Origin of the sequence: Fluviicola taffensis DSM 16823 (genome assembly GCF_943372375.1) — a bacterium.
Lineage (GTDB): Bacteria > Bacteroidota > Bacteroidia > Flavobacteriales_D > Crocinitomicaceae > Fluviicola > Fluviicola taffensis_A.
The window spans coordinates 1-115,343 of sequence record NZ_CALRYJ010000006.1 but is presented as its reverse complement, the minus strand read 5'-3'; the positions used below and the strand labels follow the sequence as shown (position 1 = coordinate 115,343).

Genomic DNA, 115,343 nt, shown 5'->3' with positions numbered 1-115,343 from the left:
TTGTATCCCTTTTCGCTGCCGGTTGCGGATTCGACACTGCGACGACAATCGTAACGGTTCACCCACTCCCGCAGATCGATTTCACTTCGTTGGATTCCGTGTGTCTGAACCAGGTATTTGCATTTACCAATCTGAGTACGGGAATAGCTTCTGTCAATTGGAATTTCGGGGATGGAACGAACTCTTCTCTAACGAATCCAACACACAGTTATTCCAGTCCGGGATACTATACGGTCACCTTATCCGGAATCAGTCAAACTTACGGTTGTACGACACAAATGACCAAAACCATCAAGGTGAATGCTGGTCCCAATTCACAGTTTACACTGGGTCCGAACTCAGGTTGTGTTGATTTGACAGTCCAAATGAATAATACCAGTGTCGGTATTGTAAATCATATCTGGAACTTTGGCGATGGAAATTCCTCGATCCAAAATAATCCAAGTTACACCTATACAATAGCCGGTTCTTACGCAGTACAATTGATCGTTTTGGATAATATCGGATGCGCGGACACTGCAACGCAAGTCGTCACCGTTTATCCATTGCCAACAGTTGATTTCACCTTCAATCCTGTTGATCCTTGTGTTCAGCCAACTGTCATCAATTTCACCAATCAAAGTGTCAATGCTGCCAGCTACATTTGGAATTTTGGAAACGGACTTTCCTCTACATTTACAAACCCAAGTTCTACTTATCAGCAAGTTGGAAATTATACCGTTTCCCTGATTGGAACTTCCATTCACGGATGTGTCGACAGTGTACAAAAAACTGTTTCCTCTTACCAAATGCCAAGCGCTTCTTTCACTTTGCCAACGGATTCACTTTGTGTAGGAGAAGAAATCCTGTTACAGGCAAACACACCATTCGCCAATTCTGTTTCGTGGTTCCTCGGTAATGGAATTATCCTAACACAGAATCCAGTCCAGACTTCATTTAATGCAAGTGGAACTTATCCGGTCACTCTGATCGCTTATGGAAACGGAGGTTGTAATGATACGGTTTCTGCCGGTACTTCAATTACGGTATTACCTCAACCAACTGCTGATTTCAGTTACACCAATGTGGAAGGTCCGGAGCCTTTGAGTGGAATCGTCGATTTCACCAACCTGAGCAGCCTGGCAGATTATTATTCCTGGAGTTTCGGAAACGGGAACTTTTCCTCGGAAGAAAATCCAACCGAACACTATAAGCAAGATGGTGAATTCCAGATTACACTGATTGCCACCACCAACTATGGTTGTGCTGATACAATCGTGAAAACCATTACGGTGGATTTCTTTTACGGATTGTTCATACCAAATGCCATGAGTCCGGGACATACGGACTTTGAAGTGGCGAATTTCATTCCGAAAGGAGTCGGTATGAAAGAATTCGAGTTATTGATCTACGATGATTGGGGGAATCTGATCTGGTCAACGACCGCTTTGGATGCGGACGGCCGACCAACGGAACATTGGGATGGAACCTATCGTGGAGAACCCGTACAACAAGATGCGTATGTCTGGAAGGCAAGTGCAACTTTCAAAAACGCCAATGTGTGGGAAGGAAAAGAATATCCGAAAGGCAGGATCAAACGATCCGGAACAGTAACCGTAATCAGATAAGTTATGAGAAACCTGCTTTTATATACATTATTGGTTATTTCAACGGGAAACAGTTACTCGCAAGATCCGAATTTCTCTCAGTTCTATAACAATCCTGTTTACTACAATCCATCCATGACTGCCGTAAACAATGGAATTGCCATTCGTTTGAACGCACGTTCCTTGTGGGGACCGATTCCCGGGAGATTCAATACCTTTTCGTTCTCAGCCGAAGCACAGACAATGTACAAAATGGGATTGGGAATCATGGCTTATTCCGATGTCGGTGGTGAAGCTCTTTTAAGAACTGCCGGAGGTTATGTCAACTATTCCTATCGACCTGTCGATACCAAGAATTTCATTCTTCAGGCAGGTGTCAGCGGTGGTTTCGTAACGAAAAACATCGATTGGTCAAAATTGACATTCTCAGACCAGTTGGACGAAACGATGGGGAAATACAAGGAAAGTAATTTCAACAGACCCAATTACAATAGTGTTTCCTATGCTGATTTCAGTGCAGGTCTGGTTGCTCGTTTCAATGGATCCGCGCGCAAACAAAGGACTTCTTTCAAACGATTCAATGCAACACTCGGAGGAGCGATCCATCATTTATCCCAACCGAAGGACGCTTTCCTGGCTGATAGTGACAAGTTGCCCTTCAAATTGGTCTTTCATGCTTCATCGAATTTATTGTTCAATGACTTCGTGGTTTCTCCGGGAGCGGTATTCGAAATACAAAATCAATTCAGGACATTCAGTGTCGGAAGTAATTTTATAAGCCAGCCTTTCATTATTGGAATTTGGTTCCGAAACCGCACTGCCGCCTTGAATATCAAACAGTATGATTCCTTCATTTTCACTCTTGGACTGAACATGCGCACCAAATATGAAACCTTATGGCGTGTGACTTATAATTTTGACATGACTATCTCCCGTTTGAAAACAAGCAGTTACGGAAGTCATGAACTTTCCCTGTTATTTGAAATTCCGAATAAAGTGTTATTCTCGAAAAATGTGAATAGCAAGGCTATGCGCAGACGATATCAGTGTCCGAAGGAGTTTAGTGGATTTTAGAGAATTACGAATTACTTAATTATAAATCATTCGAATAAAAGTTTCCTTCCCGCCAAAAAAGGCTCAGTTATCTTTTGATTTATTCATGAATCACTTGAAATTTATCCCTGTAGGATACAAATTTAGACAGATAAGCAAGTCTATCATTTCGGAATTCGGCATTAGGAATTCGTAATTAATTTAGACCCATTTTTTCTGCATCGCCAAACGAACTGCTTCGACTTTCGAATTCACATGTAATTTCTCGTAGATATTCGTCATGTGCTTGCGGACTGTATGCGGACTAATGAACAATTCATCTGCGATTGTTGTGTAGCTTTTTCCTTGCGCCAGGCAATTCAAGATATCCATTTCACGAGAGCTCAAAGGTGTTGTTTCCGGTAGAGCAGATTCCCGGGTTTGATTCTGGATAAAATTATACGCTTTTTTTGCAATTGCCGGAGCTAAAGGAGCTGCTCCGAATTCCAATACATTGTCGATTGCCAAATGGAGGTTTGCGATGGATTCATCTTTCAACAGATAACCGCTTGCCCCTGCCTGTATGGCTGAGAAGATGCGTTCTTCATCATCGAATACCGTGATCATGATAAAATGAACATGTGGATACAATACTTTCGCCTGCTTCACCGCTTCTATCCCATCCATGACAGGCATATCAATGTCCATGAAAATGATTTCGGGAAGTGGTCTCAATGTCGGAAGAAGATGAAGAAATGCCTGTCCGTTAAAAGCCGTCATGGTGATTTTCACCCCCGATTTAGCTTCCAGCTTCTCAGTCAGGATTTGTACATTGTACACTTTGTCGTCGACGATTCCTATTGGACAGATTCCCATAGCAACAAATGTGAGGAATTATCCGACCATTTCCAATTACGCAATTGTGCTATTTTTTTTCCATTTCAACGACAGGATCATCCCATTTTGACTAGCACTTTTCTTTATGGAATAACTAGCTCCGATCTTGTCTACCCGCTGTTCAATACTCTTCAAACCATAATGAAAATCGGGCTTGACATCCGGGTCAAAACCAACTCCAAAATCTTCGATCGTCAATTCAAGAAACTCCCCGTTCTCAACAAGTGTTATTTCAACTTTCTTAGCCTTGGAATGTTTGTAGATATTGCTGATTCCCTCCTGAAAAATACGCATGACATGCAAGGAAACTCCGGGATCCAATTCGCTATCCTCTATTTTTACATGGAATTTCACTTGGATGGAGTTATCTTCCAGCCACTTCTTGGCAACATTCTCCATGCGATTCAACAAGACTTTCGAAGACATGTTTTCGGCATGCAAAGCCCAAACAGTATCACGCAAAGAACTCATAGCTTCCTGGCTCATCAAAAACGTTTTATTGACGCGTTCATTTCCCTTATCACTATGTGAAAGCAACTCCAGGTTATTGACCACAAAGCTCAACTGGGAACCTACCAGATCATGCAGGTCGTATGAAATGCGTTTCCGCTCTTCATTGGTTGCCTGAAATACCTGTTGCTGTGCGATGAGTTCTTTCTTCAGGGCGCGGCGGATGAAATAGAATATCAGTGTAAGCACTGTCAGGAACAAGATAGCGACCAGAATAATCCAATACGTATTCTCCAATTTCCTGCTTAGCTGCTGTTCCCGCAATTCCGTATCTTTCTTTTTTCGATAAAGTTCCGAACGCTGCTTTTCTGATTTGATGTCGTAAATGGCGTTGGTTTTAGCTATTGTTTCATCGCGAAGTTGTTTATAATAGGTCAAATGATACCTTTCATAATTCCTCCAAAACTTCTTTGCTTTTTGATACTCTTTTCGATCTAAGTAAATCAAGCCGAGCGCTTTCGAAATTTTATACAATTGTTCATAAGCCTGAAGCTTTTCTGCTATTGGCAATACTTCCAGCAATAAGCGTTCTTCTTCCTTCTGATTTCCCTGGTCCTTGTAAATCTGAGCCCAATTAATCACCGTACTGAGATACAGATAGTCGTTTTCAATGTCTTTTGCCAACGAAGCGCTTTCCCGATAGATCTCTTCCGATTCCTTGAATCGTTTGTTATCTTCCAGCACCATTGCCTTATTGCACAAAACGATAGCGAGTCCGTATTTATTGGATGTTCTTCTGTATCCTTTGATTGCCAGTTCCGAATAATACAAGCTGGAATCTTTGACCCCGGAAATATTGAAAGCGGTTCCCAAATTGGAATAAACATCCAAAATCTGATCTTTGTCTCCTCCACGATTATAGGACGCTATACTTTTGCGATACCAATATAATGCAGTCTTGTCTGCGTCCAGTTCTTCGTAAATCAGCCCCAAGTTGTTCTGAGTGGCCCCAACATTGAGATAATCATCCATCTTCTCAAAAACCAACTTCGCTTTATGGAAAGATTGGATGGCGCGTTTCAAGTCGTTCTTACGCCAATAGATCAATCCCAGGTTGTTCTCGCAAGAGGCAATCCCTTTGAGATAATGGTGCTTTTCAGCGATCTCAAGTGCTTTTTTATAGTTGGCAATCGATAAATCGATTTGTGAAAGTACATCATACGCGATTCCTATTCGGATATATGCCCGGATCTCTCCAATGTAAAATTCACATTCATTCGCCTGGACGGCAATTTTCCTACATTCCTTTAAAGCAGCCTGGGGATTCTCGTAGCACAAATCCAGCACAGCATCATTACGCAGATTGATCTTATTGGTATCGCATTGCGAATAAGCCCTCACTAATGAAAGATTCAGAAAGCATGTAAGTAGTAGTAATCGTCTCATAAGTTCGCTTTAACCGAATTACTTTAAGTGCATTTTTTTCAATCTTTTTCTACGTTTCAAATACAGCAACCCAAAGAAACCAATGAAAACACCTCCCATGAACCAAACAATGATATCCTCATACCAAGAAGCTTTCACATTGAAAGTCGTAGTGCTTGGGTTGGAAAACTGACCGGTTCCGGGGTCAAAAAGACGCAGTTCCAAACTATAGGACCCGGAACTCAGATGCTCGAAAGTCAATTTCGTCAATCCTAAAGAAGTGTTGGACCAATGTGTCTGATCTCTCTCCTCATTCCGAATCAGGCGGTATTGCAATTGATACGGGTGATTCCCCATCAATTCTACCAACTCATACGGAATATTCACTTCTGTATTTGCAGCTTCAAACTTGTCGGTTTTCTCCTTTTGATAATCTCCGGTTGGTTTTCCTAAGATAAAAGTCGGGAAGGTCATTTTCACCTTTTCCCACTTGAATTCAAACAAACCAAACTGCGTGGCAACGAAGATCTTATTGTCAAGCACCACAAAATCCCTAAGAAACAAGTCATTCATCCGCGACAGTTCCTCCAAACGCTCCAGGTTACCATGCAGATCTGTCGTTCTATAGAGTGTTTTATCGGAAAGGATATAGAATTCGTCTGCATAGATCTTCAGTTTCGACACCAACAAATTACTTCCGTTTTCACGGAAATTCATTTCATGCGCCACTTTTCCATTTCGGATGGTGAAAATCTTGTTTGCCGAGCTCAGGACATACCAACTATTTTTGTGAAAAAGGATTTGAGAAGGATCAATGGCTTCATTAAAAAAGCGAATCGAACGGTATTCTAATGTATTCAGGTCCAAGGAAAACAATCCGTCCAGATTCGAGAATAACACTTCACTCGAATCCGATTGCTGAAACAGTTTCACCGGACTTTCTAAAATAACAGTGCGGGGCTTTCCTTTCGTCAGTTTTTCGCGCAATTCCCTGGTTGATTTTGCTTCTATGCTGAACAAGCCCCTGGACGAGACAATCAGAAAATTTCCTGTATTCAAAGGAAGAATTTCTTTCACAAACTCATCTGCCAATATCAACGGCATTTGGATTCCACTCTGTTTGGCATCCGGTTTCAATTCATTTTTATGAACGGTGTTCCGTACTTTATTCCCAAACTTGTTCAAAACCATCATTTCGCCGGAATTACTTCTGGCTATGATGTTATTGTGGTAAATATCCAGGGAACTAAACTCTGTCGAATTCAACACTTTATAGGTTCCAGCCGGTATACAGTATAATCCTTTCGATTTTGTACCGAGCCAAATATTCTTATTTCGGTCCTGAAAAACAGCCGTCACCTGAAGTCCAACGATAATTGACTTCACCCGCATGTCTCCCGCCTTCAAAACAATCATTCCCGTTTCGGAAAGCAGGTACATTTTCTGATCAATCCGAACCACTTTCTGAATTGAATGATTAAATGCCCCAATCAGTTTATTCAGGTTTTTAAATCGTTTGTTTGAGTACTGAAGTGAAATATTTGAATTCGGTTTTGCAGGAAAAATAATCAGGTTGTTTTTCTGTCCCATCAGCCAACGCCCTTTCATTCCAGGCAATGTCCGGGAAGCTTGATCGTTTATATCCACCAATTCATTACTGGAAAGCAAGGCAAAACGTCCTTTGTCATTTTCACAATAATCAATCAATTCCGATTTTCCTTTTTCATAGAATGGAATTGCCGTTTTAGAAAGGAATGAAAAGGGATTCACCTTGAATTGGTAAACCGCATCCGAACAAAGTATCCTCAGGTTTCCATCCTTGGTTTTTTCCAATTTTAAAATGGGATTTTTGATCTCAGACAAAGTGATCAGTACCACCTCATCGTCCTTGATCTCAAACAATTGTCCCGTCTTGCTCAAGCCGATGAATTTATTTTTCAGCTTCAAGAGCTGGATGATATCTTTCGAATAGAGTTTCGATGAGGAAATTTGCTTTGATTGGAATCCGTTGAAGCTAAAAACACCTTTATCGGTTCCGAGGATTAAGCGACCAAACTCATCCTGTTCTATTGCCGTGATGTAATGGTCTCTCAAAGAGGTTTCAACCGGATAATAATACGATTTTGTTTGAGCAAAAATGAAAGATGTGAAGAGTAGAAAGAATGGAACTAATTTCATTTTTTTGACTTTTTCATTTCAGTTTCAAACCATTGCCATAGATTGTCCTTTGGCACCGGCGCTATTACTTTTACTGTTTCCTTCGACGTTGGATGTTCAAACTCCAATTCCCTTGAATGCAAATATATGGAACCATCTGGATTTGAACGCTTAGCGCCGTATTTCAAATCTCCTTTTATGATGCAACCGATTGCAGAAAGCTGTGCACGAATCTGATGATGTCTCCCTGTTTCCAACTCCACTTCCACTAAGGTGTAATTATCTGAACTCACTAAAACGCGGTATTTCAGGCGAGCTTCTTTCGAATCTTTACGCGCTTCGTTATACGAGTAAGTTTTATTTTGCTTTTCGTTACGAACCAGGTGATGGACCAAAGATCCGGATTTTTCTTTCGGGGCCTTTTCCACCACCGCCCAATAAATCTTGCGCGGATGTTTCTCTGCGAACAATTTGTTCATCCGGGTCAATGCCTTACTGGTTCGTGCAAATGCAATTCCACCTGAGACCGGTCTGTCCAAACGGTGAATCAACCCACAAAAGACATTTCCGGGTTTCTCGAATTTATGTCGAATGTACTCGCGTACTTTTTCTACCAACGGAAAATCACCTGAAATATCTCCCTGTACATTTTCGCCGGCATGTTTATTCACCACGATTAAGTGATTATCCTCATACAGAACGTCTTCCGGACGGATTTGCTCCATGTATTAGTATTGTTCGTTTTGATTCGGGAAGTCTCCGCTTCGGACATCTTCAATGTAGTTCTTCACCGCATCCAGCATGACATCGTATAAGTTGGCATATTTGCGCAAGAATCTGGGAGAGAATTCGTTGTTGATCCCCAACATGTCGTGAACCACCAAAACCTGACCGTCGACCCCGTTTCCAGCTCCGATTCCGATAATTGGAATCGAAACCGACTTGGCAACCGTTTCTGCCAAAGAAGCCGGAATTTTTTCCAAGACAATCGCAAAACATCCTGCTTCTTCCAATGCTTTGGCATCCTCGATCAGACGTTGCGCTTCCCCTTCTTCTTTTGCCCGGACTACATAGGTCCCGAATTTATAGATGGATTGCGGAGTTAGGCCTAAATGCCCCATCACCGGAATTCCCGCTGTCAAAATACGTTTGATGGATTCAATAATCTCAATTCCTCCTTCCAGTTTCACCGCATGTCCACCCGATTCCTTCATGATGCGGATTGCATTTGACAAAGCTTCTTTGGAATTTCCCTGATACGAACCAAAGGGCATATCGACTACGACTAAAGCTCTTTCCACTCCACGAACCACAGAACCGGCATGATAGATCATCTGATCCAGGGTAATTGGCAGTGTCGTTTCATGTCCGGCCATGACATTTGAAGCGGAATCACCTACCAAAATGATATCAATTCCAGCAGAATCGATGATTCTAGCCATGGAAAAATCATACCCGGTAAGCATGGAGATTTTCGCTCCGGAATTTTTCATTTCTTGTAAAACGTTCGTTGTAACGCGCTTTACATTTTTGTGCACAGACATGAGCTCTAATTTTATCTAACAAATTTACAAATTCCGTCCCGATAATTATCGGGATACGAATGCCGAATTACGAATTGAAAGGTTCACTTCGACTCCGCTCAGTGACCTTTTCGAGAAACCATTTAGTTATACACGGTGACTGAGCGGAGTCGAAGTCACTCAAACCACACATCGTGGATAATCTTCTTCCCTGCGGTTTGATTGACACGTTCGATGATGATTTGTTTTCCATGCAGCAATTCGTCGCGCATCACGGAAGAGTTCAAGGCCACAATCAGGACTCCGGATCGAATCTGGATATTGGTTGTCCGTGTGGAAACGGCTTTCCCCATCATTTCCTCCCACTTGCTCAAAACGTCCATTTCGGTCAGTTTTCCCTGCAATTGGTAAGCACTCATGAGTTTATCCACCAATTCTTTCATGGGTTGTGCATTTCCGGATCTTTTGCGTTCGTCCCACTCTTTCATACCAATTCAGAATTAAAAATGATCATATTCGGTTTCACTTGAATGGTTTCAAAAATAGCTGAAACGCGGTTTTCATCCGTATCTGTCACCAATACCTGACCAAAGGTATTTTTTGAAACCAATTCCATCAATTGTGCCACCCGCAAGTTATCCAATTTATCGAAGATATCGTCCAACAATAAGATCGGAGTTTGCTTCAAACGCTCTTTTAACCAATCGAATTGGGCCAAGCGCAAAGCAATCAGGAAGCTTTTTTGCTGACCTTGCGAACCAAAGCGTTTAATCGGTAAACCTTCCAACAGAAAGGTGATATCGTCCTTATGGATTCCAACAGAAGTGTAATGAACACGCATGTCTTTCGGATAAGCCTGCTGAATCAACTCTCTGAAATCTGTTTCGGACAGTTTCGATTCATAATTCAGGGAAACAGCCTCCTGTTCCTGTGAAATCCATTTATAGTAATGTTGAAACAACGGAATAAATGCTTCAATAAATGAAACACGTTTGTTGTGGATTGCAGTTCCGTAACGAATCAACTGTTCATCCCAAATCTCAATCGATTCACGTTCAAAGAATCCATTTTCATATTGCTGTTTCAACAAAGCATTTCGCTGATCCAGCACTTTATTGTAACGCTGCAGATCATTCAGATATTCGTGATCAAATTGAGAAATGATCCCGTCCATCCATCTTCTGCGTACTTCACTTCCTTCGGAAATCAAATCGGTGTCGTAAGGAGAAATCATCACGACCGGGAAATGACCGATGTGATCTGCCAAACGGTCGTATTCTTTTTTGTTCTTCTTGAAGACTTTCTTGGAGCCGGCTTTCACACCGCAATACAGGTTGAAAGGTTGTTCATCCTTCATCCAACATCCCTGAATGACAAAGAACTGTTCGTTGAAGCGGATATTCTGTTTGTCTGTAGGATTCAAATAGGAACGGCACATACTCAGGTAATGAACGGCGTCCAATACGTTTGTTTTTCCGGATCCATTCTTCCCCACAATGCAATTCACGCCACTTTCAAACTGGAATTCAGCTTCGCTGTGATTGCGAAAATTGACTAATGAGAGGGATTCGACGAACATGGTACAAAATTACGAATTACGTCCCGATAATTATCGGGAGCGAATTACGAATTGAGAGGATAAAATTATCAATTGAGTAATTCGCAATTATGAAGTTGTTTTAACTTTAAAGAATGTATTCAAAGTATCTGCTTAAACTTTTTCTGGTTATTTGTTTTGTCGGTTCGTCTGCAATTGCTTCAGCGCAGGTTGAACGCAGTTCGGAGTTATATCAAACGATTCTTTCGAAAGACAGTTTGCTTTTCACTATCGGTTTCAATACCTGTGACATTTCCCAGTTCGAATCTTTGCTGAGTGAACATTTCGAGTTCTTTCACGATACGGACAGTATTTCGAATCGAAGTCAGTTCTTAACGGGTATCCGGAACGGTTTGTGCAAATCGCCCGCAACCTACCAATCACGAAGAGAATTGGTTTCGGGAAGCACGGAAGTTTTTCCACTATATAAAAAAGGGAAATTGTATGGTGCCATTCAACATGGAAGACACCGGTTCTATGAAAATATCCAGGGAAAGCCGGAACGATTTGCAAGTGAAGCACGGTTTACACATGTTTGGATTCTGGAAGATGGTGTTTGGAAATTGAATAAAGGATTGAGTTACGATCATCAGACTGGGGATTGAATCCTGATCATTATCGGCAAGAAAAACACTTTTAAGATGCATTTTTTACGTATTTTTGCCGATAACGGCATATTTGAGAAAAGCAAATGAAGTATATTTCGGTAAATCAGTTCGCGAAAAAATGGAATGTTTCTGAAAGAACGGCTCGCAACTACTGTTCTACCGGCAAAATTAAAGGAGCTTTTTTAACCGGTAAAACCTGGAATATTCCGGAAGATGCCAGATTACCTGAAAAAGGGAACAAGAAAAAATTTAGTGATAATTCCTTATTGAATCAGCTCAAAGAGCAAAAAGAAATGAAACTAAAAGGGGGTATTTATCACCGCACCCAAATTGATTTAACATTTAACTCAAACCGCATTGAAGGTAGCAAGCTTACTCACGACCAGACACGTTATATTTTTGAGACAAATACCATTGGAGCTTCTGGTGAAAGCATCAATGTAGATGATATTGTTGAAACCTCTAACCACTTCCGTTGTATTGACTTGATTATAGATAAAGCAAAATCAAAACTTACCGAATCCCTAATCAAGGAACTACACTTTTTATTGAAATCCGGTACTTCTGATAGCGGAAAGAATTGGTTCAATGTGGGGGAATATAAAAAACTTCCGAATGAAGTTGGAGGCAATGAAACTTGTCCTCCTAAGGAAGTTCCTCTTAAGATGAAAGAATTGCTTTCAGACTATCATCAAATTGAAAAGAAAACGATTGAAGACATCATTGCTTTTCATCATCAGTTCGAAATTATTCATCCTTTTCAAGATGGGAACGGACGTGTAGGGCGATTAATTATGTTTAAGGAATGTCTTGCAAACAATGTTGTCCCATTTATTATTGATGAAGATTTGAAATTATTCTATTATCGGGGATTACAAGAATGGTCGCAGGTAAAAGAATACTTATTAGACACTTGTCTAACTGCACAGGATAACTATAAATTAATTTTAAACTATTTTGAGATCAACTTCGAATAATTTCATCAATGAATGGTAAAATGCATTAAAAAATCAGTTCTTATAAATGCTTCCTCATCTCATGTTTGGCAATTCCTAACGAATCCGGATTTGATGAAACAATGGATGGGTGATCCGGAAATGAAAATAGAAATACTCACAGATTGGAAAGTGGGAGATGTGTTTATTATCAGAGGTTTTCATCACGAGCAATTTGAAAATAAAGGAACGATTCTTCAGTTCGAGAAAGAGAAAGTATTCCAATATGAATACCTGAGTTCGCTTTCAAATTTAGCCGACACACCGGAGAATCATACAATCGTTACCTTTACCTTGGTTCCGAAGGAAGGAAAAACGGAATTGACCGTAGAAGTTACCAACTTTCCAACTGAAGTCATTTACAAGCATCTGGAATTTTATTGGAATGGAACGATATACTTGCTTAAACAAGTAATTCAAAATGATAAATTCAATCCCGATAATTATCGGGAGCAAAAGTGAAACCCGAATAAATATGAATTTATTAAAATCAATAACCTACCTATCCCTAGTGATTTTTGCGCTTCCCGGATGTAATAATCCAACTCCGAAAAAGGGAATTCCTGAGTCTGGTAAAACTTCAGATACTCTTCTGGTAACTTCCGAACATACTGATTCCATACAAGAAGACACCACTGTCTTTCCAATAACCATTTTAACTACAGGGACATTTCATAACGATGAAGTCGGGGAAAATGTGGGCAACATGAAATGGATCGGATTATTTAAAGGTCCGAACGGAAATTATCTCAAGGAAACAAAACTAAAAATCAGTCAGGTTTACGATCCCGTTTTGGATGAAGATGAATCCATCAAAACCGGTTGGGAAGTCTCAACTAGTGGAAAAGACACCACTATCATTTTAATACAAGCCCTTCCCTATTTGAAAAACGGAAAAATAAGAAGTGTTCCAATAACGAAAAACTACATTTATCCGGGTGAACAAATTTCATTCAACTACCTGGGAATTGACTACGAGTTATTTGCCACAGGAAACAAAAAGAAGGAAAACCCCGACAGTGACTGGTATATCGTTTCGAATTACAAACTTTACTTAAGAGCCAAAATCAATGGGAAAACCCAAAAAACACTTCTTACAAGTCACAACAGGTTTGACGAAGCAATGGTGAATCTGATTTTTGCAGGAGATCTCGACGGTGATGGAATAATAGACATCATTCTTGATAATACTTATCATTACAATCTGACAGATCCAACCCTTTATTTGTCCAGGCCAGCCGGAAAAGGGCAAATTGTCAAATCAGTTGGATCGCACTACAGTGTTGGATGTTAAGTAGAATAAAAGCGTATTTTTAACCTCAAAAATCAATCAATTCCATCTAGTATGAATCCATTAGAAACCAAAGGCAGAAACGGAACCATCGCTATTTTTTTGAGTGTATTGCTCATTTCCATCTTCACCATCACATTCTACCACATTCCGGCGGATTCGGTAGACCCTAAAAAATTCTTCCAGCAAATTATCCGGTTTGTGCTCACGCTCATGCTCTTCTATTTTTTATTCCAGGGGAAAAACTGGGCCAGAATAACTCTGATCGTCTTGTTTGTACTGGCAATCGCAGGAGCGCTCATTTCCTTATTCTTACCGGTTCCGTTACTAGCCAAAAGTCCTTTTATCGTCATGATCATTATTTACTCCTTTGGCGCCTACCATTTCAACTTTTCAAAATCCTTCAAGGCATTTTTTGCTTATTTGATGCGAAGAAATTAGAGGGGAATTACAAGAAAGTCATTTTATAAGCTAAAAAAACGATGAGACTAAAATTCTCCCTAATCTCTATATTTGTCAATATACTTATCATTATAGGAATCATTTATCATAATTACCAATTAGCTTCTCTTTACCAGGAAACGCAAGGAAAAGAAAGAGCTTTATTTGCTATAATAGAATTAGCCCAACTTGACAAGAAACTTTATCTGGGATACTGCATTGTTTTCACCTTGATTTTAGGAATTGTTGCCTGGAGAAAAAAAGAACCTAAAAAACACTACCTTTTTGCTATCGGATTAAGCATACTTTCAATCAGCTTATTGTTTATTCGTTTATGGGTTTATGGGTTTATATGGTGGAATTTTAAACTTGAAAAAGAGTAGTATGAAATTTATTTTCAGCTTATCATTAATACTAGTTGTTCTTTCATCCTGTAAGGACAAAGTAAAGCCTTTAAATGAAGATTTCAATGCCATTTGTTTTATAAGTAACGGTGACGAAATTGAAGTTGGGAACGAAGTTTTTATGAATCTGCCAAAAATCCACTATATCCTCTTTATATACCACGATACTGTTTTCCAATCTGTCATTAAAAATGGGGAAAGTATTTACTCTTACCTGAAATTGCGTAACCACGGAAAAGACAGTTTACAAGCAATATTAAAACAATACGATAAAACTTCTCTGAAAAAACAATTGAAATCCATGAAAGTGCACAATGATAATGGAATAAATTGTGCACCTGCCGGATATTTTCTTTCCGGAAGCAATAAAAAATTGAACTTCGGAATCTTCCGATATAATGATTATAGTTATTGGTCAAGAAAATACAGTTATAAAGAAATCAAGCTGGAATCAAACCAATTTCCAAAAATCTATCAAACCATTTATCATACCTTGAATTCCAAACAATGGGATTATTTTATGAGTGATGATTACTATTATAAAGAGATTCGAACATTTCGTCATGGTCTATTTATAGGAGATACTACAAACTATGGAAATCAATAACAACCAACATCATACCCTCGTTTTTCTTTTGACACTTTTACTTGTATCGTGCAGTCAATCGCACGAAACAAAAAAGCCGAAGGAAATTGATCGTGCCACGAAAAAGGAAATTACAACTACATCGACTGATTCCATCCAACCAAAGAAAGGCAAACAGATTCTTGTGGGTTATTACGATAACTATGAAAACCTACCACAATTGGTGTTCGATTCTGTTTCGGAAAGAGAATTCAACAAACTGAAAGCAAGCAAATTCCTTCGTTCAATCAAACCCAAACAAAAAGGAAATGACTTTTATGTGGAAACAGCTGTCAGAACCCATACTTTTAAAAAGTACAAGAATTACGGCGAACCAAAAAATTGGTACGGTTATCAATTAAAAGGAATTTATCCGGCATTGAAACTATTCGTATTAACAAAAAACTCAACGGCCGATCATCTGGGTTTCGGCGAATTGTTTTTACTCGACAGCGTTACGGACCATCAGTATGTCATTTCTTCCATAGGTGACGGAAGTGTGGAAACCCCTATTCCTTCTCCCAACAACCAATATTTCGTTTATTACGATAACACGATGTATGAACTCCAAAACTCGGATATCCGAATCCTGAAAATAAACGACAAGGAAAATCCTGAAAAATACCTGACGGAATACGCATACTTCAACTCCACTGAATTTGCCGTAGAGCAAATCATCTGGAAGTCGGATCAGTGTTTTTATGTGAAAGGATATAAGCAAATCTATGATGAATCATCAGGTCAATGGTTCAAAGAATTCAAGTATTATCGTACGAATTTCAAATAAATATTCGAAAGAAACCGGGACTTGATAATCATCAACTATTCTCCCCAAAATAATTTTCTAATTTCCCACCGAAACCCATTAACGAACCTTGTTATCATGAAACAGTTGATATCAATCATGCCATTTGCATTTTTATGCCTGAAAGCCAATGCCCAAAAAAACGATTCTATTTGCGCCAATAATTATACTTATCAGCAAGTAGCCGACTTAGTGAAATCTCCGCAGCTTCGTTACTTGAAAATCTATTCTTACAAGGACTCGATTCTACCAGACATATTTTCCAAACTCAAAAACCTGGAATACCTGGAGATCAACGATGCAAAAATCAATGCAATTCCCTTAAGTATCGGAAGTTTATCCAAACTAAAAACATTGATTATCTGCAATGGTTGGTCGAGAAAAATCCAAATTCCTTCTGAAATAGGAAAATTGACACAACTTACAAACCTGCAACTTTACAACTATCATTTTGAATCGCTACCTCCTGAAATCGGGAATTTAGTGAACTTACAGGAAACCATGCTTTGCGGTGACCTGACAGACCTTCCTTCTTCAATCAGCAACTGGAAAAAGCTTAAAAGTCTTTATTTGGCGGGAAATCAATTCACCAAAATTCCTGATCCTATCTTTCAGTTAACTCAATTGGAATCTTTAGACATGAGTGATAATCAACTCTCCCAACTCAATGATTCGATCTGGATGCTAAAGCAATTAGAAGAATTGAATCTGAGTTCCAATATCGAGTTGGATCAATTACCACCCCGAATATGTGAATTACAGAAATTAGAAATGATCTATTTGCAAGACACCAAGATCAGCTTTCTCCCACTCTGTCTGAATGAAAATCCGTCACTCAAACAAATCAGAATGTGCAACACCGTCATTGATAACCCCGCAGCTATCGACTCTGTATTCAAAGACAAAATGGATTGGGAATGGGGTTGCCACGGATTAGAACGTCACCTGGTTGACTTCCATGAAATTTACGGGCATTACATTTTAAATCTGGATAAAGAGAAGGATACAACTATTCTCCATTACAACTATTCTTATAATCAACCGAACTCCATCGACGAAGAATACACACGAAAAATTACCATTAAAATTCTCCATAAAGACAGCCTAAAAACGAATAAGGTCTATACAGCTACAAATCCCCATTTCATTATTTCAACATCACACTCCAGTGTTTGGGATTGGGAGCCTTCGCAAAATCAAAAAGTAGTTGGCTATCTTCAATTCGTTGAGTTAACCGATAAAGAATGTAAGGTTTATTTAAATCTGGAATTAATCGAACAAGGAGAGAAAAGGAAGCTCGTAAATAAATTACTGGTCTTTAAATAAGAAAGAAGAAAGCAAATCCAACCAAAATGACTGAATTCACGACAAAATTCTTGCTACTTTCACGAAAAATTTGGGTTATGAAAATCACAATCGTACTTCTTTCACTTTTAACTGTATTCGCTGGGTGTAATACTTCGAAACCGGTTGCTACCGATGAGCAAATTATCAGCGTACTTCACGGAACGAACTTCGGTCATTGCAGAGGATACTGCAGAAAAGACGTCGTTTTTTATCCGGATCAGGTGGATTACTTTGAAGTGAGTGTTGATACTGCCAGAAACCCGGTGAAGGTGGAGAATTTCAAGAATTCAACTGCGTGGAAAAGCATTGTCGATAAAATCGATTGGAATAAATTCAAGGATCTGAACGAAAGCTACGGTTGCCCGGATTGTGCGGACGGTGGTTCGGAATACATTGAGATCAAAACGGTTAATGGAACAAAACGTGTGACCATCGAATTCAATAAAGAGATGCCGGAATTGGAGCCATTGCTTACCGAATTGCGCGCCCAAAGAAAGAAGTTGTTAGAGAAGTAGGTTTTTCAACTCATTTTAGATCTGAATCAGGATGCCCTTCAAAGCTTTATTCATCGGATTAGTCGGTTTGCTTTTGAGCTCTTATCATTCCTTTTGCCAACAGTCCAATTCCAGTATTCAAATTGTAGGTGCAATGAAAAATGTCATGTGGAAGGGACAACTTTACGGAACACTAGACCTGGATACGATTTCGAACAAACACCATTTATTTGGACTTGGCCCGGTAGAATTTTTGACGGGAGAACTGTTGATCATCGATGGTAAAGCCTATAAATCGAGCGTTCTTACTGACAGCACCATGCAGGTTGAAGAAACGTTTCAAGCCAAAGCTCCGTTTTTTGGATATGCCAACATCAACAGCTGGTCAGAGCAAGATTTACCTGATCATATCCGAACCATTTCTCAATTAGAATCATTTCTGGAAAAAATTACCAAAAAATCCAATCGTCCCTTTTTCTTTCAATTGAAAGGAAGAATTGAAAAGGCTCAAATTCATGTTGTAAATCTTCCCAAAGGTTCAACGGTCAGTTCTCCGGAAGAAGCCCACCAAGGACAAACGAACTATTTCCTGACCAATGAAGAAGTTGATATTTTAGGCTTTTTCTCTACAGAGCATAAAGCTATTTTCACGCACCACGATACGTATTTACACATGCACCTGATTACTTCTGACAAACAAAAAATGGGGCATCTGGATGATTTCTTATTCCGAGAAGGAACTTTCAAACTTTACCTTCCCACTCCATAAAAGTAGTATTTAATCTCTTTGAGAAATAGTAACTTTACTTCATGGAATTAAATACGCTATCCGAATTCAAATCTTCTAAAGGACTCAGGGAAAAACTTGCCGATATTGGTTTTGCCAAAACATTTGATGAGGGGGAAACCATCCTCAATGAAAATGCCTATATCAAAGCAATTCCGATTGTCACGAAAGGAAGTATTAAAGTGATGCGAACAGATGAAGACGGGAGGGAAATCTTGCTTTATTACATCAAACCCGGTGAAAGCTGTATCATGTCTTTTTTAGGTGGAATTCATCAAGATACGAGTAAAGTCAAAGCAATTGCAGAAGAAGATACCGAAATTCTTTTTATCCCAATTGACAAAGTTGGTTTGCTAATTAAAGACTATCCGGAGTGGCTCGACTTTATATTCCGCCTCTATCACAAACGTTTTGAAGAACTATTGGAAATAGTAAATGCCGTTGCTTTTAAAAAAATGGATGAACGACTTTTGAACCTCCTTCAAAAAAAATCCGAATTAACCGGTAATCAGACGCTTTCCGTTACACACGAACAACTGGCTAACGAACTTGGAACAGCTCGCGTGGTTGTTTCCCGACTTTTAAAACACATGGAAGATGAAGGCTTAGTGCAGTTAGGTCGAAACAAAGTTTTGCTTCTCTAACAGAATAGTAGGTTTACTCTTTTTTCGTCTTGCTTTTCCACCTATCATCCGGATGATTCTTCTGATCCGTTCGGTTACTTTTTCTTGTTGCCGAGCTTTTCAATTTAAAATACCTTCAATTAGTAATTGAAAAAAAAAATTCGTCGTGTAACTTAAGTCACTGTAGATCCCAAAAGAAGGATGCAACTTTGTCCTATCGAACACAAATCAGACAAAAATGAACGTAGAACAAATCATCAAAGAAGGACAAGGTACAATCGTAGATGTAAGAACCATTGCAGAATTTAGAGGTGGGAATGCAGCCAATTCAATCAATATTCCTTTACAAGAACTGGAACAACGACTGGAGGAAGTGAAGAATTTAAAACAACCTTTGATTCTCTGCTGTGCTTCCGGAGGAAGAAGTGGTCAGGCGACCCAATTTTTATCCCATAAGGGAATCGAATGTTACAACGGTGGCTCTTGGTTAGATGTCAATTATTTTCAAACACGTTAAAGACATGATGAACTCAATCAAACAATTATTGGGCTTTGGTCCAAAAATAAATTATGCAGAGTTAGTGAAAAATGGAGCTATTATTTTAGACGTTCGTTCTAAAGGAGAATATGCTGCCGGACATATCAATGGCTCTCTGAACATCAGTTTGGATTCTCTGGGAGCTAATTTGAGTCGGCTTAAAGACAAAAACAAGCCCATTATTACTTGTTGTGCCAGTGGAATGCGAAGCGCTTCTGCAAAAAACATTCTAAAATCAAATGGGTACACACAAGTTCACAATGGCGGTGGTTGGTACGGTTTACAAAACAAAATCCGCCAATAACTCAAAAAGTGGATTAAACCAAGCTCGATTTTATCTGACGGGATCGAGCATGGTTTAATTCACGTACATTTCAACTATATGAAAGAACGCATCTTAAAAAATTGGACACTTACAAGAGCTTTATTTCTTGTTATGGGAACTATCATTATTGTTCAATCCATCCTTAGCCAACAATGGTTCGGGGTTTTGTTTGGCAGTTACTTTGCCTCCATGGGCTTATTTTCATTCGGTTGTGCAGCTGGAAATTGCTACGGTGGAAGTTGCGCAGTAGATTCTGAAAAAGCCTCTGAGAACGCGAACAAAAATATCAACTTCAAAAATTAATTGAAAACACAATGAAAAAACTTCTTTCAATAGCCTTATTGACCCTTGTCTTAATCAGTTGTTCCAATGGACAAACAGCAAGCTCACTTTCTGCACCCAAATTTTCAGCAAAACTGAAGGAACTTCCCGATGCTCCGATTCTGGATGTAAGAACACCAGAAGAATTTTCAAATGGTCATCTTGAATATGCGCTAAATTACGATTGGAACGGAGCTGAATTTGAGCAACAAATCGGATCTCTGGACAAATCAAAACCTGTATTTGTTTATTGTTTAAGCGGTGGACGAAGTTCTCAGGCAGCTAGTAATATGAGAGCGGAAGGTTTCAAAGAAGTTTATGAACTGGAAGGTGGACTCATGCAGTGGCGAAGTCAAAATCTTCCCGAAACGACCAGTAATGAAGTACTCCCAAAAGGAATGAGCAAACAAGATTTCGAAGCACTTACAAACTCGGACGAATTGGTTCTGATTGATTTTTATGCCGATTGGTGTGTCCCTTGCAAAAAAATGGAACCTTATTTGAATGAAATTGCGAATGATCTGAAAAGTACAGTTACAGTTATCCGAATCAATGTGGATGAAAATCAGGAACTTTGCAAAGAACTTGGAATAAGTTCCATTCCGGTATTGCAAGTTTACAAAAACAAAAAAATCACTTGGACAACTACCGGGTTTATTGAAAAAGAAGAAGTATTACAGCATTTGAAGTAATTACAGTACTTTTTATTTATTGACATACATCAAAGATTAAGATGAATGATTGCAACATCTTTGCAACATAATTCATCTTAAAAACAAAACAATGAAAAAAAGCTATTTCAAATACATCAACACCCTATTTGTAGTGGTTCCTATGACTTTAATCATGGCATTCGTAGGATTAATGCGAAACTATGGTTTAGGAGAAGGTTGGTTCCTGAAATTCTTAAAAGCTTGGAGTGTCATGTTGCCAATTGCCTATGCTGCTGCATTTATTATTATTCCAAATGCGCGGAAATTAGCCGAAAAGGTGACTTCAAAACCTTAATTTTGAAGAAATAATGGGTTGAATGAAGGAACAATTAGCTGATTATATTCAAAACAAAATCACCGTTAGTGCGGAAGAATTGGAAATTGTTCTTTCTTATTTCAAGCAGTTAAAGCTCAAGAAAAACGAGCTACTCCTTCTTCAAGGACAAATCAGTCAGCAAACTTTTTTTGTTTGTACCGGCTGCTTGAGAATCTATTTCAATACGGAATCCGGACAAGAAGCAACACGTTATTTTGCATTTGAAAATCAATTTGCTACTGCCTTGGTAAGCTTTATCACGAGCGAAGCATCTGAAGAATTCATTCAGGCAGTTGAAACAAGTGAAATTCTTTACATTTCCCATAGCGATTTCCATTTTTTACTTGAAACAATTCCTGCCTGGGAGAAATTTTATCGGCTGTATTTAGAAAAAGCATATGTCAACAACACCAATCGGCTCATGTCATTTCTAACACAAGATGCTGCCGAAAAGTATAAACAATTACTAGCAGAAAACCCCGACATCGTGAAGCGGTTACCTAATAAATTGGTCGCCTCTTATCTAAATATTTCGCAAGAAACACTGAGTCGATTAAAATCAAAAATTTAATTTTTCACATGCTTTCATTTCATCTTGCTGAACTTATTCCGACATCGATTGTAATGATAAAAAACAGCAACGATGAAAACAACACTCTTAAGCTTAATCATTTGCATCAGTTCTTTTTCTTTTGCTCAACCGGTTCATCCGAGTGATGAATCCCGTAAAATCCAAATCGCTATCCTGTTCGATACTTCGGGAAGTATGGATGGTTTGATCGAACAAGCCAAATCCACTATTTGGAAGATTGTGAATATCGCCTCCAAAATGTCGGATAAAGGAAAAGCTCCTCAGTTGGAAATAGCACTTTACGATTATGGAAATGATGAGATCAAAACTCCCAATTGGATCCGCAAACGAACCGATTTGATAGCCGATCTGGATTCCATTTCCGGACAACTTTTCTCACTGAAAACCAATGGAGGAACTGAATACTGTGCAGCGGTGATCGAATCTTCCATCAATGATTTGAAGTGGTCTACCAAACCAACCGATTTACGTCTGGTGTACATTGCCGGAAACGAACCCTTCAACCAAGGACCAATCGACTACAAGAAAATCTTGAAAATTGCGGCTACAAAAGATATCATAGTGAATACCATCTATTGCGGACCTTATGATCAGGGAGTGAAAGAATTTTGGTACGACGGAGCTCAACAAACACAAGGTTCTTACTTCAACATTGAATCCAACAATGCAATCAAACACATTGATACACCTTACGACAAAGAAATTATCTCCACAAACGACTCTTTGAACAAAACGTATGTGGGTTATGGAAGAGATGGCATTTACCGTGCAAGTAAACAAGCAACTGAAGATCAGAATGCGAGTTCAAAGGGATATGCGGTTATGAGTGAAAGAGCTGAGGCGAAATCCAAATCAAACTACAAAAATGGAAGCTGGGATCTGGTAGACGGAATCGAACAAGGAAATGTAAAGCTAGATAGTATTCGGGTGGAGGATTTACCTGCTGAATTGAAAGGAAAAACAAAAGAAGAACAGACAAAATACATCGAGAATAAAAAAATGGAGCGAACCAAGTATCAAAACAAGATCGGGGAGCTTTCCAAGAAACGAGAAGAATACATCGCTGAAGAAATGAAGAAAATCAATGAATCGGATGCGAAAAAAGATCTTGGATCAGCAATCATTGAATCCTTAGTTGCTACCGCACAAAAAACAGGATTCATGGTTATGGTTGAATAAGAAGAAAGTCCCCTGAGATAACATCGGGGGATTTTTATTTCCCACTGACGAGCACTGAGGTACACGGAGGTTGAACTTCTTATATGGTTTAATCGAAAAACGCTAGAAAGCTAAATGCTATAAATGCTTCCGTGTTCATCCGTGTTCCTCTGTGGGAAAAATTAAGAATCGACATGAATTGCAACTGATTCCTTATCTTTATCTTTCCAAGAATACCCCATGATTGAATTTGAAACGGATATCAAAGCACTGGATTATTTAAACTACTGGTTTGTCGAAATCACCCCCGATATTTTGGCTCAACTCCCTGGTAGAAAAGAAAAAGGAGATTTCAACCAGCGACTGCTGATCACATTGGATCAGAAAGTTCAGTGGCAGGCAGGAATTTTAGCTTTGGGTGAAGGAAGTGGCTTGATTACAGTGCAAAAGGACCGATTGAAAAAGATTGGAAAGACTTTGGGCGATGTGGTAATTGTTCAGTTACAAAAAGACGATTCTGAATTCGGAGTTCCTGTTCCGGAAGAAATAAAGGAATATTGGATTCAGGTTCCGGAGTCAAAGGACCGGTTTGATGCACTCACACCTGGAATGAAAAGATATATCCTCAATCACATATCGACAGCCAAATCGACAGAAAAAAGATTGGAACGTACCCATTTCCTGATGTCCAACCTCCTTTTAGCTCCCCAAGGAAAAGAAACATTTCGATTTCTTCTCGGAAAAGATTAACGCATTCATTTCCCTTGAATCTATTAAATTTGCAATAAAAATAAAGTCGATGCGAGTATATTTAGACAATGCTGCAACCACGCCTCTTGCGAAAGAAGTTGCCGAAGCTATGATTCCTGTTTTACAAAATGAATTTGGAAATCCTTCTTCTACGCATTTCTATGGTAGACAAACCAAAGCATTGATTGAAACTTCCCGACGTTCCATTGCCAAACAACTGCACTGTTCCCCAAATGAATTGATCTTCACTTCAGGTGGAACGGAAGCTGACAATATCGCACTGAATACGGCTGTGTATCAATTAGGTGTTAAGCGCATTATTTCGACGACAATTGAGCATCATGCAGTTTGTCACACGATAGAGCACTTAGCCGAAAGAGAGCACATCGAAGCCGTTTGGTTAAAAGTTGATTCTAAAGGAAACATCGATCTGAATGAGTTGGAAACTTATTTGAAAGATGAAAAACCGACCTTGGTTTCCTTAATGCATGCAAACAATGAAATTGGAACCTTGACTCCAATCGGAAAAGTGAGTGCATTATGCAAAAAATACAACGCCTACTTTCATACGGATACGGTTCAAACCATGGGGCATTATGCCTTTGATCTGGAACAATTGGGAATCGACTTTATTACCTGCGCAGCTCATAAATTTCACGGACCGAAAGGAATTGGATTTTTGTATGCCAATAAACGCATCAAAACGGATATCCTGATTCATGGTGGCGCGCAGGAAAGAGGTTTACGCGGAGGAACGGAAAACGTTTACGGGATTGTCGGTTTGGCAAAAGCAGTCGAATTGGCTTACAGTCATCTGGAAGAGCATCAGGCACATGTTCAGGGATTAAAATCATACATGATCGAGCGTTTGAAAGAAACACTTCCCGACGTTAGTTTCCACGGCGAAATTGACCCCGAAAAAAGCTTGTACACCGTGTTGAATGTGTGTTTACCAGCAACAGAAAAATCAGGAATGCTTTTATTCACATTGGATTTACAAGGAGTTGCCTGTTCAGGAGGTTCTGCTTGCTCATCAGGCGCTTCGAAAGGCTCCCATGTATTGGAAGGTATTCAGGCTGATCATTCAAGACCAAACGCACGCTTCTCATTTTCAAGATATACCACCAAAGAAGAAATCGATTTTGCCATTAAACAATTGGAAGCGATTTATGAAAAAGTGCTGGTTTAAACCAAATTGAAAAAGTGTTATCTTACATGAAAAATTTTGATCCTGATCCGCGGCGGCGGATTGGATTTCATTTTGAATTTTGAATTGTTATGAAACAGTTACTACTCCTACTAACTTTTACACTTGGTTTTTCAAGCCTACAGGCTCAAACATACTTCCCTCCTCTTACGGGAACAACTTGGTCCACAACCGATCCTGCAACTTTGGGATGGTGCCAAGATTCCATCAACAAACTATACGATTGGCTCGAAGACGGTGATTCAGATGCATTTCTTCTTTTGAAAGATGGAAAAATCGTTTTGGAAAAATACTTCGGAACATTTACTGTAGACAGTTTTCACGTGTGGAACTCGGCAGGCAAAACACTAACAGCTTATGCCGTTGGTATTGCACAAAACGAAGGTTTTCTGGATATTGATGACGCCACAAGCGATTATCTTGGAACCGGTTGGACTAGTTTGACTTTGTCGCAAGAGAGCGCTATTACCATCAAGCATCAATTAACCATGACAACCGGTTTAGATGACGGGGTTCCTGATTTCTACTGCACAGATCCGGCTTGCTTGATCTACAAAGCAGCTCCCGGAACCCGCTGGGCTTACCACAACGGACCTTATACCCTTCTCGACTCAGTTATTGAATCAGCAACAGGAATGAACCTGAATGTTTGGGTGAATCAAAAAATAGGAACCAAAATTGGGTTGACCGGTTTGTATGTTCAATCGGGATACAACAACGTATACGTATCAAAACCAAGAGGAATGGCACGTTTTGGATTATTGCTTTCCCAGGATGGATATTGGAATGGAACTCCTGTGCTTCCCGACCTGACTTACCTCAATGAAATGCGAAACAGCAGCCAATCAATCAATAATTCTTATGGCTACCTGACCTGGTTGAATGGGAAGGCTTCCTATATGATTCCTCAATCCCAATTCGTATTCACCGGAAGTTTAATGCCCAATGCACCAAACGATGTCTATGCTGCGGAAGGAAAAAACGGACAAATCATCAATGTTTCACCGTCTGACGGGCTGGTATTGGTTCGAATGGGAGGTAGTTTGGGCAACAGCTTGATCGCAACCCAATACAACGATACCATCTGGCAATACATCAATCGCTTGAATTGTGTTGCCGGTGTGAATGACCAATCTCTTGAAACCATTCAAATTTCACCAAATCCAACAAATGAGATCATTTTCATTTCTAATTTACAAGGAGATGAACTTTTTGAACTGAAAAACCAACAAGGTCAACCCGTTCCATTTCAACAAATTGGAAATCAGATTTCATTAAAAGACCTTCAATCCGGCGTTTATTTCCTCACAATCTGTAAAGAAAACAATACAAAAACTTTGATGGTCATGCGCAATTAGTGAAAAAATCCACTAAATTTAGCCTATGTCCCACACGAAAAGACATATTCTTATCATGAGTTCATGGTTTCCGACACGCGTTGATCCGTATGCCGGAAATTTTGTTGAGCGTTTTGCGAATTTGCTCTCAGACACCTATGAAGTTACGGTTCTCCACACAATGGGAGACAAAAACTGCAGCTCCATTGAGGTTGATGACCAGCAGCTTGATAATTTACGTGTTATTCGCATCTATCATCACATTTCAAAAAACAGGTTTGTTCATTGGTGGCTCCAACGTAAAGCATTGGGGAAAGGATTACTAATGCTGGATCACATCGATCTGATTTTTGCTCATGTATTCCTTCCAAGAGCAATGCAATTTGCACGTGTCCAGCGTTATTTCCATGTCCCGCTAATTGTCATGGAGCATGGATCATACTACCGGAAAAAACTCCGCAAAAGTTTTATTTCACTTCATCAACAGGTAATCAAACGCGGAAGCAGGCATACCAGTGAAATTGTAGCCGTTTCGAATGTGCTTCGAACAGATATGAAGCCACTCTTCCCCACCACAAAAATCCAGGTGATTCCAAACTTTGTGGATGAAGACATCTTCTCCTTGAGAAATACAAATCCAACGCAACGAAACAAGTTCATCCATATTTCAACATTGGACAAGAACACCAAGAACCCAAGTTTTCTTTTTGACGGCTTTTTAAATGCCTATTTGGAATCCGGGAAAAAAATCAGTTTGACCGTTGTTTCAGATCAAAATACGGATGAATGGGAACGCTGGGCAAAACTGAATAGTTGCAGTGATGCAATTACATTTACAGGTCCTTGCGAATGGCAAGAGATCAGCAGACTTATAAAAGAGCATGATGCACTTATCCTGACATCGGAATATGAAACTTTCAGTATAGTCATTGCAGAAGCCTGGTTAACCGGCACACCTATTATTTCAACCGCTGTTGGCATCGCTGCAAATATGACCGATTCACTTGGAATTAAGATCGAGCACAATAATATTGCAGAATTGAAGCACGCCATTTTGGATATGATGAATGGAAAATTTCAATTTGATCCGGATTTCCTGCGTTCTTTCGGGATGCAATTTTCGAAAGAGAGTGTCAAAAACCAACTCATCGAATTATTCAACAAGCACTTTATTATCTATGAATAATTAAAGACACTTCGACTACGCTCAGTGTCCTTTAATTAAAAGGAGTAGATCAAAGTTGACTGAGCGTAGTCGAAGGCAACTTCTTTCAGCATGAACAAAAAAGCATTCTTTCAACACCTCTCAAATTCGCTTTCTGAAAAGATTGCTCGATTGCAATTGGATATTGCAGACCTACAGAAAGACATTGCAGAGGACAGCAAGAGTTCGGCGGGAGACAAGTTTGAAACTTCACGTGAAATGGCTCAGCAGGAACTTGGAAAATTGAGTACTCAGTTGAACGAACAACAACGGATTAAAAGCCTGATAGAGAACCAACCCCTGGATAAACCGGTTCAAGCCCAATTGGGAACTCTAATAGAAACAAACAAAGGATTGTTTTTACTCGGTATTCCAATCGGAACAAGTTCATTTGAAGGAAAGAATATTGTTGGAATCGGTTTGGGTGCTCCCCTCGGGCAGTTAATGCTTCATAAAAAGAAAGCAGATCATATTTCATTCAATAACCAAGACTTCATCATTGAAGAAATTTATTGACATCTAAACAATTATGCACTTCTGCTTTCCACTATCAAAAGCGATCCGTTTACCTCAAGACAATGCTTTTTCTTCTTATTTTTGAGTCCTAACAAAATCCTTTTAGTCAATATTAATTTAATGTTAATTGACTTAATAATTTGTTTACACAAGCCTCACAATCCAATAATTTTACACTTAATTTAGAATAACCTTATAGCAGTTCCTTTGTAGCAAAATTAAAGCTATGAAGTTATTTCTTTCCGTTGTTTCATTATTGATTGTTGGTTTTGCCTTCTCACAAGACAAAAACACCGGAGTAATTCAAGGAAAAGTAATCGATTCTGAAACGGGAGAAGGTCTTCCTTCTGCTCAGGTGGAATTGGTTGAACAAAGTAAAAAAGTACTATCTGACATTGAGGGTATTTACAACTTTAGCAAATTGGAAAAAGGAGCCTATACAGTTCGTATAGTATATCCGGGATTTCCAACTCAAGTTGTAAATGACGTTAAGGTAAAGGACGGTGAGGTTACAACTATCGATGTTATTATGGCTCCGGCAGTTGGAGACTCACTGATAGAAGTTGTCGTAGAAGCGAAAAGAATCACAGACACCGATCAGGGAGTTGCATTGAAACAAAAAAATGCAATTAGCGTTGGCGATGTGGTATCAAGCCAAACCATTCAAAGATCAACAGCAAGTAATACGAGTGACGTATTGAAAATGGTGAGTGGAGCTAGTATCCAAGACAACAAATTTGCAATTATCCGCGGATTGAATGACCGTTACAACGCAGCATTTTTAAATGGATCTCCCCTTCCAAGTTCGGAAAGTGACCGGAAAGCATTCTCCTTTGATATGTTTCCTGCTAGTATGCTGGAAAACCTGACAATCACCAAATCAGCTACTCCGGATCAACCCGCAGAATTTGCCGGTGGATTGATTCAAATCAACACGAAAAGTATTCCGGAAAAGAACTTCTTCTCTTTTCAAGTTGGAACAGGAATCAATACGATTACGACATTCAAGGATCGTACTTCTTATAAAGGAGGGAAAATGGATTGGTTAGGAATCGACGATGGATCTAGAAAAATCCCTTCAGCGGTTGCTCCTTTCGGTGAATATCCATTGAATATTCACGATCAGGCAAAAGTGGCTCAACAAGTGTCAACCAATTGGGCAACAACTGAAAGTAAATTCCTTCCAAACTTGAGTCTTCAGGCTTCAGGCGGTTTCAATAAAAAATTCGGCAAACGTGAATTCGGAATGATTGCTGCTTTGACATACAGCAGAAGTTTCAGTTACAACGAAACAGTTCGCAACAGTTATTTGAACAGTACAGATCCGACATCGAGTCAAACTACTCAGATGGAAAATGATTACCTGGATAAAAACAATGTAACGAACTTATTAGCCGGAGCATTGGCTAATTTCGCTTTCAAGATCAACGACCTGAACACCATTACTTTCAAGAATATTTACAGTATCAACTCTTCAGACAAACTGATCAACAGAACAGGAGCTACAAATGCTTCGGAAAATAATCCGATTATTATCCGTTCAAACGCACGTTGGTTCACTTCAGACCGTGTTTATTCAGGACAGTTAGAAGGTCAGCACGGATTAAGAGCAAAAGGATTCAAATTGAATTGGTTGGCTGGTTACAGCAATGTAAACCGCACTATACCAAACTTGAGTCGTTCAGTATATACGCGCAACAAAGACTTCATCGATCCATCAAATCCAGATCCGAGAGATACCATGTACACGGCAAACATATCCTCATCTAGTGTAGGTCCTGCTTATGGTGGTGGAATGTTCTTCTCTGAAAACAAGGAAAGTTCAGTTAACAGCCGTTTGGATTTCTCTTATGCAACTGACCTATTCGGAAAATTCAAAAGTGAATTTAAAATAGGACTTTACAATCAGATTCGTACCCGTAAATTTGCTGCACGCCAATTAGGTTTCACAAAATATGGTGTAAGCGGTGGAAACATTGAATTTGACCAAAACCTATTGTATCTTCCTGAAGACCAAATCTTCTCTTCTGAAAATATGGGATTGCTTGAACCGGCAGCAAACGGAAATCCAGGAAAAGGTGGATTCAAACTAACTGACGGAACAAAACCTTCTGACCAATATAACGCTCAATCTGTCTTGAATGCAGCTTATATTCAATTGGATAATCGTTTTGGTAAAAGATTCCGTTTCATTTACGGTGCACGTTTAGAATACTTCCAACAAGAACTAAATGCATTGAAAGACGATCTTTCCGAATTAAAAATCAGCACCAAAAAATTAGACGTTCTTCCTTCCATCAATGCAATCTTTGAAGCCAACAGACGCTCGAATATTCGCTTGAGTTACTCTCAAACATTGAACAGACCGGAATACCGTGAACTTGCTCCATTTGCATTCTACGACTTCACAACCAACTTCGTAGTTTCAGGAAACGATACACTGAAACGTGCTTTGATTCACAACTTGGATTTGAGATATGAAACATTCCCTGGAAGAGGTCAATTGTTTTCAGCTACAATCTTCTACAAAAACTTCATCAATCCGATCGAGCAAAAATCCCGTCCGGATGTGGTGGGTGAAATTTCCTTCCAAAATGTACCTTCAGCAACAAACTATGGTTTAGAACTTGAAGCAAGATCATTGATTTCAACGATCTTCGGTTTGGACACTTCTTCCTTGTTTGATGATCTAACGGTATATTCCAATTTATCAATCATCCGTTCTCAAGTAGATGTTTCCAGTGTCGTAGGAAGTGTGGCAGATTCAAGACCACTTCAAGGACAATCTCCTTATGTATTCAATGCTGGAATTCGCTACGACAATGCTCGTAATCAATGGGGGGTATCCTTGAACATCAACCGCGTAGGTCAACGAATCTACATTGTAGGGAATGTAAACGAACCGGATCTATGGGAACAAGCAAGAACATTCCTTGATCTACAGATCACAAAATCCTTTATGAAAGGACGTGCTCAATTCAAATTAAATATCCAAAACATCCTGGCACAGAATCAGATTTTCTACCAAAACAGCTCAACAGCCAGATCGGAAGTTAAAGGGATGAATGGATTCTTTAATACCGTTTTCGTTGGAGATAAAAACAACAATCAAGGTTTTGATAAAGAAATTGATCAGCAAGTATGGAAAACAAACTTCGGAAGAACATTTAGTGCTTCATTGAGTTTCAGACTGTAATTTCATAACGATGCCTGAGAGGCCACCCGTGATGCGGGTGGCTTTTCTTTTTCTACCAAATCCGAGCCAGTTCAATGGTTCAAAAAGTTCCTGAACACTTTTAACTTTTAGACCTTTGAACAGATACTTTCAACGGAGATGAAGCAGCTTTACTAAATCGATTGAGCTAATATTAAATTAATGCTACGCGAGTTAAGATGAACTTAACATTTATTTACTTGAAACGTAACTTAAAGTAAAGGATAGAACAAGGTTAACGAGGCAATTTTGTACCAAGAAAAAAAATAGAAAAATGAAAAAAATTTACTTAAGTGCATTGTTCGCAGGGTTAGGAACCTTGGCAGCATTTGGACAAGACTTTTACGAAACAACTTACCGTGGAGCTTTTGCTCCTGCTCCAACAGCAATGTGGACAGAAGGATGGGCAAACTGGGACCCGCAAAACACAAACTACGGTACTCCAAACCAAACGATCTCAACTAACATTACAGCAAACACAACTTGGACTGCTGGAAATGTTTACTTGTTACAAGGTCAGATCTATGTAAAAAACAACGCTACCTTGACTATCGAACCAGGTACAATCATCATGGGTGATAAAGCGGTTCTAGGATCAGGTTTGTTTATTACTAAAGGTGCTAAATTAATGGCTCAAGGTACTGTAAATGCTCCAATCGTATTTACTTCTAACCAAGCTGTTGGATCTCGCTCTGCAGGTGACTGGGGAGGAATCATCCTATTAGGAAAAGGTGTTAACAACCAAGCAAATGGTGTTGCAAACATCGAAGGTCTTGCTCCAACAACTGATACTGAATTTGGTGGTGGAATGACTTCTGATAACGCTGATAACTCAGGTAAGTTAACATATGTACGTATTGAATTCCCTGGATACGCTTATCAAACAGATAAAGAAATCAACGGTTTGACATTAGGTTCTGTAGGTTCTGGAACTGAAATTAATTTCGTACAGGTTTCTTTCTCTAATGATGACGCTTTTGAGTGGTTCGGTGGAGCAGTAAATGCAAAACACTTGGTTTCTTACAGAAATTTAGATGACGATTTCGATACAGATTTCGGATACTCAGGAAATGTTCAATTCGGTTTGATCGTTCGTGACCCAAATATCGCTGATAACCCTGCAGTTTCAACTTCAGAAGGTTTTGAATCAGATAATGATGCTACAGGATCAGCAAACACTCCTCAAACAAATCCTACTTTCACAAACGTAACTGCAATCGGACCATACAGAGGAAACACAGCAAACACAATCGCTAATGGTTACCGTCGTGGAGCTCGTATTCGTAAAAACTCTGCAATTGACATCCGTAACTCAATTTTCATGGATTTCCAAAGAGGAATTTTCCTTGATGGAACTGCATGTGAAGCAAATGCTACAGGTGGTTTGATCATTTACAAAAACAATATCGTTGCTGGTAATGCAGTTGGTAAAGTAACTGAAAGAGCAGCTACAAGTACCTATAACGTTCAAGCATGGTTTGCAGCAGGAATGAATGATTCAATTGCTTCTACAGCTGGAATCTTAACTACACCTTACAACTATTTAGCTCCTGATTACCGTCCTGCAGCAAGTTCTCCACTTTTAACCGGTGCAGATTTCACAGGAATGAGCGTAGGACTTGGAATCAAAGAAGTTTCAGCTATTGCTGGTGTTTCTTTATATCCTAACCCAACAAGCGGTATTACTTCATTATTCGTTGATGTTGCACAAAACAGCACAATCGAAGTAGTAGTAATGAATGCAAACGGACAAGTGATGCAAACGGTAGCTACTAAGTATGCTGAAGTTGGAACACACGAATTCACAATCAACGCTACAGATTTCGCACAAGGATTGTATTACGCAGTTGTTAGAACTGGTGATGCAGTTAAGACTGTTAAATTGAGCGTCGTAAAATAAGAGAAAGCATAGCTTTCGATAATAACAAGCGTTAGCGCGGAATAATTAGTGCTAAGCTTAAAAGAAAGTATCTCTGTTAGTTTAGTTTTATAGCAAGTTAAAGGGTCCGCTGCGGTGGACCCTTTTTCGTTATCCACAAATTCAAAGCTGCCTTCTACTCCGCTAAGTCAACTTTTGGTCCTTCAGCCTAGATGAAGGACACTGAGCGAAGTCGAAGTGTGAAATCTGCAAATAAAAGAACCTTATTAATAAGGGAATATCTCTATCTTCGTGAAAAAATCACCGATGATACATATCGGGATCTAAAGAAACTCACATGAAAATATTAGCATTCGGAGCAAGTACAAGCAAATCTTCCATTAACCAACAATTTGCGCATTTCGCTGCACATCAATTTAAAGGTGAAGTCAATATGATTGATTTGAATGATTTCGAAATGCCCGTATTTTCTGTTGATAAAGAAAAAGAAGACGGCTATCCTGTACAAGCCCAAGAGCTACATGAGATTATTGAAGAGTCTGATTTCCTGGTCATTTCCATGACAGAACACAATGGAAGTTATTCTGCCGCATTCAAAAATACCTTGGATTGGTGTTCCAGATTGAATAACAGCGTATTTCATGACAAACCGATGTTATTGATCTCTACTTCTCCGGGAAAACTGGGAGCTAAATTCTCATTGGAAGCTGCATTGAACCGTTTTCCGCGTCACACGGCTAATATCCTGGGACATTTCAGTTTGCCAAGCTTTGAAGAAAATTTCAAAGACGGTATTATAAACGAGGAATTGGCAAAAGAATTCAATGACTTGATCCAGAACGTTAAGGAGACCTTAGCGAAGATCAAATAAGGAATCGACACCAAGAGTACGTTCGATGGTAAATCCTTCGGCATAACGCACGCCAATGCCTCTTCCGAACTCCGCCATTCTACCACGGAGAAATTCAAAAAACTCCTCACCTGAAATAGGCGTCTTCGGTTCGGAAGAATTCGGATCCCAAAATTGGGTTTTATATGCCTTGATGGAATCAAATTTTTGTTCCACAAATTCAGTCACATCGATTACAAAGTCGGGCTTTAGAAAATGATCCTGGATGTAATGATAAACTGCCTTTGGTCTATGCGCTTCCTGAGCCATTCCATCCCAGGAAGTTTCTATTCGGCGCAAACCTGCCAGGAAACATGCTTCAGAAGCCAGTTTACTTCCTTTTCCATGATCGGGATGACGATCGGAAACCGCATTCACTAAAACGATGCTGGGTTTGAACCGGCGTATTTGCTCTATGAGTAATCTTAGATTCTCCTCCGAATGCTCGAAAAAACCATCGGCCATCTTCAAATTCACTCGTGCAGAAAGTCCCAAAATATCGGATGCAGCCTGAGCTTCTTCCTTACGCGTTTCTTTCGTTCCCCTGGAACCTAATTCTCCCTGGGTCAGATCGATTATTCCCGTAGTGAAACCCAATGCGCGGTGTTTCAACAAAGTTCCTGCTGCAGAAAGTTCCACATCATCCGGATGTGCACCAATTGCTAATACATCAATCTGATTCATGACTTCTTGATCCAATCTAAAATATGTTCGTCACCCGGTTCAGTTTGCGGAGAATAAAAACCCGTCACCTGACCTTCCTCATCAATCAGGAATTTTTGAAAATTCCAAGTGACCTCTGCTCCAGTTTCTTTCAACAACCAACTATAGATCGGATGAATTTCAGCTCCCACCGTATGTACTTTTTCCGAAAGCGGAAAACTCACGCCATAGCTTGTAGAACAGAATGTAGCGATTTCTTCTGCTGTTCCAGGTTCTTGTCCTGCAAAATCATTACACGGGACTCCCAAAATCGCGAAATCACTTCCACCAAATTCTTCGTTCAGTTCTTGTAACTGCGTATACTGAGGTGTCAATCCACATTGGGATGCGACATTCACCAAAAGGACCTTTTTTCCCTTAAAATCATTCCAATCAATGGGCTGGCCATTTAACCGGTTCAATGAAAAATCATACAATGTCATAACAATTCTCTTTGAGCTTTAAGATACTGTTTATTCCGAATTCCGGCAACAATTGTCAGGATCAAAAATGCAAGGATCGATACCCAGACATACCAGGGAAGATTCACAGAACCATCTCCATTAGCATACGAATGCAATCCGACCAGGATGAAATTCACACCAAAGAAAGTAAACAAGATTGCCGAATATCCCCACATACTTGCCACATTGAAAGCAAACTTACCTTTCAGACCGGGAATGTATCTGAAATGCAAGATAATTGCATAGACCAATACCGAAACCAAAGCCCATGTTTCTTTCGGATCCCATCCCCAGTATCTTCCCCAGGATTCGTTTGCCCAGATTCCACCAAGGAATGTTCCGATGGTCAACATGAATAATCCGATAGTGACAGTCATTTCACTGACCGCGGTAAGTACTGAAATAATCTTTGTAACCTCTTGCCCACTTCTGGTATCTCTTGCCAGGTACAAAATGATATTGACAAAACTGATAATAAATCCAAGTCCCAGGAATCCATAACTACCGGTAATAATAGCAACGTGAATCATCAACCAATAGCTTTTCAAAACCGGTTGTAAAGGCGTGATCTCGGGATCTAGCAGGTTCAATTGAGATACAAAGATGAAGAACCAGGCCAACAATGCAGCTGCGGCCAAAATAACCATACTAACACGTGAGAAGATAAATCCTGCCAGAATGATCACCCATGCGATAAAGACCATTGCCTCATATCCATCGCTCCATGGAGCGTGCCCCGAAATGTAACTTCTCATTCCCAAACCAGCGCCATGGTAAAGGAAGACAATCCCCATCAATACAAACAGAATCTTGGCAAGAATGGAATAACGTCGTTCGGATTTTGCAGAAGGATTGAAGAATACCCGAATAAAGAAAATAAACAACAGCAGGATTCCAAACGTAAAATAACAATTTCCGGTATTCTTGAATATGTTCATTTTGTTATACGAAACCTCCATTTTCACATGTGTATCCGTAGGTAAAATGGAGGAAGGAGATAATGAACGCTGCGCTTTTTTCAATTCGTTCAACAGTTTGGTCGACTTGGAAAAATCATTATTGGACTTCGCCGCATCATTCAACGAACTGATGTAGTTCAAAGCTAACCTGCTTGTAACACTGTCTTTCATCATCAATTCCTGATTGAAAGGCATGAACCAACGATTCGCCAAATCAGCTCTCAATGGAATGATTTTCATGTAATTCCAGTTGATGACACCCAATAATACCTGGTACTTCTCCCCTAACTTGATCAGTTTCTTTTGAACTTCCGACTGCTGGGATTCCGTTTTTTGCAACGCTTTATTGTAGTCATTGATCCATTTGAAATTTCCCGATTCATCCGTTAATTCCCTGAATGAAACATATTTTGTCAAGTTATACTTATCAAACAATGCTGAAGGAACCAAAATCACTTTTTGATCCAACCAATAATCCGGATACATGTGCATACTGACCACCGTCTGAACAGCGTTTCTTTCTTCGAATTTATTTGCGCGGTATAATTTGCTCAATAACTGGTCACACAAGGTATGCATCGGAATAATTCGTCCTCTGTTATCCTGAACCAATAAAGTTGCCAATTCATCACTTTGATCTTCCGAAATGAAATAGACAACCGGTTTTACGGGGGCTGCGGGTAGTTGCTCCTCGGTATGCTCGTGGTGATGTTCGTGATCATGCACGTGTGTGGAAGAATCCTGGGCAAATGCGGTCAGCGAACCCAGAGCGAATAAAATACTCACTACCGTTTTAACACTGGAAGTTTTCAAATTCCCAATTAACTCTCTAAAACGAGAAGCCGGAGCAAACAAACTGAAGATCATCCCGATAAACATCATTAAATAGCCTAGATAAGTTACATTTGTTCCCCAAAAATCATGGTTCACACTCAAAATAGTTCCCTTTTCATCCGCATCATAAGAAGATTGGAAGAAACGGTAGCCACCATAATCCAATACATGGTTCATGAATACGTGTTTTGTGCCGAATTCCTTATTCGCAGTATCCAGTACTTGTAGGTCACTGGAATAAGAAGAAGGCATATCCGAACCTGGATAGCGATCCAACATAAAATCATTACATTTCATATAGAATGGGATTTTAATGCGCTTCATTCCGTATTCCAAATGATAATTCAATCCGTTGAATTCAAAGAAAACCGGAACTCCGACCATTTTCGCCCCACCTTCCAGTCGAACTATTTTCGATTTGGAACCATCTGTGATCTTTACTGTCAAATAATCCGATCCTACATCTCTCATTCCGGAAGGACGCAATATTTTACCCACATTCGGGATTTCCTGTTTAAACACAAATTGTTGTCCTGCGATCTGATACAAAGTAGTTGTAGCAAAAACAACTTCCTCTCCGGGAGCCACTTTCACAAAAACAGAATCCGGTGGAGCAATTCCACTCTGACGAGCCTTTTGCATTTCTTTCATCGGGATATACTGCAAAGGCATATTCGGTCGCAAGCGCAGGGTATCATTCTTTCTGTAAATATTGACTCCATTGACCAATTGCTCTGAGAATGCAATGTTCAAGCCATTCAGGGAGAAAATATCGTTGTCAATGATGTAATTGGATTTCATTCCGTCCGTAACGATATCCAACGCACTTGTCTTGTACTTCTTGTCCATCTCAATGGTATCAATCTGCTTCGATTTGAAATCGACATACTCAATTGAAATAGGGTTTTGATGTTTCGGGAAATCGATATCCATGGATGCCGAATTGAATGGATAAGATTCAGCCAAAATGGTTTTCACATCATGTGTCAATTGAAATTCCTTTCCATCATTCACATTCACCCACAAATAAGGATCTGAAGTATAAACGATATTGGATGCAGCACCTTCCCGGATCATCATCATTCCTTCGTAGCTGATATAACGCGTGATCCATGCTCCGAGGATTATGACGATAAATGAAATATGGAAAAGCAATACGGCAATTTTCTCCCGTCTCCACATTTGGTAGCGGAAAATGTTCGCTACTAAATTCACACATAGAAATGCCAACAATAATTCAAACCATTTTGCATTGTAAATCCAAAGCTTTGCTGCTTGTGTGTTTTCGTATGATTCAATAAATGTAGCTATTGCAATTGCTGTAAGGAAGAGGAATAATCCCATTGCCATTGCCCTCATTGAAAAAAGGCCTCTTGCTAGTTTTTCCATGTAAAAACGGATTGATAATTTTCAGTTGCAAAAATAAGGATTCGTTTGGTTTTAGGTCTAAATAATACTGCAATAATTTCTCCCGCAGATCCTGTAGATTTCGCAGAAGAAAGACCATTGTCTGCCAAGGCGGAAAGACAAAGATATTTGTTCGCATAAAAACACCAATTTGAGTCACCTGAAATTTTAAAAATCTGTGCGTTCCGCCGGTGTCAGACGAGTGCGCGCAATCAGCGGGATTAAAACACACCTGATCCTTGGTTAAGTTTAAAACAAAAAAGGGATTACCTGAGCAATCCCTTTCCAATTTCATTACAAGCAAGCCTCTTTGCAAAACTGCACTGACACTTGTTTTTTCATCCGCTTCGCGGACTTTTATCCAGCGTCTACTACATCAGCAGGGACTAAAATTCTTCCGCAATGTTCGCAAACAATCACTTTTCTACGTGTATCGATATCCAACTGACGTTGAGGTGGAATCTTATTGAAGCAACCTCCACAAGAGTCACGATCAACACCAACTACAGCCAATCCATTTTTTGCATTTGTACGCAAACGATCGTATGCCTCAATTATACGGGCATCAATCAATGCTTTTGCTTTTTCAGATTGTGCAATCAATGCATCCTCCTCCTTTTGTGTTTCTCCAACGATCTCGTTCAACTCATCCTGTTTCACTTTCAAATCGCCTTTACGAAATTCCAAACGCTCTTTCGCTTCGTCCAACACCTCTTTTTTCGAAGAAATCTTGATTTTAGCCTCTTTCATGCGTTTATCGTGCAATTTGATCTCTAATTCTTGGTATTCGATTTCTTTCGCCAACGATTCAAACTCACGATTGTTACGTACGTTATTTTGTTGATCCTTGAACTTTACAATAGCAGCTTCTGCATCTTTCATTGCCATCTTACGATCAGCAACTTCAGTATCCAGTTCTTTCGCTTCCTCTTGTAGGTTCTTGATTCTAGTCTCTAACCCTTCGATCTCGTCCTCCAAATCCTGAACCTCCAAAGGTAATTCACCACGTACGGTTCTAATTTTATCGATTTGAGAATCAATCTTTTGCAACGCATACAATGCGTCCAACTTTTCAGCAACTGTTGTTTCTTTTGTACTTGCTTTTGCAGCCATACTTTAGAGATAATTTATCGGATTCGTATTTACACTCGTTAAACGAACCGCAAAATTAGTAAATTTTTTCTTCAATTGTGCTACTAACCACTCAGAAGTATATTGTTCCGACTCAAAATGACCGATATCCGCAATCATTAACTGATTTTCAGCATCGAAAAATTCGTGGTATTTGAAGTCACCAGTGATAAAAACGTCTGCTTTCGCCCGAATTGCATCTTTTAATAAAAAACTTCCGGATCCCCCACAAACGGCGATGGTTTTAACCACTGATTTGGTCGGATTGGTATATCGGACAGCTCCGCAATGGAATGTTTTCTTCACAAAATGTAAAAATTCCATCGCTTCCATTCCCTTTTCCAAAGATCCGATCATTCCACTTCCAATATATTCGTTGGTGTTAGATAAACCTATCAGGTCGTAAGCGATTTCTTCATAAGGATGTGTTGCTTTCATGGCGTGAAGCACTGCAGAAATAGCGTGTTCAGCAATGATTACTTCAATCTTCACCTCCTTGACCACTTCCAACTCACCTGCTTTCCCCAGGAATGGAGTAGCATCTTCGTCGGGTCGGAACCTTCCTTCGCCTTCAGAACTGAAACTACACGAGTCATAGGAACCGATCATTCCGGCACCGGCTTTTGCCATTGCTTCCCGCAATAGATCCGCATGTGTTTGAGGAGCAAAAACAGCCAGTTTATAGCATGTGGCGGCTTTCGGACTCAGTATTTTGACATCAGTCAGCCCTAATTTTTCGGAAATGATATGATTCACCCCAAAATGTACATTATCGAGATTGGTATGAATAGCAATTAAGCTGATATCATTTTTAATCGCTTTTAAAACGGTCCGTTCCACATAATTTGCACCCGTTATCCGTTTCAATCCCTTGAAAATAATCGGATGATGGGTCAGCACTACATTCGCACCGTGAAGAATTGCTTCATCGATTACTGTTTCAATACAATCCAAAGCAACCAAAACTCCTTTGATTTCCGTATTCGGGTCACCGACCAACAACCCCGAATTGTCATAGGATTCCTGATAAGTGAAGGGCGCTATGTGATTTAAATACGAAACGAGCTCTTTTACCTGCATTTTGAATGAATTGGATTATCAAAGGTACGAAATCAAAAAGTAAATAATCAGTAAAAAGATAATAATCAAGATCTCCTAAAATGTACTTGCAGTCACCTGGATGAGTCACGCATCAGAATTCATTCTAAAAAAGCATCGAAAGAAACAAGAATCATCTTTTCCTGTGATTTGCATCATGTTTTCCTATACCAAGTGCTCCTATTTTTGTCTTGTAAGCAATCGTACAATCAATAAACTAAAAGTCATGAGTAAAAGCGAATTTATTTCTGAACAACATAAAGAAAACGTTGAATGGTCCAGTAAATTGGATTTCTATAAGGATGAAATAGAGATTCTTCAAAAACGTCTGGATGAAATTGCGGTTAAAAATAACAAGAAGGAAGTCCTTACTTCTATTGAGTATTTCCAGAACCAATTGATCATTCACCGAAATACCATTGATGAGATACAGCATGGGGTAAACGTATCGGAAGATGCCCTCGTATCCGAAGTAAAGAAAAATCCAGTGGCGTCGGATCATAGAAAAACAAAATACCATCAAGCAGAAAAAGAAGAGATCCAAATCCTTGAAAAAGTATTCAAAGAGTTACGTGAAGAATTCAATCGATTTGTTTCTAAATGGATTTGATAAATCCATCACTTCAATAACCAACAAAGGGAGCTTTTAAACAAAGGCTCCCTACCTATTTCCCAATTTCTACAAAATGAAAATGCGCCTTTGGATCACTCGTTCCTGATACAATTGATGCAGCACTTCTTCCCGAAGCAAAGTCGTATTTAAGATTTGTGCCTGATTGCAAAAAGGTATTTCATTCAGACCAACCAACGAATGTCCTAAAATACCTTTCCGGAATTTTTCAGCTTCATGAGACACCCAAACAAATGGAACTGCTTTCCCGATCAATATTTTCGCCGTTAAACGTCCCTTCTGCCCTGTCCCATTGACAATCAACTGCTGTTCCGGATTCCAATCCAACTCGATGAACCGGCTAACTTTCAAAGAGAAAAATGCCTTCTGTTGATAATCTTCACTGGTTTTGGATGTCCGCAGATCGTGATCGCGCCACAAATGTGTCACCAAATCCAATCCTGTAATGGAAAATCCAGCTTCAACCCAACGAAACAACAAATCATAATCCTCCGGATAATTCAACCCCGAAAAACCACCACATTTTTCCAAATCCGTCTTTCGCATCATCCAATTTCCGGAAGCAATGGAACATTCCCGATAAATCTGCGCATAAAAATCCGCCTGATCTACCCGGTCATTCAGCCACTTCTCATACGCCAGATAACCCGGAGAAATCGAACCTGCTTCTGAGAAGTATTTCACTTTTCCGGTTACAATCCGGTCTTTTCCATTCTCCAGAACATGCAGGAATTGGGCTAATTTGAAAGAAGGCATCACATCATCCGCATCCATGCGGGTCACATATTCTCCTCGTGCTTCCGAAAGCGCAGTGCAAAGTGCATCCACAATTCCTTTCCCACTATTTTCAAGCAATTTGATCCTCGGATCTTGCAACAAATCAGCTAGCGCTTCCAATTCATTTTCCATGCTGTGGTCGTTGACCAGGATCCATTCCCAATCAGTATGCGCTTGTTCCAGAATAGACAAAGCCGTTTCCCGGATGTATTTTTCCGCATTGCGGTAGGGCGTCAAAATGGATATGAGAGACATGGTGTAAAGTTAATTACGAATTACGAATGCCAGTGCCTTCGACTACGCTCAGTCACCTTTTATTCGCAATTCGTAATCCGCAATTCGCAATTCTATTATCTTTACCTGCATGTATTCATGGCGCATTGTTTTACTTCCTTTTTCCTTACTCTATGGATTAGTTGTTAGCATTCGGAATTGGATGTATACCATTGGAATAAAAAAATCGGAACCCATTCCCGGGGCTTCCATTTGCATTGGAAACATAACGGTTGGCGGAACCGGAAAATCTCCACTCACAGCTTATATTGCCAAACTTTTTGAATCTAAAAAACCAGTTATTTTATCCCGCGGATACGGAAGGAAAACCCAAGGATTGGTTATCGCAAATGCAACTAGTACCGCAAGTGATTTGGGAGATGAACCGATGATGTACTGGACAAATTTCAACCAGAAAATCCCTGTCGTAGTGGCTGAAAAAAGACAGATCGGTGTAGACTGGATCTGTGAAAACAAAGCAAATTCCCTGATCCTTTTAGATGATGCTTTTCAGCACCGAGCGGTAAAACCGGGTTTGAATATCTTATTGATGACTTACGACCGACCTGTATTCAAGGACTTTGTTTTTCCAGCAGGAAACCTGAGAGAACCCAGAAGCGGAATGAAGCGTTCAGATATCGTGGTCATTACGAAATCACCAAAAGATCTTGCCGAAAAATCAAAAACTATTTTTCACCAAAAAATTCCACTTTCAAAAGACCGCATCTTCTTCAGCGAGGTCATTTATGGCGATTTGAACGGCTTATTTGGAGAAATTTGGGAACCCATCGATCAAATAATACTGGTGACAGGTATTGCCCAACCCGAACCACTATATCGTTTTTTAGCTGAGAACCATCCTGTTGAAGCGATCAAATTCCCGGATCACCATGCTTTTACTAGCGAAGACATTCAGCAAATTCAGCAAAAAGTTGCTACTTTTGCCCACCAACGTTGTGCAGTGGTTACAACGGAAAAGGATGCGGTGCGTTTTGCAGAGTGGAAAGAAGTGATTTTAGAAAGCAAGATTCCATTTTTTGTACAAAGTATTTCGCTGAAAATAGATAGAGAACAAGATTTTAAAGATTTACTCAAAAATTATGTTGTTAGAGCAAATGAAGGAAGCTGCTGATTATATCAACAGCAAAACACAGGTTAAACCAAGTATCGGAATCATTTTAGGAACCGGATTGGGTGGATTGGTTAAAGAAATTGAGGTGATTGATGAGATTTCCTACCAGGATATTCCTCATTTCCCGGTTTCTACCGTAGAAAGCCATTCCGGAAAATTGATTTTCGGAAATCTAGGTGGTAAAAAGGTGGTTGCCATGCAAGGTCGTTTTCATTTTTATGAAGGTTACAACATGCAACAGGTCACGTTCCCTGTTCGGGTTATGAAATTATTGGGAATTGAACGCCTGTTCGTGAGCAATGCTTCCGGTGGTGTGAACCCGGATTTCGTAGTCGGTGAAATCATGATTTTGGATGACCATATCAATTTGTTCCCTGCACATCCGTTGATCGGTAAAAATATTGATGAATTAGGACCTCGTTTCCCTGACATGAGTGAGCCGTACGATCATCAGATGATTGAATTAGCAAAAAACATCGCTGCTGAAAACAATATCAAGGTTTCAGTTGGAACATATGCTGCATTGACGGGGCCTACATTGGAGACTCCTGCAGAATACGGATATGTTCGTGCAATCGGAGCTGATGCGGTCGGAATGTCGACTATTCCTGAAGTGATTGTAGCCCGTCACATGGAAATCCCCTGTTTCGCAATCTCAATCATTACAGATTTAGGGGTTCCGGGAAAAATTCAAAAAGTGAGTTTACAAGATGTGATCGATGTAGCTAGCAGACAAGAGCCTAAAATGACTTTAATCATGCGCGAATTGATTGCCAAAATATAATTCGGTTAAACATATTGCGAAAAGCCCCGACGATAAATGTCGGGGCTTTTTCATTTCCATTAAGTCACTTCTTTTCAATCGGATGGATGACAATCCATTTTCTTCGTTACATTAGTAAAAAAAACATCCATGAACCTAAAGGACTTTTTAGAGGATTGTAAACAGGAGAATATCATCGACCAAACTACTGTGGATCGCATGTATTCTCATTTTTTGGCGCAAAGTGAAAAGCGGTCGATCAATGCACAGAATCAATCTCAACTCAATCAGAACAAAAAGAACGACGGATTAATCATTACGGTGAGTATCATCGGAATATTTTTGATCGGATTCGGGATCATTTACCTATTTGCTCACAATTGGGATAATCTTTCACGCCCTACCAAAACCATTCTCAGTCTGCTTCCGGTATTCCTTTCCGTGCTGGCAAACATTTTCACGGTGACGAAGCGGAAAGACAGTGTGATTTGGCAGGAATCAACGGCCATTTCCAGTTTTTTAGCTGTCGGAAGTATGCTGGGGCTAATCCTTCAGATCTACCAACTACCGGGAATTGAAAATTATTTTTTCACCTATTGGTGTATTCTCTGCTTACCCATTGTCTATTTACTCCGATCACATAGTGCGGTTTTTTGTGCCATGGCACTTATGTTCATGAACCTTTTCAGTTATCCGATGGACCAAAGTGCCATCTACCAAATTCCCTGGTTCGGAAGCCTGATCATGTTCTTAGCTCTCGTTCCTTATCTAAAACGACTGTTTACACTTCGTCAACCGGAATCACTTTATGTGACACATCAGATAGTTGTTCCATTGTTAATCTGTTTCAGTGCCATTATCAGCATGAGTGGGTCCGATTCATCCATTTGGCTGATCCTATTCTTACTACTGGCTAATTTTCATCTGTTCGGAACAAGCCGATTCCTGCGCAACAGCGATCACCAGCCCAATGCCATGAGCATCCTGAGTTACATCGGAGTGAGTTTGAGCTTAACATATCTGTTATTCTACAATAAATGGGGATTTGCTAACATATTGCAGCTCAAGACTCCCGATTACCGACTGATCTTCATTCCCATTCTATTTGCACTGGGTCTTGTGCAATTGTTCCGTTATTTCTCCAAAGAGAAAATGACCCCACAAAACCTCTATAAATGGATCTTGCTTTTGCCTGTTCCTTTCATCGCAATGGATTATTTCGGACTCAATGCATTTCCATATTATCAGCTCACTATTTTAATCAGTACGGCTATTGTCGTTCATTTTGCTCAGAACCGGAAAGACCCCTGGCAAATTTATCCGGCACTGGGAATCATTGCCGTGCTCGTTTTTAGTCTTTCGTATATCAACGGAGGAATCATGGCCTTTTTCTTATTCTCACTCATTCCAAGTATGTACTATTTGGTACCGGCTTCTCTTCTTGATGAAAAATCAAAAAATACTTTAAGCTCGGATCAGATCATTGTTCTTTCCTTTCAAATCTTGTTCCTAATCATTGCAAGTTTCGGCGGATTCTGGGCACTATTCAACTACACCCCTCTTGTTCTAGCGGATTACAAATATGTACCTCCATCCATGAGTTCTTTCCAGGTCGCGCTTACCGGTTTGATTTGCATCGGGCTTGTTTTGAATGTTATCAAACTTCGAAAACAGTTGTTCAGTCATTTGAAAGGCTTGTTTGCTCTCTTTAGTCTGATAGTCCCGGTCATGATTTGGATCGGCTGCATATCGACCACCGGTTTGCAGCATATGTACTCTGTTTTTCTATTATTATTGGGAATTATCGTTTTGGTATATAGCGCGAAAAAGTCCAATTTGACCATAGCAAATTTCGCACTTGGACTAATTGGTCTGGTGATGCTTTGCCGCTTTTTCGATCTGAAGATGTCACTAACTGTCAAAGGAATTCTCTTCATTCTGATCGGAAGTTCATTTTTCGTTGCCAACTACCTAATTCTAAAAAACAGAAAGCATGAAAACAGTAAATAAAAGACTCATAGGGCTGATTGCCATATCGATAGTTCAGCTGACCTTTCCGCTTTTTTTCATTGTTGCCAAAGAACATGTTATTGAAACCGGAAAGGAATACCTCTTTCGGATCCAGCCTGTTGACCCTTACGACTTTTTTCAGGGGAGGTATGTCAATCTGAATGTGCAGCCATTGTCCTATGAAACCACTAAATCTGATGATTTCAAACAAAATGATATCGTTTACGCCGAATTTGAACAAGACACTGCAGGAGTGAAGATCACAGCTATTTCGCATAAAAAAACGAAACATTCATTGAAGTTGAAATTGTTTAGCAAGCCCAACAATCCGATGTATGTGAGACTTCCCTTCAAACGATTCTATCTGGAAGAAACCAAAGCCACCACGATCGAAAAACAACTAGCGACAGATCGAAAACATCCCAATTTCGTGCATGTAAAGATCCTGAAAGGTGACTTTGTGATTACGGATATCAGTTCTAACGGAAAATCCTTAATCACAGGAAATTCAGTACAATCACCCGATTTATCCAAATGAAGTTTGCTTATTTCACCTTATCAAACAAAATTGGACCGTTAGTTCAAGTCCAAATTGCATTATAATTCAAAAAAGAATCCATTTGAGGCCATTATTCGGTGAAAAAACTCGAAATTTGCGACTCAGTTAAAATACACTATGTCTACAAGAGATAAATACGAAGTTGTCATTGGATTAGAGGTCCATGCCCAGTTGCTGACCAAAACCAAAGCTTATTCTTCGGATATCAACGAATACGGGGCTCACCCGAATACAAATGTGAGTGTGATTACTTTGGGACATCCGGGAACTTTACCCGTGATGAACAAAAAAACAATCGAATTTGCGGTTAAACTTGGTTTGGCTTGCGGATGTACCATTGCGGAACATCAGCATTTTGCTCGTAAGAATTATTTCTATCCCGATCTTCCGAAAGGATACCAGATCACTCAGGACACCACTCCTATCTGTACCGGAGGATCCATTGTCATCAAGACTGAAAACAATCAAGATAAAACCATTGGTTTGACGCGTATCCACATGGAAGAAGATGCTGGTAAATCCATTCACGATGTAGACTTGTATGACACATTGGTGGATTTGAACCGTGCAGGAACTCCGCTATTGGAGATCGTTTCCGAACCTGAGATTCGTTCAAGTCAGGAAGCTTATAACTATTTGACAGAAGTTCGCCGATTGGTTCGCTACCTGGATATCTGTGACGGAAACATGGAAGAAGGTTCTTTGCGTTGTGATGCAAACGTATCTGTTCGTCTGATCGGTGCTCCGGAATTCGGAACAAAGGTCGAGGTGAAAAACATGAACTCCATCCGAAATGTGCAACGTGCCATTGAATTCGAAGTGGAACGTCAGATCATTGCCGTGGAAAAAGGGGAACGTATTTCTCAGGAAACTCGCAGTTTTGATGCCTTAAAGGGAATCACCATTTCCATGCGAAGCAAAGAGGCAGCGAATGATTACCGCTATTTCCCGGAACCGGATTTACAGCCAATTGTTGTTGATGCTACTTATATTAATCAGATAAAAGCAAAAATGCCTGCACTTCCACGAGAATTGTATGCAAAATACACACAGGACTTAAAGCTTTCCGATTACGATGCTGGTATCCTGACAGATTCAAAATCCATTGCTTTGTTCTTTGAAGAAGTGATTTCGGACACCAAGAATTACAAAAGTGCTGCAAACTGGGTCATGGGTGAAGTAAAATCGTACTTGAACCAAAACGGTTTAGAAATCGAAGAGTTACCTATTTCAGCGAAACAAATTGCAGGGATTATCAACCTGATTGAAAGTGGTAAAGTTTCCAACTCCGCAGCGGCACAGAAGCTTTTCCCTGCGTTGATTGAAAATCCAACTGCAAACATCGATGAATTGGCAATCTCTTTGAACATCATTCAGGAGTCCAATGCTGATTCGTTAAAAGAAGTTATTTTAGGTGTTTTCGAGCAACACCCAAGTGAAGTTTCCCGTTTTAAAGCCGGGGAAAACCAATTGACCGGATTTTTCATGGGACAAATCATGAAAGCTTCAGGTGGTAAGGCTGATCCCAAAACAACAAGCGCGTTATTGCGTGAATTAATACAAACCGTTTGATGAATCGTTTTTCGTTTTTTAGCATCCTTTTTTTAGGATTGTTCATTTTTACTTCTTGCGGGGATTCTTCCGTTGATGAAGAAACGGGTCTTGCCAATAACTTTCACATAGAAGGTCAGATAACAGGTGCTGCCAATCAGAAATTGAAGATCGAAGCTCAATCCCAACAAGGTGTCATTGAAGTAGCTCAAACGGTTACGGATGCTTCGGGGAACTTTGAATTGGACGGAAACATACCCGGAATGGGAATTTATTCCTTGTCTTTAGGAGAAAACGGAAAAAATGCGGTGGTTATCCCCATGGATGTAGACGATCAGGTCGTTTTGAAAGCAACGAAAGAAACCTTTGCTATCACTCCTGCTTTCTCCGGAACGAAATGGGCGAAACCTCTAACGAAATACATGCAACTGTTCAGTGATTTTGCCAAAAAGCAGATGGAACAGATGCCTAAGATTACGGATCAGGAAAAGCAAATGGCGCTCTTTGCGCAATTGAAAAAGCCCATTTTGCAATTTTCCCGGAAACAAATCCGCAAGGACCCGGGAAATCCGGTAAATATTATTCTTGTCAATCTGATCATGCCATCCCAGGAAACGGGCTTTACTGATTGGGATCCTGCTAACCTGGACGATTTAAGAGCAATGGAAACTGCATTCCAGCGAAATTATTCGGATTCACCGATCACCGGAATGTTATCCCAACAAATTGCCGCAATCGATTCCCAATATCAAAGCTACCAGCAAACCAGTTCGGGAACGATGGCTGCTTCAGAAATTGCTCTGAAAAATCCGGCCGGAACAGAATTGCGTTTATCCAATCTGAAAGGTAAAGTAGTATTGATCGACTTTTGGGCATCCTGGTGTGCACCGTGCAGAAAAGAAAACCCGAATGTGGTGCGTTTGTATAAGAAATACCGAGGGGAAGGATTTGAAGTATTCTCCGTATCCCTGGATCAGGATCAAAACGCCTGGAAGGCTGCAATTGACAAGGATGGATTATTTTGGCCGAACCACGTTTCTGATCTGATGGGTTGGCAGACGCCACTTGTTCAGGCTTATGGAATCCAAGGTATTCCGCACACTGTTCTTCTAAATAGAGAAGGAAATATTGTGGGAATTGGATTGAGAGGTGCGCAATTGGAACAGAAATTGATAGAACAACTAGCAAAAAAGTAACTACATGAAACAATTTATTCTTTGTTTGACCCTTATATCCGGATTTGCCTTTGGTCAAAATCCGGCGAATGTAGAAGTAAGTGGTAACATTTTCAATACCAAGGGAGACAGCATCAAGATTTCCCAATACTACGGATCACATTACATTGATTACGTCAAAGGAAAGTTGGATAAAAAAGGAAATTACAGTTTAAAAGGCAAGGTTCCCGTTTCAGATTATTACGTTTTGCGCCTCGGACAGCAGCATATCAATATTATCCTGAAGGAAGGTTCTTCTATACGGATCAACGCGGACGGAAGCAATATCAATGCATTTCACACCATCACGGGTTCTGACGAGAGTATCGCTTTGAATGAGTTTGTCGGTCAAATGCAGTATTTCAATCAGAAAAAGGATTCAGCTATCAACGCAATGAAATCCACTCCGGAGAATCAGGAAGCAATCAATAAATATTATCAGACCGAATACTTGAAATTTTCTGCTTACAGACAGAAGTTCATTGCTGAAAATGCGAATTCACCTGCACTTTTACCGGTAGTCAGTACATTGGATACGGATAAAGAATTGAACATTTACGAAGCAGTTGTGAACCAATTGCTGGCAAGTTTCCCGGCATCTCCAAGTGTTCAGAATGCAAAGAACAGCTACGACCAATTAAAGGCACAAAAAGAGAAACAAAACTTTTTAGGCTCCGGAAAACCGGCTCCGAATTTCACTCAGAATGATGTGAATGGAAAACCGCTTTCCTTGTCGGATCTGAAAGGAAAAGTAATCCTACTTGATTTTTGGGCTTCCTGGTGTGGACCTTGTCGCAAGGAAAATCCCAATGTAGTTGCATTGTATCAAAAATACAAAGACGCAGGATTTACGGTCATGAGCGTTTCTCTGGATAAAGACAAAACTCCGTGGTTGGCAGCTATTGAAAAAGATGGACTGATCTGGCCGAACCATGTTTCTGATTTGAAATATTGGTCCAATGAAGTTGCAAAGGCATACCAGGTTTCCTCGATTCCTTTCACGGTGTTGATTGATCGGGATGGAAACATCATCGATACCAAATTGAGAGGTGTGGAATTAGAACAAGCACTTAAAACAATCTTCGGATTCTAAAATATGGAAGTTCCAACAGGGAAAAAAGTCTATTTTGCTTCTGATTTTCATTTAGGTGTACCGGCAGGAAAATCAAGCTTTGAACGTGAAAAGCGGATCATTGATTGGTTGAATCACATCCAAAAAGACGCCTTTGAAATTTACCTTGTTGGAGATATTTTCGATTTTTGGTTTGAATACAAGCATGCAATTCCAAAAGGTTTTGTGCGGATTCAGGGAAAAATCGCAGAACTCGTCGATTCCGGAATTCCGGTTTACTTTTTCACGGGCAACCACGATATGTGGATGTTTGATTATTTCGAAAAGGAACTGGGAGTAAAAATCTATCGTGAACCTATTTACAGCGTGTATAACGACAAAAAATTTGTTATTGGACACGGAGATGGTTTAGGTCCCGGAGATCGCGGATACAAGTTTATCAAGAAGGTTTTTGCTGCAAGATGGTCCCAATGGTTATTTGCTCGCTTACATCCGAACTTTGGAATCGCTTTGGCGAATTATTTTTCCAGAAAAAGCAGAATCGCCACCGGTGATTCCGATAGCCAATTTTTAGGTGAGGACCGGGAATGGCTTGTTCAATATTGCAAGGAACAGGAATTAATCAATCCGCAGGACTATTATATTTTCGGTCATCGTCATCTTCCAATGACTATTCAAATCAATGAACGTGCAGTATACATCAATCTGGGCGAATGGATCAACTATAAAACCTATGCAGTTTTTGACGGGTTTGAAACGAAATTATTAGAATGGAAATAAAATAAGTAGGGGCGAAAAATTTTCGCCCCTACTTATTTTCTATAATTACTGTCCTTCCTTCGGTTTTGTCTCCTCGGGTTTCGGTTCCTTCTTTTTCTTCTCTTTCTTCTTCTTAGTCGTTGGCATGGCATCGTCTTCTTTTCCGGAAGCAGCAGTGCCGCCAAACGTTCGGATTTCTCTTCCTTGCTCATCGAAAACGTGTTCTTCCACCAAGATATCTTTCTTGTACAGCGCACGACTTTTCACTTTCTCATCCGGGAAACGCTCTTCAAACCAACCTTCTCTCAATCCTTTTTTATAAATCTCTACACTCTGCAATTTCTGATTGTAATACAAGGTCTTGAACTCGCCATTCCTTACATCCATGACCCAATTTTCGGTTCTAAGCAAAACACCGTCATCGTAGTAATAATGGAAAACGCCATTTTTCTTCCCTTGCTTGAATGAGAGTTCCTCGATAATCTTACCTTGGCGGTTGTAAGCTATAAAAGGTCCGTCCAACAAACCGTTGACATAGTTCACCTGTTTATTCCTTACTCCTTTTGAATCAAAGGTGATTTTCGGCCCGTTTAAAACGCCATCTACGTAGTTCTCTAATTTAACGGTATCTCCTTTTGCATTATAAGTCAATTGTGGTCCTTCAAACTGCCCCATGGCATAGGTTTTTTCCCAAGCCGGAATTTGGGTGGAGTCGTTAAAATAAGTCCAATGACCATTTTCCATTCCCTGAATATGCGAACGGATCACCATGATACAACCCGATTTATAGAAGGTGGTATCAATTCCATTTGCAAATCCGTCAACGAAGGTCACACGACGTTCGAGGATTCCATTCATATGACATGTTTCACAGACTCCTGAGAAAGGCATCTTTTGAGAGCTAGTCACAACTCTTTTACCATCTTGGGACATTTCCAGTTTCTGATTGCAATCCACAACCCCGGCAATCTTTCCACACTCCCATTCCGTGTATCTTTGCTTGGATCGGTCCGCACCTTTTTGATAACAAGGAACAGAATCTTTTCTTGCAACACCGAATTTAGGCTGAGCGGAAACCGCTAATGAAAAAAAACAAAAAATAGCAACTAGAATTCTCATATCTTTTTAGACTTTTAGACTTAAGACCAAAGACACAGGACTTGTCTTAAGTCTCTTGTCTAACGTCTTGCAGCCTTCATTAATCAATTATTGTTCCAACTTCAAGGAAAGCCTTCCTAAAGCGTCTCTCATCCTCTTCGGAATCGGAATAGAACATTTATTTACACTATCATAGCATACCAATACCGAGCTTCCGGTCGTTCTAACCTCTGTCAGTACTTTTACTTCGTAAGATAAAGTAAAGCTTTTTTCACCGACATGTTTTAAGTAAATGAAAATTTCCACCGGTTCATGAAGGAAAATCGGTTTCAGATATTCCAACTCATTTTTTCTAAGGAGTACACCTGTTTTTCTCCAATCCCAATCATTACCAAGCATTTGTCGGAAATAGTGAATCCGTGCTTCTTCAAAGTAATTTAAATAGACAGCATTGTTTACATGCTGCATCATATCGCAATCAGAAAATCGAACTTGCAATCTATACGAATCTAACATAACTTATTTTTTATCTAACACACTATATTCAGAGTTGTTCGAAATAAATTCCGGAACAACTTCTTTCATTAATTGAACCAACGAAAGATTATCCACTTTCCCAATCACTTCCAGCAGATTCGTGATTGTTGCATAGGTCTTTCCGTCTACTTTCCGCTCGGATGCGATCAAAATTTTCGGATGATGTGTTTCCTGAACATTCTCCGCATCATTCAAAAGCTCTTCGAACAATTTTTCTCCCGGTCTCAACCCGGAAAACCGAATTTCAATATCTTTTCCAAGTTCCAATCCGGATAATTGGATCATCTTTTTTGCCAAATCAACAATTCGCACGGATTTCCCCATATCGAACACGTAGATCTCTCCGCCGCTTCCCATGATTCCAGCTTCCAAAACCAATTGACAAGCCTCCGGAATCGTCATGAAATAACGCGTGATACGTTCATCTGTTACGGTAATCGGTCCTCCCTGTTCGATTTGTCTCCTGAATAATGGAATTACAGAACCATTCGATCCCAAAACATTTCCAAATCGGGTGGTAATGAACTGTGTTTTTCCCTGATTTGCAGCTTGCGCGATGATTTCAGCAATCCGCTTGCTTGCCCCCATCACATTTGTCGGATTCACCGCTTTATCGGTGGAAATCATGACAAACTTGTGAACTGATTTTTTATTCGACAGGTCAACCAGGATCTTGGTTCCTTTCACGTTGTTTCTAACTGCTTCTGACGGATTCATCTCCATCATCGGCACATGTTTGTAGGCCGCAGCATGAAAAATCCAGGAGGGCTTGAATGTATCAAACAGGAGCTCCATTCGCTCTTCATTGCAAATATCTCCAATGACTATTTCGAACGGTGGAATATCCTTTAACTGCTTGAGTTCAAATTCCAGATCGTACATTGCAGACTCTGCCTGATCCAACAGGACAACCAACTTTGGTTTATATTCCAATACCTGACGAACAATTCCCGAACCGATAGAACCTGCAGCTCCCGTAATCAAAATCACCTGATCCTTCAAGTTCTCTGCCAATTTCTCCTGATTGAGGATGATCGGTTTTCTTCCCAAAAGGTCTTCAATATTGACTTGAGCAATCTGTTTTGCAGTAAATGAACCATTGATCCAACTTTTCGGACTGGGAACTTTTTTCACTTCCACACCTGCATCAATACATTTTTCCACGATGGCATTTCTCCGCTCAGGATCCAAATCCTGAATGGCAATAATCACCTGATGAATGGTATTTTTTTGCAGGATCTCTTCCAATTTGGAAGTATGGAAAACCTCCGCTCCTTCGATTCGATTTCCTGAAATGCGATTGTTATCATCCAAAAAACCAAAAACCTTGAAATTGATTCGCACATCTTTCTCAATGATCCGTTTTGCAATCAGACCTGAAATACCTGCTCCGTAAATAAGCACAAACTTCTGTTCACTGCTCGATTTCACCGATTCCAGGTACAATAGTTTCACTACAAATCGCGAAACTGCAAGAAAAAAGAAACAAAAAACGTATTCGATCACCAGAATCGAGATGGGAAAAAGGTAGTAGCCATCAATCCAATTATATCGGACGATTCCCAAGAGAATGAAAATGAAGGATGATGCAGTGGTTGCTAAAAATAAGCGTTTAAAATCAGAGGTTGAAGTATGTCGGACAATCCCTTTCTGAATCCCAAAGGAAAAGAAAACAATAAGCCGCACGATAAAGAAAACAATGATAGAGTACTTGACAATTCCAATTTCAAATCTCCACTGAGAACTATCTGCCTTGATATCAAAACGAATGAGATAAGCAATTGCCAATGAGAATGCCGAAATGAATAAATCAAACAGAATTATTATCCATCGGGGCATATTTTTCTTAGGAAACATGTTGATTGCGTTATTCATTTGTTTACTACAAATTTAAGGTAATAAATCAGGTAAACAACCCGCCATTCAAAGAAATCGTCTGACCTGTAACATAATCCGAATCGTCTTTTAAAAGCCAATCGATCGTTGACAGAATCGTTTCCACTCCTCCTAAACGGTGCTTTGGTATCTGGGAAATAATATGCAATTGCATTTCAGCTGAAACCTCCGAAATCATTCCCTGATCAAAATAACCAAGGGCTAATGCATTACAAGTTATCGGTTGATTAGCAAGTTCCTTTGCAATGGTTTTCGTTAGCCCCAGAATCCCTGCTTTACTTGCCGCATAAGCAACTGTTCCCGGAACACCGGTTTGTGCTACAACCGATGAAATATTGATAATCCTTCCAAAATCATTGGTACGCATACCCGGAATCAAGCCATGACACAACAAGAAAGGAGCTGTCAGATTAACTGCCATCACCTCATTGAAATCTGCAGGAGAAAGCTTCCAGCTCATTCCGTTTTTTGAAATTCCTGCATTATTGATCAATACGTCCACTCTACCGAAATTGGCAAGCACACTTGAAATGAGGTTCTTAACCTGATTTTCATCACGCAAATCTGCTTTGAACCAAGCATGCTCGCAGTTCACATCAAATGGATCTTGCTGAAAGGTATGTAAAGCCAACCTCACATCCTGCTTCTCAAAATGTTTCACCATAGCGGAACCTAATCCACCGGTGGATCCGGTAATCAGAATTACTTTTTTATCCATTTATCTCGTATCAATTTTACAATTTTCCACCAAAACGGAGCGTTGTTCCAGCTTAATCGCGAATATACACTATCTTCTGCACCAAAATTCAAATTAAACCTTCTGACAGATTCCACATTGGAACCTCCAAAATCGAATACCTTCCCTTTTGAATGCGCATATTCGATCGCAGCCAACATCAATTTATACATCCCACCGGATTTCTTTGCTTCCTCCGTTGTCGTTCCTTTCAAATATAAAACCGTCGAATCGTTTTCCAAAATCCAAAGCCCGCCAAGCCATACGTTTTCCTTGTGCAAATTGAACTGTCCCATTCGCCGACTTCGATAACGGGTCACCAGGTCTTCCAGGATTGGGAGTGTCTGTTCATTGATCCCATGAATCCGATTCGATAATTCATTGCGCACTAATTCCATCATGGATGAAATGTCTTCTGCTCTTGTAACGGTATATTCTGTCGATTTATTCAACGATCTTTTAGCCTGTTGATTCAATTTCAATTTTCCCGGATCCAATTTCTGATACATCTGTTGATTCAAGCTGAATCCTCTTCCAATCTGAAGATCCGAAACGGGAAATTCCTTTTTCAATGCCTCCATGATCTCTTCTTCCGGAATCAAATCACCAACCCATTCCATATACCGGTTGAAAAAGGGTGTAACCAAGATTTTTACTCCGCCTTTCACCACAAACGGACAGGCTATTCCCGATTTGAAATCATCCGTATAAAGAACAGCCCAGTTTTCTGCAGTTGCATCCAGATAAATCGACTCTGAAAACACGGAAGCTCCATGCAATGACACCAATTTGTCCCATTGTTTCTTTACTTCATCCGAATTTGCCTGTATCAATTGCATGCCTCGTAATTAATGAATTCAACTTCCCTTTTTGTATTTGAGACGAATAATTCCAATTGTCTCAAGGAATAATTTGTCATTCCCTTTGGATGACCTATCACCACGAAGGCCTGCAGGTCTTTAGCATGATAGTATTTTGCCTGCTTCATCAATTGCGATGCATAATATCCGTCCGAACTGACATGATTCCATGTCCTGTTCAATAAAACGGATTTTTTTCTTCCCGGTTGAGCCAAAAAAGAACCGTCACCAATCATCTTGTGATCTCTGGGGTTCAATCTTCCCAAGATATACAAACGCCAATAAAACAGTGGAGAAAATTCCCAGGATGAAATTGGGACCTCCAGGAAATGACCATTCTCAATAGCCTGTGTGACATCCGATTGAAACCGATACGGATTCCCAAATGGTGAAACCTTGGTGAAATCAAACTGGTAATGTTCCGATTCGAACTTACCTCCGGGAAATACGGTCGAATCCTTTGTTATTTCGAGTTCCTGAAAAACTTTTTCAACTTGACTGAAAGGCTGAATACACCAACCTCCAGCGCGATAAGTGGTTATTTTATTCTTGGTGAGACCACTTAAAAAGTGATGGTATTTTCGCACGATCGATTCCGCTTCCGCATCCGGAAAATCAGAAAGTTTATAACACCCGTCGGTCACTATAACCCATTTTTGTCCGTCGTAGAAAGATTTTTCCCAATGAGGATGAATATGCAATTGGATTTCGCAATTCAGCTCCTGCATTTCCTTTAACTGAGTCGTTATTTGCTCAAAATCAGCATTCAGGGTCGGATATTGTTCTTTATATTCCTGGAGTTTGATCAGAAAACCTATATCAACAAAGAAAACAAGGGGGATTTGATGTTTTCTTGCTATCGCTAACAATCGGTTACTTGGTTCAATCATGCATTTTTGAACGCTTCCAGTATCGGTCCCGAAGAACAATTCGTAATCAAATGTCAGAATCACCTGCATTATGCGAAGATAGCCAAATTACGAATAGACAGGCTTCTTCCTTCGATGTATTGCTGAAAGCCCTATCAATACTAGGCAAATAGACACATGTCTATCCGTCAATTCAAGTAGGGAAATTATGCCTTTTTCCGAAATGTGTAGTAAATTAGTAGACTATAGACATGAGACTAAAGACGTAAGACATCGATACAGGTAAAGTCTTTCGTCTTTCGTCTCATGTCTTTTGTCTTAAGTCTATAAAAATGAAAGAAATTGAGCGGAAATACCTGGTAAGTGAGCACATCATGGATGTCATCAAATACCTTCAATCAAAAAAAATAAGACAGGGATACATTGCCGATTTGGATGGCAAGACTGTTCGCGTCCGAACAAAAGGTGAAAAGGGATATTTGACCATTAAGGGAAAATCAATCGGTATTTCAAGAGATGAATTTGAGTATGAAATCCCTTTTGAAGATGCCAATCAATTACTAGCCAATTTCTGCCCGAAGGTTCTGGAAAAAGAGCGCTATGAATTAATTGTCGGTGAAAAGAAATGGGAAATCGATATTTTTCATGGCAAGTTGGAGGGATTGATCATTGCAGAGGTAGAGTTGGAATCCGAAGAGGAAACATTCGAGCTTCCGAATTGGATTGAAAAGGAGGTCAGTTCGGAAATTCAGTATTATAATTCCAAGTTAATAGAGAATGCATAAAAACATGTAGGGACGAGAAGCATCACGTCCCTACTGTGTTTTATGCCTTTATTTATTCAATTCCTTATCAATTTCACCGAAAAAGTAATTACATGTATTTCTTCCCCACCAAAATGGTTTATCCACATCCGTATAGGTGATCAGATCGTATTTCACTTTTGCTTTATCAAAATAGGTTTTCGCGTTTTTTGCTCCTCCACCAAACATTTTAGGTGTGTAGAAAGTCGAAATCCCTTTTAGCAAATAGATATGCGGATTGTTCTCATTCAGGGCTTTTGCCGATTTCAGGTTCTCATCAAAGATCTTTCCGTATTTCTGCCAGCGATTTTCCGGATCTGCTCCGATACGCGCATTTGCAATCATCGCTTTCATGATATGGATTTCATCTGTTAACGGACAAGCTTCGATCTTCCCAAGTTGCTCTTCTGCATTATCCACCAAGGCATCCTTGATTGCTAAAGTAGGCTCGAAATACGACATCTGAATACACGAATATGCATAGTAATAAGCAGGCATCCAATTTTCCGGATACTTTCCTTTCACCAAAGCCAACTGATCTGATTTTGCCTTCCAACCTTCCAAGGTGGCAGTCGAGTCAAAGGTTGCACAAATAGGCTCCAATTCCTTTTTGATTTCATCCTGGGCATTTGCTTGTAGTGTAAATGCCAAAACCACTGATAAGATTACTTGTTTCATAGTCTATAATTAAATTTCGTCCTTATTGAATTCTTTCAATGACATGTTAAATCCGAAGAATACATTAAAATAAAACGGAGGTTTCACATCATATCTTTGGCTACCATCGTAACTGTATCTGTATCCCAACACATTGTGCTGATTGGTAATATTATCTAAGCTAATATAAAAGACTGTGAAAATCTTTTTAATCGTTGTTAAATATGCAGCTGTGAAAGCCAGATTGTGGTAATCCGGTGAACGGTCTCCCAGGAAGCGCGTGTTGGTCGGATTGTAATACGGTCTTCCACTTGCATAACTGTACGTCATGGAGAAACTAGTTTGCAATTTGGTGGAGAAATATTTCATGACCACATTCAAGTTGTGATCGGAAACATAATCCGGTGTTACTTTGCTGACATAATTTTGATACAATCTTTTGGTATCGATGTAACTATATGAAATCCAGTAATCAAAATTTTTAATGCTTTTCTTATCTCTCCAGAAAACATCAATTCCCTGAGCGTAACCCGAACCGCTGTTATCCACCATTCCATAATTGAATCGGAAAGCATTTGGTGTGTAAGCGACTCCTTGTTCTCTTACAAGTTGAGCATAGGATTTGTAATATCCTTCCAATCGGAAAATCCGGTTCTTGGCGATAATCTGATAATTTGCCATCAAATGCAATGCTTCCTGGAAATTCGGTCTGTATCCTTGCATCAGGTAGTTTTGCGAAGCCAATTGGTAGAAATATCCCGAGGCCAATGAAATCTGACTGGTCTTACTGGTCTTGATGGCCATTGCCAAACGCGGGGAAATATTTCCCTTCGCCAACAATTTCGAATATTCAGCCCGAACGCCCGGTTTGATTGCAAAGTTTCTGAATGGAATGATATCCGCTTCTACATAACCTGCACTCAACATCTCCGTGAACTGACCGGTCAAGGTATCAAATGTTTGTTTATACTGAAAATGCTGCAATTCTGTCCCAATCACCATTTTGAAGCGATTTCCGGGTGTATAAACCAATTCTCCTCTTCCTTGAACCCGTTTATCATTTCTGGTGGAAACAAGTGTATCCCAAGTGATGTCATCGTCATTGTTGCTCAATGAAAATCCGGTATAATACAACCATTTATCATTGATAAAATTCTTAAATGTGGTATTGACATAGGTATTCTGATTCTTCAACCCGAATTTCATGGTTGCTCCGGCAACTCCGGGATTTGGAATCTCCAGACCGGAACTGTTATATGTTTGATTAAACGTTGTCTTGAACATTCCTCTCGTAGATGTTTTCGCAACATATCTGCCCGAAAAACCGAATCCCTGAGGAGCTTCATAGAATTTCACATTTGCTTTTGCAAGTGCCAAAAAAGGGGATAGGTTCTGATAATATCCGGTAAACTCAACCGCACTATTCTCCATCAATTTCGAACCACCCAGAAAAATTCCTGCAAAGTTTCCCCCGATATTGATATTGGTCTGATCGGGTAAATCCAAGGTACTCAAATCCAAAACGGAAGATAATGCCTGTCCGTAGCGTGCGGTGTAACCTCCGGTACTGAAAGCGGTCCCTTTGAATTGAAACGGATTGAATCGTGTCCGTTGTGCAACTCCCGGAACGGAACTTCCAAATGCATTCTGAGCAACCAGTCCATCAATGATGAAGGATGTTTCACTTACATCTCCTCCACGAACCATCAAACCGGTCTGATCTCCTCCGTTTCGTTGAACACCGGGTAAGGTTTGAATTGCCCCGGCAATATCGCCTTGTCCACCGGCAGTGGTTACAATATCCAAGGGATCCAAAATGGCAACTGAACGGTCATTCGATGCAGACATCGTTCCTGCGGAAATAACAACTTCTTCAATTGCTCTTGATTGACGTACCTTGATGTTCTGAACGAGCGGAGCTCCTGTCAGATTGACTTCAATCGTTTGCTCTTCCAATTCTTCTCCACGAATAACAAGTGTTTGTTTTCCAGTAGTGGTGGTCGTCAATTTATAAAGACCTTTTTCATTCGATTGCGCGCCATCGGTTGTTCCTTTAACAAAAATAGTAGCCATTGGAACCGGTTTTCCACTTTGATTCAATACTGTCCCTTCAATCGAAGTTTGAGCGATCAAATAGATTGGAACCAAACTTATAAGCAATAGTAAATACTTCATAACAATTAATTACGATGCTAAATTAGATTGAAAAACCAGAAAATAAGGATCAAAATCGGTGAATTGATTTCACCAATCGGTAAAACGTGAATTATAACTTGTCACTTTCCAAATCCGTTTTTTGTGTATCGAACACACTTGACCCAACTCGAATAGTGAACCATTCCTGGAACATTTCCAAAGTGGGTTTCGGGTATTCATCCTCAGAATCCACCACTGCCATACATTCATTCTTCATGATTTTCTTGAAGTGAGATTCGATCAATGGTTCGTATTCGAAGAAGTCTTCCTCTATCAAATACAGGTTCCCTTCCAAATCATCCGATTCATCAAAATCAAAATCGGCATCGTGTTCTTTTGCCCAATCACAAAATGGTTGTTTCGGCTCTACGTAAATGTATCCTCTGTTTACTACTTTCATATTTTTCTTTAATGGGAGTCAAGACATTGTGAGGCAAGAGGCAAGACCAAATTCATCTTTCTTGACTCTTGACTCTATAAGTCTTGGCTCTAAAATCTTTTTAACTCTTTTAATTCTCCTTCTTTCATCGAAGACCAACGCGTTTTCTTCTTCCCGGGAATTTCCAACACATACATCCAATTCTGATCTTCTTTTTCTTCATTCAGGATTCCAATCAGCTTATCCAACGCAATCGGTGATTTCGCTTCCAAATAAACCAATTGATTCTCTCCTACCAAAAACAACGAATTCCTACTTTGTTTCTTGAATTGCGAACCGACCTGATACGAGGTACATGTTGGTCCATAGCAATCCAGCCAGTTGAAAAATGCATTTTTCGTTCTTAAACTATCCTTGAATTCATAGTGCAATGCGACAATACTATCCTTTTCATTCAGCAAATACCATTTCTCCATTTTGGAAGGTCCGAAACGATCCGGAAAGAGCAAACTGTCCAACTTAAACCAGGAAGCATCTTTGTAAATGGAATCAAAAGCAATGAGAAAATACCCTTTTTTCGGTTTTTCATCTTTTATTTCCGGAATCTCCTTCTTATCATCGATCTTGTCAAATTTATCTGAAGTATGCGAGATATCTTCTAATGAAACCGTTTCTTTTTCGTTATCCGAACAGGAAACAACTGATGTAATCAGAAATGCAAGTACAGCTAATGTGAATAGTTTCATATCTTATCCAGTTGTTCTATCATATAATCTACATCGCTTTGCGAAACATCCAAATGTGTCACCAAACGAATCATTCCAGGACCAAATGCAGAAACTTTCACACCACACTCACCTAGTTTTTGAATGTACAGATCCCGTTTTGCTTCCTCCTTCAAAATTACAACTAAAATATTTGTTTCAACCGACAAACTGCTTTCAACCCAATCACATTTCAAAAAAGCATCTTCCAGTTGTTTTGCTTTTGCATGATCTTCCGTTAAGCGATTCACATTGTTTTTTAAGGCAAATAAACCTGCTGCAGCTAAAAATCCAGCCTGACGCATTCCCCCACCCATCACTTTACGCACTCTTCTGGCTTGATGAATAAAGTCTTTTTTTCCAAGTAACAATGAACCCACCGGAGCTCCCAATCCTTTTGAAAGACAAATTGAAATGGAATCAAATTGAGCAGCATATCTTTTGAAATCAATTCCATTTACTGCCAAAGCATTAAAAACACGTGCTCCGTCCAAGTGAAGTGGAATATTTTTAGATTTTGCCAAACGTGCAATCGCTTCAATATCTTCGAAATTGTAAACTGCTCCTCCACCACGATTCGAAGTATCTTCCAAAGAAATCAGTTGGGTAACAGGAAAATGAATATCATCCGGCATAATCCATTTTTCAATTTCAGTTGCCGTTAATCTTCCTCTGTTTCCTTGCAATAATCGAACAGAAGCGCCTGAATTCTTTGCAATTCCTCCTCCTTCGTATTTGTATACATGACTTTCTTCGTGGCAAATCACTTCTCCCCCCGGTTTCACATGGACATTAATAGCAATCTGATTCGTTTGGGTTCCACTTGCGCAAAATAACGCTGCTTCCATCCCAAAAAGTTGTGCTGCATATTCTTGCAACTCGTTCACTGTTGGGTCTTCTCCATACACATCATCTCCAACAGCAGCCTGAAACATGGCTTCGAGCATTTCTTTGGAAGGTTTAGTCACTGTATCTGAGCGAAAATCAACAACACGAGTATTCATACTTTTTTTAAAACAAACTTAGATCAAATTCCTTGTAAAAAAGACACCAACCGGACTTTTTTTTAACTTTTCAGCAAACAAAAAACCATTCTCCCGAATGAAAGAATGGCTCTTTAAATACGTTTTGGTTCTTCCTAACGATTGTTATTGATTATGATCGTAGAACCGCCTCCGGATGACTGCTGTTGTTCCGAAAATTTCTTTCCGTTTATCAGCACAAAATTATTCTCTGCTTCCTGGTCAATCGTTCCGTCTTTGATCAATTCATTGTCCACGATACATTTTGCCACACTTTTATAGGTCGCCATACTAGGATTGATCTCACATTGTTGTTTGTCGTTATAGAAAGTAACTTGAAAATAAGTCACACGCCCTTTTGAATTGGAATTACTCACTTCACGTGGGTCGTTAAAATCCTGAAACTGCCAGTTCATCAAAGGAGTTCCGTCCAGCGATTTGATCGTATAGACCGGTGTGGCAGGAGTTTTTCTAAAAATCAGTGCATAAGCAGCTCCGTTTACTTTAATCGTATCGCCTTCAATTTCCACTTTTTTCTTTTGAGAGAAAGCAAGAGATGAAATGCAGATCATTAAAGCCAGTAGTAAGATGTTTTTCATTTCCGATTGATTTTCGGTAAAAATAGGAAAATCGAGGTGGATTTTCTACAATTTCAGAAATTCTACCCGGCGATTATTGGCTTTTCCAGCAGGCGTTGTATTTGAATCCGTTGGTTCACTTTCTCCTTTTCCATCTGTTTCCATCCTGGAGGCTTCGATTTTAAATTCACTGATCAACGCTTGCTTTACCGCAAGAGCTCGTTTTTTGGACAATTCGACATTGGCAGACTCTTCCCCGTCCGAATCAGTATGCCCTACAATCTTCAACCGTACAGCCGGATTTTCGTTTAACACCGTTGCAATCTCTTTCAGTACTCCATAAGATTCCGGTTTTAACTGATCCGAGTTTGATGCGAACAAAATCCCTTTGGTTACCAATTTCCCTTCTGTAAGCAGTTTGCTTCGCATGTCCTGCCCGCCTTCCGCATACCTTACGTTGGAAATCATAAACAGATCTTTATCCTCTGCAGTAGCAAAATTCATATAATGCGATCCTATCTTAAACGCGTTGTACTTTCGTGTCGGGCTAAATGCTCGCGGAAGGTCAATGATCTTCAGACCATCCGCATAAATACGCAAACGTGTTTTTTGCCGCCATATAGAAAAATGTACTTTTGCAGGCATATTTCCATCCTCCGGGCATTTTAGTGGCGGGACGATCAGTCCCTCATTCTTAGTCATTTCTTCTCCCCCATCGTAAATAACATAAGCTGCATTTTCAAGACAGCCGGACCAGGTAAACTGAAAACTTCCCTGCGTCAGATATTTTTCTGACAAATCTCTATTGGGATTGTCGGTACTGTAAATATCAAAACCGTAAGCCAGTATATTGGAACTCTTGTACCTTGTCAGAACATCAAATTCAATAGTGAAATTTTCAGGCATATTGGAAATAAAATCAGGCTGCAAATAACCATCAGTAGTAAGCATAAGCCAACGCTGCTCATTTTGGTCTATCCTGATGACTTCGGCGGAGCTGTTGGTATTCCATTCGAGCGGAAAATCCCCCACCGGAACCCCGGTAAAATCATCGTAACCCAATACCTTCTCACCTGAAATAAAATCAAACTTCGAATAGACTTTGAACTCCGGATTATCACTTCCTTTAGAACCTGACTTAGCATTTGCTGCTGCTGCCCCCTCTTGATTCGTTTCTAATTTCCCTTCGGGAGAAACGGGTGTCTCCGATTGTGAATCCTTTTCTGTTTTTTTCTTCTGCCCGTCCTTGATCCCGCTTTCGATTTCTTCTTCGGTTTTGTCGAGTGTTTTATCAATCCCTTGTTCCACTCTGTTTTCTGCTCGCTGCTTGATTTTTTCTTTTGTTTTAGCAGCCTGCCTTTCTAAAAGTGTTTCCTGACCGAATAGCAGTGACGAACACGCTAATGCTAATAATAATGTTATGTTCTTCATGATTGTTTTCTTTTATCCTAGATCCGATAAATTTCAGTAAACCGGTCAGATTGTTCTGACCGGTTCGCAGGTATTCAGTTACTCAATCATTAATTTCACCTGTTTGCTTTCCCCGTTTTTGGTTTTGACGGAAAGAATATATACTCCGGAAGAAAGATCAGGCAATTCACTTATTAATAATGAGTTTTGACTGGAAAGTGAATAATTCAAAATCATTGACCTGCCGGATAAATTCTGCAAAGACAATTCGTAAATATCATTCAGATCAGAGGAGGTTTGCATAGTAAACTGATCTGTGCAAGGGTTTGGGAAAACAGTCAAATCTAGTAAAGCCGTTTCTTCCAAACCAACTGTTTGCGTATTCTGATTGCACACGGTATAAATTTCTTCCCCTGTGGCTCCGTTATTATCGCCACGAACCAATAAACATCCATTTACCAAACGCAACGGTTGAAACTCATATGCATCAAATGTGGTAGCTGTGAGTAACGTATTTTGGTTAGGTAAATCAGTCGTCCGATAAACTCCATCATTCATATTGCCACTCACATCATTGTATGCGGTGTAATACAAATAATTGGTGGTTGCCAGCAAGTTCATGGGGTGGGAATTGTATGCTGCCGGGACATCTGCTTGAGGTGATGTTCCTGCTGCAGTTCCATCGGAATACCAAATGGATGAAAATCCTTGTCCATTAAGACCATCATTCGCTGCAAAAAAGAGTTTACCTTTGAATATTACGAACGGATCGTCTAATGAAATAACCGGACCGCCGCTACCCGGAGGTTCTACAGCCACTGTTCCTGCATTTGTTCCATTGGATTTGTACAAGGTGTAATTTTGACTTGGGTAAAATGCTGAAAAATAAAGCAATCCGTTGTATTCGATCATATTTGAAGGAGAACCACTGCCTGCAGCCAGATCTTTCACCAATACTGTTCCGGCTTCCGTTCCATCCGTTTTCCACAATTCTCTTCCATCAACTGGTCTGTAGGCTGAAAAATACACTTCGTTATTGTACGTACAAAAATAGCCCGGATTACTTCCTAAGTTCGGAACAATTGCTTCGGAAGTATCGATATTGGCTACCAGGGTTGTTCCTGACTCTGTCCCATCGGATTTCCACAACTCTGCACCGTTCACAGGTTCGGCAGCTCCGAAATAAATAAAACCGTTTAGCTCTGCAAAATACTGTTTCTCTGATGTTATCAATAAACAGGATTCAATTCCCGGATTGATATCCTTTACTAAATAAGTTCCGGCATTTGTTCCATCTGTTCTCCACAATTCAAAACCTGTTACCCCATCGTTTCCCAGGAAATACAGTACATTGTTCATTGTAATGGTCATCGGATAAGCAACAAACAAATCGTTGCCCTGGTGATATTCTGCAACCAACTCCCCTGCTCCGGGTGCACCGTTTGTTTTGTAAAGTCCGAATGAACCTCCGTTAAAATAATCACCTGCTATGTACAAGAGATCATCTCCCAGAAAACCCAGGATCAGATTCACATACATATTGCTTCCTCCCTCCAGTAAGACCGTGTTTCCTGATGTTCCGTCTGTTTTATACAATCTTCTGGTGATTCCGTCCGGAGTTGCTGCAAAATAGAGTTCATTGTTTTTTTGAAAAGCATTCCCAAAATCAGGTTCAGAACCATCCAATCCAGGTCTTAAATCAGTGAGTAGGTTTTGACTGTGTACGAAGGCTAAATTGCTTAACAAAATCAGCCCTAGAATAACTATTTTCTTCATAATTTCAATTTCAGACAAAATTGAGAAGTTATTCAAAAGTTATCTTTAGGGGAATCACCAAAAGACCTGTTAGGGAAAACCCTAATCTTGCCAAAAACCTAAGAAAATGGCTTTCTTCACTAAGCCTGTCACATTTTTAACATTAAATTTCACAAATAAAGTAGCCCGATAGTGCTCCACTGTTTTTTCTGACAGGAACAAGTGTGCAGCAATTTCTTTGGTAGGCAATTCTTCCAGTATTGCTTTTAGTACTTCCTTCTCACGAATCGAGAGCTGAATTTCAGGAGAAGCTTGTGTTTTAAAAAGGGCTTTTTGACTCTCAATACTTAAGGCCTGACCTTCGGAAAGGACATTTTTAATAACTGATATCAATTGGCTTCCACTTTCAGATTTTACCACATAGCCATTTGCTCCGGCGTTCATAACAGAATGAATACTGGCGCTATCGCCCAAACTGGACAGGGCAATTATTTTCAGTTCCGGGTATTTATTTCTGATATCGGGGATAAAAGATCTTGCATCGTCAGCTCCAAATTTGACATCTTGAATGAGTACTTGAATTTGTTCATTTTGCAAAATTCGGAGAACATCTATTTTTGTTCTTGCCTGGTGAATTTGAGCAATCCATTCTTCTTCAACCAATAAATTAGCTAAACCTTGTAAGATTAAATCGTGGTCATCTGCAATGAGTATCCCTATTTTTGACATTCCGAAATTTACTTAAAGAAATTCAGAAATGGGAATGGTAAACCGAAAAACAGAGCCTTTTCCCTTGGAAGACTCTATAAAAAGTGCTGCATGGATTGATTGTAATCGTTCTTCTAATGATTGAATTCCCTGACCTGTTCGTTGTAAACTGGTATCGAAACCGATTCCATTATCTTCCACCATAAAAAGCAACTGACCACCCTCTTGCAAAACGTTTACATTGATTTCAGTTGCCTTGGCATGTTTCACTGCATTTTGAATCAATTCCTGAAGGATTCTGAATACTACCTTTCCGGTACTTGATTTACTTAATTCGATGCTGAGATTATGAAACATTAAAATAGGACAAGATGGCGTTGCTGCTTCTTTACAAAATAACTCCAACGCTCCATTCCATCCGTTTTCAGACATTGAAACAGGCATCAGGTTATGCGCCATTCTTCTGGTATCTTCCTGTACCGTTCTCAACTGATCCAAAACGGGTTGAAATGAATTCGTTCCTTTTGTTTCTTGTTCCAGTTTCAACTGAATCCCTACAAGCGCTGATTGAATGCCATCGTGAATTTCATGCGAGAGCCGCTTGCGTTCGTACTCTTCTCCTTCCACAAGAGCGCTAAACACAGCCCTTTCCCGTTCTCGTTCTTTCTCTTCCAATTTGGATTTTTGACGACGAATTAAAACAAAAACAGCAAGTACTATCGTCAATAATATCAAACTTAACCAAGCCACTAATTGATTTCGCCTGACCAGCTCCAATTCATTTTTAGTCAATGCCTTTTCTTTCTTCTCTGTTTCGTACTTAATCAATAACTCATTGATTGATTTCCGATTATCCCTGGAGGTTGATTTTCTGTAGATCTCATGAGCAGTTTTCATGAGTTGAAATGCTTTTTCATGCTGCCCTGTTTTCGCATAAGCAAATGCCAGGTTTTTATAAATCGAATATTCCGTATTTCGATTATGTAACGCTTTAGTGATACTCAAAGCTGTTTCTCCTGCTTGAATTGCTTTTTCATACTTTCCTGTTGCATTAAAAACCGTGAGAAGACCAATATTTGCCAACATCATGTAATTGGATTGCCTGTATTGAGTTGCTATCATTAAAGAAGAAGTATAGTGTTTCTCAGATTGCTGATATTTCTTTATTTCGAGATAATATTCTCCCAAACTATAATTTCCGATAATTAATCCAAGTGGTTGTTTGTATTTTTGGGATAATTGGATGCTTTCAAGAGCATGTAATTTCGCACTTTCCAATTTGTTCATTTTCACTTCAGACACCGCCAAAATTGCTTCCATGGAAGGCATATAAAGTGTATCATTCAATTCTTTTGCTTCCGTAAAAGCCTCATTTGAATAGGCATAAGCACTTTTATAATCCGTGAGACTAAAAAATGTATTTGCAATGTTATTCTTAATGTAAGCAGCTTGCAGTTTATCTCCATGAAGTTCTAATAATTCCAAAGACAACTTGTAGTAATGAATAGCTCGTTCGTAGTCTTGCCGAAGAGCTGCAACGGAACCCAAGAGATTATAGAATTTGGCACCATTCTTTTTCTTGGAATCAAACAATTTCAATCCTGATTTCGCAACCTTTTCTGCGGCTTCAAATTGTCCGGTCTGGACTAAAAACCGAGCCTCCAAATAGAAACAGCTTTCTTTCCAGGCAATTGTTTGCACTTTTGATTGAGTGAGTTTTTTTGCTTTACTAAGTATTTCAAGACTTCCATCCGGATGAATCAACGCATCCTGATAGTAAGCTGCCAACTGCAATGAATCTGTGTGAAATGATCCAAATACACTTGAGCTTGTTACTAAAAAGAAGAATAGAATTCTAATTTGAGTCATAGTGATTAAAAATATAAAAACAAAAAAACCATCTCTCCGTAAAAACGAAAAGATGGTCGATATCTTAAAATAAAGATCTTACGAGCGATTAACGCTTGTGGAAACCTTCGTCAGAAACTGTCAATTTTTTACGGCCTTTAGCACGACGTGCAGCTAATACTTTACGTCCGTTCTTAGTTGCCATACGGCTACGGAAACCGTGCTTATTTCTTCTCTTTCTTACAGACGGTTGAAACGTTCTTTTCATGATCTATGCTTTATTCGAATGTTCTTATTGCTTCTTAATAATTCTGGAAATGTCAGACATTTGTCAGAATGGGGTGCAAAGATAGGTAGATTTTCTAATTTTTCAAGTTTTAATCGAAAATAATCGAAAAAAAAGTTTGTTTAAGCCAATCACCGATTACTTTTGTGAGACAAAAATAGGAAAAAGATGTTGCGACCAAAACAAGCTAAAAAAGAAAAGATTCATTTAACACGCGACAGTTACAAAAAGGCACGTAAACTTTTTCATTATTTAAGGCCTTATCGCTTTGAATATGGCATCGGTTGGATCTTTCTGGTCCTTTCCACTTCTGTGGGTTTGATCTTCCCCATTTTGCTAGGACAGTTACTCGGATTAAGCAGCGGTTCTCAAACCAGTATGGCCGAAGCAATACATGCTATCGACCTATCCAATATCACCACAGTCGCGGTAACCTTATTTGCACTATTCGGTGGACAAGCAATCTTCAGCTACTTCCGGGTTGTCTTATTCACAAACGTGACCGAAAAGGCTTTGCGTGATTTGAGATCCGACGTTTTCCAAAAAATGCTTCATCTTCCAATGGATTTCTTCAACAAGAATACGGTTGGAGAACTGACTAGCAGACTTTCTGCCGATATTACACAGATTCAGGAAACGCTTCGAACTACCGTAGCAGAGTTTTTCAGACAAATCGTCATGGTAGTCGGAGGAATTGCTTATCTGACTTTTGTTTCCTGGAAACTTTCATTGATCATGCTCTCAACTGTTCCCATCATTATGATCGTAGCAGTGTTATTTGGAAGATTCATCAAACGCCTATCGAAAGAAGCCCAGGATCAAACTGCAACCTCCAATGCAATTGCCGAAGAATCACTAACCGGAATCGGGAACATCAAAGCTTTCACAAACGAAAATTACCTCATCAAGCGATTCAGAACTTCCATAGAGGAAATTAAACGATTGAACATCAAAAGTGGAATCTGGAGAGGCTTATTCATCTCCTTCATGGTTTTCTGCATGTTCGGTTCAATCGTATTTATCGTTTGGCAAGGATTATTGATGACCCAGGGTACCAATCCCGAACTGAGTGATGGTGACTTGTATTCTTTCCTGATGGTTACCTTATTGATGGCTGCCAGTATTGGCTCACTTCCTGATTTTTACAGCGGAATTCAAAAGACGATCGGAGGAACGGAGAAACTAATGGATATCATCAATGAAACGAGTGAATCCGATTTATTCAAGGGAAGCAACAAACCTGAAATTGATGGTTCAATCCGATTTGAGAACGTTCATTTTTCGTATCCTCAACGTGCTGAAGTAGAAGTGTTAAAAGGAATTTCATTTGAATTGAATAAGAATCAAACCCTGGCCTTGGTTGGTACATCAGGAGGGGGGAAAACAACCATTTCTTCCTTGGTTTTAAATTACTATCCAATCAACAAAGGAGCAATTTATTTTGGAGATTCCAATGCGGATTCCATTGATATCAAATACCTGAGAGAGCATATTGCAATTGTTCCTCAAGACGTCTTATTGTTTGCAGGAACCATTTTGGAGAACATCGCATTCGGAAGACCCGATTCAAGAGAAGAAGAGATCATCAGTGCTGCAAAACAAGCCAATGCGTACGATTTCATTATGAGCTTCCCTGACGGCTTTAAAACACAAGTTGGAGACCGTGGAATTCAACTCTCAGGTGGACAAAAACAGCGTATTGCAATTGCAAGGGCAATTTTGAAAAACCCGACAATTCTGATCCTGGATGAAGCTACCTCAGCCTTGGATTCCGAATCAGAGCGCGTAGTTCAGGATGCTTTGGAAAAATTGATGAAAGGAAGAACGTGTATTGTCATCGCACACCGCTTGAGTACCATCCGAAATGCGCATAAGATCCTGGTTCTTCAAAATGGAATGATTGTAGAAAGCGGAAATCATGCAGACTTGATGGCAACAAGTGGGGCTTATTCGGATTTGGTGAAGATTCAGGTGAATCTGGGATAAAACTCTTGACACGAGTTAGAAACTCGCGCCAACTTAAGAGGTAATTACGAGTTCCGGATGCCGGAAAAACTTATTGCATCATCAAGGATGACTATTATATCAAAACCAACTAATAAAAAATAAAAAAACGCAGACCGTAAAGTCTGCGTTTCCTATTTAAACCGAAAATCCTTCTACTTCAAAATCACTAATTCCTTTGTAATCGCGCTGCTTGAAGTTTTAATTCGAATGATGTAATCACCCGCGTTTATTGCTTGTGTTTCAAAAAATGCAATCGTACTTCCCGCAGGAATGATTTTCTCCAAAACGGTTCTACCCGTCATATCTGTCAGTTCGACCGTCAGATTTTCTTTCACCAAACCATTCACCTGAAGGGTCACTAAATCCATTGCCGGATTTGGAAACAAGTCAATGTTCAGACTTTCCAACTCTGATTGTGTCAATCCGGCTGGTGTCGGTGTATAAGTCGTTGTAGCCTCTCCTACTGATGTCACTTTGGTCACCACTTTATTTCCGTAGAATGTTGGTCCGACTGCATAGGGATAAGCGGAATTCCAATTTTCATCCACTGTTGCAAAATAACAATAGATTCCGGCAGGGTATTCAGGAGTGACACAGAAACGACCATTGTGAATATCCAAATAATCTGCACTTGCAGGTGCCGTAAACTCATAATCCTCTCTGAAATAACCCAAAGGATACGTAGCATTTACTGCTGGTCCTGCCGTAACCGAACTTCCATCGTAATAAGTATTTCTTACCGTAATATTTCTCAATGAGAAAGAGGATTTCATACGAACAATTCCGCCGGTTCCGTCTGCATTTTTATAGGCATAAGCTCCATAAATCGGGAAACCATCATAAGCGTATCCGATCAAAGGCGAATGCTGTGTGCTGTCAATGGCATACAAACCATCCGAGTCATAGAGATTACAAACGGTCGAAATCACCTGCAAATCCAAATCAAATGCGCTTGGACTTTGGTGATGGTGATAATTCCCCATTGCCGGATGCCCTTTCGCGCAATCAAAACCACCGCGTTCGGCAACAACAGCATCTCTATTCCAAACACCGTCTCCCATTCCACCCAATGGACCTCCCGCAAGTGCATTGGTAGAATTTTTCCATGAGACACCATCCCGATAATCAAACAAAGCAACTCCATTAATGAAAACGCCAATATTTCCACCTGTTGTTGCGGTGAGTGTTCCCGTATTCTGAGTTGGATTCAATGGAATTTTAAAGATCGCATTTTGATCTGTTGCCAGACTTGGATTTCCATCTAGAAATGGTCCGGTGGGATAAGAGGGAATACCGTTTGTTGTAACATACACCCACGAAGCGGAATACTGAACTAACTGGGTGTTTACAGGGATATTGTCCTGAATAGCGGTAGAGTTTCCACTTACATAGTGACTTCCCATCAATGTCGTGTTTTGTAACCAGGAAGTAATAGAAGGTCCTTGAGAAAAGGACAATCCGGAGGAAAGAGAGAATAGAATAATTGCAGCTGTTTGTTTCATAATAAAAGCATTTACCCGATTAGACGACACTTTGGAATGAAACCCTCGCATATCAAAAAAAAGTCTGCCCATCAACAAATGACGGGCAGACCTTCTCCTATCTTACGCAAGTTTGGATAGGTAACAAATGCTATTCAAGTGTTCGCGGGTATTGAAATTGTTTATTGTTTAAAAAGGTGTTATCTGTCAATGTTTTCAGGAAAGCAATGAGATTTCGTTTATCGTCTTCACTTAGATTGATTCCATTCCGGAGCTGCGATGCCAATGTCGGGGATGAATGGATATCCGACGAATAATGAAATAATACCATCTGCAGACTTCGGTACCTTCCATCGTGCATGTAGGGAGCAGAACGTTCAATATTTCGAAGTGTAGGAACTTTAAACTTCAGGGAATCCGTTTGCCTCTGAGTGATTTTCATTCTTCCGATATCCTGAAGAAGCGAATCCGGAGCCAATCCGTTATTCTGAAATGTGTGATTGGTGAATAACGGTTCCGTATGACAGGAAGCACAATTTGCCTTAAAAAGCTCATAGCCCTTTTTCTCCTGTTCCGTAAACTGAATTCCCTTATCGCCACGAGTCACTTGATCGTACTTTGAATTGGAACTGACTAATGTCAGCATGAATTGGGAAATCGCTTTCAGGAAACGTTCCCCGGTGATGGTTTCAGAATGAAAAGCCAATTTGAAAAGTCGTTTGTATTTCTCTTGCCTGCCGATTTTCTTTAGCACATGTGAAAGGTTCTCATCCATTTCCAAATGATTCTCCAAGGGCGCCAATGCCTGCATATCCAGATGATTTACCGCACCATCCCACATGAAGCTTTTTCCCCAGGCCAAATTCACCAAAACCGGAGAGTTTCTTGTTCCTATCCGATCTTTTATTCCATGACTTAATGCATGATCCACATGTGTGAACGCATTGTATGGGGAATGACAGCTGGCACATGAAATTGTGCTATCAGAAGACAAAACAGGATCATAAAACAGAACCCTTCCCAACTGGATAGTTGCAGAGTCCAATGGATTTTTCTTGAAATTATAAACGGGTTCCGGCCAATCCGTGGGAGTTTTCCATAACTGTTCCGTATACCGGAAGGAAACCAGAACCAAAATCAGGATCAAACAGGATACCTCCAATCGCTTCATGGTTTCAGGTCAAAAGATTTTGCAAGGATTTGAGCATATTCAACGGCTTTGACACACGGCGACATCACATGCAGGTTGGATTTTGACAAAACCACTTCTCCCATAATTGATTTCAGGTCTATATTCAGCTTGGTTGCACTGGTTTTACTATTTTCAATGACAATGTGCTGTGCTGCCAAAAACGGTGAAGTATAACCACCCAGATGTAACTGAAATGCTTCACGCTTCGGGGTTAAAACTATTCCTTCCAGTTTACAATTGATATAACCGCTTTGCCAACTCCAATACATTCCGTACATCGGATCAAGCGCACCAGTCATTGCACCGGAAGTATTCGTCACACTATCTATACCAAACAAAAATCGGATCTCGTCTATTTGATCCGCTTGAATAGTCGGGAAATTGATTTTCCGGGTAGAATCGATTTCGAAGTCGACCAAATAAGCTTCCATCGAATCGACAGCAACCAACCGATTATTTTGGAAAAATTCAAACTTAGACAGGTAAAAACGGGCTTGTTCCAACTGAAACGACTGCTCATTCAAGGATAAGGTCTGATTCAGTCCGATCAATTGTTTATCAAGGGTCAGGTTTACATCAATCGTAAGCTGTCCCCAGCTAAAAAGCGGAAGCAAGAACAACCAATATAGAAATACTCTGATCAACGCTTAGGTCCGTTTCCAGGTGAAAACAAGTGTGCGATTTCCCGATTCAATTCCTTGAACTGTTTTTTCTGATCTGGTCTGCACAATTTTTCAATATCCTTAAAATGGTTGAAATGAATGTGTTCAATCTTTGCTTCGACTTTCAAAATTTCATTCAATATGCTATCTGAAAAAGGAGCTTCCAAATTTGAATACAAATGTTGTTTTTGATTCTGCAACTGATGTTCTGCGCCTTCAATCGCTTTCCGATGTCCGCGAATCAACGCATCGTATTTCAGAACTTGTCCTTCATCAAAATGCAATTTCTCAATGATTTCATTTCTTGGTCCACGGTGCCTGCGTTCCGGAGCCATCCACCATTTATAAATGAACAAGGCATTGCTTAAAAGCAATACGACAATGAACCCGTTTCTGACGACAGACTTTTTCATGGATACAATTGATTGGTTGGAGCAAGATTCATTTCGGAAACAAGGTTCTCATTCTTATCCTCATTCTTTGTTCCCAAAACCATCACATTCAATGCAACAATCAATGCAATTCCTGTGAGGTAAACAACCGTTTGTCTTGTTGACAGCTTATCCAGAAACTGTTCTTGCACCCTCGCCTGAATGCGTGTGAAGAGAAATGGAGAAACTTCCACCCTTTCAATCTTTTCCAAACTATGTAACTGATCTTTTTCCATGTTGTTCATTTTGTTAGACGACACTTTGTAGCTTAACCCTCGCTACCTCCTATTTTTTTTGAAAGATTTGTTTTCGCACGTTGAATCAAGGATTCTACTGCCTTTGCCGATGTTTCCATAATTCCGGCAATTTCAGCAATCGGAAGATGTTCTATTTTGTTCAGGATCAAAGCTGTTTTCTGATTATCCGGCAATTCATTGATACACGAAAAGATAAATGCAGTCTCCTCCTGATTTTCAATCAGAACTCCCGGATGATTGAATTCCACAGAATCATTTTCAGAAAGTTCATTGGTAAACCAGAAAAAACGTTTCTTTCGCTTTTTTGCTTTGAGAAAATCCAATGATCTATTGATTGTAATCCGATAGAGCCAGGTACCGTGATTCGATTCATTCCGGAATTTGTCCAATGATTTGTGTGCAGCCAGGAAAACATCCTGCGCAATTTCTTCCGCATCGTTCGCATTTTGAACATACTGCAATGCCAGATTATAAACCTGTTTGGCATATTTTTCATACAGTAGTTCCAGTGTCATATCCGTTTCCGAGTAGTCTTAAGAGTGGTAATGATAGCAAAAGTTTAAATAAGACTTAAGACATTAGATCAAAGACTTAAGTCTTAATTATCTTCTTTGTCTTCAGTCTTTGAATGAAATGGTATCATGTCTTCAGTATGAAAAGAACAACTTCGTAACCATTTAATAACATTATCAACTCAAAAAGGTAATTTATTTCACCGTACCTTTGCCGTGAAAAATTGAATTTGTAATCCTTGATGCACGGATCCGTTAGTTCCTTAGTTGCTGAAACCAGATTCAATTAGAGTTTTTTTTACGTTAAAAAATGCGTTCTCTCCGCGTAGTTACTGGCTTAATTTTATTTTTCTCATTCCAGTCTTATTCACAACAACTAATCATTAATGAAGTTTCACAGGGAAGTGGTTCACAAGAATATGTTGAATTATTAGTAGTTGGAACCCCAAGTTGTCAAACTCCTACTCCTTGTATCGATTTAAGAGGAATTGTTTTAGATGACAACAATGGATATTTTGCAACCGGGAGTGGAACCGGAATTGCAACCGGTGCTGTTCGTTTTTCAAACGATCCTTTCTGGAGTTGCATTCCTCAGGGAATTTTAATTGTGGTTTACAATGAGACTGATAGAAATTCTGCCATTCCACCGGATGATTTAAGTATGACGGATGGAAACTGTCGCCTGATCATTCCTGTCAATTCAACATTATTCGAAGGTCAAAGCACAAGTCCTACAAGCGTGAATATGACTTATCCTGCAAGTGCCAGTTGGATTGCCGGTGGAGGAACATGGAATCAGGTAGCCATGTCAAATACAAACGATTCCTTTTTGATCCTTTCAAGCATTAACGCCACAACACCTTCTCATGCAGTCAGTTGGGGAAACAATTCTACAAACAATATTATTTATTTCGCCGGAGCTGCAAGTAGCAAAGTATTCTCCATGACAAATAACACGAATAACAACTCCGCACTTCAAGCAAACTGGACTTCCGGAACGGTTGGAGTGAATGAAACTCCGGGTGCAGCAAATAATGCCGCAAATGATGCATGGATTGGATCAATGAATCCACAATGTGGGGTTACAACAGGGATTCAGGTTACAGCAAGCGCAACTCCTACCGGATGTGGTGCTACATGCAACGGAACTGCGACTGCAACTGTTTCAGGAGGAACTGCTCCATATACTTACTCTTGGTCGAACGGAGCTACAACTGCTACCATCACTAATTTATGTGCCGGAACGTATACCGTTACTGTTACGGATAACGGAGGTTGTTCCATGGCAGCTCAGGCAACAGTAACAAATAATGGAAGTACCATTTCCGTTCAAGCAACTTCAACGAATGAAACCTGTCAAAATGCTTGTAATGGAACTGCTACTGCTACCATTTCAGGAGGAACTGCGCCGGTTACAATTCTTTGGTCCAATAATGCAACTACCGGAACAATTTCAAATCTTTGTCCGGGAACTTATACCGTTACAGTTACAGATAACGGAGGTTGTTCTGCAAGTGCTTCCGCAACCATTCTGGCAGGAGCAGCTACTCAAGATCCAACGATTCAAACAACAGGACCCTTCTCAACTTCAGATGCTCCAATTCAATTTGTAGCAAATTCTGCAGGGGGAACCTGGTCTTCCGATTGCGGAACCTGTATCTCGGCTTCCGGAGTCTTTAATCCTGCAAATGCCGGAGCCGGAACGTATCAAATTTGTTATTCCGTTGGAGCCGGATCTTGTGCTTCTCAGGATTGCCAAACGATTATCGTAACTGGTTGTACTCCTCAAACAACCAATGAATCACACAGTATTTGTCCAGGTGACACTTACTCATTCAACGGTCAGAATTTCAATGCAGCAGGAGCTTATCCGTTTGTTTTTACCGGACAAAACGGGTGTGATAGTACACATACTTTAAATCTTTCCATATTCTCAGTGAATCCAACTTCACAAACCTTCACACCATGCGAAGGGGATTCAATCTTTGTAGAGGGATCCTGGTATTTCCAATCGGATAACGTAGTGACGAATATCGTCGATGGAAATGGTTGTCCGACCACACATACGGCTCAAATTGTGTTCGAAGATTGTAGTATCGAAGATTATGCGGTTTTCATTCCCAATGTATTCACCCCAAATAATGACAATGTCAATGATTTCTTTTCGATCAGCATTATGGGAGGATTCCTTGCAGAAGGGTTCATTGTAAATCGCTGGGGAAATATCATCAAGGAATTACATACGGACGATTTGAAATGGGACGGTAGAACCAGCGAAGGCTCGATTGTTCCGGATGGAGTTTACACGTATATTTTCGTAGTGACCAGTAATTCAGGGATGAACACCAAATACAATGGGTTTATCACTGTCATTAGATAAAAATTACCCGTAGCTGCGCGATTAATCGCGCAGCTACTTATTTTTCACCCGCACCCCAATCACATTGGGTAATCGCCAGAACGTTTCATTGGTGTCTTTGGGATAAGTTCCTGAAACATAACTTCCCACCTTCTGCAAACAAAAATCACCGATATTGACGTATAAACTGGTTTCCGGTCCTCCTTCCATGTAAATCGCATTGTGTAACGGAGTTGGAAACTGTTTCATGAACCCAATCATCTGATTCTGGGAGAAAGGAGAACGATTAAAAAGGATAATCAGATTTTCCTGATCGTCATGCGCACAAACCAACATGCTGCACGATTGATTTTTCTTCCAGTTCATCGGATTTCCGGAACAATCCAGCATACGCAATCCTTGAGCGAAACTTGCATATTTATTCCGTATCGAATCGAAAGTGATGCACTGCATGTCATAAACCACGGCATCCGGTGCATTGACAGAATCCAGCGGATTGATAGCGAACATGACATTCCATCCTTCCTTGTAACTGAATTGATTATCGTGATTTCCATTTTTCAATAATCCCCTGCTGATTAATGGTTTTCCCAGATCATACATTCCGGCATTGAAAACAATATTCAAATTCATGGTATCGGCCCAGACATTAACGGGTTTTGACAAGCTATCCATTGCTGAAGCAGTGAATAGATCAAACTCCACTTGCTTGGGATTTATTTTCAGGATTGTCAGTTTGGAATCTCCCATAATGGACCTTACCGGTGCATCCGTTTCACAAAAATGAACCCCTTTACCGATCTGCTTCCACTTCACAACCAAGTCCATCGTATCTTTCGGACGTTTATAAAGCGTATCTGTCCGATCCTGACCAAAAGCCCAGCTCGAACCCAATAAAACAAGTGTAACGATTCCCGTACTAAGTTTTCTCATTCCAATCAAACTTCTTTTTTTCAAATGGGAATAACTCAAAAAGCTCGCCGGAATAATAGAACTGGTAGGCAATTGCTCCGAAAGAATAGGGTGTTTCATAGATTTTAATTGTAGAACCTCCTACTCTAGGATTCGACTTTGGTTTTGATTGAGGATATCCGACATTGAATAGTGTCGCCAAAATTTCAGGACGTTTATCAATAGGGAAACCTGCTTTTTCCCACTGAACTTTCACCTGCTTCAAGAACAAAGCTGCATACATGTAAGAATAATAGTGATTATGGAAATCGGTCAGGCGGTCGATGCGTTCCTTATTGATTGTTGCGGTATCTTGTCCCTGAAAATCCAACAACCCTTCGTATTGAGGTCCCAAATAATAAATGCTGCCTGGGTCTTTCAGGTGTTGTTCGATGTTCTTTGCCGTCAATTCTTTGATTCCGGTCACACCGAATGAAAATTGTGATTCCACGGAAAGTACTTTCAATGGTCCTATCCATTTTTTATATGCTTCACGGGAAGAATTGAACAGGCGAATTTGCTCCCCGACCAGGCAGGAAACAATCAATCTTCCTTCAACTCCTGTTTGACGGGCAACAGAATCGATCAGTTTTTTATCTTTTGAAACCGCTTCCTTAAATGTTTTCCACTCAGCGATATTCATCCATTCAAACGCACTTAAGGTCGTCACTTCCTTGGTTCTTTTTGCATTGAATTTGATTTTCGACAATGCTTTCTGATACGATTTATTTTCCTTCAACTGCAAATCCACCGCATCCAACATGCGGATCACTTCATAGCTATCCGTTCCTTTTTGCAAAACGGAAAGAATGTATTGTGCATTTTGCGGATAAAACTCATTCAAAACGATGATGCGCTCCATTGCTTCGTAACGCTTCTGAACCATGGTAGCACTATCCACTTTGAAGTCCTGATTGTATTTATCCTGCATCTCCTGGAAGTAGCGATTGTTGGAATCCACAATACCTCCTTCTTTTGTCCATCCCATCTGAATGGCAGCGTAAGAAACCGTTAAGAAGAAACCAATTGCAGCAAATGCAAAAGTCAGGGTATAGAATGGTATTTTAAACCATCTGCTTTTAAAGAATTGTTTCACGAAAGTTCGAATTTTCTGCAAAAATACATTGTATTCAATGAATTTGATTCGAATTAGTGAATAAAAATCAATTAGTTAGATTTACCCCCAATACATTTGCTAAAATTTCAATTATCACTAAAAAGAGTTACTTTTATCATTGAAACACTTAATCATAAACCTATGAAAATCCTTCTTCTCCTCTTGTTGATCATAAGCACCACTTCCTATGCGCAAGATTCGCTTTATTCAAAGGTGATTGTCAGTACAACCAATAATTATTATGTAGAATCAGGTTCTTTGGATAAGTACCATCACATTGGTCAAACAGGGTCAACACAAACACAAGGCTTCTTTACCTATTTAGATAGTCTGGGAACTATTCTGTACAATCAATATTACAGCGTTTCCAATGATAATAATCAAACACATTTCGATCAAGTCATTACTAGTTTCGATGACAAGTTTGTACTATGCGGAAGCAGTCTTTTAAATTCAACGAATAAATGGGTCGGTAACTTAACCAAAGTAGATTCAACAGGTTCAATCATCTGGTCAAAACAGCTTAAAGGAACAAACGGGAATTCATTTAATTTGACGGACGTATCTGAATCAGCTGATTCTACTTATTTAGCAGTAGGAGTTGACATGGAGGAATTTAATGCAGCTTTCTTTGAGATTGACCGAAATGGAAACACACTGAATTCATTTACATTAACCAGTTCTGCAGGATATTTTTCCTTTACGGGTGTCTTAGAAATTTCGGATACAAGCATGGTACTTATCGGCTCTGAAAACACGCCATTCCAAGAACCGAAAGCAATCATCATTTGTTGCAGTAAAACAGGAAATATTTATTGGACCAACTCGATGAATAACGCCACTTTCGCAAAAGGGGAACAAGGAACGCAATCCATTTGGATACCAACGAGTTATAATTATGGATTGGCAATTACCTCTATTGATAAATCCGGTCAATTCAACTCATTAAACACATATAGCTACTACAACTCGTCTAATAACGAAGCCGAAATCTGTATAATTAAGGATTCCACAGTAGTCTTATCTTCCGGTGAAATTCATGCCCCGAATGCCATCATCTTAAAAACAGTAGTTGGTTCGAGTTCCTTTTCCACGTTATATCCTCAATTTTGCCCAACCGATCTAATCAAGCGGGAAAATGAAGGGATTTATGTTTTGGGAACCGGTCCACTTTATGGCATTAAAAATTTCAATTCTTTTGATCATTCTTCGATCATCCGGATGGATAGCACTTTGTCTGCTTCTCTTTGTCTGAATGAAAATGGATCGGCAAATGCAATCAATGTTCCTGTAACAAATTCCCCTTTAACATCACTAAGCGTGGGTGCTGCCGGATCAGTTACCAGTTTAAACTTAATGAGTGAAACCGGAACCTTAAACACCTATTTTGGTTGTGTTGACTTCCTGGGTTCATTGGATGAAAATGAAGCAAATTTCCTAAGCATTTATCCGAATCCCGGAAATGGCAAGTTGACAGTTGAAAACTCAAGTAATCAGCTTTGTCGATTGATGGTCAGAAATTCTCTGGGCGTTTTATTGTATCAGGAAAAATTGATGCTTGCAAATCAGTCTGTTGATTTATCCGAATTAGCAGCCGGATGGTATGTTCTCGAATTGGTTGAAATGGAAACCGGAAATCATTTAGGAAAACAAGTATTTATCAAAAACTAAATTGCTTTCTACTCTTTGAGTCTCACAAAATGACTGTATTCAGGCATGTGGAAGGGCTGAACTCCATAACCTTCCGTACTTGGATACGAGGAATGCAACCACAATACTTTGTTCTCCAAATCCATTTTTGCAACAATGCCACAATGTCCCCAAGAATTGGGATACCAAAACTGTACAAAGTCTCCTGGTAATACTTGATTGGGATCACATATTTCAACTCCTTTTCCTTTTGAAACCAGTGCATAAACAACACCGGTCGGATAAGGAGAACCATTTTCAATCTGCCGATAAACTTCTTTCAGATTTTCTCGTGGCTGGTCAATTCGGATATTTATGGTGTCTTGAGAAGTCAGCCCCATGAAATGTCCCAGAACACCTATCACAAATTCAGTACAAACGGCACTTTCATAAGTTGGGGAAATCACTCTGCCATACTTGACAGCAGTGTCCAATACCTGTTGATTCAAAGGAGGAATCGGGATAGAATCATTCAGAGCTTGCTGAGCTTTACCGGCAAGGGAAACGATACAGGTGATTATTAAGATGATTTCTTTCATGTTGACAACTGGAATTCCAAAAATACTTCAAATGAAAGATAGTTTAAAATTGGTAACTTTGCCACATGGATAACAATTACATCTTTTACAAGCTTCGCAAAATTTACCAATGGGATGAGGAGAAAATCGGAGACCTTTTCAAATCGGTGGAATTCATCGTTTCTCCTCTGGATATTTTTGCCTGGATGAAACAAGAGCAATACGAAGGATTCAAGGAAATGCCGGATCAACCATTGGCTGCACTTTTAAACGGGTTTATTGTTGAACGAAGAGGATTGAAAGATGGAGTGATTCCGGAAGCGGAAGAAAAGCTAACCAACAATATCATTTTCAGAAAGTTGCGCATCGCCCTAAATTTCAAGGATGATGATATCATCGAAACATTGAAGACGGCTGACATCCGCATTGGAAAACCCGAACTGAATGCATTCTTCAGAGATCCGAAACACGCACACTACCGGGTTTGTGGAGACCAGTTTTTACGTAATTTCCTTCGCGGATTGCAATTGGAAAGCTATAAAAATCAGAAATAGCTCATGTTACTATCGCCTACTACTTTTGATATCATCCGTTTTGGAACAGGAATTATCTTGTTCGCAGGTTGTTTTTACCTGATAAAACAACGTTTGGAATCCAAAAAGAAAACGGTCATCAGCATTATCGCAGGAATCATAGGTTTCAGTGCTGTGCAGTTTACCTGTTCCAAAATCTACCTCATTGACAAGGATCTTGTTTATGAACAGTTTTATTTGATTGGAAGTACCAAGCAGCAATTGGGAAATGGAAAAACAATTTCTGTTTCTTCAAGCCGCTGGGATCGTGCCAATATTGTAAACAAATCAGAATTCAAATTGATTCTGGAAGAGATTATCTACACCGACAACGTTAATAATGTCAGTGCAAACGGAGACTATGAAATAGTTCCTTATTCATCATTGGAAGTATTTCTGCCAACTAACGAAATCACGTATTTCTTTGAGGATAATATTCCGGATGCAGTGGAAGTTAGAGGCGAAAGTTCCAAAAAACAGTATTGGCTGCGTTTGGAAAGTGAAGCTGGGAATAATGAGTGATTTTTAAAGCCTCCACTTCGTCATTTCCAAGCTTAGCAAATAGGAAAGGTGTTGAGGTTGATTTCAGATTCTAACCAAACATCTCAAAGTCTCCTATTCTATACCGACAAAAAACTTCCTCTTTTTGCGAACCGTTATTTCCTAACTTCCAAAATCGGTGAAACTAGCTTTACCAGTTTCGCAGGGAACTAATCCGAAAACATTCAAAAAAGTTCCTAGTTTTGCATTTGTTATCAGCAGCATAGTGCAAAATTTATTAGTTACAGGTCTCTTCTTATTATTCTGTTCTCCTTTGATTCATGCATCAGGAGGAGATATGAACCTGCCGTCAGCCAGGAAGGTTTATGAACTAACATTAGCTAAGAACAAAGGCGACAAAACAAAAACCAGCCTGACACTTGTTTCCAGATGGGGTAAAAAAGAGTTTTTTGCAGATCAGGAATGGATTGCATTCCTCGATTTTTGCGAACTGCAAGCCAAAACGGAAAAACAGAACGGATACGCGGAAGTATGTTTCAGGATTGGAGAGAACCTCGATCTCAACGGTTTTCCGCACGAAGCTTTTGTTTACCTCATCAAGACGGAAGACCTTTTAAAAAACAAGCCGGCAAAACAGATCCCTTTTTTCTATGAATTTCACAACCGGATTGGAATGGTTTATCTCGGTTTTCGGCGTTATTCAATGGCCGAAAAACATTTTCGAATTCTGATCAATGGTTCCGCATCCTATCAGATTGAGATTGGTGCCTTTAATGCAATCGGATTGATCTACCGGGAGAAGAACGAAGCTCTCAGTAAACGTTATTTCGAGCGAGCGCTGAAACTGGCAAGAAAGCATAACCGAATGGATTGGATCGGTGTCCTTTCCGGAAATCTCGGCAATTATTACTACACTAAAAACAACTTTAAACGCTCACGTGAACTGGTTTCCAAAGACTTTAAGATAAGCAGTGAAACCGGTCAGTGGGAAAGTGCAATCAATGCGCTTGCGCTTTTGGCAGAATTGGATGTTCGGGCACATAACAGAAATAGTGCCGCAATGAAACTCAAGCAGACGCAGGAGCTTATGAGAACACACGTTCATGCAATGTATTCCGAACTGGCGTTTTACAAAGCAATGACGATGCTTGGTGAGTCAACGAATGATTACCGGATGGCCTACGACAATCAGAAACTGTATCTCTCCTATCAGGACAGTATCAATCAGCGGCAGAACCTTGAAAACTTTCACAATACGGAATTTCAAATTCGATTTCAGAAAAAGCAGGCGCAACTGAAACTAATCGATGCACAAAAAAAACGTGTAGAACAGCGATTCCTCCTACTCGCAGTTATCGGTTGCTTCGTCATTGTAGGATTGATTATCATTCTGAGACAGATCGTGCTCAGAAGAAGAAAAGAAAAAGAAGTACTGGTGCTTCAAAAACTGAGAGCGGAGGACGAGCTAACAAACATTGAAGAACAAATGCATCAGGTGCTTTCGAACCTGAGCGAAAAAAATAAACTCGTGCAAGAGCTACAATCCGAAATCGAGCAATTCAACAAAGATTCCGAAAACCAACTCACCGTTGCGGAAAGGGAAGCTTTATCCAACCGGTTACAATCCTTTAAGTTGCTTACGGAAGACGATTGGGATGTATTCCGGAAACTCTTCGAGAAATTGAATCCCGGCTTTTTCGACAATTTTCAAAAGTTGGCAGACTCCTTATCCAAAGCCGATTTGCGCTTAGCTGCCCTCATACGCATGGACCTTTCTACTTTTGAAATAGCCAGGCTACTTGGGATTTCTACTGATTCTGTCAAACGAACGGACTTAAGGCTTCGCAAAAAGCTGTCTATCGAGCAATCCAAAGAACTGAATACACTTATTAAATCAATCTAACTTCGATTCTGTAAGATAATCGTTGTAAGTGTTAACTAATGCTGAACCCCTTAATGTCAGAGGGGTTTTGTTATTTGTCGGGGTTTTGTCGGACTAAATAAGCAGGTTCTTTTCATCAAATGGCTTTGTTTTGTTGAAAACTACAATTGACTTTATGAAATTTCAAATCATTACCCTTGCGTTGGTTTCCTTTTTGGGGTTTCCTGTTTTCGGACAGGTAAGTTCGAATACAGTGACACAATCTGCCGGAACTTTTACAAATTTGACAGGAGGAACAGTTTTGTGGTCCGCTACATTTGACGACAATATATCCAGTGCTATTACGATTCCTTCCTTTACCTTCAATTGTGTCGCCTATACTCAGCTTTACGTATCTTCTAACGGTTTCATTTCATTTGGTTCCGCTCCAGCCTCGAATACTTACACCCCCATCAGCTCATCAGATGGTTCGGGGATTGTTTCCGCATTTGGAGCAGATTTACAGGAAGCAACTACGGGTACACCTGAAGTTCGTGTCCAAGACCTAACTGCTTCCAACGAATATGTTGTTCAATGGAGAGACATACGACGTTTCGGAATAACCGGTGAACGGATTACCTGCCAGGTACGTCTGAACTATGCAACAAATGTTGTCCGCATTGTATATGGTGGTACTATCACTGCCAACGCAGCAACAACACCTGAAATACAAGTCGGTATCCGGGGGTTGACCAATGCGGATTTCAACAACCGCACAACAACAACCAACTGGAGTGCCACTACTGCAGGAGGAACAAATGCCGCAACCTGCAGATTTGCAGGAACTGTAAAACCCGCAGTAGCTCAAACCTATGCATTTACACCGGCTGCAATGTCCTATGTTTCCAGTACATCCATTCAGTCTTCCACTAATGGAGTTGAGAAATGTAATGCAGCGCAGGATATACTTCGTGTAGAAATTGTGACTTCCGGCTGCACCGGTCCGTTGTCATTGACACAAATCATATTCAACATGACCGGATCTACAATTCCGGGAACCAATACCAATGATGTTTCCCTTATTCATGTATACTATACCGGAAATTCCGGCACCTTTTCGTCAAGTTCTCCATTTGATGGTGCTGGAACTACGGTTGCTTCCGGAGCAATAACGGTAAACGGAAGTCAGGTATTGACTTCAGGAACCAATTATTTCTGGATTGCTTACGACATGAATAATGCCACTTCCACTATTGGTAATGTCGTCGATGCACAATGTACGAGTTTGACTGTAGGAACCGTAAGAACTCCAACAGTTACAAATCCTGCCGGTTCAAGATCAATCGTTGCCTGTGCCGGTTCACCGGGTGGTGTTTCATCCGGACTGAGCGTTTGGTATAAGTCGGACAATACGTCCAGCATCACCATGGGAACAGGTGTTTCATCCTGGAACAGTTCTGCGGGTTCTGCGGGAACATGGCCGATCACACAAGGAACTGCAGCACAGCAGCCCGGAGTTATTTCAGGTGCAACAAGTCCGCGATTATTCAATTACAATCCCCGAATCGATTTCGTAGCTGCATCTAATACTACGCTGGGAAACGCTTCCACTGCAACCGACCTGATGACCTCATCCGGCAGCTATTTTATTGTCAGCGATAACAGTGTCGACGATTTTACAGGTATGACTTACACATCCAACTTGTCTGCTTACCGACATCAGTTTAAGCCAGGTTTTCGTGCACAATCTTCTGACGCAAGTATAAATGGCTGGACATTTGACTGGGTAGCACCTACTGAATACTCTGGTTTAAGCGCCTGTATGACTACTGTAACAGGTAGCGGTGCAACAATGCTCACACGCAAAAATTCAGTAGCATTAACAGCATCCAATTCTAACGACATTACGTATTCGCCAAGTATCAGTAGCGGTCTGTACATGGGTCGTAACAACTCCGGTGGAGAAGATACAGATGCCAATATCGGAGAAGTGATCCTTTATTCGTCAACACCCTCTGCGGCAAATCTGAATAAAATAGAAAGTTACCTGGCTATCAAGTACGGACTTACTCGTGGTGGAAATACAGGTACAACCGCAACATACAACTACCTTTCCTCCAATGCTACCACCATTTGGAACAAAACAACCAACTCAGGCTTTAACTTTGACATTGCCGGAATCGGGCGTGATGATGCTTCCGCACTCATCCAGAAACAGTCTATCAGTGTAAACAACAATGAGCCCGTAACTGTTGGACTTGTGTCAATCGCAAGCAGCAATGCAACCAATGCAGCTAGTTTTAGTTCTGACCAGTCATTTCTTATCTGGGGAAATAACGGTCTGTTGAATCAAATCACCACAAATCCGGTGTGTTTTGCAAATTTACCGGCTGGTATTTATGGTCACATCGAACGCGTTTGGAAAGGACAGCTCACGAATTTTGCGCAAAATGTTACGGTGGGCTATGAAACAAGTATGCTTGTTGCCTACACGCCGGTTTCTAACTTACGATTGCTTGTTGACAATGATGGAATTGACTGGACAAATGCCACTATCTATTCAGGTGCTGTCATCAATGGAAGCAGGGTAGAATTTTCAGGGGTGACGATCAGCAGTGCAACACCATTTTTCACGCTGGCTTCCATCACGTCACTGACTCCTCTACCTGTTGAAATAACAGAATTCAAAGCTGAACTGAATACTTCCCGTACCGTAGATTTGACATGGGTAACGGAATCCGAATTCAACTGTGATTATTTTACCATTGAAAAAAGTCAGAACGGATCTTCCTGGACTTCTTTGGGTTCACTGAATGGTGCCGGAACAACTACAGAAACAAATACCTATGAGCTGACTGATTTTTCTCCTTTTAACGGAGTTAATTATTACAGGCTGATACAAACAGACAATAACGGGGCGGTTAATTCTCTAGGAATCCGCTCCGTTAATCTGGACCAGGAGGATTATCTCGTAGCGTATCCCAATCCTGTAAACGGGGACCTTTACCTTTCATTTGACAAAAAAGGTAATCATGTTATTGAATTTTTTGATTTATCGGGAAGATTGATACTACGTAAAGAGATCGGTCAGTTCTCAACCATTCAGATGGATGATTTTGCAAAAGGGGTTTATACAATCAGAACAGAGCAAGGTAAAGAGATCAGAATCATTGTTCAATAGGTTTCATAGGTGCAACAAGACCAATGAATCGATTAATTCTAAGAAGTTAAACGTAAGGGGGAGAAGAAGAAAATTTAGCTACAGACAAGGGTGTGGTAAAAAACCTCTACCTCCGATTCTCCCCCATTTTACTTGTTCTTTCTCTTAACCCAAAAAACATGAACCTCCTGAAAGAGCCATTCAGTGTTCACCCACCGCTGGTTAGACTTAAAACCTCAACTTCGTCATTTCCAAACTCAGTAAGTCGAAAACATGAAAGGTATTGAGGTTGATCTCCAATTCCAGGATGCATTTCAAGGCTTCATTTGCCATCAAGGTACCAATCACACCAGGAACGACTCCCAAAACACCGTTATCGGAACAATTTGGAACGTCTTCGGCATTGGGTGGTTCCGGGAAAAGGTCTCTCAGATTTTTACTTCCGTTGCAATTGAAAATAGCCAGTTGACCCTGAAAACCCAGAATACTTCCATAAACCAGGGGTTTATTCAGTTCCACACAGGTGTCATTGACAATGTATCTTGTCAGGAAATTGTCGCAACCGTCTATCACCAAATCAAATTGTGAAAGAATGAACTCTGCATTGTCATCATTTAAGGCACAATCAAAAATCTCAATGATGGTATCCGGATTTTGAGCCAATGCTCTTTCTTTGGCAACCTCCGCTTTCTTCTTTCCAACATCTTGTGGCGTGTACAAAACTTGTCTGTGCAGGTTGGAATGCTCAATCACATCGAAATCTACAATTCCAATTGTTCCTACTCCGCACGAAGATAAATATAGGATAATGGGACAACCCAATCCTCCGGCACCGATTACAACGACACGCGAGTTCTTGAGTTTCACCTGACCAATTAACCCAACCTCATCCAGAATGGTTTGTTTCGCATAGCGTTTCGCTTCGTTCGGACTAAACATAATGCATATTTATTCGGTTGATACACTTTTTTCTGCCACCCTCCTCGCTCCTCCCTCAAGGGAGGAGGAAGTGAAACTGCGATCCCAATCTTTCCAAACAGCTTCGTAACCTGCGTCTTGAATCAATTTGGCTATTTCCTCCACCGAACGCTCGTCAGAGATTTCAAATTGCTCCAATGATTCCGGTTCCACTACATATCCTCCCGGATTGGTTTTAGAACCAGCACTCATAGTCGTCACTCCCAAAGGAATGATGTGATTCCTGAAATGCTCCGATTCACGGGTGGAAACCGATAGCTCCACGTCTTCATTCAACAAGCGATATGCACAAATCAACTGCACTAGTTCACGATCTCCGACAATCACATTGGGTTCAATAATTCCTTCTGCCGGGCGCATCCTCGGAAATGAGATGGAATATTTGGTTTGCCAATAGGCTTTTTGCAAATAATCCAGATGTAAGGCACAAAAAAACGAATCCGTGCGCCAATCTTCCAGGCCGAGTAAAACTCCTAAGCCGATTTTATGAATTCCAGCTCTTCCGCAACGATCCGGTGTATCCAAACGATACTCAAAATTAGACTTCTTCCCTTTCGGGTGATATGCCTTGTAAACATCCTGATGATATGTTTCCTGGTAAACCAATACCGAATACACTCCAGCTTCATGCAAAACACCGTATTCGGCTTCTTCCAAAGGTTGAACTTCTATTGAAATATTGGCAAATTCGTTTCGAATCAGGTCCATGACCCGCTTGAAATAAGGAACATGAACGGTCTGGTTTGCTTCTCCGGTAACCAACAGAATATGATTGAATCCGTGTGCTTTCAGATAAGCTACCTCTTGTAAAATTTCTTCATCCGTCAATGTTTTACGGCGAATTTTATTGTCGAAACTAAATCCGCAATACGTGCAGATATTGTTGCATTCATTGCTCAGATACATGGGAGTATAAAGCTGAATGGTTTTTCCAAAACGTTTTTTGGTCAGCGCATGACTTTCTTGTGCCATCTGCTCCAAATACGGTTCAGCAGCTGGAGAAATCAATGCTTTAAAATCTTCTAAATTTCTCTTTTTAGAAGACAAGGCGCGCTCCACATCCGACGCATTTTTTGCGTAGATGGATGCTTTGGTTTCATCCCAATTGGTATTTTGAAAAAGTGTTTTGAAATCCATTTTGCATTTATTATTTTTTGAATATTAAGTATGCACGCGATGCTTCGCGTGCTTACACATTCAAAAATCCTGTCAGTGGACTTGAAGCATTTGCCGAACGTGAAATCGCCCCCAAACCTGCTTCATAAGCCATTCTTCCTGATTCCACAGCCATTTTGAAAGCCAAAGCCATCTCCACAGGATTCTTTGCAACTGCGATTGCAGTATTTACCAAAACTGCATCAGCTCCCAATTCCATAGCATAAGCTGCATGAGATGGGGCTCCAATTCCGGCATCAACAATCACAGGAACGCGACTTTGTTCGATAATTATCTCCAAAAAATCAACGGTTTTCAATCCTTTGTTTGTTCCAATTGGTGCTCCTAGAGGCATGACAGCCGCAGTTCCCACATCTTCCAAGCGTTTGCACAACACAGGATCGGCATGAATGTATGGAAGAACAACAAAACCCAACTTAGCCAATTCCTCTGTCGCTTTCAAGGTTTCTATCGGATCAGGTAACAAATACCGTGGGTCCGGATGAATTTCCAATTTCAACCAATTGGTCTCCATCGCTTCGCGCGCCAATTGAGCAGCGAAAACTGCTTCTTTCGCATTCCTGGCGCCAGAAGTATTAGGCAACAAATTGATATGTGTGTGTTTCAAATGCGCTAGCAAGTCGTCTGTTTCCGTTTCCAGGTCTACCCGTTTCAACGCCACAGTGACCAGTTCCGATCCGGAAGCCAAAACAGCTTCTTCCATCTGTTTGGAGGAACCGAATTTTCCTGTTCCCAAAAACAATCGCGACTTAAATTCTCTATCTGCTATTTTAAGCATAACTCAATTTTTGTTCAATTTCACTTATGAGGGTCATTTTATCTGCCGAATCTGAAATCATTCCGGAAACAGCAATTCCATAAACCCCTATTTTTTTCAATAACTCCACGTCGTTTCGGACAATTCCACCAATTGCATAAATAGGAATGGACAATCCGAGCATATCCAATTCTTTTGCGACTCTTTGATACCCTTCAAATCCCAAAAGTGGACTCAGTTTTTCTTTTGTTGATGTAAAGCGCAATGGTCCCAATCCGACGTAATCACATTTTTCGGTGATTCGCTGTAAAACATCTTCCAGGGTATTGGCAGTACCTCCTATTATTTTTGTTGGTCCCAGTATTCTTCGAGCTTCTTCCACCGAAGAATCCGTCAGTCCCAAATGAACGCCATCAGCGTCCACTTCCCGGGCGATTTCAATTGAATCATTGATGATTAAAACCGCATTTCCGTAAGTGCACCAAACGCGAGCCTGTGTCGCCACTTCCAAAACCGCATGTCTCGAGCCATTTTTGAAACGGACCTGAATCATCTTGCAACCAGCCTCCAAAGCATCCAAAATGTTTTTTTTCTGCTCTTCAACGGTGTCTCCGTGAGAAATGTACTGGATTCTATTCAACATGATATGCTAATAAATGTTCGTTACTTGATAATCTTTTTTCGATATACTGTTTTGCTTCCTGACACGCTTCAAACAAGTGTTTTCCGTGAGCCAGATTGGAAGCTATTGCAGCTGAAAGGATACAACCGGAACCATGCTTTGGGGAAAGATCCGTTGAATCCGATTTCGAAGGTATTTCTCTTGGAACGCCCTCTTCAAATAGTAAATCAACTCCCAGGCGTTCAGAACTATGTCCTCCTTTTAATAATACACGAGTCAATCGGGCTAAATGAAATCCTGCTTCTATTTCATCTTCCATCCGGGCAATCCGTTTTACTTCATTGACATTCGGGGTAATCAGATCGATCATTCCCAGAATTTGATCCAGTGATTCCTGATTCCAACTTGCGTGCAATTCAAATCCGGATGAAGCGGACAAAACCGGGTCCCAGACGATCGGAATCCTAGGAAATACCGATTTCACGACCGTAATGACTTCCACTAATGAATCCAGGTTCTCTATGATCCCAATTTTCACAGCTGAAATTTCGTATGTCTGTAAAATAGGCATCAACTGATTGATAATTGACTTTCTATCAAACCAATCAACTGCTAGAAACTCCGTTTCCGTTTGAATCGTATTTGAAGTCAATACCCCCATTCCCAAGCAAGCATGTTGCTCACAGGTTTTTACATCTGCAAGCACCCCAGCTCCACCCGTGGGATCGAAACCGGCAATACTAAGAACTATGGGATGTTTGTATTTCATTGTTTTCATTATTTAAATCACTCTTAAACGTCCTCCCCCTTAGTCCCCCTCCCAAGGGGGAAACCGGGAAATCGCGTATCTACGAATGATTCCACCGGATTATCCGAATTCCAGATCGCTCCCAACAATGCCACTCCTTCAAATCCCATTCGGATCGCCTGGGCTACATTATCTGACTGGATTCCACCCAAGCCGATCAATTTTGTTGCTTTATTCTGACGCTTCGTCAAATCAAACTTCACTCCTTTGTAATCCGATTTCGAAATACTGTCAAAAACAGGACTTAAAAACGCGTAGGAGAAATGATCCGGCAAGTTGTTAAACTCTTCCATGCTGTGAACGGAAGTGGAATAAATCCGATCCGAATTCATTCCTTTCCAATTCGTTTTTTGCCATTCGGTTCGATCTCTTTCCGAATAATGAAAGCGTTTCAAACCCAAATTTATCCCCAATTCATGGTGATGATTCAACACCAATCGCTGTCGATACTCCGGTTCAATTTGAGCTATCAGTTCGGAAAGTTCCTTTTCACTTGCATCGTATTTCCGGATATGAAACAAATCCAAACCAGCTTGAAACAACTCGTTCACAATGGCTGCTTCCTGAGGTCTGAAATCAGATTCGGAAATGACAATCAGCATTACAAATAAATTTGACTTCCTTTGGTCTTGAATTCTTCCGATTTCTCAAACATTCCGGATTCTGCTGCATCACGAATATCCTGTGTGATTTTCATGGAACAGAATTTCGGTCCGCACATCGAACAGAAATGAGCTACTTTTGCTCCTTCCGCAGGTAGTGTCTCATCGTGAAACTCACGAGCAGTATCCGGATCCAAAGACAGATTGAACTGATCTTCCCAACGGAATTCAAAACGCGCTTTACTCAAGGCATTGTCGCGGTATTGAGCTCCCGGATGTCCTTTCGCCAAGTCGGCAGCATGTGCAGCCAATTTATAAGTGATGACACCATCTTTCACATCCTTGCGATTCGGTAATCCCAAATGTTCTTTTGGTGTCACATAACACAACATCGCTGTTCCGAACCAACCGATCATAGCTGCTCCAATTGCAGAAGTGATGTGATCATATCCCGGCGCAATATCCGTTGTCAATGGTCCAAGTGTATAAAAAGGTGCCTCATGACATTCTTTCAATTGTTTGTCCATATTTTCCTTGATCATATGCATTGGAACGTGTCCAGGTCCTTCAATCATCACCTGCACATCATGTTTCCAGGCAATTTTTGTCAATTCACCCAAAGTTTCCAATTCACCGAATTGTGCCTCATCGTTAGCATCTGCCAATGATCCGGGACGCAATCCGTCACCCAAAGAAAACGCCACATCGTATGCTTTCATGATTTCACAAATATCCTCGAAATGCGTATACAAGAAGTTTTCTTTATGATGAGACAAACACCATTTCGCCATGATGGAACCACCACGCGAAACGATTCCTGTAACACGTTTAGCCGTTAGTGGAATGTAACGCAACAAAACTCCAGCGTGAATGGTAAAGTATGAAACTCCTTGTTCTGCTTGCTCAATCAAGGTATCACGGAAAATCTCCCATGTCAAATCCTCAGCTACTCCATTCACTTTTTCCAAAGCCTGATAAATCGGCACTGTTCCAATCGGAACCGGTGAATTGCGGATAATCCACTCACGTGTTTCGTGAATGTTCTTACCTGTCGACAGATCCATGATCGTATCAGCGCCCCAGCGACAAGCCCAAACTGCTTTTTCCACTTCTTCTTCAATGGAGGAAGTAACAGCAGAGTTCCCGATGTTCGCATTGATTTTCACCAGGAAGTTACGACCAATAATCATCGGTTCAGATTCCGGGTGATTGATGTTATTTGGAATGATGGCACGTCCTGCAGCAATTTCATCCCGAACAAACTCAGGTGTAATGAATCCTTTCGGCGTATTCGCACCAAAGCTCTCACCCGGGTGCTGAGCGGTCATCGCTTCATAATTCCCATTCAATTGAAGTTTCAATTCATCAAACCGTTGATTTTCACGAATGGCAATGTATTCCATTTCCGGAGTGATGATTCCTTGTTTTGCATAATACAATTGGGAAACATTCATTCCGGCTTTTGCCCGCATAGGTCTGCTGATGTGTTCAAAACGCAATGCATCCAATTTCTCGTCGTTCTTGCGTTCTTTTCCATAATCCGAACTCACATCTGTCAACTCTTCCACATCTCCACGATCCAGAATCCATTGCTGACGAATACGCGGCAATCCTTTCTTGACATCAATCACTGCGTTATTGTCCGTATACGCACCACCTGTATCATAAACCGTAACAGGATGATTCTCTTCGATTCTTCCGTTTGCATGTTTGGTAGGTGTCAGCGTAATTTCACGCATCGCAACTTTAATATCGTGGATTTTACCAGATACGTAGACCTTCTGAGATCCTGAAATAGCTCCTATCGTAAGGCTTCCTTCTTTTGGTGTTTGATCTGCTTTCTTCATATTTTTTTTTGAGTTTTGTCGTACTTAATTTAATATCTCCCTCCTTGAGGAGGGATAAAGGGAGGTGGAAATTCTAATTCACACGCCACCCTCCTTGATCCTCCCTCAAGGGAGGAAAGGATTACCCGCCCTGCGTCGCTTTAATTATTAAAATATCGTCATTCTCACTGACTTTGATTTCAATCCACGAATCTTTTGGGATCACCTGTCCGTTAACGGCCACGGCGATTCCTTTCGGGTTTTCTCCCATCTGGTCAAACACGATTTGTTGCAGCACTTCCTGCGCTACCACTTCAACTTGTTTATTATTGATTGTAATTGTCATTCCAATACGCATTAATTACTTTAGGAATGACCAATGAGAGATCATCATCACTTTTCCCTACGCTGGTATTAACCAAATCAGGTTCAAAGGGTATTTCTCAGTCCGTATGTCACGGGCACCCCTAAAGTTTGGTAAAGATAAGAGAGTTAATCGAGAAACGGAAAAATGAATAGTTAAAATTACCCTCTCGAGCCAGCAACACTTTTATTTTCAATAATTTATTGTATTTTCAATCATCGAATCAACAAATCATTTATGAAAATCTTCCTTATAAATCTATTTTTTATTGGTGCAATACTGCTCTCAAGTTGCAAGAAAGAAATATCTAAAAGCACCAATACACCTGCAAATCCGAACAGTTTTACATTGAAGAAAGATGGAGTATCCTATTCTCCGAACTATATTTTTGTATCTCAAGTGGATGAAGATGCACTTGCTGTTGAAACTTACATGGTTTATCAACAAGCTGAGAATAATACCTATGGATTATTCGTTAAACGGTCAATTGTTCCCGGTACCTATGTATCAGAAGCCGGGGGATCAGAATATTTCTCTATGATCCATATTCAGGATTCCTCTAATTATTTCGGATGGGAAAATAGTACATTAACGGTACTCTCAAATGATACAGTCACCAAAGTGTTACACTGCACTTTTGAAGTACTCCTTTACAATGATGACTGTGATGGAAGTTGTCCGCAAATTACGGATGGAGAGATGACTATTCATTATTAATCTATAGCATAATGAAAGCAATTCACTTTGCCCTTTTTACTTTTTATTACAATGATTGGCTTTTCTTTAAGCCTGACTAATTAAACCAATCCTTAGATTTTGTCGAACTTCCTATCACTTGCATTCTTTCAGATAGTTCAATTCTACCGGATATCCCATTTGGTTTGCCCGTTTAAAATCTTGGCAAGCAGATGCCCTACCTAATTGACGATTCACATAGGCGCGTAAATAGATTGCAAAATAATCGGAGGGATTTATGCGTACGGAAGATTCCAAATATTCTAGTGCCTGATTGAAATATAGCGATTCCTTCGTGATTTTAGGAGGTAAATCCCAATGCAATTCAGCCAAATCGATCAAGGTCTTTATTTGAAATTTATTCCTGTAAATTGGAATTGATTTTGCCTGAGCAATCAATGAAAGCGCAATATAATCCTTACAAATGGACCATTCCGGTGATAAATCAGAAGCAAGCTTGAAAGCCTTTCCGGCCTCGTCATACCTGCTTTTATCCATCAACAGAATTCCTCTCATGAATTGAGCATCTGCCACATGGTATTCTTTCATGTTCGGTTGATGCGTGATAGAAAGATCAATACAGCTTAATGCTGAATCCGTTTTATCCAGATTGAAATAGCAGAACGACAAAGAGATATAGGTAGAAGATTTAAAGGCATTGATTGCCAATCCCAACGAGTCCTTTGAAGCAACTGAGGCATAATTTGGGCTCTTTATTAGCTCCTGAACAACCTCATCAATGTGAATCAGACTTTTTTGATAATCCGAGATTGCTTCCCGATTCTTTAATAAGCTCAACTGCGCATTTCCCCTGAAAGAATAAATCATATACTCATTTGGAAATTTCGCTATTCCCCGATTGTAATAGTTGATTGCTTCTTGTGGCTTCTCCAAATTGAATTGGGCAATTCCCCGTTGATAGAAATAACTGGATCTCAAACTATCACAAACATCCTGTTGATGGGTCAATAAATAGGTGTAAAATGCCTTATCAACCTGCTCTTCTTTTTGGACCAATTGAATGGATTTGGAGATTTCCGTACAAAAATCATCCATTCGTTCCTGTTTATAGTAAGCCTCCGCCAGGTAATAATAGGCGTGATAATTTTCCGGATCCAGTCGAATGACGCGCTGATAATCCTGAATAGCATTGGGAGAATCTTCCATTATCATATACACTTCTCCTCTTGTCAACAAAGATTTTGTGCTGGCTGAATCGATTTCAATGGCTTTGTTAATCGAACTCAAAGCATTGGGATAATCATTTTCGTACGTATAGATCTGCGCCAGGTAATTGTATACATTCAGATTCTTCGGATCAATTTCCTGCGCCTTTAAAAAATCCCTTTTCGCAGAAAAATAATTCCCTTTCCTGAGGAAATAGTCTCCACGTTCCATGTAATAAGCTATTCCGTTCGGATCAATCAGGATTGCTTTGGATAGATCATTTAATCCACCAATCTCATTTCCCTCATAAAGTTTAAACTTACCGCGCAGCAGGTAAAGCAAAGGCTCTTTTGAATTAATGCTCAGTCCTTTTTCAATAGCTTGGTAGGCTGCATTCAGGTTTTGTTCACTGGCGTATGCATCGGCAATATAGAAATAACATTTCGCGCATTCCGGATTTACAGCCAATGCCTTTTCATAATAGAATTTGGTATCCTTCAGATTCCGGAGTTGCAAATTCAAAGCTCCCAATGAACGCAGAATGAATTCATTCTTCGGATATTTCTTTAATTCCGATTCAAAGAAGGTAATACCTCCCTTCTGCTCATTTCTTGCTACAACGGAATCAAACACCTGATCATAGTAGGTTTCATTTTGAGTGAATGCTGTTCCAAAAGAGGAGATTAAAAAGCCAATCAGTAAGTATTTCATTGAAGCAAATTTCCAATTCAAAGATAGAAGTAATTGATTCACTCCTACTTCTTTATCCAAAGTCTTAAAATTCGTCCATCAAAATACTGGATCCGAACATATTTTCCTTCATCAATCGGACCACCATGGGATTGAGGCTTATCAAAACCGAAATTTATTTCTGCAGGAGAGTATTCAAAATAAATTCCCTTTACCGAGAATGATTCATTTCCATGATCTCCGGGAGGTATCGGGACAAAATTCTCCACAATTCCAGATATTTCTCCAACCGCTCCCTCTTCCAAAGCTTCTTTTGCATCCAGATAATGTCTCATTGAATTAATCCATATAACCATCGTCCAAATAAACGAAATCAAAATAAAGAGTCCCATTCGAAGCTTGCTTCCTAAAGACTTTCCCTTGATCATCAAATAGAACCAAATCGCAACAGTGGTTATCAGGACTGTTAAACCAATCCAGAAAAACCAAACCAGATTAGTTCCAGTTTCGCTGATATCGTAATACTTTATCATGAATGAATCAATTAAACCTATTCCTTCTCAAAAATTTAAACGTAAAATACAACATGGTCAGGAACAAGCCCATGAAAACCGTCACTCCCCAAGTTCGGGTATGGTCGAAGGGATTAATGAGCCGGTCTCCGATATCGCCCATGAGTTTGGTCGGATGATGCAAGATATCCCAACTGTTCCAACGCAAGTATCTTCCGATGTAAATCCCAAAACCACTTACAAATAAGAGAAAAACGGATAACGCTGTAATGACTTTTGAGGAAAGGAATTGCTCCATCAGTTCTTCCAGATTCCACAAACTCAGAAAACCGTAAAGCAAACCGGTCCAGGCAAAGGATAAGATTAATACCAGATCAAACCAGATCGGCATGGAAGAATTGTGACTCAGGTGAAAAAGATCCGTTAGAATGTAAGATGCATTCGGGAAGAACAACAACCAAACTCCCAGCATTCCAAAAACAGCCCAACGGCTTTTCTGCAGATTCGGACTCATAGTCAAAATAACCGTGAATAACCACGGCACAAATGCCAGGAACAAGTTCCAGTTCAAAAAGAGAAAATGTTTTGTTCCGGAATATTCCATTCGGAAAAGGGACAATCCAAAACAGATAATGGATAAAACGCCCATGAACAGGGCAATTTGAAGGCGGTTATTTTTGATTAGTTGTGCGTACATGCTTCGGTAATTTTAGGATAGAAAATGATGATTCCAACTAACAACGCAACCACTGCACTAATTAGTACGGAGGCCGCTGCCAGATCTTTTACTTTTTTGATTTGAGGATGTTTTTCAGGAGAAGCGAAGTCGGCCATGGCTTCCAAAGAGGTATTGATCAACTCGCAAATGAATACCAAACCCATCACCACGATTAATGAAATCCATTCATTCAGAGAGATCTTCAATGCAAAACCCAAACCAATTGCAATCACAGCCGAAACCAGATGGATCCGCGCATTGTGTTCTTCAATGAAGAGTGTTTTCAAACCTGCAAATGCGTATTTGAAGCTTTTGAGGCGTTGAGTAATGGAAAAACGGTTGGAAGATTTCATTTCGCATAGTTAACTTTTACAGGAACGCAAAGAATCAGAGATATTGTGGAATTAGCATTTATTGGGAAATATTATTTCCCACAGATACGCAGATTTAATAGGCACCTACCGGATGCCTTGTGCTATTGGCGAGACCGGTAGGTTCGCTTTTATCTGTGCATCTGTGGGAAAAACTCAAACAAAAAGCCCCGACATTTATCGTCGGGGCCTCTTATTTTATGCTAGTTCAAATTACTCAGCTTTTGGAGCTTCTGCTGGAGTTGATTCAGCAGCTGGTCTCTCTGGTCTTGGCAATAAAACTTTACGAGACAATTTCCATTTTTTCGTTTTTGGATCTTTTCCAACCACTTTAAATTTCAATACGTCTCCTTCTTTTACTACGTCTTCCATTTTCGCTACTTTCTCCCAAGAGAACTCAGAAATGTGAATCAATCCGTCAGTTCCCGGAAGAATCTCTACGAATACACCGAAATCTTTGATTGCTTTCACTTTTCCTTCGTATTCTCCACCTTCATCAACTACTGGAGGGAATGCGATCATTCGGATACGTGAATTTGCAGCGTCCATATCTTCTGCATTGTTCGACATAATCTGAACACGACCTTCACCTGTTTCCAATTCTTCAATTGTAATGGTTGTTTTCGTGTCTTTCTGAATTCCTTGAATGATTTTTCCTCCAGGTCCGATGATCGCTCCAATCATATCGTTAGGCACATTGAATGCTTCGATACGAGGAGTTTGCGGTTTGAAGTCCGGGTTTGGAGCTGCAATTGTTTCTATGATCTTGTTCAAGATATGTAAACGTCCTGCACGAGCCTGATCCAATGCCTGAATCAATACTTCGTATGGTAAACCGTCTACTTTGATATCCATTTGACAAGCTGTGATTCCTTTGGAAGTTCCTGTTACTTTAAAGTCCATATCTCCCAAGTGATCTTCATCTCCTAAGATATCCGACAATACGGCAAATTTACCTTCGTCAGCAACCAATCCCATTGCAATACCGGAAACCGGTGCTTTGATCTGAACACCACCGTCCATCAATGCCAATGTTCCTGCACAAACTGTCGCCATGGAAGACGAACCGTTTGATTCCAAGATATCCGACACCAAACGAATCGTGTATGCGTTATCTTCCGGAAGAACCGGTTTCAATGCGCGCAATGCCAAGTTACCATGTCCGATCTCACGACGGGAAGTACCACGTAATGGTTTCGCTTCACCTGTTGAGAATGGAGGAAAATTGTAATGCAACAAGAATTTCTCTGTTCCGTGGAAAGTAACTCCGTCAATCAATTGCTCGTCCATCTTACCTCCTAGAGTCAATGTAGTCAATGATTGCGTTTCCCCACGTGTAAATACTGCTGATCCGTGAACCATCGGCAAATAATCCACCTCAGCCCAAATCGGACGGATTTCGTCAAATTTACGACCATCCAGACGTTTCTGCTCGTTCAACATCACCCAACGAACTGCTTTCTTTTTCACTTCAGAGAAGTAAGTAGAAATAAATCCGCTAACCTCAGCCAATTCTTCTTCCGAGAAAGCAGCTTTCACTTCGGTTTTGATTGCGTCGAACAATTCTGTACGTTTCGCTTTATTAGCAAGCCCTTGACGAGCAACTTCTTTACATTTGTCCATTGCCAATTCGTACACTTTCGCTTTCACTTCCTCGCTATGAGTTTCGTGAGAGTAAACGCGTTTCGGATTAGCTGTCGGGATCAATGCTCCAAGATCCAATTGGAATTGACATTGCTCCTTAATTGCAGCATGTGCAATCTTGATCGCTTCAACCATTTCCAATTCGGAGATTTCTTTGAATTCTCCTTCAATCATGTTCACATCTTTCATGGTACCGGCAACCATCATGTCGATATCTGCCGATTTCATTTCTTCCATTGTAGGGTTAAGCACCCACTCACCATTGATACGACCAACACGCACTTCGGACATTGGTCCGTTGAACGGGATATCAGATACTGCAATTGCTGCAGAAGCTGCCAAACCACACAATGCGTCCGGATTGTTTACACCATCGTAAGCCAACAATTGAATCATCAACTGTACTTCAGCATGGTAATCGTCTGGGAATAACGGACGTAATGCACGATCCACTAAACGCATTACCAAGATTTCGCTTTCAGACGGACGAGCTTCTCTACGGAAGAATCCACCTGGAAAACGTCCAGCTGCTGCGTATTTTTCACGGTAATCTACCGTTAACGGAAGGAAATCTACTCCTTCTTTTGCCTCTGGTGCTGCAACTACAGTTGCTAATAACACCGTGTTGCCCATTTGTAACACTACTGAACCGTCGGCTTGTTTCGCCAATTTCCCGGTCTCGATGGAAATTTCTTTCCCTCCAGTAACGATGGACTTTTTGATTCCTATATTCATATTTATACTTTACATTTTTGTATGGATGCGATTAATCGCATCCCTTCTTTCAATCTTTGTACGGACGCGAAGCATCGCGTCCCCAACATTCCGCCCTACGGTCGGATTAAACAAAAAGGGGGACACCGGAATAATCCGACAAGCCCCCCTTTTAATATTTTTCCAATGGGATTCATCCCATTGAATTCTCGAATTAACGACGTAAACCTAATTCTTTAATTAACGCACGGTATTTCTCGATATCCTTTTTCTTAAGGTAATCTAACATACTACGACGTTTACCAACTAACAACTGCAAAGATCTCTGTGTTCCATAATCTTTACGGTTCTTTTTCAAATGCTCTGTTAAGTGAGCGATACGAAATGTGAACAAAGCAACTTGTCCTTCTGTTGAACCTGTGTTTGTTGCTGAACCTCCGTGTTTAGCGAAGATTTCTTCTTTAACTTTTGAATCTAAATACATGCCAATATTACTTGAATGATTATTATGTAGAATCCCAACTCTTGGAATTACGGTGCAAAGATAGCAACTAATTCCGAATTACGAATGCCGAATTACGAATTAGTTGATTTTTGGTTCAATAACAAAAGCATTTTGAATTTTGAATTTTGAATTCATAGCTACTTTTCATAATACACCTTCAGAATCCGATTGTACTTCTTAAAGCGATTCGAATAAGTCACTACTGCATACGAACTAATCCAATACGTCCATTCCTTTCCATTACTCAATTTTGTTTCAAATGCTTCCGGCTTTTGGAAATTGATCTTTACCTGAGAATCCTTGGATCGATAATGAATGGCTTCGTATTTGCGCTCATCAACAACAATAAATTCTTGTTTGGTGGTATCCAAGAATAAATCAAATCCATCTGAATCTGAGAGAATCCAGTTTTTAAGCAAGTCGAACTTTACATGAATTTCCTGGTTCGTCGAATCTTTTGCATGTATTTGAATTCCTGCTACAATGCGTTTGCCTTGCAAGTATCCTGATGAAATATATACCGCATACTTCCCATCAAATAAATGATTATTCTGCGAATAGGAAAAAGAAATAAATGTAAGTGCTAGTGAAAGAGCAAAAATAATCTGCAATTGGCAAGTATTATAATCCTCCGTCGGAAACGTAAAGTCCATCCTTGAAAATTCGGACTTTCAGTAACACACCATCCCGGTCATAGACGAATACTTTCCCTTCTTTCAACTGACCATTTCTAAATTGTCCATCGATCCAGATTTCATCGGATACGGTGTACAACTTATTGAATCCATTCGGTTGGAAAGTAGCTCCTTTTGCAACACGAGGGGTATGAATAAACGGAGCATTCATAACGGCATTCCGAACGTGAGGACTTGGATTTGAATCTTGAATCTTCTCAATTTTACTCACCACATTTTGAAGTTCCGGGTTTTCAACATTCACTTTACGTGGTGTTCGAACACTCAGATAAGTGGAATACAATTGAGGATAATTTTGTGATAACCAAGCAAAATTCACATGTGCATTCTGCGATTGATTCTGATTTAACGATTCCTCTACCCAAAACTGGTAGGAGAATGGAACACTGAATGCGCGTTTTGCAAAGAAAACCTGACCAGCCACCATTTCACGGTTGTGAAACATCATGCGGCAATCAAATAATCCGTTATGTACCTCTAAATTTTGAGATTGTGTAATTTTTCTTGGGACAGTACTTGCTTGAAGTAATTCTCCTTTTTTATCAAAACGGAAATAAGCTCCACCGGGTCTGTTATCTAAATATTCTCCAATCAGACGAGGAGTTTCACCATCAGGATAATAACAGATCCAAGCTCCAAACTTACGTCCTTTGATGTATCTACCCTCTTTTCTTTTTGATTTGCTTTCTAAGGAAGTGGCGTCATTCTCATCATCAAGAACCCAATACCCTGTTCTTTTTCCATGACCGTCAAGTTTATTCAACGTATCAGCCTCGCTAACTTTTGCAGACCAACCAGTGTTGGAGAGTAAAAGTAAAAAAGTAAATATGCTAATTAATTTGTTCAAGGTAAGTGTCTTTAGTTCTGTATTAGTTTCCAGTAGAACGAATATATACTTTTCAGCCATATTTCGAAGCACCTGATGAAAATATTTTCCGAACAAATGAATATTCAACCTATTTCAACGAATAATGAATTGGAGATGAAATTTCTCTTAATTCATAGTCAGAATGGAACTTCTCTTGAAAAAATGAAGTTGATTAACCCAGCAAATTCATTTCAATTGAAATAATTCTCGAATTAGCCTTACAGGTAATTTCAGAATGTGTGTGGGTATCATTCACGATCAATGCAGGTGATTGGATCACTTGATCGTTCAAGACAAACGATCCGGATTGAAGAAATAAAATGGAAGTGATGGTTTCCAAATCCAATGTGGTATCCTCGGAAAAATAGGCAACCTGAACCTTCGGATGGTAATTCGGTTTGAAGATCAAATTGAAGTCTGTAAGCTTTCCTTTTCCCTTTGTCGGCCATGATCCGTTAAAACGGGCCAATTCGAATTCATTCACATTTTGCTGAATGACTCCATTGGGTGTTTGGTGTTCCATTTCCAATTTCCCACTCAAGGGAATGAGGATACGCTCATATCCATCAAAAGAAGTGAATTCAGATTCTTCCACTTCCACCGAAGCTGAACTGATTCTCCAATCAAAATTTCGTTCCTCCAAAGTTGTTCCTTCCGGAAAAATAAACAATTGAGCAGTTGTTCCACCACTCCAATTCGAAATTAAAAAATCAGTTTCTGTCAGTATCTTCATATCAAAAAAAATCCCTTAGGTTAAGCCTAAGGGATTTATAACGTATTATGATCTAAAAAGTTTCAAGGAGTGTCCTAATTTCGTTTTCAATTCGGTTCTGTCGACAATGTAATCCAGAAAACCATGTTCCAAAACGAATTCCGAAGTTTGGAATCCATCCGGAAGATCACGACCGATGGTTTCTTTTACCACACGAGGTCCTGCAAATGCGATCAATGCTTCCGGTTCAGCAATATTGATATCCCCCAACATCGCAAACGAAGCTGTCACCCCTCCTGTTGTCGGATCTGTCAGATAGGAAATGTAGGGTAATTTATGTTTGGACAATTGTCCTAGTTTACCTGAAACCTTCGCCATTTGCATTAGGGAGAATCCTGCTTCCATCATTCGGGCACCTCCTGATTTGGAGATGATCATAAACGGAGCTTTCATTTCAATTGCCTTGTCAATAGCACGTGCAATTTTCTCACCCATCACAGACCCCATGGATCCACCAATGAATGAAAAGTCCATTGCAGCAACAACGAACGGTTGTCCGTTCAAATCTCCATAAGCCGTGCGAATTGCATCCTTCAATCCTGTTGCTTTTTGGGTCGCTTTGATACGGTCTGTATATTTCTTCGTATCCGCAAATTCCAATGGGTCACCGGAGGTCACTTTCTCATTGATCTCGGTATATTTCCCTCCATCAAAAAGAATGTGGAAATACTGTTCCGAACCAATTCGCTCATGGTTTGAACAACGGTCACAAACCCATGAATTTCGCTCCAAATCCTGTGCTGTGAAAACAGTTTTACATCTGGAACACTTACTCCAAAGACCTTCCGGAGTTTCTTTCTTATCTTTCGTTGAGGTAGTGATACCTTCTTTGGAACGTTTAAACCAACTCATATCAATCTCTTATTTATTCAATGTACCTATATTATTCAAATCAGAAAAGGATTGCTCCAGGCGTTTCACAAAAGTCAATTCACCTTCACGCAACCATTTTCTAGGGTCGTAATACTTCTTATTCGGAACGTCTTCCCCTTCCGGATTCCCAATTTGGGTTTTCAAATAATCAATTTTCGAAGAAATGTAGTCACGAACTCCTTCTGTAAATGCAAACTGAAGATCTGTATCAATATTCATTTTGATCACTCCATAACCGATTGCTTCACGAATTTCTTCCACTGTCGAACCTGAACCACCATGAAATACAAAATCAACCGGATTGTGACCTGTGTTGAATTTTTGCTGAACAAAGTTCTGGGAGTTCAACAAGATTTTCGGAGTCAACTTCACATTTCCAGGTTTGTAAACACCGTGCACATTTCCGAATGCAGCTGCAATGGTGAAACGAGGACTGATTTTCATCAGTTCTTCGTAAGCATAAGCAACTTCTTCAGGTTGTGTGTACAATTTAGATGAATCCACATCGCTATTGTCCACTCCGTCTTCTTCTCCACCTGTAATTCCCAATTCAATCTCCAAGGTCATTCCCATCTTGCTCATACGGGTCAAATATTCCTTGCAGATCTCAATATTCTCTTCAATCGGTTCTTCTGATAAGTCCAACATGTGGGAAGAATACAAAGGTTTACCTGTTTCTTTATAGAATTGTTCTCCTGCAGTCAATAATCCATCCATCCAGGGCAACAGATTCTTTGCACAATGGTCTGTATGTAAGATCACAGTCGCTCCATACGCCTCTGCCAGTGCGTGAACATGTTTTGCTCCGGAAATACCTCCTAAAATAGCAGCCTTCTCATCTTTATTCGACAATGCCTTTCCCGCAAAGAAATGAGCTCCGCCATTTGAAAATTGAATGATTACGGGAGAATTCAACTTCGCCGCTGTTTCCATAACAGCATTCACTGTGGAGGTACTTGTTACATTCACAGCTGGTAGTGCAAATCGGTTTTCTTTTGCAAAGCGGAAAATTTCCTGAACCTCATCTCCAGAGGCAACTCCGGGTTTAATTGAATAAGCCATTTTAGTCATTATTTGGGGTGTAAAAGTAATGAAATGCGGTGAATAACATAAGTTCGAGATAAGAAAATTCACAAGCCTCCATTAGAATGGGAAACCTATCCCGAAGTTGATGCGCATCGGATAAAGGAATTTGGGGAGATCATTTTTGTAATCCGAACCGTAAATCGCTTCTGCCTGCGAGTAGAACTTTGGTTTTTTGGTATAAATCCATCGTTCTCCTTCCGGAAGACCCGGATTGTGGATCGGCACACCCAAATCAAAACGCAGCACAAAATAATTGAAATCAAAACGAAGTCCGTATCCGACAGTAACAGCCAACTCTTTCAGGAAGTGCGCGGAAATTTGCCCACCCGGTCGATTGCTATCGTCTTTTCTCGTCCAAATATTCCCTGCATCCAAAAAGAATGCATGATTTAAAATCCCTCCTCCACCAAAGCGGTATTCCAATGAAACGTTGAAGCGGATGTCTCCGATTTGAGTTGCAACCGAATTCGTGTCCAAAAGTGTCTGATAAGCTCCAGGACCTAAATTTCGTGCAGCCCAACCTCTATTATCATTGGATCCTCCTGCAAAAAAGGAGTAATCATAAGGTAGTGAAGTTGGTGAGTTCTTCATAGGGAAACCGATTCCTGCCATGGTTCTAAAAGCAATCATGCTATGCTTACCTGTATTAAAATAGGCTACCACTTTGTTATCCAACACTGAAAATTGCGAATAAGGGACACCTAGGAACAATTTATGTCCTAAAGTGTCATACTTCGGGTTAACCGAGGTGATTGCATTCAACACATTTCCGGCAATTGAAAAACTTCCTGCATAAGTGAATCGCAATTTCTGAAAGCGCTTGATGGTCTTCTGCGCATTGTCAAACTCAAAGGTCACTTTGAAATCCTCCCAAATAAACTGGTCGCGGTAGGCATTCTTCAGGAATAAATCGTTTAACAGATTAATCTTAGCTTCAAATTCAGGCTGGGGATCCAGTGAAACATATTTGATTACCGATGCCCCGGGAAGACCAAAAGAAACCGTTTGTGTTTTACCATCACCCACCAAAAATTTATAGATGTAGTTAAACTGTAAAACACTTCTGTTGAAATCCGGTCGTGCCTGATGGTTGTATGCTGCAGAAAGTTCTGTGCGAGGTCTCTGTCTCTTCCCTAAAATGGTTACTCCAAAAGGAAACAATCCGGGAATATCCAATTTTGCGGAAGGACCGAATTCAAAGGTGTTGAAGCTTCGTCCCTGCGTTTTAATTTTATTCCCTGTTTCATCTGTTGAGAATACACTTGGATTGGATTCAAAACCACCTGAAATGGAGAAAATGAAGTTGGTTCCGGTTCTAAAAATGTTCTTGTTCGTATAATTCAGGGATGCACTCAACCCGAGAAATCCATTCGAGTTCTTTGCCCTTGGCTCGAAACTGAAACTTTGTTTCGTTGCCGGAACGAGGTAATAATGAACCCGAACTATTCCACTTCCGGGAGAGGTTTCTAAAATTTCAGGCTTAATGACTGAGAACAAGCCCAATTGAACCAATCGGGTAAATGAGCGTTCCAGGTAATATTCCTTATAGTAATTGGCATTTTCCAAATAATTCTGAGCCTCAATCAATGTCGGACTTACAAATGGTTTGGTATTGTAGTGAAAAGTTGCGATCCTGTTGGGATCATAATAAATACTGTCCTTCGCTTTACCAAAAACGGTATGACGTGTTGCGCTTTTAAGGTAAACCCGTTTACTTTTGGGCAATCCTAAATCTTTGGTTGCCGGATCTTCCACCTTCTTTTTGACTTTCTTGTAAAGCAAATGATCCAATGTGACAATAAATCCATTCTCCCTTAACTCCAACCCTTTTTCAGCAACAGTCTGTTTAAAGTTGCCCTTGAAAAGGCTGGTATCTGCAAAATGGAAAAACACACTGTCAATTTTGGTGGATACATGTGGGATGTACCTGGTTGAATTCGTCTCCTTATCTTGAATTAAACGCTCACCTATCACCACAGTCAATGTCATTTTCAATTCCTTATCCGGAGAATTCGTGACACGTGAAGTATCTGCCTTATAACTGATATTCGATTCCACAAAACCATAATAGGTCCGATCCCGCATGTTCCTTGCTAATTCTCCCCGATAAGAATTGAACTGGTCTGCATCAAAAGGGAGATTGACGACTTTTCGATCGATGAGACTCGCTTTGAAAACAGGGTTTAAGCCGTTTTTATCGGGAATTTTCTGGATAAATCGTTTAAACTCATTTTCTATGGTCGAATTTTTACAAATCAATTTAATCGTATCAATGTAATATCGAATCCCTGTCTTGATCTCGTAATTCGCAATGACTTTTTTCTTCGTCTTGTACTTGTTTAACAGACGATGAATGGTATCAAAGCGGCTCGTTACTTCAGAATGGAAATATCCTTTTGAGTGCATGTAGGCCTGAACCTGAAAAAGTGATCGGCTCATGGCACTCGTATCAGCTATTACAGGCGCCTCCCCAAACTTATATTTGATCAGCTGTCTTAAAGTAGAATTCGGATCCAGAGTATCCCTGAGTTTGATCTGTCTGTAAATGTAATCGGTATCTCCTTTGCGGATTGCTCGTTGTCTTCGTCTTTCATTGATCCGAATTTCACGTTTGAACTTCTTTACATTTTTAGCTTTGAGGCGATTCAACTTCCGGATTCTTCCATGTTCCGTTTTTGCACTGTCAATGGAATTGTAAAATTTCAAGCGAAGTGGAATTCCGATTACCTTCAAATTCGGTTTCTGCTTGAGGACATCTTCCACTTCTGATTTACTGATTTTATCCCCTTCGACCTTGATTTTATTCTTTTTGAGCAAATGTTTATTCTCCGGAACGAGTTTTGTCGATAAACAACCTTGAACTGCGAAGGCAATCGTAAGAAATACGAATAAGTGTTTTAGTTTAAATTGCTCAAATGGCCTCAACATAAAGACAAAAATAAGAAACGAAAACAAAAATTCATTTTAAACGAGGCGAATTTGGTATGTTTGACAAAAAAAAGTGGAGGCTCTTTCTAAAGCTAAACAAAAATGGATCCGATCCCTGCAGTTGAAAAAAAACAGGGATCAGGAAATGGTATTCGTCGTAGAAGGCGAAAAATCAGTACTTGAGGGACTTTCTGCATTCGCTTCACATTTGGAACTATTGGTTTCAATCGATTCATTCCTGTCCCAGATCCCACCTCAATTTCTTTTTAAAACTTTAACAGTAACAACTAAAGAATTAGAGCAAATTTCCGAATTGAGGACTCCAAACAAATGCATTGCCGTTTTCAGACGTTCGAATTCATCTCTGGTAATGAATCAATTCACCATCGTTTTGGACGGAATTCAGGATCCCGGAAACATGGGGACGATTCTTCGTTTAGCTGATTGGTTTGGTGTGAAACAGCTTGTTTGTTCAAAGGATACGGTTGATTGCTACAACTCCAAGGTCATTCAGTCTTCCATGGGTGCAATTTATCGGATTCCGGTACACTATACTGATTTGGCAAGCTATTTGACCAATACACCGCAGCAAAAATACGGCGCGATGTTAAATGGAAAAAACTACAAGGAAACAGCCTATCCGAAAGATGCGATCCTGATCATGGGCAACGAAGGAAAAGGTGTACGTCCTGAAATTGAAGCGCTGATCGATTTTCCGGTGACCATCCCGCGTTTTGGAGAGGCGGAATCACTCAATGTGGCAACAGCAACCGCTATTCTTCTGGCAGAAATCATTCGATAATCATGAAATTAATAAGCGCCCTCCTTTTTATTTGTGTTTCTTTCACCCTGTTTTCACAGTTTGAGCAATCCATAGATACCAGTAAGTATGCTTCCTATCGTTTATCGGTTCGGATTGCAAACAACCGCATCAAGGTCGACAGCAACAATGCCGAAGCCTATATCCAAAGAGGTTACTACTTGAATTTACTTAGGGATCACGATGGAGCACTTCGGGATATTGATAAGTATTTATCCCTGAAACCGAATGAAGCGACGGTGTATAAATCGCGGGCAAAAGTAAATTTCGACAAAGGAGATTTACCTCAGGCAATTGTGGATATTACAAAAGCTATCGAACTCAAACCTGATTTCTACGAAGCAATCAACGACCGATCTACTTTGTATTACAAAACGGGTAATTACGAAGCCTGTAAAGCGGATTTACTTACCTTATTGAAACACAATCCGAACGATTATTCGCAGCTTCTTTATTTGGGTTATTGCGAGACCAAACTCGATAATTTTGAGAAAGCAATCAGTTATTTTAAGACCATCCTGTCAAAAGATTCTCTCTATAAGGAAGCCTGGAATAATATAGGCTACTGTTATTTCCGATTGGGAGATAACCAGAAAGCCCTTCAAGCAATTAATAAAGCAATCCAAATTGATCCTCATTACCCGGAAGCGTATGAAAAGCGCGCGCAGGTTAAAATTTCCAATGCTGACGGAACAGGTGCGCTGGAAGATCTGACTAAAGCACTTTCCTACAATCCGTTCCTAACAACTTCTTTGAACAACCGGACCTTGGTTTATATCGCAGCAAAGCGCTACAACGAAGCGCTCGGAGATATCAACTTATTGCTTCAATTGGTACTCCCCACCCCTGAATTACTTCGAACGCGTGCAACTATTTACAAAGAACTTGGTGAAACAAAACTAATGGAAGAAGATTTGAAGTTCGCTGAAGCCATTGAGAAAATAGAACATTAATACACACCAAATGATAAAATACCTGACAATCACCTTTATTCTTTTGACCCAAATGTCCTTATTTGGTCAAGGAGACATTGATACCACTTTATATCCCAGTTATCGCACGAGTGTGAAAACCCAAACGTTTCGGATTAAAATGAACCCGTCCAACGTAGGTGCTTACCTGGAGCGCTATTATTACTACAACCTGCTCCACATGTATCCGGAGGCGTTGGCAGATATCAACAAGGTAATCGAATTGAATCCTTCGGATCACTTGGCAGTCAACACATTGGGGACACTTTATATGGATATGAATGATTATCCAAAGGCAATCGAAGCTTTTACCAAATGTATTGCCCTCAAAAGCGACCTGATTGATCCCTATTATGGAAGAGCACTCTGCAATCACGAAATGGGCAACTATCAAATCGCATTGGATGATTTGAATAAATTGGCTTCTATGAAATCGGATTTTATGGAGTATCATTTGGTCATGGGGCATTGTAAAATCCAGTTGGGTGACTACAAAGGAGCTATTCTCGATTACAATATCATCCTGGAAAAATATCCGAATTCCAATGAAGCTTACAATAATATTGGGTTTGCTTATTTCCTTTTGAAAGACAACATTCTTGCGCTCAAGAATATCAACAAAGCACTGGAAATAAAACCAGACTATGCCAACGCATATTCCAAGAGAGGAAACGTTAAAATGGTCGTGAATGATTTAGCTGGTGCGATTGACGATTTCACACGAGCTATCGAGTTAGACCCAAATGACTTTTACAGTTACGCAAACAGAGGTTCTTCCAAATTACAGATGAAAGATTATCCCGGAGCTATTAAAGACCTGAATAAATCAATTGAATTAAATCCATCAGATCCGGCATCCTATTGGACAAGGTCTTTGTACTACGAGGAAATGGGCGAACCCGAGCTTGCTAAAAAGGATTTGAAGAGGTATGAGGAACTGAAGAAATAATTCCGAATTACGAATTGAAGACAAGAACTAAAAGATGATTTTTTTTTCAATTTCGGTCTACTCAGTTATCAACCAATTAAGCTTTTCTGATATTATTAGTGTGAAAAAATAGAACTGATAACTTTGTGAAATCCAAAAATTAGGAATTTGGCATTCGTAATTCGTAATTCAAATCGTAATACGATTTGACAGCATCCACACATTTCATTCCATCAATTGCTGCGGAAATGATCCCACCGGCGTAACCTGCACCTTCCCCACAAGGAAACAATCCTTTCGTATTGATACTCATGCAGGTTTCATTGTCTCTCGGTACTGAAACCGGACTTGATGTGCGGGATTCCGGAGCGTGAAGAACCGCGTCGTTTGTCAAAAATCCACGCATTTTGCGATCGAAATCGACAAAAGCTTGTCGCAGCCTTTTTGCTATAAAATCGGGTAAAACGGTATTCAGATCCACTGAAACGATTCCTGGTTGGTAGGAAGTTCTCGGAAAGTCTTTCGATTTCTTTCCCTCCACAAAATCTTTCAGTCGCTGAGCCGGAACTGCTTGTGTACTTCCTGCCGCTTTCCAACAGGTTTGCTCCACTTGCTGCTGGAATTCCAAACTAACCAATGGATTATCCGGAGAATAATTAGGCAATTCCGTAGGTTCCACGCTCACCACTATTCCGGAATTCGAGGTTGGATTGTTTCGTTTGGATGGCGACCAACCGTTGGTAACCACTTCCCCGTTTTCGGTTGCGCATGGGGCAATGATTCCTCCCGGACACATGCAAAAGGAATACACTCCTTTGTCGGCAACCTGAGTTACTAAAGCATAAGATGCCGGTGGAAGATATTCGTCATTGTGTCTGCCATGGTATTGAATTTCGTCAATAATGGCTTGTGTATGTTCCACCCGAACTCCCAATGCAAATGCTTTTGCCTGAATGGCGACTTTTTTGTCGTGCAACAAATGAAAAATGTCGCGTGCAGAATGTCCGGTTGCCAAAACCAATGCTTTACATGGAATTTTTTCCTGACCGTTGATCTCTATTGCCTCCACTTCACCATTGGTGATTTGCATATCGGTGAGTTTAGTCTCAAAAAGCACTTCTCCGCCAAATTCACGGATACAATCACGCATGGCAACGATAATTTGTGGCAACTTATTGGTTCCGATATGAGGATGTGCATCTACGATAATGTCTTCGTGTGCCCCGAAATGAACAAACCATTTCAATGCTTTCATCACATCTCCACGTTTTTTGGAACGTGTATACAATTTCCCGTCCGAATAGGTTCCTGCACCACCTTCACCAAAACAGTAATTGGATTCGGGATTCACGACATGCTCCTTGTTCAGCTGAGCCAGGTCGCGTCTACGGGAGCGAACATCCTTTCCTCTTTCAAAGACAATCGGTTTCAATCCCAATTCCAATGCTCTCAAACCGGCGTAAAGTCCAGCAGGGCCTGCACCAACAATGTGAACCACCTTCGAATCAGGTCCTACTTTTTGCGGATTGAATTCAGCTTCAAAAGAGGGTAAAATTCCATCCGGAAACACTTCAAAACTTGCATTGATTTTGATTTCCCGTTTACGGGCATCGATGGAACGTTTGTGCCATTTATATGCAAATGAATCTATCGGAAGTTTCAGTTCATTGGAAATTGCCGAACGGATGAACGAATCATCTTTGGCTTCTTCGGGAGAAAATTGGAATTGTACCTGCATTAAAAAGGATTCTAGCCTTCAAAGATAAGGAATTACCGATAGAAGTATCTTTATCGCTGCTATCTCAGCGTTTCTTTTCCCACAGAGGTACACGGAAGAACACAGATGTTTATTATAAATGGATTGAAACTTTGCGGCGTCTTTGCGGTTCATTAAACCCATTTTCTTTTTTTACCGCTAAGATGCGAAGAATGCGAAGGATTGAACCTGACTTTTGTGGAACAAGAATGAGAAACAGAATCAGAATGAGGATTTAATTCATCATTCTCGTTTTCATTCTCTTTCCGTAAAACTTAGCCCTCAAAGATAAGGAATTACCGATAGAAGTATCTTTATCGCTGCTATCTCAGCGTTTCTTTTCCCACAGAGGTACACGGAAGAACACAGATGTTTATTATAAATGGATTGAAACTTAGCGGCG

General features: G+C 40.2%; 110 protein-coding genes and 1 riboswitch (1 of these 111 running past the window's edge). Of the genes, 50 read left to right on the top strand and 60 right to left on the bottom strand.

All coding sequences use genetic code 11. The annotated features are described in order from the left end of the window. Together AAG807_RS10685 and AAG807_RS10680 are read left to right on the top strand one after the other, a co-directional pair. Positions 1-1,607 carry the 3' portion of a PKD domain-containing protein gene (locus AAG807_RS10685; RefSeq protein ID WP_341903472.1) on the top strand. The gene continues 5,356 nt to the left of window position 1, outside the view, so the window shows 1,607 of its 6,963 coding nt (coding positions 5,357-6,963); its start codon lies beyond the left edge, outside the window; its stop codon occupies positions 1,605-1,607. 3 nt (positions 1,608-1,610) lie between these two features. Then, positions 1,611-2,660, top strand: coding sequence for a PorP/SprF family type IX secretion system membrane protein (locus tag AAG807_RS10680; protein ID WP_341903469.1), 1,050 nt, complete (start codon positions 1,611-1,613; stop codon positions 2,658-2,660). Between the two features lie 180 nt (positions 2,661-2,840). Here AAG807_RS10680 and AAG807_RS10675 read toward each other — a convergent pair whose 3' ends face one another. From AAG807_RS10675 to AAG807_RS10645, 7 genes are all read right to left on the bottom strand, one after another. Then, on the bottom strand, positions 2,841-3,494 hold the full coding sequence (locus tag AAG807_RS10675; protein WP_341903467.1) for a response regulator transcription factor: 654 nt from the start codon (positions 3,492-3,494) through the stop codon (positions 2,841-2,843). A 36-nt stretch (positions 3,495-3,530) separates the two neighbouring features. After that, positions 3,531-5,411, bottom strand: a complete 1,881-nt coding sequence (locus AAG807_RS10670; RefSeq protein WP_341903464.1) for a sensor histidine kinase — start codon at positions 5,409-5,411, stop codon at positions 3,531-3,533. Positions 5,412-5,429: 18 nt separating this feature from the next. Further along, entirely contained in the window at positions 5,430-7,568 is a 2,139-nt protein-coding gene (locus tag AAG807_RS10665) for a two-component regulator propeller domain-containing protein (RefSeq protein WP_341903461.1), read from the bottom strand. After that, entirely contained in the window at positions 7,565-8,272 is a 708-nt protein-coding gene (locus AAG807_RS10660) for an RNA pseudouridine synthase (RefSeq protein ID WP_341903458.1), read from the bottom strand. The genes AAG807_RS10665 and AAG807_RS10660 overlap by 4 nt, the downstream gene beginning before the upstream one ends. Before the next feature lie 3 nt (positions 8,273-8,275). Beyond that, positions 8,276-9,091 (bottom strand): 3-methyl-2-oxobutanoate hydroxymethyltransferase, encoded by an 816-nt coding sequence (panB, locus tag AAG807_RS10655; protein WP_341903455.1) that lies wholly within the window; start codon positions 9,089-9,091, stop codon positions 8,276-8,278. Positions 9,092-9,246: 155 nt separating this feature from the next. After that, positions 9,247-9,558 carry a DUF721 domain-containing protein gene (locus tag AAG807_RS10650; protein WP_341903452.1) on the bottom strand — a complete coding sequence of 104 codons (312 nt, stop codon included), beginning with the start codon at positions 9,556-9,558 and terminating at the stop codon, positions 9,247-9,249. Beyond that, entirely contained in the window at positions 9,555-10,649 is a 1,095-nt protein-coding gene (locus AAG807_RS10645; protein ID WP_341903450.1) for a DNA replication/repair protein RecF, read from the bottom strand. Before AAG807_RS10645 ends, AAG807_RS10650 begins: the two co-directional genes overlap by 4 nt. A 113-nt stretch (positions 10,650-10,762) precedes the next feature. On the opposite strand from AAG807_RS10645, the gene AAG807_RS10640 reads away from it, so the two are divergent. The 27 genes from AAG807_RS10640 (at position 10,763) to AAG807_RS10510 (ending at position 34,028) form a co-directional block, all read left to right on the top strand. After that, complete coding sequence (locus tag AAG807_RS10640; RefSeq protein ID WP_341903447.1) at positions 10,763-11,272, top strand: nuclear transport factor 2 family protein; 510 nt, start codon at positions 10,763-10,765, stop codon at positions 11,270-11,272. Between the two features lie 86 nt (positions 11,273-11,358). Next, on the top strand, positions 11,359-12,252 hold the full coding sequence (locus tag AAG807_RS10635; protein ID WP_341903444.1) for a Fic family protein: 894 nt from the start codon (positions 11,359-11,361) through the stop codon (positions 12,250-12,252). A gap of 12 nt (positions 12,253-12,264) precedes the next feature. Continuing rightward, positions 12,265-12,732: an SRPBCC domain-containing protein gene (locus tag AAG807_RS10630; protein WP_341903442.1), complete on the top strand. Its 468-nt coding sequence runs from the start codon at positions 12,265-12,267 to the stop codon at positions 12,730-12,732. A gap of 13 nt (positions 12,733-12,745) precedes the next feature. Beyond that, on the top strand, positions 12,746-13,564 hold the full coding sequence (locus AAG807_RS10625; protein WP_341903439.1) for a hypothetical protein: 819 nt from the start codon (positions 12,746-12,748) through the stop codon (positions 13,562-13,564). Positions 13,565-13,615: 51 nt separating this feature from the next. After that, entirely contained in the window at positions 13,616-14,002 is a 387-nt protein-coding gene (locus AAG807_RS10620; protein WP_341903437.1) for a hypothetical protein, read from the top strand. 41 nt (positions 14,003-14,043) lie between these two features. Continuing rightward, complete coding sequence (locus AAG807_RS10615; protein ID WP_341903433.1) at positions 14,044-14,385, top strand: hypothetical protein; 342 nt, start codon at positions 14,044-14,046, stop codon at positions 14,383-14,385. Between the two features lies 1 nt (position 14,386). Next, positions 14,387-15,013, top strand: coding sequence for a hypothetical protein (locus AAG807_RS10610; RefSeq protein ID WP_341903431.1), 627 nt, complete (start codon positions 14,387-14,389; stop codon positions 15,011-15,013). Next, positions 15,000-15,818 carry a hypothetical protein gene (locus tag AAG807_RS10605; protein WP_341903428.1) on the top strand — a complete coding sequence of 273 codons (819 nt, stop codon included), beginning with the start codon at positions 15,000-15,002 and terminating at the stop codon, positions 15,816-15,818. The genes AAG807_RS10610 and AAG807_RS10605 overlap by 14 nt, the downstream gene beginning before the upstream one ends. 96 nt (positions 15,819-15,914) lie before the next feature. Next, a complete protein-coding gene (locus AAG807_RS10600) occupies positions 15,915-17,162 on the top strand; it encodes a leucine-rich repeat domain-containing protein (RefSeq protein ID WP_341903426.1) in 1,248 nt (415 codons plus the stop codon). A 77-nt stretch (positions 17,163-17,239) separates the two neighbouring features. Next, positions 17,240-17,698 carry a hypothetical protein gene (locus tag AAG807_RS10595; RefSeq protein WP_341903424.1) on the top strand — a complete coding sequence of 153 codons (459 nt, stop codon included), beginning with the start codon at positions 17,240-17,242 and terminating at the stop codon, positions 17,696-17,698. 31 nt (positions 17,699-17,729) lie between these two features. Beyond that, complete coding sequence (locus AAG807_RS10590; protein ID WP_341903421.1) at positions 17,730-18,446, top strand: acetolactate decarboxylase; 717 nt, start codon at positions 17,730-17,732, stop codon at positions 18,444-18,446. A gap of 41 nt (positions 18,447-18,487) precedes the next feature. Continuing rightward, on the top strand, positions 18,488-19,108 hold the full coding sequence (locus AAG807_RS10585) for a Crp/Fnr family transcriptional regulator (RefSeq protein ID WP_341903419.1): 621 nt from the start codon (positions 18,488-18,490) through the stop codon (positions 19,106-19,108). 217 nt (positions 19,109-19,325) lie between these two features. Continuing rightward, positions 19,326-19,604 (top strand): rhodanese-like domain-containing protein, encoded by a 279-nt coding sequence (locus tag AAG807_RS10580; RefSeq protein WP_341903417.1) that lies wholly within the window; start codon positions 19,326-19,328, stop codon positions 19,602-19,604. A 4-nt stretch (positions 19,605-19,608) separates the two neighbouring features. Further along, complete coding sequence (locus AAG807_RS10575; protein ID WP_341903414.1) at positions 19,609-19,929, top strand: rhodanese-like domain-containing protein; 321 nt, start codon at positions 19,609-19,611, stop codon at positions 19,927-19,929. A gap of 78 nt (positions 19,930-20,007) precedes the next feature. Continuing rightward, complete coding sequence (locus tag AAG807_RS10570; protein ID WP_341903412.1) at positions 20,008-20,253, top strand: hypothetical protein; 246 nt, start codon at positions 20,008-20,010, stop codon at positions 20,251-20,253. A gap of 11 nt (positions 20,254-20,264) precedes the next feature. Next, a complete protein-coding gene (locus AAG807_RS10565; protein WP_341903410.1) occupies positions 20,265-20,963 on the top strand; it encodes a thioredoxin domain-containing protein in 699 nt (232 codons plus the stop codon). A gap of 91 nt (positions 20,964-21,054) precedes the next feature. After that, a complete protein-coding gene (locus AAG807_RS10560; RefSeq protein ID WP_341903408.1) occupies positions 21,055-21,279 on the top strand; it encodes a DUF2798 domain-containing protein in 225 nt (74 codons plus the stop codon). A gap of 22 nt (positions 21,280-21,301) precedes the next feature. After that, complete coding sequence (locus AAG807_RS10555; protein ID WP_341903406.1) at positions 21,302-21,871, top strand: Crp/Fnr family transcriptional regulator; 570 nt, start codon at positions 21,302-21,304, stop codon at positions 21,869-21,871. Positions 21,872-21,943: 72 nt separating this feature from the next. Beyond that, on the top strand, positions 21,944-23,071 hold the full coding sequence (locus tag AAG807_RS10550) for a vWA domain-containing protein (RefSeq protein WP_341903403.1): 1,128 nt from the start codon (positions 21,944-21,946) through the stop codon (positions 23,069-23,071). 219 nt (positions 23,072-23,290) lie between these two features. After that, positions 23,291-23,800: a YdeI/OmpD-associated family protein gene (locus AAG807_RS10545; protein ID WP_341903401.1), complete on the top strand. Its 510-nt coding sequence runs from the start codon at positions 23,291-23,293 to the stop codon at positions 23,798-23,800. A 49-nt stretch (positions 23,801-23,849) separates the two neighbouring features. Then, positions 23,850-24,989 (top strand): cysteine desulfurase family protein, encoded by a 1,140-nt coding sequence (locus tag AAG807_RS10540; protein WP_341903399.1) that lies wholly within the window; start codon positions 23,850-23,852, stop codon positions 24,987-24,989. Positions 24,990-25,078: 89 nt separating this feature from the next. Further along, a complete protein-coding gene (locus AAG807_RS10535; protein ID WP_341903396.1) occupies positions 25,079-26,365 on the top strand; it encodes a serine hydrolase in 1,287 nt (428 codons plus the stop codon). A gap of 55 nt (positions 26,366-26,420) precedes the next feature. After that, positions 26,421-27,530, top strand: coding sequence for a glycosyltransferase family 4 protein (locus AAG807_RS10530; protein WP_341903395.1), 1,110 nt, complete (start codon positions 26,421-26,423; stop codon positions 27,528-27,530). Positions 27,531-27,620: 90 nt separating this feature from the next. Continuing rightward, complete coding sequence (locus AAG807_RS10525) at positions 27,621-28,064, top strand: hypothetical protein (RefSeq protein WP_341903392.1); 444 nt, start codon at positions 27,621-27,623, stop codon at positions 28,062-28,064. A 226-nt stretch (positions 28,065-28,290) separates the two neighbouring features. Beyond that, complete coding sequence (locus AAG807_RS10520; RefSeq protein WP_341903389.1) at positions 28,291-31,260, top strand: TonB-dependent receptor; 2,970 nt, start codon at positions 28,291-28,293, stop codon at positions 31,258-31,260. A 292-nt stretch (positions 31,261-31,552) separates the two neighbouring features. Further along, on the top strand, positions 31,553-33,178 hold the full coding sequence (locus AAG807_RS10515; RefSeq protein WP_341903387.1) for a T9SS type A sorting domain-containing protein: 1,626 nt from the start codon (positions 31,553-31,555) through the stop codon (positions 33,176-33,178). A gap of 316 nt (positions 33,179-33,494) precedes the next feature. After that, on the top strand, positions 33,495-34,028 hold the full coding sequence (locus AAG807_RS10510; RefSeq protein WP_341903385.1) for an NAD(P)H-dependent oxidoreductase: 534 nt from the start codon (positions 33,495-33,497) through the stop codon (positions 34,026-34,028). Here the strand turns inward: AAG807_RS10510 and bshB1 are convergent. The 5 genes from bshB1 to AAG807_RS10485 all read right to left on the bottom strand — a co-directional run bounded on the left by bshB1 (position 34,011) and on the right by AAG807_RS10485 (position 40,623). Beyond that, positions 34,011-34,730, bottom strand: a complete 720-nt coding sequence (gene bshB1, locus AAG807_RS10505) for a bacillithiol biosynthesis deacetylase BshB1 (protein WP_341903383.1) — start codon at positions 34,728-34,730, stop codon at positions 34,011-34,013. The two genes, AAG807_RS10510 and bshB1, sit on opposite strands and share 18 nt — an antisense overlap. Further along, entirely contained in the window at positions 34,727-35,191 is a 465-nt protein-coding gene (locus tag AAG807_RS10500; protein ID WP_341903380.1) for a glutathione peroxidase, read from the bottom strand. The genes bshB1 and AAG807_RS10500 overlap by 4 nt, the downstream gene beginning before the upstream one ends. After that, a complete protein-coding gene (ccsA, locus tag AAG807_RS10495; protein ID WP_341903378.1) occupies positions 35,188-38,394 on the bottom strand; it encodes a cytochrome c biogenesis protein CcsA in 3,207 nt (1,068 codons plus the stop codon). Before ccsA ends, AAG807_RS10500 begins: the two co-directional genes overlap by 4 nt. Positions 38,395-38,769: 375 nt before the next feature. Then, a complete protein-coding gene (locus tag AAG807_RS10490; protein ID WP_341903375.1) occupies positions 38,770-39,525 on the bottom strand; it encodes a C4-type zinc ribbon domain-containing protein in 756 nt (251 codons plus the stop codon). 3 nt (positions 39,526-39,528) lie between these two features. Then, complete coding sequence (locus AAG807_RS10485) at positions 39,529-40,623, bottom strand: Nif3-like dinuclear metal center hexameric protein (RefSeq protein WP_341903373.1); 1,095 nt, start codon at positions 40,621-40,623, stop codon at positions 39,529-39,531. A gap of 244 nt (positions 40,624-40,867) precedes the next feature. Here AAG807_RS10485 and AAG807_RS10480 point away from each other — a divergent pair, with 244 nt between their 5' ends. Beyond that, the gene (locus AAG807_RS10480; protein WP_341903369.1) at positions 40,868-41,251 is read left to right on the top strand and encodes a hypothetical protein; all 384 of its coding nucleotides are present in this window, start codon (positions 40,868-40,870) and stop codon (positions 41,249-41,251) included. 69 nt (positions 41,252-41,320) lie between these two features. Here the strand turns inward: AAG807_RS10480 and AAG807_RS10475 are convergent, their stop codons facing one another. Continuing rightward, the gene (locus AAG807_RS10475) at positions 41,321-42,304 is read right to left on the bottom strand and encodes a glycosyltransferase family A protein (protein ID WP_341903368.1); all 984 of its coding nucleotides are present in this window, start codon (positions 42,302-42,304) and stop codon (positions 41,321-41,323) included. A 109-nt stretch (positions 42,305-42,413) separates the two neighbouring features. Here AAG807_RS10475 and lpxK point away from each other — a divergent pair, with 109 nt between their 5' ends. The 8 genes from lpxK to AAG807_RS10435 all read left to right on the top strand — a co-directional run bounded on the left by lpxK (position 42,414) and on the right by AAG807_RS10435 (position 51,403). Then, positions 42,414-43,454, top strand: a complete 1,041-nt coding sequence (lpxK, locus tag AAG807_RS10470) for a tetraacyldisaccharide 4'-kinase (RefSeq protein WP_341903365.1) — start codon at positions 42,414-42,416, stop codon at positions 43,452-43,454. Then, a complete protein-coding gene (locus tag AAG807_RS10465; protein WP_341903652.1) occupies positions 43,426-44,238 on the top strand; it encodes a purine-nucleoside phosphorylase in 813 nt (270 codons plus the stop codon). The genes lpxK and AAG807_RS10465 overlap by 29 nt, the downstream gene beginning before the upstream one ends. A gap of 129 nt (positions 44,239-44,367) precedes the next feature. Beyond that, positions 44,368-46,227 (top strand): DUF2157 domain-containing protein, encoded by a 1,860-nt coding sequence (locus AAG807_RS10460; protein ID WP_341903362.1) that lies wholly within the window; start codon positions 44,368-44,370, stop codon positions 46,225-46,227. Continuing rightward, positions 46,211-46,765, top strand: coding sequence for a GDYXXLXY domain-containing protein (locus AAG807_RS10455; RefSeq protein WP_341903360.1), 555 nt, complete (start codon positions 46,211-46,213; stop codon positions 46,763-46,765). Before AAG807_RS10460 ends, AAG807_RS10455 begins: the two co-directional genes overlap by 17 nt. 138 nt (positions 46,766-46,903) lie before the next feature. Further along, a complete protein-coding gene (gene gatB / locus AAG807_RS10450) occupies positions 46,904-48,358 on the top strand; it encodes an Asp-tRNA(Asn)/Glu-tRNA(Gln) amidotransferase subunit GatB (protein ID WP_341903357.1) in 1,455 nt (484 codons plus the stop codon). Continuing rightward, complete coding sequence (locus AAG807_RS10445) at positions 48,358-49,533, top strand: TlpA disulfide reductase family protein (RefSeq protein WP_341903355.1); 1,176 nt, start codon at positions 48,358-48,360, stop codon at positions 49,531-49,533. The genes gatB and AAG807_RS10445 overlap by 1 nt, the downstream gene beginning before the upstream one ends. A 4-nt stretch (positions 49,534-49,537) precedes the next feature. Continuing rightward, on the top strand, positions 49,538-50,644 hold the full coding sequence (locus AAG807_RS10440) for a redoxin family protein (RefSeq protein ID WP_341903353.1): 1,107 nt from the start codon (positions 49,538-49,540) through the stop codon (positions 50,642-50,644). Between the two features lie 3 nt (positions 50,645-50,647). Continuing rightward, positions 50,648-51,403 carry a UDP-2,3-diacylglucosamine diphosphatase gene (locus tag AAG807_RS10435; RefSeq protein WP_341903351.1) on the top strand — a complete coding sequence of 252 codons (756 nt, stop codon included), beginning with the start codon at positions 50,648-50,650 and terminating at the stop codon, positions 51,401-51,403. A gap of 45 nt (positions 51,404-51,448) precedes the next feature. Here the strand turns inward: AAG807_RS10435 and AAG807_RS10430 are convergent, their stop codons facing one another. From AAG807_RS10430 to AAG807_RS10405, 6 genes are all read right to left on the bottom strand, one after another. Further along, on the bottom strand, positions 51,449-52,501 hold the full coding sequence (locus AAG807_RS10430) for a toxin-antitoxin system YwqK family antitoxin (RefSeq protein ID WP_341903349.1): 1,053 nt from the start codon (positions 52,499-52,501) through the stop codon (positions 51,449-51,451). Between the two features lie 87 nt (positions 52,502-52,588). Beyond that, positions 52,589-52,996, bottom strand: a complete 408-nt coding sequence (locus tag AAG807_RS10425) for a thioesterase family protein (protein WP_341903346.1) — start codon at positions 52,994-52,996, stop codon at positions 52,589-52,591. 3 nt (positions 52,997-52,999) lie between these two features. Then, positions 53,000-54,856, bottom strand: a complete 1,857-nt coding sequence (locus AAG807_RS10420; protein ID WP_341903344.1) for a nucleoside-diphosphate sugar epimerase/dehydratase — start codon at positions 54,854-54,856, stop codon at positions 53,000-53,002. Between the two features lie 64 nt (positions 54,857-54,920). Next, positions 54,921-55,631, bottom strand: a complete 711-nt coding sequence (locus AAG807_RS10415) for an SDR family NAD(P)-dependent oxidoreductase (RefSeq protein ID WP_341903341.1) — start codon at positions 55,629-55,631, stop codon at positions 54,921-54,923. After that, entirely contained in the window at positions 55,616-56,488 is an 873-nt protein-coding gene (locus tag AAG807_RS10410; protein ID WP_341903338.1) for a GNAT family N-acetyltransferase, read from the bottom strand. The genes AAG807_RS10415 and AAG807_RS10410 overlap by 16 nt, the downstream gene beginning before the upstream one ends. Next, on the bottom strand, positions 56,479-57,468 hold the full coding sequence (locus AAG807_RS10405) for a hypothetical protein (RefSeq protein WP_341903336.1): 990 nt from the start codon (positions 57,466-57,468) through the stop codon (positions 56,479-56,481). Before AAG807_RS10405 ends, AAG807_RS10410 begins: the two co-directional genes overlap by 10 nt. A gap of 242 nt (positions 57,469-57,710) precedes the next feature. On the opposite strand from AAG807_RS10405, the gene AAG807_RS10400 reads away from it, so the two are divergent. Beyond that, positions 57,711-58,163, top strand: a complete 453-nt coding sequence (locus AAG807_RS10400; RefSeq protein ID WP_341903333.1) for a CYTH domain-containing protein — start codon at positions 57,711-57,713, stop codon at positions 58,161-58,163. A gap of 48 nt (positions 58,164-58,211) precedes the next feature. On the opposite strand, the gene AAG807_RS10395 is transcribed toward AAG807_RS10400, so the two are convergent. From AAG807_RS10395 to rpmH, 11 genes are all read right to left on the bottom strand, one after another. Then, positions 58,212-58,859 carry a hypothetical protein gene (locus AAG807_RS10395; RefSeq protein WP_341903329.1) on the bottom strand — a complete coding sequence of 216 codons (648 nt, stop codon included), beginning with the start codon at positions 58,857-58,859 and terminating at the stop codon, positions 58,212-58,214. Between the two features lie 9 nt (positions 58,860-58,868). Then, entirely contained in the window at positions 58,869-61,013 is a 2,145-nt protein-coding gene (locus AAG807_RS10390; RefSeq protein ID WP_341903328.1) for a carboxypeptidase-like regulatory domain-containing protein, read from the bottom strand. A gap of 91 nt (positions 61,014-61,104) precedes the next feature. Continuing rightward, positions 61,105-61,434, bottom strand: coding sequence for a hypothetical protein (locus tag AAG807_RS10385; RefSeq protein ID WP_341903326.1), 330 nt, complete (start codon positions 61,432-61,434; stop codon positions 61,105-61,107). 89 nt (positions 61,435-61,523) lie between these two features. Continuing rightward, positions 61,524-62,159, bottom strand: a complete 636-nt coding sequence (locus AAG807_RS10380) for a hypothetical protein (RefSeq protein WP_341903323.1) — start codon at positions 62,157-62,159, stop codon at positions 61,524-61,526. Beyond that, positions 62,156-63,181 (bottom strand): low-specificity L-threonine aldolase, encoded by a 1,026-nt coding sequence (ltaE, locus tag AAG807_RS10375; RefSeq protein WP_341903320.1) that lies wholly within the window; start codon positions 63,179-63,181, stop codon positions 62,156-62,158. The genes AAG807_RS10380 and ltaE overlap by 4 nt, the downstream gene beginning before the upstream one ends. 134 nt (positions 63,182-63,315) lie before the next feature. Further along, positions 63,316-63,798, bottom strand: coding sequence for a hypothetical protein (locus tag AAG807_RS10370; protein WP_341903317.1), 483 nt, complete (start codon positions 63,796-63,798; stop codon positions 63,316-63,318). Between the two features lie 45 nt (positions 63,799-63,843). Beyond that, positions 63,844-65,208: an OmpA family protein gene (locus AAG807_RS10365; RefSeq protein ID WP_341903314.1), complete on the bottom strand. Its 1,365-nt coding sequence runs from the start codon at positions 65,206-65,208 to the stop codon at positions 63,844-63,846. 78 nt (positions 65,209-65,286) lie between these two features. Continuing rightward, positions 65,287-66,963: a T9SS type A sorting domain-containing protein gene (locus AAG807_RS10360; protein ID WP_341903313.1), complete on the bottom strand. Its 1,677-nt coding sequence runs from the start codon at positions 66,961-66,963 to the stop codon at positions 65,287-65,289. 81 nt (positions 66,964-67,044) lie between these two features. Then, positions 67,045-67,671 carry a response regulator transcription factor gene (locus AAG807_RS10355; RefSeq protein WP_341903310.1) on the bottom strand — a complete coding sequence of 209 codons (627 nt, stop codon included), beginning with the start codon at positions 67,669-67,671 and terminating at the stop codon, positions 67,045-67,047. A 12-nt stretch (positions 67,672-67,683) separates the two neighbouring features. After that, on the bottom strand, positions 67,684-69,519 hold the full coding sequence (locus AAG807_RS10350; RefSeq protein WP_341903308.1) for an ATP-binding protein: 1,836 nt from the start codon (positions 69,517-69,519) through the stop codon (positions 67,684-67,686). 88 nt (positions 69,520-69,607) lie between these two features. After that, the gene (gene rpmH / locus AAG807_RS10345; protein ID WP_341903306.1) at positions 69,608-69,766 is read right to left on the bottom strand and encodes a 50S ribosomal protein L34; all 159 of its coding nucleotides are present in this window, start codon (positions 69,764-69,766) and stop codon (positions 69,608-69,610) included. Between the two features lie 186 nt (positions 69,767-69,952). On the opposite strand from rpmH, the gene AAG807_RS10340 reads away from it, so the two are divergent. Continuing rightward, complete coding sequence (locus tag AAG807_RS10340; RefSeq protein ID WP_341903302.1) at positions 69,953-71,770, top strand: ABC transporter ATP-binding protein; 1,818 nt, start codon at positions 69,953-69,955, stop codon at positions 71,768-71,770. A gap of 173 nt (positions 71,771-71,943) precedes the next feature. On the opposite strand, the gene AAG807_RS10335 is transcribed toward AAG807_RS10340, so the two are convergent. The 6 genes from AAG807_RS10335 to AAG807_RS10310 all read right to left on the bottom strand — a co-directional run bounded on the left by AAG807_RS10335 (position 71,944) and on the right by AAG807_RS10310 (position 76,329). After that, the gene (locus AAG807_RS10335; RefSeq protein WP_341903300.1) at positions 71,944-73,293 is read right to left on the bottom strand and encodes a YHYH protein; all 1,350 of its coding nucleotides are present in this window, start codon (positions 73,291-73,293) and stop codon (positions 71,944-71,946) included. Between the two features lie 130 nt (positions 73,294-73,423). Beyond that, the gene (locus AAG807_RS10330) at positions 73,424-74,443 is read right to left on the bottom strand and encodes a cytochrome c peroxidase (protein WP_341903297.1); all 1,020 of its coding nucleotides are present in this window, start codon (positions 74,441-74,443) and stop codon (positions 73,424-73,426) included. Further along, positions 74,440-75,078 carry an MbnP family protein gene (locus AAG807_RS10325; protein WP_341903294.1) on the bottom strand — a complete coding sequence of 213 codons (639 nt, stop codon included), beginning with the start codon at positions 75,076-75,078 and terminating at the stop codon, positions 74,440-74,442. Before AAG807_RS10325 ends, AAG807_RS10330 begins: the two co-directional genes overlap by 4 nt. Before the next feature lie 26 nt (positions 75,079-75,104). Next, positions 75,105-75,539 carry a hypothetical protein gene (locus AAG807_RS10320; protein WP_341903292.1) on the bottom strand — a complete coding sequence of 145 codons (435 nt, stop codon included), beginning with the start codon at positions 75,537-75,539 and terminating at the stop codon, positions 75,105-75,107. After that, a complete protein-coding gene (locus tag AAG807_RS10315) occupies positions 75,536-75,793 on the bottom strand; it encodes a hypothetical protein (RefSeq protein WP_341903289.1) in 258 nt (85 codons plus the stop codon). Before AAG807_RS10315 ends, AAG807_RS10320 begins: the two co-directional genes overlap by 4 nt. A gap of 32 nt (positions 75,794-75,825) precedes the next feature. Continuing rightward, positions 75,826-76,329, bottom strand: coding sequence for an RNA polymerase sigma factor (locus tag AAG807_RS10310; RefSeq protein WP_341903288.1), 504 nt, complete (start codon positions 76,327-76,329; stop codon positions 75,826-75,828). 307 nt (positions 76,330-76,636) lie between these two features. On the opposite strand from AAG807_RS10310, the gene AAG807_RS10305 reads away from it, so the two are divergent. Then, positions 76,637-78,706 (top strand): gliding motility-associated C-terminal domain-containing protein, encoded by a 2,070-nt coding sequence (locus AAG807_RS10305; protein WP_341903285.1) that lies wholly within the window; start codon positions 76,637-76,639, stop codon positions 78,704-78,706. Positions 78,707-78,739: 33 nt separating this feature from the next. Here AAG807_RS10305 and AAG807_RS10300 read toward each other — a convergent pair whose 3' ends face one another. Together AAG807_RS10300 and AAG807_RS10295 are read right to left on the bottom strand one after the other, a co-directional pair. Next, the gene (locus tag AAG807_RS10300) at positions 78,740-79,618 is read right to left on the bottom strand and encodes a hypothetical protein (RefSeq protein WP_341903282.1); all 879 of its coding nucleotides are present in this window, start codon (positions 79,616-79,618) and stop codon (positions 78,740-78,742) included. Next, positions 79,605-80,732 carry a hypothetical protein gene (locus AAG807_RS10295; protein ID WP_341903279.1) on the bottom strand — a complete coding sequence of 376 codons (1,128 nt, stop codon included), beginning with the start codon at positions 80,730-80,732 and terminating at the stop codon, positions 79,605-79,607. The genes AAG807_RS10300 and AAG807_RS10295 overlap by 14 nt, the downstream gene beginning before the upstream one ends. A 162-nt stretch (positions 80,733-80,894) precedes the next feature. Between AAG807_RS10295 and AAG807_RS10290 the strand changes: the two genes are divergently transcribed. After that, entirely contained in the window at positions 80,895-82,424 is a 1,530-nt protein-coding gene (locus AAG807_RS10290; protein ID WP_341903277.1) for a T9SS type A sorting domain-containing protein, read from the top strand. Positions 82,425-82,432: 8 nt separating this feature from the next. Here the strand turns inward: AAG807_RS10290 and AAG807_RS10285 are convergent, their stop codons facing one another. After that, positions 82,433-82,981: a hypothetical protein gene (locus AAG807_RS10285; protein WP_341903274.1), complete on the bottom strand. Its 549-nt coding sequence runs from the start codon at positions 82,979-82,981 to the stop codon at positions 82,433-82,435. A gap of 65 nt (positions 82,982-83,046) precedes the next feature. Here AAG807_RS10285 and AAG807_RS10280 point away from each other — a divergent pair, with 65 nt between their 5' ends. The 4 genes from AAG807_RS10280 (at position 83,047) to AAG807_RS10265 (ending at position 89,075) form a co-directional block, all read left to right on the top strand. Further along, a complete protein-coding gene (locus AAG807_RS10280) occupies positions 83,047-83,514 on the top strand; it encodes a DUF1456 family protein (RefSeq protein WP_341903271.1) in 468 nt (155 codons plus the stop codon). A gap of 3 nt (positions 83,515-83,517) precedes the next feature. Next, the gene (locus AAG807_RS10275) at positions 83,518-84,054 is read left to right on the top strand and encodes a hypothetical protein (RefSeq protein WP_341903269.1); all 537 of its coding nucleotides are present in this window, start codon (positions 83,518-83,520) and stop codon (positions 84,052-84,054) included. A gap of 244 nt (positions 84,055-84,298) precedes the next feature. Next, positions 84,299-85,936, top strand: a complete 1,638-nt coding sequence (locus AAG807_RS10270; protein ID WP_341903267.1) for a hypothetical protein — start codon at positions 84,299-84,301, stop codon at positions 85,934-85,936. A 154-nt stretch (positions 85,937-86,090) separates the two neighbouring features. Beyond that, a complete protein-coding gene (locus AAG807_RS10265) occupies positions 86,091-89,075 on the top strand; it encodes a BNR-repeat neuraminidase N-terminal domain-containing protein (protein WP_341903265.1) in 2,985 nt (994 codons plus the stop codon). A gap of 207 nt (positions 89,076-89,282) precedes the next feature. On the opposite strand, the gene AAG807_RS10260 is transcribed toward AAG807_RS10265, so the two are convergent. The 8 genes from AAG807_RS10260 to thiS all read right to left on the bottom strand — a co-directional run bounded on the left by AAG807_RS10260 (position 89,283) and on the right by thiS (position 96,169). Then, positions 89,283-89,993 carry a HesA/MoeB/ThiF family protein gene (locus AAG807_RS10260; protein ID WP_341903263.1) on the bottom strand — a complete coding sequence of 237 codons (711 nt, stop codon included), beginning with the start codon at positions 89,991-89,993 and terminating at the stop codon, positions 89,283-89,285. A 9-nt stretch (positions 89,994-90,002) separates the two neighbouring features. Beyond that, on the bottom strand, positions 90,003-91,169 hold the full coding sequence (thiH, locus tag AAG807_RS10255; protein WP_341903260.1) for a 2-iminoacetate synthase ThiH: 1,167 nt from the start codon (positions 91,167-91,169) through the stop codon (positions 90,003-90,005). A gap of 52 nt (positions 91,170-91,221) precedes the next feature. Further along, on the bottom strand, positions 91,222-91,986 hold the full coding sequence (locus AAG807_RS10250) for a thiazole synthase (protein WP_341903258.1): 765 nt from the start codon (positions 91,984-91,986) through the stop codon (positions 91,222-91,224). Then, positions 91,979-92,608: a thiamine phosphate synthase gene (gene thiE / locus AAG807_RS10245; protein WP_341903255.1), complete on the bottom strand. Its 630-nt coding sequence runs from the start codon at positions 92,606-92,608 to the stop codon at positions 91,979-91,981. The genes AAG807_RS10250 and thiE overlap by 8 nt, the downstream gene beginning before the upstream one ends. Continuing rightward, positions 92,598-93,365 (bottom strand): hydroxymethylpyrimidine/phosphomethylpyrimidine kinase, encoded by a 768-nt coding sequence (locus AAG807_RS10240; protein ID WP_341903253.1) that lies wholly within the window; start codon positions 93,363-93,365, stop codon positions 92,598-92,600. Before AAG807_RS10240 ends, thiE begins: the two co-directional genes overlap by 11 nt. Before the next feature lie 14 nt (positions 93,366-93,379). Beyond that, a complete protein-coding gene (locus tag AAG807_RS10235) occupies positions 93,380-93,997 on the bottom strand; it encodes a thiamine phosphate synthase (protein ID WP_341903251.1) in 618 nt (205 codons plus the stop codon). Further along, the gene (gene thiC, locus AAG807_RS10230) at positions 93,997-95,844 is read right to left on the bottom strand and encodes a phosphomethylpyrimidine synthase ThiC (RefSeq protein WP_341903249.1); all 1,848 of its coding nucleotides are present in this window, start codon (positions 95,842-95,844) and stop codon (positions 93,997-93,999) included. Before thiC ends, AAG807_RS10235 begins: the two co-directional genes overlap by 1 nt. Before the next feature lie 121 nt (positions 95,845-95,965). After that, positions 95,966-96,169 carry a sulfur carrier protein ThiS gene (gene thiS, locus AAG807_RS10225; protein WP_341903246.1) on the bottom strand — a complete coding sequence of 68 codons (204 nt, stop codon included), beginning with the start codon at positions 96,167-96,169 and terminating at the stop codon, positions 95,966-95,968. Between the two features lie 37 nt (positions 96,170-96,206). Continuing rightward, a riboswitch (TPP riboswitch) is annotated at positions 96,207-96,302 on the bottom strand. Positions 96,303-96,424: 122 nt separating this feature from the next. Here thiS and AAG807_RS10220 point away from each other — a divergent pair. After that, entirely contained in the window at positions 96,425-96,904 is a 480-nt protein-coding gene (locus tag AAG807_RS10220; RefSeq protein ID WP_341903244.1) for a hypothetical protein, read from the top strand. A 114-nt stretch (positions 96,905-97,018) separates the two neighbouring features. On the opposite strand, the gene AAG807_RS10215 is transcribed toward AAG807_RS10220, so the two are convergent. The 12 genes from AAG807_RS10215 to AAG807_RS10160 form a co-directional block, all read right to left on the bottom strand. Next, entirely contained in the window at positions 97,019-98,800 is a 1,782-nt protein-coding gene (locus AAG807_RS10215) for a tetratricopeptide repeat protein (protein WP_341903241.1), read from the bottom strand. Between the two features lie 44 nt (positions 98,801-98,844). Further along, entirely contained in the window at positions 98,845-99,312 is a 468-nt protein-coding gene (locus AAG807_RS10210; protein WP_341903238.1) for a hypothetical protein, read from the bottom strand. Between the two features lie 7 nt (positions 99,313-99,319). Further along, positions 99,320-99,988 (bottom strand): DUF1361 domain-containing protein, encoded by a 669-nt coding sequence (locus AAG807_RS10205; RefSeq protein WP_341903235.1) that lies wholly within the window; start codon positions 99,986-99,988, stop codon positions 99,320-99,322. Continuing rightward, complete coding sequence (locus AAG807_RS10200) at positions 99,973-100,362, bottom strand: diacylglycerol kinase family protein (RefSeq protein ID WP_341903232.1); 390 nt, start codon at positions 100,360-100,362, stop codon at positions 99,973-99,975. Before AAG807_RS10200 ends, AAG807_RS10205 begins: the two co-directional genes overlap by 16 nt. A 231-nt stretch (positions 100,363-100,593) precedes the next feature. Next, positions 100,594-102,759 carry a polyribonucleotide nucleotidyltransferase gene (locus tag AAG807_RS10195; RefSeq protein ID WP_341903231.1) on the bottom strand — a complete coding sequence of 722 codons (2,166 nt, stop codon included), beginning with the start codon at positions 102,757-102,759 and terminating at the stop codon, positions 100,594-100,596. 193 nt (positions 102,760-102,952) lie between these two features. Continuing rightward, positions 102,953-103,222, bottom strand: a complete 270-nt coding sequence (rpsO, locus tag AAG807_RS10190) for a 30S ribosomal protein S15 (RefSeq protein WP_294858844.1) — start codon at positions 103,220-103,222, stop codon at positions 102,953-102,955. Positions 103,223-103,380: 158 nt separating this feature from the next. Then, positions 103,381-103,896, bottom strand: a complete 516-nt coding sequence (locus tag AAG807_RS10185) for a hypothetical protein (protein WP_341903227.1) — start codon at positions 103,894-103,896, stop codon at positions 103,381-103,383. Further along, positions 103,865-104,785 carry a hypothetical protein gene (locus AAG807_RS10180; protein ID WP_341903224.1) on the bottom strand — a complete coding sequence of 307 codons (921 nt, stop codon included), beginning with the start codon at positions 104,783-104,785 and terminating at the stop codon, positions 103,865-103,867. The genes AAG807_RS10185 and AAG807_RS10180 overlap by 32 nt, the downstream gene beginning before the upstream one ends. 193 nt (positions 104,786-104,978) lie before the next feature. After that, positions 104,979-105,539 (bottom strand): HutD family protein, encoded by a 561-nt coding sequence (locus AAG807_RS10175; RefSeq protein WP_341903221.1) that lies wholly within the window; start codon positions 105,537-105,539, stop codon positions 104,979-104,981. A 45-nt stretch (positions 105,540-105,584) separates the two neighbouring features. Next, positions 105,585-106,430 (bottom strand): acetyl-CoA carboxylase, carboxyltransferase subunit beta, encoded by an 846-nt coding sequence (gene accD / locus AAG807_RS10170; RefSeq protein ID WP_341903218.1) that lies wholly within the window; start codon positions 106,428-106,430, stop codon positions 105,585-105,587. Positions 106,431-106,439: 9 nt separating this feature from the next. After that, complete coding sequence (fbaA, locus tag AAG807_RS10165; RefSeq protein ID WP_341903215.1) at positions 106,440-107,513, bottom strand: class II fructose-bisphosphate aldolase; 1,074 nt, start codon at positions 107,511-107,513, stop codon at positions 106,440-106,442. A gap of 81 nt (positions 107,514-107,594) precedes the next feature. Next, positions 107,595-110,465, bottom strand: a complete 2,871-nt coding sequence (locus AAG807_RS10160; RefSeq protein WP_341903212.1) for a BamA/TamA family outer membrane protein — start codon at positions 110,463-110,465, stop codon at positions 107,595-107,597. 145 nt (positions 110,466-110,610) lie between these two features. Between AAG807_RS10160 and AAG807_RS10155 the strand changes: the two genes are divergently transcribed. Genes AAG807_RS10155 through AAG807_RS10145 form a run of 3 tightly spaced genes read left to right on the top strand, consistent with a single transcriptional unit; the run spans position 110,611 to position 113,205 of the window. After that, positions 110,611-111,267, top strand: a complete 657-nt coding sequence (locus AAG807_RS10155; RefSeq protein ID WP_341903210.1) for an RNA methyltransferase — start codon at positions 110,611-110,613, stop codon at positions 111,265-111,267. A gap of 2 nt (positions 111,268-111,269) precedes the next feature. After that, positions 111,270-112,238, top strand: coding sequence for a tetratricopeptide repeat protein (locus AAG807_RS10150; protein WP_341903207.1), 969 nt, complete (start codon positions 111,270-111,272; stop codon positions 112,236-112,238). A gap of 10 nt (positions 112,239-112,248) precedes the next feature. After that, the gene (locus AAG807_RS10145; protein WP_341903205.1) at positions 112,249-113,205 is read left to right on the top strand and encodes a tetratricopeptide repeat protein; all 957 of its coding nucleotides are present in this window, start codon (positions 112,249-112,251) and stop codon (positions 113,203-113,205) included. Between the two features lie 139 nt (positions 113,206-113,344). Here the strand turns inward: AAG807_RS10145 and AAG807_RS10140 are convergent, their stop codons facing one another. Next, a complete protein-coding gene (locus AAG807_RS10140; RefSeq protein WP_341903202.1) occupies positions 113,345-114,922 on the bottom strand; it encodes an FAD-dependent protein in 1,578 nt (525 codons plus the stop codon). Positions 114,923-115,343 lie beyond the last annotated feature (421 nt).

Coding starts and splice junctions, on each gene's coding strand:
- AAG807_RS10680 (WP_341903469.1), top strand. CDS start 1,611: ATGAGAAACCTGCTTTTATATACATTATTGGTTATTTCAACGGGAAAC.
- AAG807_RS10675 (WP_341903467.1), bottom strand. CDS start 3,494: ATGGGAATCTGTCCAATAGGAATCGTCGACGACAAAGTGTACAATGTA.
- AAG807_RS10670 (WP_341903464.1), bottom strand. CDS start 5,411: ATGAGACGATTACTACTACTTACATGCTTTCTGAATCTTTCATTAGTG.
- AAG807_RS10665 (WP_341903461.1), bottom strand. CDS start 7,568: ATGAAATTAGTTCCATTCTTTCTACTCTTCACATCTTTCATTTTTGCT.
- AAG807_RS10660 (WP_341903458.1), bottom strand. CDS start 8,272: ATGGAGCAAATCCGTCCGGAAGACGTTCTGTATGAGGATAATCACTTA.
- panB (WP_341903455.1), bottom strand. CDS start 9,091: ATGTCTGTGCACAAAAATGTAAAGCGCGTTACAACGAACGTTTTACAA.
- AAG807_RS10650 (WP_341903452.1), bottom strand. CDS start 9,558: ATGAAAGAGTGGGACGAACGCAAAAGATCCGGAAATGCACAACCCATG.
- AAG807_RS10645 (WP_341903450.1), bottom strand. CDS start 10,649: ATGTTCGTCGAATCCCTCTCATTAGTCAATTTTCGCAATCACAGCGAA.
- AAG807_RS10640 (WP_341903447.1), top strand. CDS start 10,763: ATGTATTCAAAGTATCTGCTTAAACTTTTTCTGGTTATTTGTTTTGTC.
- AAG807_RS10635 (WP_341903444.1), top strand. CDS start 11,359: ATGAAGTATATTTCGGTAAATCAGTTCGCGAAAAAATGGAATGTTTCT.
- AAG807_RS10630 (WP_341903442.1), top strand. CDS start 12,265: ATGGTAAAATGCATTAAAAAATCAGTTCTTATAAATGCTTCCTCATCT.
- AAG807_RS10625 (WP_341903439.1), top strand. CDS start 12,746: ATGAATTTATTAAAATCAATAACCTACCTATCCCTAGTGATTTTTGCG.
- AAG807_RS10620 (WP_341903437.1), top strand. CDS start 13,616: ATGAATCCATTAGAAACCAAAGGCAGAAACGGAACCATCGCTATTTTT.
- AAG807_RS10615 (WP_341903433.1), top strand. CDS start 14,044: ATGAGACTAAAATTCTCCCTAATCTCTATATTTGTCAATATACTTATC.
- AAG807_RS10610 (WP_341903431.1), top strand. CDS start 14,387: ATGAAATTTATTTTCAGCTTATCATTAATACTAGTTGTTCTTTCATCC.
- AAG807_RS10605 (WP_341903428.1), top strand. CDS start 15,000: ATGGAAATCAATAACAACCAACATCATACCCTCGTTTTTCTTTTGACA.
- AAG807_RS10600 (WP_341903426.1), top strand. CDS start 15,915: ATGAAACAGTTGATATCAATCATGCCATTTGCATTTTTATGCCTGAAA.
- AAG807_RS10595 (WP_341903424.1), top strand. CDS start 17,240: ATGAAAATCACAATCGTACTTCTTTCACTTTTAACTGTATTCGCTGGG.
- AAG807_RS10590 (WP_341903421.1), top strand. CDS start 17,730: ATGCCCTTCAAAGCTTTATTCATCGGATTAGTCGGTTTGCTTTTGAGC.
- AAG807_RS10585 (WP_341903419.1), top strand. CDS start 18,488: ATGGAATTAAATACGCTATCCGAATTCAAATCTTCTAAAGGACTCAGG.
- AAG807_RS10580 (WP_341903417.1), top strand. CDS start 19,326: ATGAACGTAGAACAAATCATCAAAGAAGGACAAGGTACAATCGTAGAT.
- AAG807_RS10575 (WP_341903414.1), top strand. CDS start 19,609: ATGATGAACTCAATCAAACAATTATTGGGCTTTGGTCCAAAAATAAAT.
- AAG807_RS10570 (WP_341903412.1), top strand. CDS start 20,008: ATGAAAGAACGCATCTTAAAAAATTGGACACTTACAAGAGCTTTATTT.
- AAG807_RS10565 (WP_341903410.1), top strand. CDS start 20,265: ATGAAAAAACTTCTTTCAATAGCCTTATTGACCCTTGTCTTAATCAGT.
- AAG807_RS10560 (WP_341903408.1), top strand. CDS start 21,055: ATGAAAAAAAGCTATTTCAAATACATCAACACCCTATTTGTAGTGGTT.
- AAG807_RS10555 (WP_341903406.1), top strand. CDS start 21,302: ATGAAGGAACAATTAGCTGATTATATTCAAAACAAAATCACCGTTAGT.
- AAG807_RS10550 (WP_341903403.1), top strand. CDS start 21,944: ATGAAAACAACACTCTTAAGCTTAATCATTTGCATCAGTTCTTTTTCT.
- AAG807_RS10545 (WP_341903401.1), top strand. CDS start 23,291: ATGATTGAATTTGAAACGGATATCAAAGCACTGGATTATTTAAACTAC.
- AAG807_RS10540 (WP_341903399.1), top strand. CDS start 23,850: ATGCGAGTATATTTAGACAATGCTGCAACCACGCCTCTTGCGAAAGAA.
- AAG807_RS10535 (WP_341903396.1), top strand. CDS start 25,079: ATGAAACAGTTACTACTCCTACTAACTTTTACACTTGGTTTTTCAAGC.
- AAG807_RS10530 (WP_341903395.1), top strand. CDS start 26,421: ATGAGTTCATGGTTTCCGACACGCGTTGATCCGTATGCCGGAAATTTT.
- AAG807_RS10525 (WP_341903392.1), top strand. CDS start 27,621: ATGAACAAAAAAGCATTCTTTCAACACCTCTCAAATTCGCTTTCTGAA.
- AAG807_RS10520 (WP_341903389.1), top strand. CDS start 28,291: ATGAAGTTATTTCTTTCCGTTGTTTCATTATTGATTGTTGGTTTTGCC.
- AAG807_RS10515 (WP_341903387.1), top strand. CDS start 31,553: ATGAAAAAAATTTACTTAAGTGCATTGTTCGCAGGGTTAGGAACCTTG.
- AAG807_RS10510 (WP_341903385.1), top strand. CDS start 33,495: ATGAAAATATTAGCATTCGGAGCAAGTACAAGCAAATCTTCCATTAAC.
- bshB1 (WP_341903383.1), bottom strand. CDS start 34,730: ATGAATCAGATTGATGTATTAGCAATTGGTGCACATCCGGATGATGTG.
- AAG807_RS10500 (WP_341903380.1), bottom strand. CDS start 35,191: ATGACATTGTATGATTTTTCATTGAACCGGTTAAATGGCCAGCCCATT.
- ccsA (WP_341903378.1), bottom strand. CDS start 38,394: ATGGAAAAACTAGCAAGAGGCCTTTTTTCAATGAGGGCAATGGCAATG.
- AAG807_RS10490 (WP_341903375.1), bottom strand. CDS start 39,525: ATGGCTGCAAAAGCAAGTACAAAAGAAACAACAGTTGCTGAAAAGTTG.
- AAG807_RS10485 (WP_341903373.1), bottom strand. CDS start 40,623: ATGCAGGTAAAAGAGCTCGTTTCGTATTTAAATCACATAGCGCCCTTC.
- AAG807_RS10480 (WP_341903369.1), top strand. CDS start 40,868: ATGAGTAAAAGCGAATTTATTTCTGAACAACATAAAGAAAACGTTGAA.
- AAG807_RS10475 (WP_341903368.1), bottom strand. CDS start 42,304: ATGTCTCTCATATCCATTTTGACGCCCTACCGCAATGCGGAAAAATAC.
- lpxK (WP_341903365.1), top strand. CDS start 42,414: ATGTATTCATGGCGCATTGTTTTACTTCCTTTTTCCTTACTCTATGGA.
- AAG807_RS10460 (WP_341903362.1), top strand. CDS start 44,368: ATGAACCTAAAGGACTTTTTAGAGGATTGTAAACAGGAGAATATCATC.
- AAG807_RS10455 (WP_341903360.1), top strand. CDS start 46,211: ATGAAAACAGTAAATAAAAGACTCATAGGGCTGATTGCCATATCGATA.
- gatB (WP_341903357.1), top strand. CDS start 46,904: ATGTCTACAAGAGATAAATACGAAGTTGTCATTGGATTAGAGGTCCAT.
- AAG807_RS10445 (WP_341903355.1), top strand. CDS start 48,358: ATGAATCGTTTTTCGTTTTTTAGCATCCTTTTTTTAGGATTGTTCATT.
- AAG807_RS10440 (WP_341903353.1), top strand. CDS start 49,538: ATGAAACAATTTATTCTTTGTTTGACCCTTATATCCGGATTTGCCTTT.
- AAG807_RS10435 (WP_341903351.1), top strand. CDS start 50,648: ATGGAAGTTCCAACAGGGAAAAAAGTCTATTTTGCTTCTGATTTTCAT.
- AAG807_RS10430 (WP_341903349.1), bottom strand. CDS start 52,501: ATGAGAATTCTAGTTGCTATTTTTTGTTTTTTTTCATTAGCGGTTTCC.
- AAG807_RS10425 (WP_341903346.1), bottom strand. CDS start 52,996: ATGTTAGATTCGTATAGATTGCAAGTTCGATTTTCTGATTGCGATATG.
- AAG807_RS10420 (WP_341903344.1), bottom strand. CDS start 54,856: ATGCCCCGATGGATAATAATTCTGTTTGATTTATTCATTTCGGCATTC.
- AAG807_RS10415 (WP_341903341.1), bottom strand. CDS start 55,631: ATGGATAAAAAAGTAATTCTGATTACCGGATCCACCGGTGGATTAGGT.
- AAG807_RS10410 (WP_341903338.1), bottom strand. CDS start 56,488: ATGCAATTGATACAGGCAAATTCGGATGAAGTAAAGAAACAATGGGAC.
- AAG807_RS10405 (WP_341903336.1), bottom strand. CDS start 57,468: ATGCAGGTGATTCTGACATTTGATTACGAATTGTTCTTCGGGACCGAT.
- AAG807_RS10400 (WP_341903333.1), top strand. CDS start 57,711: ATGAAAGAAATTGAGCGGAAATACCTGGTAAGTGAGCACATCATGGAT.
- AAG807_RS10395 (WP_341903329.1), bottom strand. CDS start 58,859: ATGAAACAAGTAATCTTATCAGTGGTTTTGGCATTTACACTACAAGCA.
- AAG807_RS10390 (WP_341903328.1), bottom strand. CDS start 61,013: ATGAAGTATTTACTATTGCTTATAAGTTTGGTTCCAATCTATTTGATC.
- AAG807_RS10385 (WP_341903326.1), bottom strand. CDS start 61,434: ATGAAAGTAGTAAACAGAGGATACATTTACGTAGAGCCGAAACAACCA.
- AAG807_RS10380 (WP_341903323.1), bottom strand. CDS start 62,159: ATGAAACTATTCACATTAGCTGTACTTGCATTTCTGATTACATCAGTT.
- ltaE (WP_341903320.1), bottom strand. CDS start 63,181: ATGAATACTCGTGTTGTTGATTTTCGCTCAGATACAGTGACTAAACCT.
- AAG807_RS10370 (WP_341903317.1), bottom strand. CDS start 63,798: ATGAAAAACATCTTACTACTGGCTTTAATGATCTGCATTTCATCTCTT.
- AAG807_RS10365 (WP_341903314.1), bottom strand. CDS start 65,208: ATGAAGAACATAACATTATTATTAGCATTAGCGTGTTCGTCACTGCTA.
- AAG807_RS10360 (WP_341903313.1), bottom strand. CDS start 66,963: ATGAAGAAAATAGTTATTCTAGGGCTGATTTTGTTAAGCAATTTAGCC.
- AAG807_RS10355 (WP_341903310.1), bottom strand. CDS start 67,671: ATGTCAAAAATAGGGATACTCATTGCAGATGACCACGATTTAATCTTA.
- AAG807_RS10350 (WP_341903308.1), bottom strand. CDS start 69,519: ATGACTCAAATTAGAATTCTATTCTTCTTTTTAGTAACAAGCTCAAGT.
- rpmH (WP_341903306.1), bottom strand. CDS start 69,766: ATGAAAAGAACGTTTCAACCGTCTGTAAGAAAGAGAAGAAATAAGCAC.
- AAG807_RS10340 (WP_341903302.1), top strand. CDS start 69,953: ATGTTGCGACCAAAACAAGCTAAAAAAGAAAAGATTCATTTAACACGC.
- AAG807_RS10335 (WP_341903300.1), bottom strand. CDS start 73,293: ATGAAACAAACAGCTGCAATTATTCTATTCTCTCTTTCCTCCGGATTG.
- AAG807_RS10330 (WP_341903297.1), bottom strand. CDS start 74,443: ATGAAGCGATTGGAGGTATCCTGTTTGATCCTGATTTTGGTTCTGGTT.
- AAG807_RS10320 (WP_341903292.1), bottom strand. CDS start 75,539: ATGAAAAAGTCTGTCGTCAGAAACGGGTTCATTGTCGTATTGCTTTTA.
- AAG807_RS10315 (WP_341903289.1), bottom strand. CDS start 75,793: ATGGAAAAAGATCAGTTACATAGTTTGGAAAAGATTGAAAGGGTGGAA.
- AAG807_RS10310 (WP_341903288.1), bottom strand. CDS start 76,329: ATGACACTGGAACTACTGTATGAAAAATATGCCAAACAGGTTTATAAT.
- AAG807_RS10305 (WP_341903285.1), top strand. CDS start 76,637: ATGCGTTCTCTCCGCGTAGTTACTGGCTTAATTTTATTTTTCTCATTC.
- AAG807_RS10300 (WP_341903282.1), bottom strand. CDS start 79,618: ATGAGAAAACTTAGTACGGGAATCGTTACACTTGTTTTATTGGGTTCG.
- AAG807_RS10290 (WP_341903277.1), top strand. CDS start 80,895: ATGAAAATCCTTCTTCTCCTCTTGTTGATCATAAGCACCACTTCCTAT.
- AAG807_RS10285 (WP_341903274.1), bottom strand. CDS start 82,981: ATGAAAGAAATCATCTTAATAATCACCTGTATCGTTTCCCTTGCCGGT.
- AAG807_RS10280 (WP_341903271.1), top strand. CDS start 83,047: ATGGATAACAATTACATCTTTTACAAGCTTCGCAAAATTTACCAATGG.
- AAG807_RS10275 (WP_341903269.1), top strand. CDS start 83,518: ATGTTACTATCGCCTACTACTTTTGATATCATCCGTTTTGGAACAGGA.
- AAG807_RS10265 (WP_341903265.1), top strand. CDS start 86,091: ATGAAATTTCAAATCATTACCCTTGCGTTGGTTTCCTTTTTGGGGTTT.
- AAG807_RS10260 (WP_341903263.1), bottom strand. CDS start 89,993: ATGTTTAGTCCGAACGAAGCGAAACGCTATGCGAAACAAACCATTCTG.
- thiH (WP_341903260.1), bottom strand. CDS start 91,169: ATGGATTTCAAAACACTTTTTCAAAATACCAATTGGGATGAAACCAAA.
- AAG807_RS10250 (WP_341903258.1), bottom strand. CDS start 91,986: ATGCTTAAAATAGCAGATAGAGAATTTAAGTCGCGATTGTTTTTGGGA.
- thiE (WP_341903255.1), bottom strand. CDS start 92,608: ATGTTGAATAGAATCCAGTACATTTCTCACGGAGACACCGTTGAAGAG.
- AAG807_RS10240 (WP_341903253.1), bottom strand. CDS start 93,365: ATGAAAACAATGAAATACAAACATCCCATAGTTCTTAGTATTGCCGGT.
- AAG807_RS10235 (WP_341903251.1), bottom strand. CDS start 93,997: ATGCTGATTGTCATTTCCGAATCTGATTTCAGACCTCAGGAAGCAGCC.
- thiC (WP_341903249.1), bottom strand. CDS start 95,844: ATGAAGAAAGCAGATCAAACACCAAAAGAAGGAAGCCTTACGATAGGA.
- thiS (WP_341903246.1), bottom strand. CDS start 96,169: ATGACAATTACAATCAATAATAAACAAGTTGAAGTGGTAGCGCAGGAA.
- AAG807_RS10220 (WP_341903244.1), top strand. CDS start 96,425: ATGAAAATCTTCCTTATAAATCTATTTTTTATTGGTGCAATACTGCTC.
- AAG807_RS10215 (WP_341903241.1), bottom strand. CDS start 98,800: ATGAAATACTTACTGATTGGCTTTTTAATCTCCTCTTTTGGAACAGCA.
- AAG807_RS10210 (WP_341903238.1), bottom strand. CDS start 99,312: ATGATAAAGTATTACGATATCAGCGAAACTGGAACTAATCTGGTTTGG.
- AAG807_RS10205 (WP_341903235.1), bottom strand. CDS start 99,988: ATGTACGCACAACTAATCAAAAATAACCGCCTTCAAATTGCCCTGTTC.
- AAG807_RS10200 (WP_341903232.1), bottom strand. CDS start 100,362: ATGAAATCTTCCAACCGTTTTTCCATTACTCAACGCCTCAAAAGCTTC.
- AAG807_RS10195 (WP_341903231.1), bottom strand. CDS start 102,759: ATGAATATAGGAATCAAAAAGTCCATCGTTACTGGAGGGAAAGAAATT.
- rpsO (WP_294858844.1), bottom strand. CDS start 103,222: ATGTATTTAGATTCAAAAGTTAAAGAAGAAATCTTCGCTAAACACGGA.
- AAG807_RS10185 (WP_341903227.1), bottom strand. CDS start 103,896: ATGGACTTTACGTTTCCGACGGAGGATTATAATACTTGCCAATTGCAG.
- AAG807_RS10175 (WP_341903221.1), bottom strand. CDS start 105,539: ATGAAGATACTGACAGAAACTGATTTTTTAATTTCGAATTGGAGTGGT.
- accD (WP_341903218.1), bottom strand. CDS start 106,430: ATGAGTTGGTTTAAACGTTCCAAAGAAGGTATCACTACCTCAACGAAA.
- fbaA (WP_341903215.1), bottom strand. CDS start 107,513: ATGGCTTATTCAATTAAACCCGGAGTTGCCTCTGGAGATGAGGTTCAG.
- AAG807_RS10160 (WP_341903212.1), bottom strand. CDS start 110,465: ATGTTGAGGCCATTTGAGCAATTTAAACTAAAACACTTATTCGTATTT.
- AAG807_RS10155 (WP_341903210.1), top strand. CDS start 110,611: ATGGTATTCGTCGTAGAAGGCGAAAAATCAGTACTTGAGGGACTTTCT.
- AAG807_RS10150 (WP_341903207.1), top strand. CDS start 111,270: ATGAAATTAATAAGCGCCCTCCTTTTTATTTGTGTTTCTTTCACCCTG.
- AAG807_RS10145 (WP_341903205.1), top strand. CDS start 112,249: ATGATAAAATACCTGACAATCACCTTTATTCTTTTGACCCAAATGTCC.
- AAG807_RS10140 (WP_341903202.1), bottom strand. CDS start 114,922: ATGCAGGTACAATTCCAATTTTCTCCCGAAGAAGCCAAAGATGATTCG.